The sequence below is a fragment of the Enterobacter sp. RHBSTW-00175 genome (genome assembly GCF_013927005.1).
GTDB lineage: Bacteria > Pseudomonadota > Gammaproteobacteria > Enterobacterales > Enterobacteriaceae > Enterobacter.
The window spans coordinates 115,344-230,686 of record NZ_CP055930.1; the positions used below are offsets into that span (position 1 = coordinate 115,344).

Below are 115,343 nucleotides of genomic sequence, written 5' to 3' on the forward strand. Positions count from 1 at the left end.
CTTTATTTACAATTAATAGCTGCAAGACGTTTGGGTGTCGCAATTTAGGGTTAGCGACATCTGAAGATTACAGTTGGCCGGACTATCGACTAGGTTATCCGGCATTGCACTGTCGGGCATGTGGTAGTTATCCTCCTCTATTTGAAGCACATCAATTTAATGAATGGTTGTCAGCTCACTTAAGTGCCTATGCCTCTGAAAGTGGCTATTTTTGTCCTGTATGTTATGGCAAAGAAACTATTCGCTATGGTTATAATCCGCAAGGAACACAGCGCGTTCAGTGCCGCACCTGCAAAAAAGTCTGGACACCGAAACGACAATTACTAAGAGAAATAACATCACCAGAACGGATTGAAACGGTATCTTTAATTGTGCCGTTCCAGGGGAGGAGAGCAGATCAAAAACTGTATGTCCTGCTAAGTTTCGATGCTATTCAAGGTAATATTATTCATATTTCCACTAATTTCACTCAGCATTCCGCTGGGGAAACCCTACGTTATCTCTGCCGAGGGAATATTGAGCCTGATTTGGATCACCGTGATATCGTAAAACACGTTGATATGCGCGAGATGCAATTTCTACATCGCAGTCAGTTCGATGAAATTCAGTACGGAAGTGCTGTACTCAAACGCATTGCAAAAGGTGCTATTCTGCGTCCGGTTATCGCTGCTCATGGGCATTTTCGGGTACTGAACATCCTCTTTCCTGAGATAAAGACACATCTTATTTCTCACGAATGTTTTCTTCGGGGAGCAGTTATTACTGTTTGGGCAAAACTGTTCCGCCAACGACAAGCTGAACTTTGGTATATAGAGGAGGATATAAGCGACAGTGATACGAATATGCCCTGGCATTTTCAGGGTAAAACGCGGCATGGCTGGTGGCAAAGTCAGTGGTCGCTTTGGGTACAGGGAAAAAACCGTAAGATGGTTTGCTCATTAACGAATGGGGATAGCAATAACGCTAAAACACTCTCTTTAGCAGCCAGTAGGCACTATATCCAATGGCTATATAAACAAACGGATTTTATCCATAGCGCTAAATTATCCGCAGGGCGCGTAACACAAATACTATGTTCCCTGGCGCAAGACTACAACTGTAAGATTATGAAGGAAAATGAAAACCGAGAATAATGAGGCCATGTTGCATTTTTCCCGTGATCTTATCGTCTTGCTAAGACAGGCACTAAACACCTGGCCTGTATCGTCAAGGGTTCATGCAAATACATGAACCCTTTTAATATATGCAATGATATCAATTATTTATTAAAACGGATGATCAATCGCACTTGTTCTTTATACATAAACCGTTTCTTTAGTTTACAGTAATTGATGCCGTAGTGATTAGATCAGATAGCTCTGTTTCGTTAAATAATCTTGCACGATAGCCCTCTGCTGGGAATTGCGGCGCGCCATCAGGAAGAGAAATTACATCGTAGATGGTGGCAATCATGTTACCGTTCACATCAGAGATAAAGAATGAACGGGCATGGTTGGTAAAAATAACAAAGTAATCATCATGGTCAAACACTCCCCCCATAAAATCAGTCCACTGGACGATAGGTGTGGTTGGCAGTTCGATAGGCGCTTGAATTTCCACAGCCGTTTTCGCTGCTAAGTCAACAGCATAGAACAGAATACGAGCAGGAGGTGTTGAATAGGCATCCGTTGTTGCATCGTCATTCATCGGGCGTACAACAGGATTTCCATCTGCATCAAGACATGATCTATTATCAAAGACAGATAAAACAAATTTCCCCACGGTAGAGTCGATATATTCTGCAAATGCACTATTATTTGTAATGCACACAGTGTGAGCACCATTTTCATAGTGAGTAATACCGGAATTATCAATCTGAATAGTATCTGGATTCACCGGGAATTGAGGGTTGAAATTCCCGGTATCGATCGCCCACAAGATACTACCATCAACGATAGATACGCCAAACGTCGTACTCGTTGAACGGGAATGAACAATAACTGCTTCATCATTATTTGGGCTACTTGCAATCCATGAAAGTGAGTTTAAATGAATATCATTAGGAGTACTGTTATTCAAAATTTGAGTACCGCTATACTCACTGGTGTAATTTTTTGCCCAAATCATTTTCCCGGTCTGATCGTTAAATTTAAGAACCAGAGAATCTTGCCCCATCGTGTTGGTTATACGATTAGGACTATCGTTACCGAACATATAAATATCGCCAGCTGAGTCCCAGACTAAATCGTGAGTATTTGAATAGTGATTGCCATCTGAATCACGCATGTCGAATTCAAAGATAACATTACCGAGAATGTCAATTTTGAAAAAGCGACGACCATACCACGACATATCTTCATCGCTACCAGTATAGATGTAACCATTGTGAATTCTCAGCGGCTGGAGATGATACACTGATAAGAAGTTAAAACGCAGGTCACCATTTTGATCGTAACCTCGGCCAGTCGATTGCATCAACCAACTATTTCCCCAAACAGATGTAAACAGCGCAGGATCAGTTTGTTCAATATCGAGATGGAAGATTACAGATTTATCATAAACCTGATCCACCGTGCTAACAGAGAATGGTTGATTGAAAACTTCAGCCCCAGTTTCGTCCTTAAACACAACCTGAACGTCGTTTGCATATTGTGCATAAAGACCAATGACAGGAATTTTTATGGTTTGAGAAACACCATAAATCAGCTCCGAGGAATAGGTGAAATCTACGCTAGTCGAACTGGTTGTCCGTTTTGCTACAGTGTAAGAGTAGCTAACTGGTGTATCTGAAGTAAAATAAAGATAAGCAGCAAGTTGGTTGTCAGCCGGTGCAAGTTCAGTTTTAACATAAGTAATTGTCATGATTTTATTCCTTTTGGATTTAAGATTTAAAATACGATTTTTATTAAACACCCATACATATAGAACATAATAATATCCATATATTATTATTTGATTAGATATGTACAGTAATTGCTTGTATAAGCAATAGTTTACCTACTACTTTCAGAAGTAATTAAAAATGGATGTGTATTGTAGTACTCCTCTTACAAAATAGCTGTGTAAACAGCGACGTGGCTAATCATCCTGCAAATGCAGGTGTACCGTATTATCTGTATAAAAGATCTGCGAGAAACTTTCAGATGCTATTATGGATACATTTTCCGTGAGAGCTGAAAATGAACACCATCCTTTATTTCCGTCCAGTTACCACCCCATTCAATATCAACATCCAACTCCTTCGCAGCCTGAAACACTGCTGTGGCAATTGTTTGGTAATGTTTAAACTCCCATGAGGCCGTACCATTTATAACTGCAAATATATCGACAGCATGCCCCGTTAAATGCCTGCTATTTGACGTTAATGATTTCCCTGCTGCCAATAGTTCAAGCTGCCGTTTTTGGTTTCTTAACCCTTCTGAAATACCAAAATCAACAGGTGATAATTTCAATGCTTTTCTCATTACATCAGAAAGGTCTTTATGTACGCCTTTAAGATTTTTTTCAGTAGTTTTACTGAATTCATGGTTCATCATTGTCATCTCCAGAGATTTTTTTCCAGTAATAATTAAGGGCAACAACGCCCATTGCACCTGATATGCCACTAACCGCAAGTGAAGTATGAAATACCGAACCAAGGCTTTGTGACATCAATCCAGAAAGTACACCGGTAAAACCTGAAACAATAATTTGTGCTAATGCCGTAAATAAACTTCGTCCAGACTGACCAGACTTAACATCAAGGATATATCTGACAAGACCTCCCCACGCACCGAATAATATTATGTAAATCCAGCTAAAGAACGCATTTGTTGATGGGTCTTTCCATGGCAAAACAATTACCTCCTAAGGTTGAAAAAGTAAAAACGTTACCGTCCGATGAGATTATTTTTTCGTAACTGAGCTATTGCTTTTGCTATGTAGTGAATAATAAACGTTGAGCAACCCTGTTTTGTGATGAATGTCACACGGAATGCAATTAATAGCTTGCATCGATCAATCATCTACTAATGATAGTTAATATTTATTGATTGTAATCATACTATTTAGTAGTGGAATGCATAAGAGGGGCAAGCGGGAGGGGGCAACCCGATAGCGCGACGACTACTGGGTTTAAGTAGGGAATGATGCTGGAGCCGTAACGCTCTGACCTTCGAGGATTTTGCAGTACCTGGGGGGGATTCAATCGCGTCGATGGGTGAACGCGGTAGTTACAGTGAGGGTGAAAACATTTCGCTGGTGCAGAAAAGCAAAAAGCCTGCTTTAAAAGCAGGCTTTTTAAATTTGGCTCCTCTGACTGGACTCGAACCAGTGACATACGGATTAACAGTCCGCCGTTCTACCGACTGAACTACAGAGGAATCGTGTGAACGGGGCGCATATTATCGATGCTCCCCGATGATGTCAAAGGCAGAATGCAGATTTCTGATCGTTTGCCGAATTATTCTCCACTTCGTGCATTTGGCAGGCATTCTTTGGATTCGGTATCGACAATTTCGGTTTTTTGGCGGGGATATTTCCATAGCCAGCGCCCGCTCACCATTCTCCAGTAGAACAGAACTCCGCGCACAGCCCAGTCGAGGAACATCCCCAGCCAGACACCGACCACGCCCATTCCCAGCATAATCCCCAGCGTATACCCCGCCACCACGCGACACCCCCACATGCCCAGCATCGATACCCACATGGCAAAGCGGGCGTCGCGCGCACCTTTCAGCCCGGCAGGAAGCACCCAGGAGGCCGCCCAGATCGGCATAAATGCGGCGTTGAGCCAAATCAGGATCTTAACGACCTCTTTAACATCCTCTTCATGGGTGTAGAACGATGCCATCAGCCCGGCAAAAGGCGCGCTACCCCACGCAATTGCGGTCAGCCCGATGGTTGAGAGCCAAAAAACGTGGCGCAACTGGCGTTCAGCCTGCCCTACCTGCCCTTTTCCAAGCCGTTTGCCAGTGATAATTGTCGAAGCAGAACCGAGGGCATTACCTGGCAGGTTGATGAGTGAGGCGATAGAGAAGGCAATAAAATTCCCCGCGATAACATCGGTCCCCATTCCTGCCACGAACATCTGCGTGAGCAGCTTACCGCCGTTAAACAACACCGATTCGATACTGGCCGGGATACCAATCCCCATGACTTCCCAGATAATGGCGAAATTGAGCGGTCGGAAATAACTTTTCAGCGAGAGGCGGAGTGACGGCGTCATACCGGTCATCAGTACCCCAATAATGGCCGCCGCGCCGATATAACGCGAAATAGTCAGCCCAAGCCCTGCCCCGGCAAAACCCAGCCCGTTCCATGAGAACACACCGTAAATCAGAATACTGCTGATGATGATATTCAGGATGTTCATGCCGCCGTTAATCAGCAACGGAATTTTGGTATTCCCTGCCCCGCGTAACGCCCCGCTACCAATGAGTGCTATCGCCGCTGCCGGATAACTCAATACCGTCATTTCCAGATAGGTCAGCGCCAGCGCTTTCACTTCATCCGTTGCCTCGCCCGCCACAACATCGATAATTTCTTTACCGAAATAGTGGATCACCGCCGCAAGAATGACGGAGAAGATGGTCATGATCATCAGCGACTGTCTGGCAGCCTCGCGAGCGCGTTTGGGATCCAGTTTTCCCAGACTGAACGCAACGACAACCGTTGTCCCCAGGTCAATCGCGGCAAAGAAAGACATCACCACCATGTTAAAACTGTCTGCCAGACCTACACCGGCCATTGCCTCTTTTCCAAGCCAGCTCACCAGGAAGGTGCTTAACACCCCCATCAGCAGGACGCAGGTATTCTCCAGAAAAATGGGAACAGCAAGAGGGGTGATTTCACGCCAGAAGAGAACACGATAACTTTTACGTTTTGCGTACCAGGGCGTGCGCATAATCGCCTGGCGTATGGGGGCGGTGACGTTCAAAATGGACCTTAGCGAGAAAGTTGAAACTCCATTTCAAATGATGATGGAGAAATGCTCATCCTGCAAAGTATTTTCCATAAAAATATGTTTGGAATTACAACAAACTGACGACAGATTCAGCAATTGAACATTTTTACCTAAGATCAGGTTTGACAAAACTTTTTTCGCCGCTAAGATAAGCCTCCACAACGATTCCTCTGTAGTTCAGTCGGTAGAACGGCGGACTGTTAATCCGTATGTCACTGGTTCGAGTCCAGTCAGAGGAGCCACATTCTGAAAAGCCTGCTTTTAAAGCAGGCTTTTTGCTTTTCTGCACCAGGCAATACGCCCCTCCTCCATCGAAGCGATTGCAGCCCCTGCTGTTCCCCCTTATGTTAAGCCATTCTCTTGTTCAACGGTGATGAAGCATGAACCCTTTGTTTGTCTACGGCACGCTGCAACCAGGCCACTCAAACGCGCATATTCTGGAAAACATCGGTGGCGAATGGCTGCCCGGTTACGTGAAAGGCACCTTTTACGCACGCGGATGGGGTGCAGCGGCCGATTTCCCGGGAATTGTCCTGGATGAACACGGCGCGCGCGTTGACGGCTATCTGTTTGTTTCCGACAACCTTGAAACGCACTGGCCGATGCTGGACGAATTTGAAGAGGGTTACGACCGGGTAGAAGTCAGTGTTACCACGCTTGAAGGCCAGCACGTTACGGCGTGGATTTATCAATTACAGCCGCGCGCTGCGATTTAAAACAAAAAAGGCTCTCTGTCACCAGAGAGCCTTTTTCACGTTCAGCAACGATTACTCGCTTTTTGCTTCACCGTTTTTGATTTCGCCCATCACTTTCAGCTTTTTGGAGATGTCGCGACGTTCTTTGGACAGCTCAGCATTTTTGATGATGTAGTCATCAACACGGTCTTCATAGTCGCTCTTCATGCTGGCGATAATGCCCTGAATAGCTTCAACGCTCATACCTGGCTTGATGTAATCGCTCAGGTTATCCAGCAGCAGAACACGTTTCTGGTTGTCACGGATCTTCTTCTCAACGTCCTGGATTTCACGCTGTAATTTGTTTTTGCGGCGGAACAGGCGGACGAATTCCAGAACATCCTGGAACGAAGGCTTGGTAGTTTCCATTTTTACACCCCTGATAATGTGAGATTCGGATTCGTTAAAGCAACCGTTGTAACAGTAACCTTACTGACAGCGGTCGCGAATGACAATGAGTATATCGTTTAACGCTATCATAACCCCAATTGCTGCTGAATCGAAGCAGCAGGCGTCACATAAGGCGATAGCTGCTTTTTATTTGCGCAGCGCACGGCAGATCAGATGCGACAAAAGTTCCAGTTGGCGTGCCAGCTCCATGCTCAGCCAGACGTAGCCGTGGATCGGTGTTTCAGCCACATTGTCGCTCTGGCGTTCGTGAATAAGTTGCTTCAGCTCGGCAACAATTTCATTCAGACGTTCGCTGTTTGCCAGAATAGGCTGCGGATTCCCCTCATAGAGCGCGTGAGCAATGGTTAACAGCGTCTGTTGCGTCATCTGTTGCGTCTCTTTTAACGTGTGTGCGTTAAGCATCAGCAGATGGCTGGGGCGAGAAGCCCAGTGTGCGTTGATTTGCAATTCAAGCATACAGACAAGATTACGACTGACCGTCTGAATCGCTTCGAATACGGATTTCTGGATGTGGGTTTCTTTGCTGGCCGGGTTAATCAGCCCCCGCATCTTTACCACCTCATTGAGGATTTTTTGCAGATGCTTTTCAAGGCGCGGGCGCTCAACCAGGTTAGGGGAAAAACCGGTCTGATACACCCGGTTAAAAGCCATCACGTAGTTTGCCATCTGGATACGCCAGTGAAGGAAAGCACGCTGTGGCCAAATCCCGGTGAACAGCATCGCCAGCAGTGAGCCGAGAATAACATCCCCGCTTCGCCAGAGAGCGGTTGTCATATCACCTGCAGGCGCACCCACCACTACCGCAAGCGTGATACCAATTAGCAGTGCCTGATACGGTTTTTTCCCAAGCGCCAGCCAGCCGCAAAGGAACATAGCGCCGGCGCACCACGCCAGCATGACCGGAAACGAGATGAGTTCCAGTTTCAGGGCAATGAGCCCCAGTGCAGAGCCTAAAACAGTGCCACCGATACGCTCAAAAGCCCGTGGGACGACATTTCCCCAGAACGAGATTGGTCCCATGATGACCACCAGCGTGATCAGCGGCCACGTTCCTTCCGGGACATTCAGCAAGCGTACCAGTACAAAAGTCAGTACAAAGGCCAGCGCTATGCGGCAGCCATGCACAACGCGATAGTGTTGGTACAACCGAATTTCAAACGGCGTTAATGATTTGTCGGGACGCACACCCGCTCTCCAGCAGCTCGGCAAACCACAATTGTACTGTGTTTTCAGCCGGGCGGATCACACCCGGCTGAAAAACCCTGCTTTTACCAGGATTAACCCGCTTTGTGCTCAACGGCGACGTACATTTCAATGTCCCAGTAGCCGTCTGCATTGCCATCGTTCAGGTAGCGTTCAAAACAGGGTTTAGGGGCACACTGATAGTGGTGGTCCTGCAAAAGAGAGTTGAAGAATTGATACCAGGGCGTCGCAAAATCAAAATTCTCGACCCTGGCAGTGGCGACAGCGTAGTCGCCAGCAGCAATTTCGGTCATCATCACCCCTTCGCTGTTCTCGGGAATGACAAAATCTTCCGGCACCGTTACCGCCGTGTCACAGCGCAGTTTATCTGCCGGAACTACATCCGGGTTATCGTAGTAAACAGCAACCCATTCCAGCGGCTGAATCTGACGCCCGTCAACCCACATGACCAGTTGTTCAAAGCCCTGTTTTACCGTTTTTTCCCACGGCCCGACCAGGTGAAAGCCTGCGATTTTACGTTTCTGTTGCTGCCTGATGCTGTAGTCCATGCTGCCTCCGTTTATTACTGTATATTTATACACTATAAATCAGATTTTCTATGAACAACAAATGAGGAGTGTTTATTATGTGAGCAGACTCGCATCCCTGCCAGTCTGCTGAAAGCGGTTAACTTACGCGGTTAGATTTTGTGGTGCAGATAGTCGCCGAGACGTGAGAATAAGCCACCTTTATCAATACCTTCCAGCGTTACCAGCGGCCAGTGCGCCACAACCTTATCCCGGTCATAGAGCTGAATTTCCCCTACTCGCTGATGCGCAGCTATCGGCGCTTCCAGCTCTTTTTTATCCAGCACATATTTCGCTTTGATGTTTGGCACTTCCGCTTTTGGCAGTGCCAGCCAGAAATCCTGATCCGTGCCGAGCGTTACCTGCTCTTTATCACCGTACCAGATATGCTCTGTGCCCACTTTTTTACCCTTATGCAGGATCTGCACCGTATCGAAATTCTGTTGTCCCCAGTGCAGCAACTTACGCGCCTGATCTTCACGGCCTTTCGGACTATCAGCCCCCATCACCACCGCAATTAAGCGACGCTGACCGTCTACGGCAGAGGCAATCAGGTTAAAGCCTGCCCCGGATGTATGTCCTGTTTTCAGCCCGTCCACGTTCATGGTTTTATCCCACAGCAGGCCGTTACGGTTCTGCTGGGTGATCCCATTCCAGGTCAGGCTCTTTTCGCTATACATATGGTAAAAATCAGGCTCGCCGTGAATGATTGCCCGGGACAGAACTGCCAGGTCATAGGCGGAGCTGTGCTGCCCCGGCGCATCCAGGCCATGAACCGTTTCGAAGTGCGTATCGCGCAGATTCAGCTTTTGCACATAGTCATTCATCATGTTGACGAACTGCGGCTGGCCGCCCGCCACATGGTCTGCCAGTGCCACACAGGCGTCGTTACCGGAATCGACAATCAGGCCTCTGCTCAGGTCACGGACGGACACCCGATCGCCAGGTTTCAGGAACATCAGGGATGAACCATCAAACACCGGGTTCCCTTTCGCCCACGCATCGCGGCCCACGGTGACGATATCGTCCGGGGTGATGCGGTGACTATCAATTGCGCGATCGACAACATATCCCGTCATCAGCTTTGTCAGGCTCGCCGGATTGCGTTGCTGGTGTTCGTTGCCCGCCGTTAAAATTTGACCAGTAGTGTAATCCATCAGTACCCAGGACCCTGCCTGGATAGCGGGTGGCTGCGGTGAAAAATCAAGCGGTTCGGCAGCCAGCGCAGATGAGATACTCGAAGCGAGTAAAGAAACAGCAATAAACAGACGGCGTTTCAACGGTATATCCTCAGGTCATTAAAAATCGTTGACCTTTTTACGGGACTTCTGATGTCGTTACCTGCCTTAATTGCAAGAAAATGTTAATATTCATCTGTCATCGCCATTTGGATCATAAAAAAACCAGCAAGTGCTGGTTTTTTATACGCCTCTATTGGATTTGAGGCATTATCTTTTCCGCCAGATATTTTGCACCAAATTTAGTAAGATGCGGAGGATCATAAAACAAAGGTTTATTATCATCTGTTAAAGCTAAACATTTATCTTTCTTTGGACAGATGTAATTCATCATATTTATAAATTTAACACCAGGTGCATTTGCCAATTGTTTGTTAATATGATCTGTATCTTCATCTCTAAATTGTGTTGCAAATCGTTCGACACCAACTATGCGGTTAAATGAGTTGACAATTTCAATACTACTTTTCGAGAGATTCTTCCGTCCGATCAGAAACACTTTGGCGTCAGTCATTGAATGTAACTTATCAACACCATGTATAACATAATCAACTAAATTTGGCTGATATAGAAATGCTATGTAGACTTTATCAGCCTGACGAAGCAGTTCAGGGTTCATTGCCTCATGCATCTGAGACTTACAAATCGGGATCAACTCAGGCTTTGCAATCGTCCTGGCATTTAACTTGGTGAAATATTTTTCTGATTCATTGTCTTCCACAAAGTTTGAACCACAGTCAAAATATATAGTTCGAGCAACTACATCTTCCTTTTCTATTAATCCCGATTCCTGCATCATATTAATGAGATCGGCAGATTGCGAATCACCGATAACCAGTACTTTTGTCTTGTTGCTATTCTTCTCAAACCCACTTTTCTGAGCAAGAGCGCGCTGCTCAACCCATGTATAATCAAATGCATCTTTCTTATCAAGTTGGTTTATCATGCGAATTTCTTCAGGAAGTCGCCATTCCCAGCCATTATTGGCCCAACTACTGGCTGAAGGGACTATTATAATAATAGCCGCAAGGGTACATGCCAATGAAAATGAGGGACCACTCAACCGGGCCTTATGTACACTTCTGAAAGGCTTTTCGATACAATGGTACAACAGAATACTTAATACAACAGTCAGTACAAACATCCAACAGATTTGAGTTGAGTCTGGGGTGAACACAATAATGTAACTACTTAGCACATATATCGGCCAATGAACCAGATATAATGAATAACTGATTTCACCTATATAATTTGGTAAGCGATGCGCCAGAATTCCTGAGAACTTAGCTTTATCACCAGAAATGATCATGAGCATAGTTCCGACACACGGCATTAATGCATAAAACCCAGGGAAGACAATTGATTTAATATCAAAATAAAAAATTGGATATAGTATAAAAACAATACCAGTTAGATAAATTAGCTCGTTGATTTTTTTATTTTTCAAGACATCACTAATAAAAACACCAACAGCACCAATTGCAAACTCATGCATCCTGAAAGGTGTTAAATAAAAAGCCCCACTTGAGTCAACATTAATAAACCATATCGACAAAAATGCAGGTGATGCTGCCAACTTACTGATTTAGTGTATGATGGTGTTTTTGAGGTGCTCCAGTGGCTTCTGTTTCTATCAGCTGTCCCTCCTGTTCAGCTACTGACGGGGTGGTGCGTAACGGCAAAAGCACCGCCGGACATCAGCGCTATCTCTGCTCTCACTGCCGTAAAACATGGCAACTGCAGTTCACTTACACCGCTTCTCAACCCGGTACGCACCAGAAAATCATTGATATGGCCATGAATGGCGTTGGATGCCGGGCAACCGCCCGCATTATGGGCGTTGGCCTCAACACGATTTTCCGCCATTTAAAAAACTCAGGCCGCAGTCGGTAACCTCGCGCATACAGCCGGGCAGTGACGTCATCGTCTGCGCGGAAATGGACGAACAGTGGGGATACGTCGGGGCTAAATCGCGCCAGCGCTGGCTGTTTTACGCGTATGACAGGCTCCGGAAGACGGTTGTTGCGCACGTATTCGGTGAACGCACTATGGCGACGCTGGGGCGTCTTATGAGCCTGCTGTCACCCTTTGACGTGGTGATATGGATGACGGATGGCTGGCCGCTGTATGAATCCCGCCTGAAGGGAAAGCTGCACGTAATCAGCAAGCGATATACGCAGCGAATTGAGCGGCATAACCTGAATCTGAGGCAGCACCTGGCACGGCTGGGACGGAAGTCGCTGTCGTTCTCAAAATCGGTGGAGCTGCATGACAAAGTCATCGGGCATTATCTGAACATAAAACACTATCAATAAGTTGGAGTCATTACCAAAATGCAAATAAAACAATAAAAGCAATGATACCTGCCGCCCGCACAGCGCTATTTTTGGTCATCCTACATAAAACGATTAAATAAAATGGCCATAATAAATAAAATTGTAACTCAACACTTAATGACCAAGTATGAAGTAAAGGCTTAAGAGAAGAAAAATTATCAAAATAGCCAGACTGCATCCAGAAATAAATGTTAGAAATACCAGTTAAGGCGTAAACTGTCGAACCTGAAAGCGACGTCAGATCTTTTGGCGAAAGAATAAACAACGAACCGATATATGTTGCTGAAATAGTGAACAGCAATGCAGGGATGAGCCTTCTGGTTCTCCGGACATAAAAGCCCCCAAAGGTAAATTTCCCGGTATCTACTCCTCTTACTATCCCATTTGTAATCAAATAGCCGCTAATTACAAAGAAAATATCAACACCAGTAAATCCACCCGAAAACCCAGGAATACCGAAGTGATAAAAGATCACAGACAATACTGCGATAGCGCGGATGCCATCAATATCAGGACGATAGCCTGCTTTTACTTGTTTCCTTTCAAAAAACACTTTATCACCCATTTTACATTTTTTAAGCGGCAAAAATCTATCACGAAGATTAGTGCTATAGAAGCACTTTGTCAGAATAATCTGAATTTGTATTTAGTGAAATTGTTGGGAGTCTTAGTCTCATCGTTTACTATTAGTACCTATGCTAAGTGCTTAACCTGAGAGCAACGTGAACGATACTCAACGCCACCCAACATTTTTATTCCACGATTACGAAACCTTTGGTACCCACCCGGCGCTGGACAGGCCATCCCAGTTTGCCGCCATCCGTACCGATGAAGATTTCAATATCATTGGCGAGCCGGAAGTCTTTTACTGCAAGCCCGCTGATGACTACCTGCCGCAGCCAGGTGCTGTCATGGTGACCGGCATTACGCCGCAGGAAGCTCGAGATAAAGGGGTTAACGAGGCTGACTTCGCTCGCCGTATCCACGCTCTGTTTACCGTCCCGAATACCTGTGTGGTGGGTTACAACAACATCCGCTTTGATGATGAAGTGACGCGCAACATCTTCTACCGTAATTTTTACGATCCGTACGCCTGGAGCTGGCAGAACCGTAATTCACGCTGGGATTTGCTCGACATCATGCGCGCCTGCTATGCGCTGCGCCCGGAGGGTATCAACTGGCCGGAAAACGACGATGGCTTGCCGAGTTTCAGACTGGAACACCTCACCCGCGCCAATGGCATTGAACACAGCAATGCCCACGATGCGATGGCGGATGTTTACGCCACTATCGCCATGGCAAAACTGGTGAAGGCTGCACAGCAGCGCCTGTTTGAGTATCTGTTAAGCCATCGCAGCAAGCACAAGCTCACCACGCTGATTGATGTCCCGCAGATGAAACCGCTGGTACATATTTCCGGGATGTTTGGTGCCTGGCGCGGGAATACCAGCTGGATTGCCCCTCTGGCCTGGCACCCTGACAATCGCAATGCCGTGATTATGGTCGATCTGGCCGGTGACATTTCGCCGCTACTGGAGCTCGACAGCGATACACTGCGCGAGCGACTGTATACCCCAAAAAATGAACTGGGCGACCTGCCCGCGGTTCCGGTCAAACTGGTGCATATCAACAAATGTCCGGTACTGGCGCAGGCCAACACGCTGCGCCCGGAAGATGCTGAGCGCCTCGGAATCAATCGCCAGCACTGCCTGGATAACCTCAAAGTGCTGCGTGAAAACCCAGAGGTGCGTGAAAAAGTAGTCGCCATTTTTGCTGAAGCAGAGCCGTTTGTGGCATCTGATAATGTCGATGCGCAACTGTATAACGGCTTTTTCAGTGATGCCGACCGCACCGCCATGAATATCGTCCTGAATACCGAACCGCGTAACTTACCGGCACTGGATATCACCTTCGCTGACAAGCGCATTGAGAAGCTGATGTTTAATTACCGGGCACGTAACTATCCCGGTACGCTGGATGAGGTGGAGCAAGAACGCTGGCTCCAGCATCGCCGTAACGTCTTTACACCAGAGTACCTTCAGCAATACGCCCAGGAGCTTGAGTCGTTATATAACCAGTACGAAGGCGATGCCGAAAAGCAGGCGCTATTAAAAGCCCTGTTCCAGTACGCACAAGAGATAGTCTGAGTTACAGGTATAAAAAAGCCGGAGGCGATGTCTCCGGCTTTTTTTTGCCCACTGACGTGGGCTTAAGGATTTGCTGGCAAGTCGTTATGCAACGTCTTCGTACTGAGGAACCGGGTTGCGGAAACTCTTGGTTACGCAAGCCAGATAAATCAGACCAATACCGCCCCAGATCAGACCCAGAACCATTGAGCTTTCTTCCAGGTTAATCCACAGCGCGCCAACGGTCAGCGCACCACATACCGGCAGGAACAGGTAGTTGAAGTGGTCTTTCAGCGTTTTGTTACGCTTCTCACGGATCCAGAACTGAGAGATCACGGAGAGGTTCACGAAGGTAAATGCCACCAGCGCACCGAAGTTAATCAGCGCCGTTGCGGTTACCAGGTCAAAGTTGATGGCCAGCAGAGCGATGGCACCAACCAGCAGCACGTTCCACGCCGGAGTACGCCATTTCGGATGAACGTAGCCGAAGAAACGGGTTGGGAACACACCGTCACGACCCATCACGTACATCAGACGAGAAACACCTGCGTGCGCCGCCATACCGGATGCCAGAACGGTTACGCTTGAGAAGATCAGCACGCCCCACTGGAAGGTCTTGCCTGCAACATACAGCATGATTTCAGGCTGTGACGCATCCGGATCTTTAAAGCGAGAGATATCCGGGAAGTACAGTTGCAGGAAGTAAGAAGCACCAATGAAGATGATGCCGCCAATCAGCGCAGTCAGGAAGATGGCGCGAGGGATCACACGCTCGGCATCTTTCGTCTCTTCAGACAGAGAAGAGATACCGTCGAAGCCCAGGAACGAGAAGCACAGGATAGTCGCACCAGTAATCATCGGCACAACGTGCGCACCTTCAGACCAGAACGGACGCGTGCTCGCCAGCGTACCTGCGCCTTCACCGTGGGACACACCGTAGATGATCAGGCCAACAATGACGGAAACAATACCCATTTGCAGGATAACAATCAGGGTGTTGAAGTTCGCCACGGTCTTGATGCTGCGCAGGTTAGAGATGGTCATAAAGGCCACCAGCGCAACAACGAAGATCCACGATGGTACGGAAGGCACCAGCGCTTCAAAGTAAATTTTTGCCAGCAGAATGTTGATCATCGGCATGAACAAATAGTCCAGCAGGGATGACCAGCCCACCATAAAGCCAACCGCCGGGCTAATGGATTTCTGAGCATAGGTGTAGGCAGAGCCAGCGGACGGGAAACGACGAACCAGTTTACCGTAGCTCAGCGCTGTAAAGAGAATGGCGACCAGCGCAAAGGCGTACGCCGTTGCAACGTGACCGTCAGTAAGGCCTGATACGATACCGAATGTATCGAACAGCGTCATTGGTTGCATATAGGCAAGGCCCATCATAACAACCGGAATCAACGTAAGTGTCTTACGTAATTCCACGCGAGAGGTTTTTGGAGTTGCGTTAAGCGACATGGTTAATCTCCTTTACGGTGATAACCGCCACGTAAGCGAAAAATTGCCCCATTTTCTGTATTCCTCAGCGACAACAACTGTCGGATTTTAGTAAATATCTATCCGGTACGAAGCCCGGCCTCTTGGTTTTTAGTTTCGTTTCATACATGCAAAAAAAAATAACCGACGCCTTTTATATCGTCGATTATTCATTTGTTTGCAGCGGCGGCATTTTGCCCTATTCCTGACACAAAAGGCAATAGATTGAGAAGCACAACAATAATTTCTTTTCACTAACCGGTTGATTTATCAACATCAGGCGGAGTGTAAACCGCAGCGATAGCACTATTTGCTAAAATTTCGGCTCGCCACCAGGCGCTTGCAAGCCCGGCTGTTTGTTCATTCCAGCCAACCCACACAGATTCATTATTACTTTGTGCGACGACCTGCTTCTCAACCAGCGCGCCGCTTTCAATATATCGTTGCGCCAAATAACGCGGAAGGTAACCGCATCCGAGCCCGCTTATTTGCAGCTCAAGCTTGGTTTTAAAATCGAATACCGTAATCGCTTCCTGGCAATCTAGCTGCTGCGCGGGTGTCATATATTCAGGGTGCGAGCTGTCTCCCACCACAATAGCCCTAAATCCTCTGAGAGTACGACGATTAATCGGCTCAGGCTCTTGCGCTAACGGGTGATGTGGCGCAACGGCAAATACTTGTTCCAGAATGCCCAGTCGCGCAAAACCGAAATCGCTCAGTTGAGGCGGTTCATGCAATGCACCAACAATGATATCCGCTCTCCCCTGCGTTAACGCATCCCAGGAGCCACCCAGTACGCCATTAATAAAGATTAACCGTGTCACGCTGTGGCGCTGATAAAACGCTTCGATAAGCGGCGTCAGAAGAGAAAAAGGAAAGGTATCATCGACGCCTATCACCAGCTCATTTTCCCAGCCCTGGTGAAGCTTAATGGCTTGTTTTTCCAGTTCACGTACCGTGTGCAGGACTTCACGACCCTTTTCCAGCAGCATCTGGCCGGTACGGGTAAAACGCGCACGATGCCCGGAGCGATCAAGAAGCTGGATATTCAGATCGCTCTCCAGTTTATGCACGGTGTAACTCAGCGCTGAAGGCGTTTTGTAGAGCTTCGCCGATGCAGCCGCGAAGCTCCCCTCTTTTTCCAGCGCATCCAGAATAATAAGAACATCCAGCAACGGTTTCATGTTCGCCCCCACGCGGCGTGCGACCACCCCCGCTGATGGTGTTATTCCATGGGCATCACCAGCGGATCGGGATACTGATACTCAAATCCCAGTTCATGACAAATACGATTGCCATCAATGACTTTACCTTTACTTTCACCCTGCGCATCTCCAAAAACAGGTGGAGCCAGGCCCAGCTGGCGCGCCATCAGCGGATAAAATGTGCGTCGCGAAGGATGAGAGGGTGCACATATATTATAGATGTGCCCACCCTTAGGAGCCTGTAACAACAGCTCAATTGCGCCGATCACATCCTCAAGATGCACAAGATTGACACCATGTTGCCCGTCAGGAGCCGATTTTCCGGCAAAGAAACGCCCTGGGTGACGCCCGGGCCCTACCAACCCCGCCAGACGCAGAATATCCACCTGAGTACCAGGCAGATTATGCAGCCAGTCTTCCAGCTCTTTCAGTACCCGGCCACTGGCGGTGACAGGGTGGCGCACAGTGTTCTCTTTCACGGTGCCATCGACATCACCGTACACCGATGTCGAGCTGGTAAAAATAATGCGCGGAACATGGTGTGCAAGCGCACTATCAACAATCTCCTGCACCGCCTGTAAGTAGAATGATTCACCGGGGCCGCTGCGTCTTGCCGGGAGCGTTATCACCAGTGCATCAACGCCCATTAACACATCCAGATCGTCAGCGTCACACACCAGCTCTGGTTCCAGACGCAGTTCGATACCATCGATACCGCACATCCGCGCCGCTTCGACCCCATCTGCAGTGGTTTTACTCCCGGTCACTTGCCAGCCTTTCGCTGCTAATGACATTGCCAGTGGCATCCCTAGCCACCCTAAACCGACAATTGCGACCTTTTTCATGTGATTTCTCCTGACTCTCTTACATCTGTATTAAGGCTACGCCAGCCCCGCAGAACACACAATTCATAGCATCAATATGAAATGAATTAATGATCAAAAAAAGCCCTTGCTTTCTGCGGTGCAAGTGGTTTAGGTTAAAAGGCATCAAATGAATAAGCATTCATCGAGAAAATTTATGACACGCGTTCAATTTAAACTTCACCATCATCACCATCATCCTGACTAGTCTTTCAGGCGATGTGTGCTGGAAGACGTTTGGATCTTCCAGTGGTGCATGAACGCAAGAGAAAGCCCCCGGAAGATTTTCTTCCGGGGGCTTTTTTTTGGACTGAATTCAGACAGGTTAAAACAGGTTAACGAGGAATAAATAATGTTAGATAACTCACGTTTACGCATAGCTATGCAAAAATCCGGCCGTCTTAGTGATGATTCACGCGAATTGCTGGCTCGCTGCGGGATTAAAATCAACCTGCACACTCAGCGCCTGATTGCCCTGGCTGAGAATATGCCAATTGATATTCTGCGCGTGCGTGATGACGATATCCCGGGCCTGGTGATGGATGGCGTCGTTGATCTTGGGATCATTGGCGAAAACGTACTGGAAGAAGAGTTACTGACCCGCCGTGCACAGGGTGAAGACCCGCGCTACTTCACCCTGCGTCGTCTGGACTTCGGTGGTTGCCGTCTGTCTCTTGCAACCCCGGCGGATGAAGCATGGGATGGCCCGGCGGCACTGAACGGCAAACGTATCGCAACCTCTTACCCTCACCTGCTGAAGCGTTATCTGGATCAAAAAGGCGTGCAGTTCAAATCCTGTCTGCTGAACGGTTCTGTTGAAGTTGCTCCACGCGCTGGCCTCGCTGATGCCATTTGCGACCTGGTGTCTACTGGCGCAACTCTGGAAGCAAACGGCCTGCGTGAAGTGGAAGTGATTTACCGTTCCAAAGCCTGCCTTATCCAGCGCGATGGCGAAATGGACAGCGCCAAGCAGCAGCTTATCGACAGACTGCTGACCCGTATTCAGGGTGTGATTCAGGCTCGCGAATCAAAATACATCATGATGCACGCACCAACAGAACGTCTTGATGAAGTTATCGCCCTGTTACCTGGCGCTGAACGCCCAACCATTCTGCCGCTGGCAGGCGATCAGCAGCGTGTGGCGATGCACATGGTGAGCAGCGAAACCCTGTTCTGGGAAACCATGGAAAAACTGAAAGCACTGGGCGCAAGCTCTATTCTGGTGCTGCCAATTGAGAAGATGATGGAGTAATTGCCATGAGCTTTAACACAATCATCGACTGGAATACGTGTACCGAAGAGCAACAGCGTGAACTGCTGATGCGCCCGGCGATTTCCGCCTCAGAGAGCATTACTCGAACCGTGGCGGAGATCCTCAACAACGTCAAATCCCGCGGCGATGAAGCGCTGCGCGAATACAGCGCAAAGTTCGATAAAACAGAAGTTGGTGCGCTGAAAGTCACCGAACAAGAAATTGCCGATGCCAGCAACCGTCTGGGTGATGAGATCAAGCAGGCGATGGCTGTGGCGGTGAAAAACATCGATACCTTCCACACCGCGCAAAAGCTGCAAATCGTTGATGTGGAAACCCTGCCAGGCGTGCGCTGCCAGCAGGTAACGCGCCCGGTCGCCTCTGTGGGGCTCTATATTCCTGGCGGTTCGGCACCTCTGTTTTCAACCGTATTAATGCTGGCCACCCCGGCGCGTATTGCCGGGTGTCAGAAAGTGGTCCTCTGCTCCCCACCGCCGATTGCCGATGAAATTCTGTATGCCGCTAAGCTCTGTGGCGTGCAGGAGATTTTTAAAGTGGGCGGCGCGCAGGCCATTTCTGCTCTGGCTTTCGGCACTGAATCTGTCCCGCAAGTCGATAAGATTTTTGGGCCTGGCAATGCGTATGTGACTGAAGCCAAACGCCAGGTCAGCCAGCGTCTGGACGGCGCTGCAATCGATATGCCTGCCGGCCCGTCTGAAGTGCTGGTGATTGCCGATAGCGGCGCAACCCCTGATTTTGTGGCGTCCGACCTGTTATCTCAGGCTGAACACGGCCCTGATTCACAAGTGATTTTGCTGACGCCGGACGCCGACATGGCCAGACGCACAGGCGAAGCCGTGGAACGCCAGCTCGCTGATTTGCCACGTGCCGATACCGCCCGCCAGGCGCTGTCCGCCAGCCGCCTGATTGTGACGCACAGTATTGAGCAGTGTATTGCCATCTCTAACCAGTACGGTCCGGAGCACCTGATTATTCAGACCCGCAACGCGCGTGAACTGGTTGATGGCATCACCAGCGCGGGCTCCGTCTTCCTGGGTGACTGGTCACCAGAATCAGCTGGCGATTACGCCTCCGGGACAAACCACGTGCTGCCCACTTATGGCTATACGTCTACTTGTTCCAGCCTGGGGCTGGCGGATTTCCAGAAACGCATGACCGTGCAGGAACTCTCCCGCGAAGGTTTTGCATCACTGGCATCCACCATTGAAACCCTGGCCGCCGCAGAACGTCTGACCGCCCACAAAAATGCCGTTACGCTGCGCGTTGCAGCCCTGAAGGAGCAAGCATGAACATCGAAGAATTAGCTCGCGAAAATGTCCGTCGACTGACTCCGTATCAGTCTGCGCGCCGCCTGGGCGGTAACGGCGATGTGTGGCTGAATGCCAATGAATTCCCGACGGCGGTGAAGTTTGAGCTGTCTCAGCAAACGCTGAACCGCTACCCGGAGTGCCAGCCAAAAGCAGTTATTGAGAACTATGCCGCCTATGCTGGCGTAAAACCTGAGCAGGTGCTGGTCAGCCGTGGCGCCGACGAAGGCATTGAGTTGCTGATCCGCGCCTTCTGCGAGCCGGGCAAAGATGCCGTTATGTACTGCCAGCCGACCTACGGCATGTACAGCGTGAGCGCAGAAACCTTCGGCGTGGCGTGTCGTAACGTGCTGTCGCTGGACAACTGGCAGCTGGATCTTGACGGTATTGCGAAAAACCTCGATGGCGTGAAAGTGGTGTTTGTGTGCAGCCCAAACAACCCGACCGGGCAGATTATCAACCCACAGGATATCCGTACGCTGCTGGAGATGACCCGTGGCAAAGCTCTGGTTGTCGCGGATGAGGCCTACATCGAATTTTGCCCGCAGGCATCCCTCGCCGGCTGGCTCGAAGAGTATCCGCATCTGGTCGTATTGCGCACACTGTCGAAAGCCTTTGCCCTTGCTGGCCTGCGTTGTGGTTTTACGCTGGCCAATAAAGAGGTCATCGACCTGCTGATGAAAGTGATTGCCCCTTATCCGCTGTCCACCCCTGTTGCGGATATTGCCGCTCAGGCACTGACACCGCAAGGGCTTGAGGCAATGCGCGGCAGAGTGGCGCAAATCCTGAATGAGCGTCAGTATCTGGTCAATGCGCTAAGAGAGATAGCCTGCGTTGAGCAGGTTTTCGACTCTGAAACAAATTACATCCTGGTGCGGTTTATCGCCTCCAGTGCGGTATTTAAATCCTTGTGGGATCAGGGCATTATCTTACGAGATCAAAATAAACAACCTTCACTGAGCGGTTGCCTGCGTATTACCGTGGGGACCCGTGAAGAGAGCCAGCGCGTTATTGACGCCCTGAATGCGGAGAAAGTATGAGCCAGAAGTACCTTTTCATCGATCGTGACGGCACCATTATTGCCGAGCCACCAACCGATTTTCAGGTCGATCGTCTCGACAAACTGGCTTTTGAAGCTGATGTGATCCCGGTATTGCTCAAACTGCAAAAAACCGGGTTTAAGCTGGTGATGATCACCAATCAGGATGGTCTGGGCACCAGCAGTTTCCCGCAGGCGGATTTTGATGGCCCGCATAATCTGATGATGCAAATTCTGACCTCGCAGGGTGTGGAATTTGAAGAGGTGCTGATCTGTCCGCACCTCCCGGCAGATAACTGTGATTGCCGTAAGCCGAAGGTAAAACTGGTAGAGCGTTACCTGGCCGAAGCCGTGCTGGATAAAGCCAACAGCTATGTCATTGGCGATCGCGCCACCGACATCACGCTGGCTGAGAACATGGGTATTTCTGGCCTGCGCTATAACCGCAGCGATCTCAACTGGGCGCAGATTGGCGAACAGCTGACCAAACGCGACCGTTACTCCCACGTTGAACGTAATACCAAAGAGACGCAGATCGACGTGAAGGTGTGGCTGGATCGTGAAGGCGGCAGCAAGATCCACACCGGCGTCGGCTTCTTCGATCACATGCTGGATCAGATTGCCACCCACGGTGGGTTCCGCATGGAAATTGCCGTAAAAGGCGATCTGTACATCGACGATCACCACACTGTTGAAGACACTGGCCTGGCGCTGGGCGAAGCGCTCAAGCTGGCGCTGGGTGACAAGCGCGGTATCAACCGTTTTGGCTTTGTTCTGCCAATGGACGAGTGCCTTGCGCGCTGTGCGCTGGATATTTCTGGCCGCCCGCACCTGGAGTACAAAGCAGATTTCGCATACCAGCGCGTAGGCGATCTCAGCACTGAAATGGTTGAACACTTCTTCCGTTCACTTTCCTACACCATGGGTCTGACGCTGCACCTGAAAACCAAAGGCAAGAACGACCACCACCGCGTAGAGAGTCTGTTCAAAGCGTTTGGTCGAACCCTGCGTCAGGCAATTCGTGTGGAAGGTGATGCCCTGCCCTCGTCTAAAGGAGTGTTGTAATGAACGTGGTCATTCTGGATACCGGATGCGCCAACCTGAACTCCGTTAAATCGGCTATTTCGCGCCACGGCTATGAGCCTGTGGTCAGCCGTGATCCGGACGTGGTGTTACGCGCAGACAAACTCTTTTTACCCGGCGTAGGAACGGCGCAGGCAGCCATGGATCAGATCCACGAGCGTGAACTGGTTGACCTGATTAAAGCCTGTACTCAGCCAGTGCTGGGGATCTGCCTGGGGATGCAGCTTCTGGGTCGTCACAGTGCAGAGAACAACGGCGTCGACCTGCTGGGTATTATCGATCAGGATGTGCCGAAAATGATCGACCACGGTCTGCCACTGCCGCATATGGGCTGGAACCGTGTGTACCCGAAAGCAGGAGACAGGCTGTTTCGCGGCATTGAAGACGGTGCCTATTTCTACTTTGTGCACAGCTACGCGATGCCAGTCAACCCATACACCATTGCCCAGTGCAACTATGGCGAGCCATTTACCGCTGCGGTTCAGAAAGACAATTTCTACGGCGTGCAGTTTCACCCGGAACGCTCTGGCGCCGCAGGCGCGCAGTTGCTGAAAAACTTCCTGGAGATGTGATGATTATTCCCGCATTAGATTTAATTGACGGCACCGTCGTCCGGCTCCACCAGGGTGATTACGCTCAGCAACGTGACTATGGTAATGATCCGCTGCCACGTTTGCAGGATTACGCCGCTCAGGGCGCTGAAGTGCTGCACCTGGTGGATCTCACGGGGGCGAAGGACCCGGCGAAACGCCAGATCCCTCTGCTCAAAAAGCTGGTCGCGGGCGTGAATGTGCCCGTTCAGGTGGGTGGTGGCGTGCGTACTGAAGAGGACGTTGCGGCCTTGCTTGAAGCGGGTGTGGCGCGCGTTGTCGTTGGCTCTACCGCCGTCAAAGACCCCGAAATGGTCAAAGGCTGGTTCCGCCGTTTCGGTGCAGATGCGCTGGTACTGGCGCTGGACGTGCGTATCGACGAACAGGGCAACAAACAGGTTGCCGTCAGCGGCTGGCAGGAAAACTCCGGTGTGACGCTGGAAGAGCTGGTTGATATTTATCTGCCAGTAGGCCTGAAACATGTCCTTTGCACGGATATCTCACGCGACGGGACGCTGGCAGGTTCGAATGTTTCTTTGTACGACGAAGTCTGCGCGCGTTATCCGCAGATCGCCTTCCAGTCCTCTGGCGGTATTGGGGATTTGGCCGACATCGCCGCTCTGCGCGGTACAGGTGTTAGCGGCGTGATTGTTGGACGCGCCTTACTGGAAGAAAAATTTACTGTGACGGAGGCGATTCAATGCTGGCAAAACGGATAATCCCTTGCCTGGACGTACGTGACGGCCAGGTAGTGAAAGGCGTGCAGTTCCGCAACCACGAAATCATTGGTGACATCGTCCCTCTGGCAAAACGTTATGCCGATGAAGGTGCTGACGAGCTGGTATTTTACGATATCACCGCATCCAGCGATGGACGTGTTGTGGACAAAAGCTGGGTTGCACGCGTGGCGGAAGTGATTGATATTCCATTCTGCGTGGCTGGCGGTATCAAGTCTTCGGAAGATGCTGCCAAAATTCTCTCCTTCGGGGCAGATAAGATCTCCATCAACTCACCGGCACTGGCAGACCCTGAGTTAATCACCCGTCTGGCTGACCGCTTTGGCGTGCAGTGCATTGTGGTGGGTATCGATACCTGGTTTGACGACGCAACGGGCAAGTATCACGTTAACCAGTATACCGGTGACGAAAGCCGTACCCGCGTAACCCAGTGGGAGACGCTGGACTGGGTACAGGAAGTCCAAAAACGCGGCGCAGGCGAAATCGTACTGAACATGATGAACCAGGACGGCGTACGTAACGGTTACGACCTGGAGCAATTGAAAAAAGTGCGTTCGGTGTGCCATGTGCCGCTGATTGCCTCCGGTGGCGCGGGAACCATGGAGCACTTCCTGGAAGCCTTCCGCGATGCATCCGTAGACGGCGCGCTTGCCGCATCCGTGTTCCATAAACAAATTATCAATATTGGTGAGTTAAAAACGTACCTGGCAAATCAGGGCGTGGAGATAAGGGTATGTTAACAGAGCAACAACAGGCACAGCTGGACTGGGAAAAAACTGACGGATTATTGCCAGTCGTTGTACAACATGCCGTATCAGGTGAAGTCCTGATGCTGGGATATGTGAACCAGGAGGCGCTGGCTAAAACGGTCGACAGCGGTAAAGTCACTTTCTTCTCGCGCACCAAACAGCGCCTGTGGACCAAAGGTGAAACTTCGGGCCATTTCCTGAACGTGGTCAGCATTACGCCGGACTGTGATAACGACACCCTGCTTATCCTGGCAAACCCAATTGGCCCGACCTGCCATAAAGGCACCAGCAGCTGCTTCGGTGATGCTAGCCACCAGTGGTTGTTCCTGTATCAGCTTGAACAGCTGTTAGCGGAACGCAAAACGGCGGACCCGCAAAGCTCGTATACCGCGAAGCTGTACGCCAGCGGTACGAAACGTATTGCGCAGAAAGTGGGTGAAGAAGGGGTAGAAACGGCTCTGGCGGCGACCGTACATGACCGCGAAGAATTGACTAACGAAGCCTCGGATTTGATGTATCACCTGCTGGTGCTACTGCAAGACCAGGATCTCGATTTAACCGCGGTTATTGAGAATCTGCGTAAACGCCACAAATAAAAAAAAGACCGGGGAAACCCGGTCTTTTTTTGTCTGCTTATCAGGCTTTTGGTGTGTAGCTGCGTAACGCGTTACGAACCAACACCACGCTTGAACCGATAATCCCACCCAGCAGCACCGCCAGAATCATCGTCAAAACGCGTTTCGGACTGTCACGTTTGATCGGAAGGTCTGGTTTCATTACGTAGCGATAAACATGGATAGTTGAAGGGTCGACATTAAGGTTTTGAATATCCAACAAATTTTGCTTAGTCTGATAGTATGCTGGAGAAAACACCAGTGGGCGGGAGGACTCATTTTGAACCATTGAGCTCAGTGCCTCTGTACCCAGCAGGAACATCGTTTCCTGCGTGACATCCTGAGTTTGCTGAATCTGAGGAGAGATAATTTTAGCAGCCTGGGCATTTTTAAGTGCTTCTATGATCTGCTTAATACGCAGATCTTTTTGCTCCTGGGCGACCTTCTCCTGGTTATCAAGGGAATCTTTCAGCGTTGAAATCTGCTGTTTGATATTGTCTTTCAGGTCAGCGCTCAGCTCTTTTGCGGTCTGCTCATCAACCTGCTGGATATACAGTGCCAGTTGTTTTTGCGAAGCTTCTGCGCTGCTCGCTTCATAAGACACATTCAGTGGCAGAGTCTGTCCTTTAACTGATTGTTCAATGACCAGTTTTTCCGGATCTTGTTGATTATCAAGCGACTGTGACAAGGCTGAAAATGCAGAATAGAAGCGATTAATTGTGCGTAACTGCACATCGTTCATTGATGGCGCAGCGTTTCCATACAGAATGTTGAGTGCATTGTTATAGCTCGCTACTTGCGCGGCATCTGGCTGAGTAATGATTGCGTTAGACGTCCATTTCTCTTTCGTGACGAGCAGGTACGCACCAGCCAATATGATGGCTATAACGACAAACACACTGATCGTCCATTTACTTCGCCAAAGTTGCATTACTAAATCAATCAAATCAATTTGCTCGCGGTCATCGCTACGAGTGACTGCGTTATTGTTGTTATGCGTCATACAATCCCTAACGGTAAAAGCATAAAAATATTATTTGTATAGTTTATCCTGTACTGACGATTTTTCTATAGGAATCCTATGAGTTATCTGTTCACAGGTGAAGTTTTGCTAACCCGGCACTTAGCGGTATGATGCACACCATCTTTTGCGCATAGCGCATCGCGATATTTGTTACTGAAGAGGATTGGTATGAAATTTTTGGTCACCGGAGCCGCTGGTTTTATTGGCTTTCACGTCAGCGAACGACTTCTGAAGGCGGGCCATCAGGTTGTGGGTATTGATAACCTGAACAGCTACTACGATGTGAGCCTGAAGCAAGCCCGACTGGATCTTTTGGCGTCTGAGAATTTTACGTTTCGCAAACTTGACCTCGCCGACCGTGAAGGGATGGCTGCACTCTTTGCTGAAGAGAAGTTTGACCGGGTTATTCACCTGGCTGCTCAGGCAGGCGTGCGTTACTCGCTGGAAAACCCTCATGTCTACGCCGAATCTAACCTGATTGGGCACCTTAACGTTCTGGAAGGCTGCCGCCATAACCAGGTTCAGCATTTAGTTTATGCGTCTTCCAGCTCCGTGTATGGCCTGAACAGCAAGATGCCATTCTCTACCGATGATTCAGTGGATCACCCTGTATCTCTGTACGCGGCCACCAAGAAAGCAAATGAGCTGATGGCGCACACCTATTCGCATCTTTACGGTCTGCCAACCACCGGGCTGCGCTTCTTTACCGTTTACGGCCCGTGGGGTCGCCCGGACATGGCGCTGTTTAAGTTTACCAAAGCGATGCTCGAAGGTAACAGTATCGATGTGTATAACTACGGCAAGATGAAGCGCGACTTTACCTATATCGACGATATCGTCGAAGGTATCATTCGCCTTCAGGACGTCATCCCACAGCCAAATCCGGAGTGGACTGTTGAAACGGGTTCTCCTGCGTCAAGTTCCGCGCCGTACCATATTTACAACATCGGCAACAGCGCGCCTGTTGAGCTGATGGATTACATCACCGCACTCGAAGAAGCCCTGGGCTCCGAAGCGAAAAAGAACATGATGCCTGTACAGCCAGGTGATGTGCTGGAAACCAGCGCAGACACAAAACCCCTTCAGGATGTGGTTGGCTTTAAGCCACAAACCTCGGTAAAAGAAGGGGTTAAGAATTTTGTAGACTGGTATCGCAATTTCTACAACGTCTAAAAACAACAATGCCCGGCAGTGCCGGGCATTTTTTTACGCGTTATCTGCAATAACCATCAGTCACTGCCAAACAGATCGCGGGTATACACTTTATCCGCCACATCTGCCAGCTCATCCGCCATACGGTTAGAGATGATCACATCCGCCTCTTTCTTAAAGGCATCCAGGTCACGAACCACACGGGAGTGGAAGAACTCATCTTCTTTCATCGCTGGCTCATAAATCACAACCTGCACACCCTTCGCCTTGATACGCTTCATGATCCCCTGAATAGAAGAGGCGCGGAAGTTATCAGAGCCGCTTTTCATGATCAAACGGTACACACCCACAACTTTCGGGCGACGCGCAAGGATGGAATCAGAGATAAAGTCTTTACGCGTACGGTTAGCATCAACAATCGCTGAGATCAGGTTGTTTGGCACAGCCTGATAGTTCGCCAGCAGCTGTTTGGTGTCTTTCGGCAGGCAATAACCACCATAACCAAACGACGGGTTGTTGTAGTGGTTGCCAATGCGCGGATCCAGGCAGACACCTTCGATAATCTGACGCGTGTTCAGACCCAGGCTTTCGGCATAGCTGTCCAGCTCATTGAAGTACGCAACGCGCATCGCCAGATAGGTGTTCGCGAAGAGTTTAATCGCTTCGGCTTCGGTGGAATCGGTAAACAGTACCGCGATATCCTTCTTAATCGCCCCTTCCTGAAGCAGTGCAGCAAAACGCTCAGCACGCTCAGAACGCTCGCCAATCACAATACGGGACGGATGCAGGTTATCGTATAACGCCCTTCCCTCACGCAGGAACTCTGGCGAGAAGAAGACATTATCAATACCCAGCTTTTCCTTGATGGATTTGGTGAAGCCTACAGGAATGGTCGATTTGATAATCATCACCGCATTCGGGTTGATCGCCGTAACATCCTTAATCACCGCTTCGACACTGGAGGTATTGAAGTAGTTGGTTTTCGGATCGTAATCGGTTGGCGTAGCGATGATGACGTAGTCCGCGTTGCGGTATGCGTCTTCTTTATCCGTCGTTGCGCGGAAATTCAGAGGTTTATTGGAAAGATAATCCTGGATCTCCTTATCAACAATCGGGGAGACTTTCTGATTAAGCATATCCACTTTGGCCTGCACGATATCCAGCGCGACCACTTCGTGATTCTGCGCAATCAGAATACCGTTTGAAAGACCAACATAGCCTGTTCCGGAGATTGTTATTTTCATCGTTCAACTTCTTCAAGTATGAGTGTCAGGAAGCGCGTTCGCACCACCGCAATAAACAACTGTTGAGGTTTTTACCTCTTATGTTTATCAGCTGTCAAGGCGAATGCCTTGCTACAGGAGTGAGATAACACAGAGGTTTATTCTGCGTTGAGAGAGCCTTGTTGCACGAAGCAAGTCAACAAGGGGGCGGAGCGATAAAAAAAGCCCGGTGGATTTCACCGGGCCTGGCTATCAGACTGGTTTAAATCAGATTAATCCAGCCATTCGGTGTGGAACACACCTTCTTTATCAGTACGTTTGTAAGTATGCGCACCGAAGTAGTCACGCTGTGCCTGAATCAGGTTGGCAGGCAGAACGGCAGCACGGTAGCTGTCGTAGTACGCCACAGCGGCAGAGAAGGTTGGAACCGGGATACCGTTTTGAACTGCATAAGCGACTACGTCACGCAGTGCCTGCTGGTATTCGTCAGCAATTTTCTTGAAGTACGGTGCCAGCAGCAGGTTTGCGATACCGGCATTTTCAGCGTAGGCATCGGTGATTTTTTGCAGGAATTGCGCACGAATGATGCAACCAGCACGGAAGATCTTCGCAATTTCGCCGTAGTTCAGATCCCAGTTGTTCTCGTCAGAAGCTGCGCGCAGCTGAGAGAAACCTTGCGCATAGGAGACGATTTTACCCAGGTACAGTGCACGACGAACTTTCTCGACGAACTCCGCTTTCTCGCCTGCTGGTTTAGCCTGCGGGCCAGACAGTACTTTAGAAGCCGCGACGCGCTGCTCTTTCAGAGAAGAGATGTAGCGTGCAAATACAGATTCGGTGATCAAAGACAGTGGTTCGCCCAGATCCAGAGAGCTCTGGCTGGTCCATTTACCGGTGCCTTTGTTCGCTGCTTCATCCAGAATCACATCAACCAGGTATTTACCTTCTTCATCTTTCTTGGTGAAGATATCTTTGGTGATGTCGATCAGGTAGCTGTTAAGCTCACCTTTGTTCCAGTCAGTGAAGGTCTGAGCAAGTTCTTCGTTAGACAGGTTCAGGCCGCCTTTCAGCAGGGAATATGCTTCTGCAATCAGCTGCATATCGCCGTATTCGATACCGTTGTGCACCATCTTTACATAGTGACCCGCACCGTCCGGACCGATATAGGTCACGCATGGCTCACCATCTTCAGCGATAGCTGCGATTTTGGTCAGGATTGGGGCAACCAGTTCGTAAGCTTCTTTCTGACCGCCAGGCATGATAGATGGGCCTTTCAGCGCGCCTTCTTCACCACCGGAAACACCGGTACCGATGAAGTTAAAGCCTTCAGCAGACAGTTCACGATTACGACGAATGGTGTCCTGGAAGAAGGTGTTACCGCCATCAATAATGATGTCGCCCTTTTCCAGATATGGCTTCAGGGAATCGATGGCTGCGTCTGTGCCAGCGCCCGCTTTAACCATTAACAGGATACGACGAGGCGTTTCCAGCGATTCAACAAACTCCTGAACCGTGTAGAACGGAACCAGTTTCTTGCCTGGGTTTTCGGCAATCACTTCTTCGGTTTTTTCACGGGAGCGGTTGAAAACGGACACGGTATAACCACGGCTTTCGATGTTGAGCGCCAGGTTGCGCCCCATCACTGCCATACCGACAACGCCGATCTGTTGCTTGGACATTCTATACTCCTGTCAGGTGTGAATTTCCTGCCACTTAACCTGGCGGCAGGTAAATAGTGAAGAATATGTTAACTCAGGATCACAGAAAGAAGGTAGCAATTGATGTCTTACAAAGGATAATTGCCACTTGTATGGTATAATCCGCAACCCCTAGTAGGCTCCATCCCTCTTTAAGACAACATTTATTGTTTTGAATAGTATCGCGATGTCATTCCACATTGACCAATTTTTGACATACCATGCATCGAAGTAAACACGCGTTTCGTAATCTATATCGTTGCGTCCACTTACCTGCCAGAGGCCTGTCATGCCAGGTTTCGCCATTAGATAGTACTCAACCGAATCACTATAACGTTCGAGTTCTTCTTGTACTATTGGACGCGGACCAACCAGGCTCATACTCCCAGCCAGAACATTAAACAACTGAGGCAATTCGTCAAGACTGGTTCTTCGTATAAATCGACCTATATGAGTAATACGTGGATCATCTTTAAGTTTAAAATCTTTTTCCCATTCGGCTCTGGACACAGGGTCAGTTGCAAGAATTTTTTCAAGAACTTCCTGCGAGTTCATTACCATTGAACGGAATTTTAGGCATTTGAATTTTTTACCACCTTTTCCAATTCGCTCATGGCCAAATATTGCAGGTCCCCCATCTTTCTTAACCTGCCAGAAGAGATATGCCAAAAGAGGAGATGCCATTATTATGATAGCTAATGAACCAAAAATATCGAAAAGGCGTTTACGTATCTGAGACGTTCTTTTTGCAAGATTATTGTTAACCCGAAGGATCATCACCTCATGGCTAAAAATAAAAGCCATGTCGGTGCCATAAAGTGGTAGACCTCGTGTTGTTGGTATAACAGAGACATGCCTGAAATTGTATTTTGCGAGACTTCTGACCCAACCGTCTCGAATATCCACCTGATCTGACTCAACAGCGATAATAAACTGCATTGATTTGTCATAGGTATTCTGTAAAAAACTTACATCGTAATTTACAATTGGACAGCCAAAAATCTCTTTCTCTTTAGAATCATCACCGATAAAACATTTAATCTTAAAGCCTAAGTTTTTTTCACTGCTAATCGCCAAATATGCATCGATTGCATTTTTTCCACATCCGATGATTATGGTATCTCTTTTCCAGAGACCAAATTTATCCAAGACTTGACGTAATAATGACCGGCCGACAGGAACCATTATGAATGCGAAGGACCAGGTGAAGACCCACAGATAGCGTGAAAAGTGCCATTTTGAGAAGGCATTAATAGCCAGATCTATAATAGCAAAAATGAGAAGTGTTCTTAGAACTTCTTTTAATTCAAACCAAAATGGTTTTCTGTAAGAGTAATGGCGAAGTCGAATCCAATACCAGGCTACGCATAGTAGACTAATAAGTACATGCGTGATTAACTTATCATTAAACTGATCCTGTAAAATAAACGCGTGTAACCCTCCAAAAATTTCGCGAACCAGTAGAATGGAAATAAAAAATGAAGATGTTATTAAGATAAAATCAAGCAATGCAGTGACTATTTTAATAATCAAAAACTTTAAACCATTGTTCATATATCGCTAAGTCCTTTTATTTCCAGAACCGTTTATGCATACTTAACTTTCTTACGATGTTAACTGGTATTCGCTTGTATTTTTTACCTAACTTATAACCTAATATTTTGGAAAAATTATTCATGCAAGCTAACAGTATGTAATGTGGTGCATTTTTTAAAAGATATCTAAACTCGGACTTTAAGAACTTACCACCTTCGCTCTTTGCACCACCAAATCGCTCACCAATCCAGGCCTGGTCACAATGGAATACGCCAATATCAAAATATCGTTTGAATTCCTCGACAGGAGAATAGTTATGAGAGTGCTTAACACTACTTAGTGGTTGATAACCCACTTTAAAACCTGACCTCAACGCATTGGCAGCGAAAAGCATATCTTCACAAAGAATAGTATTGTTTGCAAACCCACCAATTTTATTAAATGCCGAAAGTCTGTACGCTGAGAAAGAATTAGAAAGAAACACAGCTTTTATTCCTACTCCCTGAGACTTAGCATCATTTTCGTTAACAACATAACCATGATTGGAATAATTAAAAAAACGTGCATGGGATGCAACAGGGTTCGCATTATCATGCGGCAATTGTTTGCCATATGCAGCAGCTAAATCTTTGTTTTCTTCAAACAAAGTAATCAAGTTATCAATTGAGGAGCGATTCTGAAGAATTGCATCCTGCGTCATAAAAATGACTATATCACATGAATCAGCTACCAAGCTGGCACCATAATTACGAGTACCACCATGATTAAATTCGCTATTAGGGATTTGGTAAACCTCAAAACCATAGTCTTTAGCAATTTTTACCGTTTTATCATTCGAACCGGAATCGATAATAATTACACGTCCATCATAATATTTTCGGATGTTGAGTGCGGCATTTTCCCAAAGTGCACCACCATTATATGTTGGAATGACGATGGCACAATTTAAATTATTCATTGGTATCTCACTTTCAAACGAACTGATAATTTCATCACTTCAAATAAAAACCACATCCACTAGGATTTTGAATTTGGCCAAAGTATTTTTTCTTTTCTGATAAAAAACCAGAAGCATGTGATAATAAACAATTCAACCAACGCAATGGAACCCGCAACGCCATTGATACCAAAGGTATGAACCAACGGATAAATCGCAGCCAAATAACAAATAAGCGCCATCAAATAAATTCTTTTAAGATAATAACTAAAGCCTGCCGGAATAATTATAAGATTAACAAGGATCATTGAATAAGAAATAATCCCTTGCGTTATTATCATAATCATTAGCAATTTTGAAATGGCCTGAGCCTGCGAGAAAAACAAAGCAATAATAGTTTCCCCAAGAAAAACATTCCCAAGATATGCAATTACGGTCAATCCTGTAAAGATATATAAAACCGTAAGTAGCAGTTTTCTTACTTTCTCAAAATTGTGTTTTTGGAAAAGAGTACAAACATTACTAAACGTAGCCTGAACGAGTGGTATATAAAGCTGTCGTAATACATTCGCCAGTTTATCCGCAAAGCTATATAAACCGAGAGCTGCATCCCCAAGAAAATATTTTACAATAAGCGGGTTAAAGTACGTAAAGCCAAGTGTTAAGAATGAGGCTGAGAAATTATGATAACTCTCTTTCGTAATTGATATTGCTGCTGTGTATGACATATCTTCACGAGATATCATAGCAATTTTCTTTCTAACGAGAATAAACTGCATTATCAGCCCAGCGATTAGCGGAGAGAGTAACTGTAAGCCAGCCGCAGTAAGAACATCCGCTGTTGAATGGACAAATAATAGAATCAATACCAATGATAGCACTCGAGCCGAGAAATTTAGTAATGCTACGTATGAATTTTTGCCCAGCCCCTGAAATAACCATACAGGCATAACAATAGAGCACAAGGAAGAGAATGCGCCAAGCAACATTAAATTACGATCTATTGATGTCAAATTAATAAAAAGAGATAGTGTGAAAACAACAACCATAACAACACTATAAATAAACAACTTAACAAGCTGAACATTGCTGTATAATTTGTTGATCTCTTTCTTATTATCTACATTTATGCCGACTCCGCGAGCTGCTGAAAAATTAAAACCGAAGTCTACAAGAAAAATGCAAATATAACTAATGGCTTGAGCAAAGCTAACCTTACCGAAAGCTGCAACTCCGAGAACATGAGCCAAGTAAGGTATCATTACCAGTGGTAGTACTATATTTGATATTTGTACCACATATAGATAAAAGGTTTCTCGTTTAATATTCTTATCCATTAAATAAACCACTTGGCACAATGAGTTAAAAATTCGCTTTCACCAGAGTGCATATCTTTCAAATATTTTTGTTTTTGCAAAATATTCATTCTGCGATTTATAAACCTAATAAAGTCAGCAGAAAAATGAATCGTTGGATTTTCTTTTTTACTTAATCGTATATAAGTTGAAAGCAGATGTTTTTGAAGTGTGTGGCTACGTCTAATAATTGTTCGAGTGTTTTTTATTAATTGCAGGAGTGTTGTTTTTTGCTCAATCATATCCGCAGCACCAATTGTATTTCCACCATGTTGTCTATACTTAATAAGACTTTCAGGTTCAAACACAATCTTGCCAAAGCAAGCAGCGATGATAGCGATCCACCAATCATGCATACGCACGTCGTCCGGTATAGGCTCAATCATCGCTTTGAGTTCGTTATTAAATAGCATTGCACAACCAGGGATATGATTACTAATTAGAAAGTCTTTGGGATCTCCACATTCACTGCTTTTACCTGAAACACTGTAAAATGACGAATATTGGCAATTTAAATTTGAATCTACAATTTCAAGATCAGAAAAAACAAGTACAGGCCCACTATTTACTAATTCGGTTTCTTTAATTTTCCCGAGAAGGATTTCTAACTTTTCAGGTACCCAATAGTCATCCTGGTCACATAATGCAATATAGCCATTAGAACAATGGTTAATGGTTCGTTTGAAATTTTTTAATGCCCCATTCCCACCATCAGTGTCATGTATTATGATCTTCCCGGCATCAAACAACTTATGTTCTTTAATAGTGTTAATAGTATTATCTACAGACCCGTCATCACATATATTAATCATAAAATGTGAATGTGTCTGCTGTGCTATTGAGTCCAGCATTTCTGTAATATATTTACTTCCGTTGTATGTGGCCAACGCTATTGAAATTAAATCGCTCATAAACAATACTTTATCAAAATTAATTTAAAGGTTAGCTTCTTGGGTGTTTGCCAGTGACATAACACTTGATCAGCAAATATACGTTTGAGAAGTCGCAGCGATACAAGTTTTGTATTATTTTTTTAAATAAATAAAAATTTCTTTTTATACTTGGATAATGTCTTGCTATCAATGCTGCGTCATACAGCCTTTCTTTCAAACGAAATCCATTTAACGGTTTGTTCTCAGCCCGGGATAATGAGTGTAAAATACGCCCCTGACAGGTGATACTTACACTATTGAATGCGTTTGAATATCGTTGAGTTCTGATGAAGAAGGATGTGTCGATCCCATATAAAGCAAAATGTTCATCAAATACCTGACCATACTCCTTGCTCAGTAGATTGGCAAAGTGATTACTTATTGTAAGTCCAGACGATATTGACATAAGACCAGAAACTTTAGTAGTCCCTTCAGAATAAATTGTTTTACCATTGATCGTTGGATAGTAAATTTCCTGATCGTTTTGACTTATAATCAATGGCAAAAGTATATCGCTACTGGATTCAGCAACGTTGGTTATCAACTCTGGTCTAAAAATTGAGTCATCATCGAAGATGATGTAGTAATCTGCATCTAGATTATCATTGATAAATTTGTTATATATTTTACTTAGAGATTTATTTTCTAAAAACTCGTGAAATTCAATAGAGTCAAAATCAGAATTCTTATTTTGGAACTCAGGAAAATCATCAATTTTTTCCGGCCCATTATTAACAATAGTTAAACTTAAATTTCTTTTATTTTCAATTTCTAGAACGGATTTAATTGTTGCCGAATCTTTTATTTTTTTATTATACAGGACAATCAATACTGATATTTTATTTATTTGCATTTAGTATCCTTTTCCCGGTTAAAAATTGGTCTCAGAATTTCATCCCAGGAAAATTTTTCTTCCGCAATAGTTCGCTCTCTCAATGGAAAATCGTCAGACAGCGTTTGATACCAATTTATTATTTCATCTATTGGGATATTACTCTCATCTGCATCTACCTGAAACACATAAAAATCGTCATTATTAAATGCATCATCATAATGACTTTTGATGAATGGCATTCCCATTGCAGTATATTCTTTTGATTTAATAGAACTGTTATTATTATTACCGCTTCTATGTCGACCCAAGGCATCAACACAGATGTTAACTTCTTCTAAAACTGTTTTAATATCTTTATCCGCTAAACGACCTAGAAAAATGACTCTTCCTTCAGGATCCTCTTCATTTGCGATAGCTTTTAAGCGGCTAAATTCGGGCTCTGAATCACCTATAATATAACATTTTACTCTATGCTCGCCCTCATAATGACCTATTGACCTAACTAATCTGTCATAACCATGCCAGAACATCAAATTTGCTATTCCGGCAAATACAAATATATCGTTGTTTTTTTTATATGGTTGTGATAGGGAAACACTGCTAAGGTCAACACCATTTGAAATTTTCCGGGCACTTATTCCATAAATTCTATCAGGGCCATCCCCAATAAACAAAATTTCTTTGATATTCTTTTTATAAAGTAATAGTGAAATTTTGTACACGACATTACTGATAAACCCTTTCACACCGACTTGTTCTTTATTATATGGGTAAGTTGGTATTTCCATATATATAGTGCATAGAGGATTTATTGCCCTGACTTTATTTATAGCCATAGAGGAAAATAATGGATAAAGGCCTCCATGAGGTTTCCGAAGGTAAACAAAGTCATATCTTTTATTTATATTCTGACTCAAATTAAAGAAAAAAAGATAGCGGTGCTTCAACGAAATTTGTTTAACAGCAGTGCCTGTATCAATCACCAAATCATTGTCATTTTCATAGACAAAATCAACAGTAAAGCCTAACCTTTCGAAAGCCGCACGTTGGGCCAATGTTTTTTTCCACACACCACTTGTATTATCTTTCTTTACATGTGTGATAAAAAGCAAACTAGCCATTATTTCTTCTCCAATAACATCACATAGAGATATTTTAAGATGGCATAGGGTAATGCACGAAGTTTATAGTGAATAGCCAGATATACATCATTCTCAGCTGAATGTTTACGCGCCCAGTATGGGTTTGAATCCCTTGCTCCCCCCCAGCCACGGCAGTGATATGCTTTAAGGTCAGTAAACACTTTTATACCCCATTTTTTGCCGAGTCTAAGAGATAACTCTATATCCTCCTTGTACATATAAAAACTTTCCTCAAAACCAATATTCCCGCGGCTATCAGGAAGAGCTTTTAGCGCTGTACTTTTGCAAAGCATGAATGCACCGCAAATCGCTTCATATTTTATATCAATTTTATTAGCTATGCTGCATGGTCCCTGGATATCCTTCCATCTACCAATAGCGTCACATTTAATACCGAGTGAGTCATAAAACGCTAATGGTCGATTTTCATCAATAGAGTATTTTTCCAGTCCAACAGAAAAAACACCTGTAGATTGGTTCTCGTGTGAGTTGGCCCGTTTCAATAACTCATCGAGTTCATTACTTTCAATTCTGGCATCTGGATTTAAGAAAAGAACAAAGTCAAAATTGTCAATATCATATAACGCTCTGTTATTGGCTTTTGCAAAGCCTAAATTTTTTTCAAATATGATTTCGACATTGTTATGTTTTTCAAGCTTACTTAAATAGGTAACATCTGAAGAACCAGAATCCACTACTCTCACATGACACAGTTCTCTATCAAACAAAGGTGCCAATGCCCAGTCTATAAATTTCTGGCTATTATATGTAACTACAATGACAAGTAATTTAACGTTCAACATTTCCAGTCCTGGTACTTTGCCTTTTCAAAAACCTTATAGGCATTGGGTGTGACTATAAGTCATAATTGCTACATTAAAAACACATTGGGTGGGTTTTGATTAATGCAATTAATTTACTGAACGGTAGTTTAGTTTATTATTTATTTTGTGTTAGCTCGTTTTTGCTTATTCGTATAGTGGTCGAAATAAAAACATTCTTTGTAAAAGAGCACAAAGAAAATGGTTGTCTCAATGATTTAATATTTTCTATTATAAAATTGCAAAAATAGTCATTAGTGTTCTACTTCAATTATTATTCATTAGCATAGCAAAATAGCATTACACCTAATTAGTTTCATCATCGCAATGACTTTATATACGGGGCAAGATTAAATAGTGCCCCATATATACAGCTAATGCAATTATTTAAATGCAGGTTGATTGCTATCTTTTTCTGACAATACAGGTTCCCCTGTTAATGGCCAGTTAATATTGATAGTTTTATCATTCCAGATTAAACCGCGATCACTTTCTGGATGATAATAATTTGTGGTTTTATAGACAAATTCGGCTGTGTCACTCAAGACAAGGAATCCATGAGCAAAACCTTCTGGGATCCAGAACTGGCGTTTGTTTTCCGCAGAAAGATGCACCCCAACCCATTTACCGTAGGTAGGTGATGATTCTCTTATATCTACTGCAACATCGAAAACTTCACCAACAATACAGCGCACCAACTTTCCTTGCGCATAAGGTTCTAACTGGTAGTGCAATCCCCGTAAAACACCTTTCGTTGATTTCGAGTGGTTATCCTGAACAAACTCCACCTTACGTCCCACAGCTTCTTCAAACTGCTTTTGGCTAAAGCTTTCAAAGAAAAAGCCTCTATCATCACCAAATACCCGAGGTTCAAAAATAAGCACATCTGGAATATCAGTCTTAACTACGTTCATTGCTTAGTACCCTTTAATCATTTTTAGCAGATACTGGCCATAAGCATTTTTTTTCAGCGGCTCAGCCAAGACTTTAACTTGTTCCGCATCGATAAAACCTTTGCGATAAGCAATTTCTTCTGGGCAAGAGACTTTTAGCCCCTGGCGCTCTTCAATCGTTGCGATAAAGTTACTCGCCTCAATCAGACTCTGATGTGTGCCAGTATCAAGCCACGCATAGCCTCGGCCCATCATAGCAACAGAAAGACGCCCCTGCTCCAGATAGATGCGATTGATATCAGTGATTTCGAGCTCGCCGCGCGCTGAAGGTTTCAGATTCTTAGCCATTTCCACAACATCATTATCATAGAAATAGAGACCTGTTACCGCATAATTACTTTTTGGCTCCAGTGGCTTTTCTTCAAGGCTGATTGCAGTTCCGTTTTTATCAAATTCAACAACTCCATAACGCTCTGGATCATTGACGTGATAAGCAAAAACAGTAGCACCCTCGCCTTTTGTTATTGCCGCTTCGAGCTGCTTTGGCAGGTCGTGACCATAGAAAATATTGTCGCCCAAAACCAGTGCACAACTATCATCGCCAATAAACTCTTCGCCGATAATAAAGGCTTGTGCCAGCCCATCTGGACTTGGCTGTACTTTATATTGCAAGTTCAGCCCCCACTGGCTGCCATTACCGAGCAGCTGTTCAAAGCGAGGAGTATCCTGTGGCGTACTAATGATCAAAATATCTTTGATACCTGCAAGCATCAGCGTTGAGAGCGGGTAATAAATCATAGGTTTATCGTAGATAGGCAGTAATTGTTTACTTACAGCCATCGTTACTGGATAAAGACGAGTACCTGAACCACCAGCCAGAATAATACCTTTACGCGTAGTCATTTTTTTCTCTATAAATATAAAATGCCCGTATACGGGCATTTACTTAAATTGATTGGGTCGTGAACAACTCAGCAAGCATTCGTTTAACACCCACTTCCCATGACGGCAAGACCAGTCCAAAATTACGCTGGAATTTCTCTGTATTAAGACGAGAATTATGCGGACGACGAGCGGGAGTTGGGTAAGCTGACGTAGGAACCGGATTAAGTTTCTCAATAGCCAGTTCGATACCGGCACTACGAGCCTCTTCAAATACCAGAGCAGCATAGTCGTACCAGGTCGTCATATTGGACGCAACAAGATGATATAATCCCGCCACTTCCGGCTTATTTACAGCTACACGAATAGCATGGGCTGTACAGTCAGCCAATAATTCCGCCCCTGTAGGCGCGCCAACCTGATCATTGATAACAGACAGTTCAGTACGTTCTTTTGCCAGACGCAACATCGTTTTAGCAAAGTTGTTGCCTTTCCCTGCGTACACCCAACTGGTACGGAAGATCAGGTGTTTAGGGCAATACGCCTGAAGCGCTTTTTCGCCATCAAGCTTAGTTTGGCCGTACACATTCAGAGGGTTTGTAGCGTCTGTTTCCTGCCATGGCGTTTCGCCATTGCCCGGGAATACATAATCTGTTGAATAGTGAACCACCCAAGCACCAATTTTTGCCGCTTCTCTTGCAATTGCTTCCACACTCGTTGCATTCAGCAGCTGCGCAAATTCCGGTTCGGATTCTGCTTTATCAACAGCAGTGTGTGCAGCTGCGTTAACAATCACATCAGGTTTAATGCTACGAACAGTCTGGGCAATACCTTCTGGATTACTAAAATCGCCGCAATATTCTTTAGAATGGACATCCAGGGCAATTACGTTTCCGAGCGGAGCCAGTGCACGCTGGAGTTCCCAGCCCACCTGACCTGTTTTACCGAAAAGCAGAATATTCATTACTTACGTTCTCCATAATTCTGCTCGATCCAGCTTTTGTATGCGCCACTTTTTACGTTGTTAACCCAATCCTTATTACTCAGATACCATTCAACCGTTTTACGGATCCCGCTTTCAAATGTTTCTTCTGGTTTCCATCCCAGTTCCGCGCTGATTTTATGAGCATCAATAGCATAGCGACGGTCGTGACCTGGACGGTCAGCCACATAGGTCAGTTGATCGCGATAGGAACCTTCTTTTGGCACGATTTCATCAAGCAGATCGCAGATGGTATGTACAACATCCAGGTTCTGTTTTTCGTTATGACCACCGATATTGTAAGTCTCGCCAGGTTTACCCTGAGTCACCACGATGTATAGTGCACGCGCATGATCTTCCACATACAGCCAATCGCGGATCTGATCCCCTTTGCCATAGATCGGCAGCGCTTTACCATCCAGCGCATTCAGAATAACCAGCGGGATCAGCTTTTCCGGGAAGTGGTATGGTCCATAGTTGTTTGAACAGTTAGTTACGATGGTCGGGAAGCCATAGGTACGCAGCCATGCACGGACGAGGTGATCGCTGGAGGCTTTAGAGGCGGAGTAAGGGCTGCTCGGTGCATAAGCCGTTGTTTCTGTGAACAATGGTAGTTCGGTTGAAGCTGGGTTTTCATCCGGATGCGGCAGGTCGCCGTAAACTTCATCCGTTGAAATGTGATGGAAACGGAACGCGGATTTCGCGCTATCAGACAATGCTGACCAGTACGCACGAGCCGCTTCCAGCAGAACATATGTTCCAACAATATTCGTTTCGATGAAGGCAGCAGGACCAGTAATTGAACGGTCAACATGGCTTTCAGCAGCAAGATGCATAACAGCATCAGGCTTATGCTCTGCAAAAATGCGCTCCATCGCAGCTTTATCGCAGATATCAGCCTGTTCAAATGCATAACGCTCGCTGCCACTAACTTGGGCAAGAGACTCCAGATTACCGGCGTAGGTCAGCTTATCAACATTCACCACCTCGTCCTGAGTATTATTAATAATATGCCTTACAACTGCCGAGCCGATAAAACCGGCGCCACCTGTAACTAGAATTTTCACGTTGTCTATTCCGTTGTATTGAATAAATCGAGATATATATGTTCCTGATATACCGCTAAACAGGAACTGAACTCAGAAATATGCACGCTACCGCCCCTGGCTCAAAAGCTACCAGTGCACTGCATACCTTCAGGATGTGAGGTTTTACGGTTAAAATGCGGACATATTCACAGCAGGGGAAACCGTAAAACGGGTGCTAATTGTCATCTTTATTGCATACAGACACAAGTAGAAATATCTGTCATGTAATACAAAAAAACAAAAGTAACATGTTGTTATAGTTAGTATCTTTAAAACTAAGTAGCAACTGACATCGCGGGTTTAAGTTACGCCCAGAACATCAGTTGCATCGAGATTAGAATTTACTCAGGCGCACTGGGTGGTGCACTTAATCACTGGTCAGCAGCTTCTTAATGCTCTCGCGGAACTTCTGCCCTTCTTTCAGGTTGCGCATTCCGTAGTTCACAAAAGCTTGCATGTAACCCATTTTCTTACCGCAGTCGTAGCTGTCGCCGGTCATCAGCATGGCGTCAACGGACTGTTTCTTCGCCAGCTCTGCAATGGCGTCAGTCAGTTGAACACGATCCCATGCGCCAGGGGCAGTCTTCTCGAGTTCAGCCCAGATGTCGGCGTTCAGAACATAGCGGCCAACGGCCATCAGATCGGAATCCAGAGTCTGTGGCTGATCCGGTTTTTCGATAAACTCAACGATACGGCTCACCTGGCCTTCCGAATCCAGGGACTCTTTGGTCTGGATGACGGAGTATTCAGACAGATCGCCCTTCATGCGCTTGGCCAGAACCTGGCTGCGGCCGGTTTCATTGAAACGCGCAACCATCGCGGCGAGGTTGTAACGCAGCGGATCGGCGGTTGCGGTGTCCAGAATGATGTCCGGCAGAACAACAATAAATGGATTGTCACCCACAAGAGGGCGTGCACAAAGAATGGAGTGCCCAAGACCCAGTGGCTGCGCCTGACGAACGTTCATGATGGTCACGCCAGGAGGACAGATAGACTGAACTTCGGCCAGCAGCTGGCGTTTAACACGCTGTTCAAGCAGCGCTTCGAGTTCGTAAGAGGTGTCGAAGTGGTTTTCTACGGCATTCTTGGATGAGTGCGTCACCAGAACGATTTCTTTGATCCCTGCGGCAACAATTTCGTCAACGATGTACTGAATCATTGGCTTATCAACGATTGGCAGCATCTCTTTAGGAATTGCCTTCGTGGCTGGCAGCATATGCATACCCAGGCCCGCCACCGGAATGACTGCTTTCAAATTAATCATTATTTCTTCCACCTTAAAATGGTTGACGAATTATAGCTCTTTAACCTGTTTTCGCCAGCATGATTTACCGTAACCTTCAGGTGATATTACGCTTTACCATCACAAATTACAGTAGTTGCATTCTGAATAGCGCGTGAATTCATACCAGGAATTATCGCAAAATAGCAAAAGCTGGGTTAACCGTGTGGCAGCCTAAAATTTAGCCGATCTGTATTCACGATTTGCTGATCAACCCGGTCAATATCTACCGAGCTTTGCCCCTTCTCATTTACTGCCTTGATGTTTGCCAGAGACAGCAGCGTCTCTTCTTTGGCCATAAACTTCCCGCGTACATCCTTGCGGAGATCAAAGTTCATCTTCAGTGCCGGGCCGATAGTTGACTCTTGCATGACATTGATATTGCGCAAAAAAAGGTGTTGCGGTTTATTGTGAAGTTCGAGGGTGGCGCGCGTCATGTTGACGTTAGTGATGGCGACAAAAGAGGTGGCATTGCCGGATGAAATCTGGATGCCGCGCAACTTATAATCAAGCTGCCTATTATCCAGGCTAATATCATTGATTTTAAAGTTCTGCGGGATCGAAAGATAATCTCCCTTAATTACCCCATAGCCAATTAACATACCAGCGCTATCGACCATATCAATATTATCAATAACAAAATTATCGCAGCCGTAAATAGCTACCGTGGCATTATCAATTCCCGCTTTTTTACTGAAATCAGGGGTGATATTTTTGGCTTTGACATTACGAATAATAAAGTGTTTACCGTTTTCCACATGGACTAATTGCCTGCAATTGCTGCCGGTAATATTCGCCACCACGAAATTCTTCACCGCCTGCTTTTCAGGATAATCATTGTCATAGGTACTCCCGGCAAGGCCTATGCCGATGCCCCAGTTGATCTTGCCGTTGGTACAGTTGATGTTATCGATAACATGGTCAGAGATCAGGATATCCTGGTCGTTAATGGCCACGTTCCATTCGATAGCATCCCCCTGCAAATGGCTAAAACGGCTGTTGGTAATGCGCGCGCCTGCCACCTGATTATGAAATCCCTGGCGCAGGATAGCGTAATTCGCCTGCGTCACAGTAATGTCATCAATAATAAGGTTACGCATAATTTGTGGCTTTTTACCCCCAATATAAATCTGGGTAACGGGGCCAAAACCACTCATCGCCAGCCCGCGGATAACACAATTCGATCCGCGAACGTCCAGAGTAATATTCTCGCTGCGCCCCCCCGCTTCGCCGATCACCTGGCAGCCATCCTGCAACACAAAGCGGCCACGGCCATTGCCCGTCAGCGCCCCGCGGATCAGCAGTGTTTTACCCGCAGGGATAAAAATGCCGGTATTGATGTTGTCACAGGTTAATCCGGCGGGAACCACTACGGTATCGCCTTCGGCAAATGCCTGCTTAAACGCGGCGATCCAGTCCTGACTGTTGTACTGGTTGATGTTCACCGTACGGCTGCCGGCAGCCCTTGCCACCGGAGAAGAGAACAACGGGACAGCGGCCAGCACAGAGCAAGTCGAAATAAATGAGCGTCGGGTAATTTTTTTCAGCATACAGCCTCGGCGTTAAAGCGTGTGTAACAGGCAGGCCAGTTCGCGGTTTATCACGCGCTGGTTGAACTCAGCCTCTACTTTCTGCCGCGCGTTATGCAGCACGGGGATCAGTTCCTGCGGGGCGATATGGCTAAAGGCTGCCAGACGGTCGGCCAGTGCCGATGCATCGTTTTCAGGAACCAGCCAGCCTGAGTGGTCAGGTTCGATAAGCTCAGGGATACCGCTGTGTAACGTCGATACCACCGGGATCCCAACGGCCATGGCTTCCATCAGCGCAACCGGGATCCCCTCCATATCGCCATCCGTGCCGGTTACGGAAGGCAGCAAGAAGACATCCGCCTCATCCAGCATCGCTTTGACTTCATGACTCGGTTTGAAACCGGGCATCTCGACATATCCATCAAGCTCATACTGTTCGATAAGCGTACGCAGGCGGCGTTCCCACGGGCCGATACCCAGAATGCGATAGTGAAACGCCACCCCTTGTTCTTTCAACTGCCGACAAGCCTCGATGGCCACATGCAGTCCTTTTTTCTCGGTCAGACGCGCAACAGAGATGATTTGCAGCGGTTTACCCGGTACCTTGACCGGGCGCTGGGTGAAGCGTTCCATATCCACGCCCATGCGCGAAACGGTGATCTTCTCTCCCGGGCATCCCATGTTTTTCAGGCGCCCGGCCCACAACTCGCTGATCGGCAGCATCATGTCGCCCCGGCGGAAAAGTTGCTGGTACTCCGGGGTGTAGTGGTTCAGCACCTCATGGCTTGAAATATCAATTCCGTGGAAAATGGTCGCGATTTTACCGTCAATAACGCCTAACTCGCGCAATTTCGCTGCGGTAACACCTGCCGGGCCAAAGTGGGCGATAAACACATCCGCCTGATACGGCCGGGGCGTTTGCCCGCAAATTGCCGAGAGGATCAGATTGCGCGACTCAGCACCGTAGCGTGAAATGTTCAGCGCCCGCCACGTGGCGGGGCGATGAATACCGCGCAACGTCTGACAGGCACGATAGCGCAGTTTGCTCAACCGCCCACGCGGCTCATCCTGTAACCAGCGGGTTTTGGCTTCCAGCCCGTACTGCGTCCACGCCGCATGGGTATTTTGCGTATCGCCCTTTTGCAGGGCGATAATCTCAACGTCATACCCCATATCGATAAACGCGGTTATCTGGTTCAGGACAAAGGTTTCTGACGACAACGGAAATTTCAGTAAGAAGAAACCAACCTTCATTTCCCCTCCCCGACGCGGTCGAGAACGGATTTCACCATCCCGATACCTTTTTCGCGCTCCAGCTTCACCGCCACCGCCAGGCGTTCATTGATGGCCGGAAGTTGCCCCAGCGTATCCGCCACCATCGCTGCGAGAGAGCCATCCAGCAGATGACGGATATCCACCGCCATCTCGGGCATTCCCAGCTGCTGCATAATGCCGGCCGATTTGTGTTCATAGTTGATGGCAATCGCCGGAGTGCCAAAGTTCATGGAGATAATCGCCGAATGCAGGCGCGTCCCCACGGTCAGGTCGCAGGCAGAAAGCAACTTGCCCATCTCAAGATCGTTCAGTTCGTCCATCACCACGTGATAACGGGACGGATCGTTAACCAGGTTGCGCAGATTGAGCGCCACCATACGGTCATCTTTGTTATAGCTGTCGATACCGGTACAAGTAGAGAGCGCCAGCACCTGATAACCGTCGTCCAGCAGGCGGTTGACCACCCCGGCGAAGGCTTTCTCGTAGGCCGCCTGCGTCGTCCCCAGACGTTTATCAAAAGGAGCAAGCTCGCGCAGGGTAATCGCCACGGTTTTCTGTTTTGCCGCCACATCCAGCCAGTGCTGTACCGCATAGCTTGCCTGGAAATGTTCGTTCTGATTTTCCACCAGCCAGGCGGTATCCACCCCGTGCTCAACTTTAGAGGTGTCGATTTCGCTACGTTTCATCAGGTCAAGACTGACCGATTCGCGCAGGATCAATGCATCGCAATGACCAAACACATAGTTAGCCAGCTGGTTAAACTGCGGATCCTGGAAAGGCCCCACGCTGTGTCCAATCATAAACAGCGGTTTTTTGGCCATAAAGGTACAGAGCGCGTGCTCAAACTGCGGCACGCCGTAGAGATCGACAAAGAACGATCCCCCCACCTGAATGATGGCGTCATAGCCCGACAGCAGACGGACAAAGTCGGTAAACCCCTGGGCGATGGCAATGTTGCGCAGTTTTCCGGTATCGGTCACGCGCGACAGCAAGACCTGGTGCTGATAGCGACGGCGCAACACTTTCTTTACGCGCCCCATCACGCCGGCTGCGTTGTTGTGCTGTTTCATCTGACTGTACAGCGGGTCGCCCATTACTGGCCGGTTCAGTAACCAGGAGGAGCTCACCGGGTAGCGGCTCATCACGTCCACTTCTGTCTCAGGCTCAAGAGTGTTAATTGCATCCAATAAACCGCGCAGAATGGCGCTGTCGCCACGGTTGCCGCAGGTATGGTTGCCAAGGATAAGTAATTTCATAATGGCCTCTAAAATTAGCCTGCGCGTAGCAGCATTTTCATTTTTTCGTTACGGCAAAACTGGCGCTTCATCTCCACCACCAGCGCATTACGCGACAGCACAATCATCACGCCGAATGCCAGCGCACCCGCCGCAATTTGCACTGCCAGCAGCACCGCTAAAGACAGATGGCCGTTCAGCACCACGCCCAGGCCATAACTCACCGCCAACGTCGGTAAAGACAGATACAGCGGCAGCCACAGGCTCAGGATGTACTGTCGGTAGCTGGAGCCCAGCACCGGTTTAATCATCACGAAGTAGCTCAAAACGGTATTGATGATTTGCACCAGCAGGAAACCCAGGGTGACCCCAATCGCGCCAGCCAGTTGCCCGCCGACAATAATCGCCGGAACAAACAGGAACGTTTTGAAGACATTGAATTTAAAACTGATATCGACACGCGCTTTCGCCATTAACAGCGAGCCGATCGGATTGCCAACAGAGCGCAGCAACCCCACCACGCACAGCAGTTGCAGAACCGGAATGATGCTTACCCACTTCTCACCGAAGACCAGCGGTACCACATTACTGGAAACCACCATCAGCCCCAGCAGCACGGGGAAGTTAATAATCCCCACCACCGAAAGCAGCTTGTAGAAGTTGACGCGCAGCTTCTCCGTGTCGTCCTGAATTTTGGCGAACGCCGGAAACAGCACGCGGGTGATGATGGGGTTCAGCTTCATCGGCGGAACAACTGCAACGTTATAGGCCAGGTTATAACCGCCCGCGACGCTGGCCCCCAGAATGCGCGCCAGCACTAGCGTGGACAGGTTGGTGTTAACATAGTTGATAATGCTGTCGGCCGTCAGCCACGCGCCAAAGCGCAGGTTCGACGACACAGATGCCAGGGAGAAATGCAGCCCCGGGCGGTAAATCCTGCGGCCAAAGTAGCCAAACAGCAGCGTCCGGACGGCAGAGTTCACCAGGTAACCCAGGATCGCGGTTAACGCCAGCGGCCAGAAATGCGCGCTCACCACGGTAAAGGTAAAGCCCGCCAGCACCGCGCTGGTTTCAATCATGCCAATCTTGTTGAACTCCAGCTCTTTTTGCATCAGCGCGCGATACTGCTGACCGTGCGGGATCACCACGAAAGCAAAAGAGAGGGTGCGCATCAGCGGGGCCAGGTCCGGGTTATGCAGCACGCTGGCAATCACATCACTCAGCAGGAACACCAGCACAAAGACGAAGATCCCCAGTCCAACGTTCAGCCAGTAGAGCGTGGTCAGCTCAAGCTGGCTAATCTCTTTACGCTGGATAATCGAGTTGGCGATACCAAAATCAGACAGCGTGTCAGCAAGCGCAATAATGACCAGCGACACGGTCAGCAGACCAAACTGGTGATTATCGATAATGCGCGCCAGCACCGTCATCTGCACCAGCCCCAGGCCAATGATGACAATGGTCGCCATTGCCGACCATTTTGCGCCGCTGATGGTTTTTTCACGTAAACTCATGACCGTTCCTTAATACGCCGCTTTGTTCACAAAGCCTTTAAAGATGGTCAGAAAGACGATTTTGATATCGAACCAGAGACTCCACTCACGGATGTACTCCAGGTCAAACTCAATACGTTTTTCCATTTTTTCCAGGGTGTCAGTCTCACCGCGCCAGCCGTTAATCTGCGCCCAGCCGGTGATCCCCGGCTTCACTTTATGGCGCAGCATGTAACCCTCAATCAGTGAGCGATACTGTTCGTTGTGCGCTACCGCATGTGGGCGTGGGCCGACGATGGACATACCACCGGTAAAGACGTTGATAAACTGCGGCAGCTCATCCAGCGAGGTACGGCGCAGGAAATTACCCACCCGGGTCACGCGCGGATCGTTTTGTGTCGCCTGAGTTACCACTTTGTCGTTTTCCATCACCTTCATGGAGCGGAACTTCCACACCATGATGGGCTTGCCGTCCATGCCGTAGCGAGTCTGGCGGAAGATAATCGGGCCAGGAGAGCTGAGCTTCACCGCCAGTGCAATGCAGCACAGCACCGGGGAGATCAGCAGTAAAATCAGCGAGGAGAGCAGGATATCTTCCACGCGCTTGAGCACGCGGTTAATGCCTGAAAGCGGCGTATCGTACAGCGGCACAACGGGCACGCCATTCACTTCATCGATACGCGAATGCAGGATATTAAAGGTAAAGACGTCAGGAATGAGGATCACCGAACAGGTGGTATCCGCCAGCTCACGCACCAGATGCTTAATGTACGACTCATCGCTCATCTGCATGGCGATGTAAACGTTGTGTATTTTGCCCGCCTTCGCATCGTCAATCAGCTGCTCGAAGTTGCCCGCCCAGTCGGCAGGCACGCCGCCCGGTTTGGCATCGTGGTAGATCCCCACCCCTTCCAGCCCCAGCCACGGCTCTTTACGAAAACTGTCCAGCAGCACCTGTCCTACCGGCAAATCGCCCGCAACCGCCACATAGCGCGTGTTGTAACCCCGGTTACGTAGCCAGCCCGCAAAGTAGCGAATCTGGGAACGGCAGACCACCATGCCCAGGCTGGTTAACACGTACCAGCAAAGATACGTCACCAGACGGGTGTCAAAATCATGGCTAAATGCCACCAGACCTGCGCTGAAAATCAGGCTTAACGTCCAGTTCTGAATCAACAGCAGCAGCTCGGTGGTGATTTTTACGCCACGCCATGAGCGGTAGAAATCGGTTACCCCGCCGATCATCTGAAACACCACCAGTGCAATCAACGCCATCAGCAAATGCATGTAGAAGAATGTCTGTCCGCTTATCCGGCACACCACCCACAACCCACCGACCATGATGGTGATGTCAGAAAATCGCTGCACCATAGAGATTAACGATGCATTCGTTCTGGCTCGCTCGCGCTTTCTTAGATTCGTCATCGTTGTTCCTGTTATCGGATCCCCCTCCCGTTGGGAGGGGGCAAGTTTTACTGATTCAACAACGCCAGAATGTCCTGCGTTCGCGCTTCCATCAGTGGGACATCCGCCCGCGATTCCACATTCAGGCGAACCACCGGCTCGGTGTTTGAAGAGCGCAGATTGAACCGCCACTGCGGGAACGACATGCTGATGCCATCGGTTCGATCAATTTCCAGCGCGTGAAGGGCGAAGTGTTGCTCTACGCGGGCGATCGCCTCGGCCGGCAGCGCCAGCTTGCTGTTGATCTCCCCGCTTGCCGGGAATGCCGCCATACGGTCGCGTACCAGTTCGCCCAGAGTCTGTCCTTTAAGACACAGCAGCTCCGTCACCAGCAGCCACGGGATCATCCCGCTGTCGCAGTAAGCAAAATCGCGGAAGTAGTGGTGGGCGCTCATCTCGCCACCGTAGATGGCATCTTCTTCACGCATCCGCTCTTTGATGAACGCGTGGCCGGTTTTGGACATCACCGGCTTGCCGCCCGCAGCCGCCACCACATCGACGGTATTCCACGACAGGCGTGGATCGTGAATGATCTTCGCTCCCGGGTTTTTCTCGAGGAACGCTTCCGCCAGCAGGCCAACAATGTAATAGCCTTCGATAAACTGGCCTTTTTCGTCAAACAGGAAGCAGCGGTCAAAGTCGCCGTCAAAGGCGATACCCATATCCGCGCCGTGTTCGATCACCGCGTTGCGGGTGTCATCGCGGCACTCGGGCAGCAGCGGGTTAGGAATACCGTTCGGGAAGTTACCGTCCGGGGTGTTATGCACTTTAATGAAGGTGACCGGGACGTTCAGCGCCTTAAAGCGCGCTTCCAGGGCATCGACAACCGGGCCAGCGGCACCGTTCCCGGAGTTAATCACCAGCTTCAGCGGCTTGAGGTTTGCCACGTTGATGTAGCCAAGCAGATGGTCGATGTACTCTTTTTGCAGGTTGATCTGTTTGTAGCTGCCGCGTTTTGTCTCGTTCACCGGCGGGAAGTCGTTCGCTTCGGCAAGACGCTGCACGTCACGCAGGCCGGTATCGCCGCTGATAGGACGCGCGCCCTTGCGCACCAGCTTCATGCCGTTGTAGTCCATCGGGTTATGGCTGGCGGTCACTTCGATACCGCCGTCCACGCCCAGATGGAAGGTAGCGAAATAGATCTCTTCCGTACCGGAAAGACCAATATCCAGCACATCGACGCCTGCATCCTGCAACCCTTTTGCCAGTGCACTTTTCAGTGACGCACTGGTCAGACGCACATCGCCGCCCAGAACAATGGTTTTCGGTTTTAAATATTCGCCATACGCGCGACCAATACGCCATGCGATGTCTTCATTCAGCTCTTCGCCCAGCTTGCCGCGAATATCGTAGGCTTTAAAACAGGTTAATTTTTCCATGATGACCCCTTTTTTCAGGCAACAGTTGGCCCTGACCATGTAATGGCCAATTTCATTTTTGTCATTCGTAGGCCCGGCAGGCACAGCGCCACCGGGCATGATGCGAAGGCGTTACACTCGCCCGTAGCGATCCTGGAAGCGCACAATGTCGTCCTCTTCCAGATACGAGCCTGAGCGAACTTCAATCAGGTCGAGCGGAATTTTCCCTGGGTTTTCCAGGCAATGCGTCGCCCCAAGCGGGATATACACGGACTCGTTTTCACCAATCAGTTTGATTTCACCGTCGATGGTCACTTTGGCGGTTCCGGCCACCACCACCCAGTGTTCGGCGCGGTGATGATGCATCTGCACAGACAGCCCTTCCCCTGGCTTCACGGTGATGCGTTTTACCTGATAGCGATCGCCGGAATCGATGGAGTCATATTTGCCCCACGGGCGATACACTTCGCGATGAATGTGGTGTTCATGTCGGCCATCTGCCTTGATCTTCTCGACCACTTTCTTGACATCCTGAACCGCGTTACGGTCAGCAATCAGCACGGCATCTTTGGTCTGAACGACAACCAGATCCTTCACGCCCACCGTGGTAACCAGCCCGGATTCAGCGTACACATAGCTGTTTTCCGTTTTATGGCTGATTACATCACCATGGTGGACATTTCCCTCCGGGGTATGTGCGCTGATCTCCCACAAGGATGACCATGAGCCAACGTCGCTCCAGCCGGCATCCATCGGCACCACTACCGCATCCGCGGTGCGCTCCATCACGGCATAGTCAATGGACTCTTCCGGGCAGGCGAGGAAGGCTTCTTCATCCACACGGATAAAGTCGAGATCCGGGTCAACCGCATCCATCGCTTTTTCACAGGCAGTGAGGATATCCGGGCGGAATTTTTCCAGCTCTTCCAGATAGCGCCCGGCGCGGAACAGGAACATACCGCTGTTCCAGTAATACTCGCCGCTGCCGACATAGGCCTGCGCGGTTTCCAGATTCGGTTTTTCGACAAACTGCGCCACGTTAAACGCCAGGCTCTCGCCTTCACCTGGCGTGACATCGCCCCGGCGGATGTAGCCATAACCGGTTTCTGGCAGATCCGGTACGATCCCGAAAGTCACCAGTTTGCCGCTCTCGGCGTAAGGAATGGCGGAACGCACCGCGTCACGGAAGATGTCTTCCTGCTGGATAACATGGTCAGCGGCCAGCACCAGCATCATCGGATCACACTCCGGGCTGCTGCGTTTTGCCGCCAGCGCTGCCAGTGCTATGGCTGGCGCCGTGTTGCGCCCTGCCGGCTCCAGAATGATGTTTTCAGTCAGCTTGTTGAGCTGACGTAGCTGCTCGGCCACGATAAAGCGGTGTTGTTCATTACAAATCACCACCGGGCTTTCGCACTCCACGCCGTTCAGACGAGAAACTGTCGTTTGCAGCATGGTGAGATCCCCTTTCAGGCAGAGGAACTGTTTTGGATAGAGCACGCGGGACAGCGGCCACAACCGGCTACCAGAGCCACCAGCCATCACGACCGGAAAAAGTTTGGTTTGACTCATTATTTATCCCCGTATATCTGCAATAAATTGGCTAAGGACGTTCTCTTTTTCGAGCGTGCGCCCGGCATATTCACGTGCCACGATGTTCTCTTTAGGCAGCGCGAGCGCCTGTTCGATCCCGGTAACCAGCGCCTCAACGGACTCCGGCTCAACGCAAACCGCAATTCCCGGGTAGCTGTCGCATAGCTGACCCAGCTCGGTATCGGCCTCGGCGGTGATCACCGCATTGCCGCCTACCGCCAGAATGTTGGTCAGTTTTGATGGCAGCACGGCATCTGCTGCACCGCGTTTTTGTACCACCAGATGGCAGTCCCCCATCTTCAGCAGCGCCGGCAGCGCCTCGTACGGCTGAAGCGGGTAAAATTTCACGTTGGTCAGGCCACGTTCGCTGACCATTTTTTCCAGTCGCGCTTTACCGCCACCCTGCCCGACAATCACAAACGTCAGGGCATGACGGCTAAGCTGTCCGGCAGCCTCAACCACACTTTCCAGCCCCTGCTTTTCCCCGATGTTGCCCGAGTAAAGAATAATTTTTTGATCTTCAGGCAAACCGAGTTGTTCACGAAGCACCACTGCATCGTGTTCAGACACATTGCGAAAACGCGCCACTTCAGACCAGTTCGGGAAAAAGATCACTTTTTCCGCTGCGACGCCTTTCTCCTGCGCTTTATTCATCATTGAGCGTGAGATGGTCGAGACGTAATCCACGTTGTGCAGGCCGCTACGCTCAAACGCACTGGCCAGTTTTGCCACCCTGCCACCCTTGCCTTTCCCGGCCATTCCCAGCCCCAGCATAGCGTCCACTTCGTAGTCCTGAATGTGCAGCAAGGTGCGTGCACCCGAAAGCTTGCCCAGCAGGCGCATTCCTGGCGTGCAAAACAGCGTGGGCACCACGCCGATAATGAGTTCTGGCTTCCAGCGACGTTGTGCCATCAGCGGGAAGAAACTGCTCAGGGCAAAACTGCCCAGATGAATTAAACGTTTCAGCGTCGAAGGCTGTTTCGGCACGTACAACGGGCAGCGCCAGACCGTTGCCGCGCCCTGTTCGCGGCGATACCGCCAACCAGAGTAGCGCTCGCCCACCTGCCATTCCGGGTAGTAAGGCGGCGCGGTAATGACCCGCACGTCATGACCCTGGTCTGCCATCCACTCGACCATTTCACCGGTGTATTTACCAATCCCCGTTAATTCCGGCGAATAGTTGATTCCGTATACGAGGATTTTCATAAGCCCGGCACCTCAGCCTGACGCTCCGCCAGAAAATAGGCGCGGCTGTTGTCGTGTACGTTGTCACTTGCCAGCAACGCCTCTGGCTTGTGCCAGCGGTAGTCGTCATGCTGAGCATCAGGCAGACGAAGGTCTGCCTGATTCACCTTCAGGCGAAAACCGAGCACCACGTAGTGTGTGGTGAAATCAGCCCCGGAAAAGTTATCGTCGTAGAAGTGCTGCCAGACCCCGTAAAACTGGCCTGCAGACTGCGGCAAGCGCAGCCCGAGTTCCGCCAGGGTAAGACGCTCAAAAGCACTGGTGAGCGTCTCATCCTTCTGCACACGTCCACCGGGTACGAACCAGTACCCAAGTGCCGGGCGGTTGGTTCGTTTCCCCAGCAAGAACTCGCCGCGTTCGTTCTCCACAATCAAATCGATTGAGATAAGTGGAGTGGAACGGACTACCGTGGCAAAGTCTTCCTGATTTAAAAACATATCTACCCCCGGAAGCGGTGCTGGTTTTCCAGGAACCACTGATAGGTGCTGGCAAGCCCCTGCTCAAGTGACACCTCGTGATACCAGCCCAGCTGATGCAGGCGCGTTACATCCAGTAATTTACGTGGTGTGCCGTCGGGTTTTGAGGCGTCGAACACCACGCGGCCTTTGTAACCCACCACTTTCGCCAGGGTTTGCGCCAGCTCGCGAATGGTGCAGTCCACGCCGGTGCCCACGTTAATGTGCGAGAGCATCGGTTGCGTGTTCTCCTGCCACACTTCGCGATCCAGCTCCATCACGTGAATGCTGGCTGCCGCCATGTCGTCCACGTGCAGGAACTCACGCATCGGCGTACCGCTGCCCCACACCACCACATCCGGTGCGTTATCAGCCGTCGCTTCGTGAAAGCGGCGCAGCAGCGCCGGGATCACGTGCGAATTGCTCGGGTGGAAATTATCGTTCGGCCCATACAGGTTGGTCGGCATGACCGAGCGATAATCGCGACCGTACTGGCGGTTATAGGACTCGCACAGTTTGATCCCGGCAATCTTGGCAATAGCGTACGGCTCATTGGTCGCTTCGAGCGTGCCTTGCAGCAGCTCGCTTTCCGCCATCGGCTGTTTCGCCATTTTCGGGTAAATACAGGATGAACCGAGGAACAGCAGCTTATTCACGTTGTGCAGATGCGCGGCGTGAATAATGTTGCTCTCAATCATCATGTTCTCGTAGATGAAATCAGCCGGGTAGGTGTTGTTGGCGACAATGCCGCCCACCTTTGCCGCCGCCAGATACACCTGATCGATACGCGAGTCTGCAAAGAAATCCTGCACGGCTTTGCTGTCGAGCAAATTCAGCTCGTCACGCGTACGGACAATCACCTCAACGTCACCACGTTGTTCCAGCTGGCGGACAATGGCGGAACCCACCATGCCGCGATGACCGGCGACAAAAATACGTTGTTTGGTCATTCTCAGGACTCCAGCGCGATGGCAACCTCGTAGCCGTGGGACTTCAGCAGTGAGTGTTTCTTCGCCGCTTCAAGGTCTTTGGCTACCATTTCAGATACCATCTCCTGAAGAGTGGTCTCCGGTTTCCAGCCCAGCACTTCGTGCGCTTTGGTTGGATCGCCCAGCAGGGTTTCTACCTCAGCAGGACGGAAGTAACGCGGGTCAACCTGAACAATCACATCACCCGGTTTCACGCCCGGTGCATCATGGCCTGTCACGGAAACCACGATGCCTTTCTCGTCAACGCCAGTGCCTTCGAAACGCAGTTTGATACCCAGTTGTGCCGCAGCCATTTCAACGAAACGACGCACGGAATACTGCACGCCGGTCGCAATAACGAAGTCTTCTGGCTTGTCCTGTTGCAGCATCATCCACTGCATTTTCACGTAGTCTTTGGCATGGCCCCAGTCACGCAGGGAATCCATGTTGCCCAGGTGCAGGCAAGACTCCAGACCCTGTGCAATGTTGGCGATCGCGCGGGTAATTTTACGGGTCACGAAGGTTTCACCACGGCGCGGGGATTCGTGGTTGAACAGAATGCCGTTACACGCATACATGCCGTAGGATTCGCGGTAGTTTACGGTGATCCAGTAGGCGTACAGTTTGGCTACCGCATATGGGGAGCGTGGGTAGAACGGGGTGGTTTCTTTTTGCGGGATTTCCTGCACCAGGCCATACAGCTCAGAGGTAGACGCCTGGTAGAAACGGGTTTTCTTCTCAAGACCGAGGAAGCGGATCGCCTCCAGCAGACGCAGCGTACCCATGGCATCAACGTCAGCGGTATATTCCGGGGATTCAAACGACACGGCCACGTGGCTCATCGCACCCAGGTTGTAGACTTCATCCGGCTGCACTTCTTGCAGAATACGGGTCAGGTTGGAGGTATCCGTCAGGTCGCCGTAGTGCAGATGGAATTTCGGGTTTTTCGCATGAGGATCCTGATAGATATGGTCCACACGCTCGGTGTTGAACGAAGAGGCACGACGTTTAATACCGTGTACTTCATAACCTTTCTCCAGCAGCAATTCTGCCAGGTAAGAACCATCCTGTCCGGTAACGCCGGTGATGAGAGCGACTTTAGACATATTAATTTCCTCTGTACTTATCAAAGTTTTTCAGTTTCTACGCGTTCGCGTATCACCACTGCGGGATTGCCACGGCAAACTTTATTTGCCGGAAGCGATTTAAAAACGCTGCTGCGGGCACCAATAACGGTACCATCACCAACAGAAACACCCGGTGCGACAAACACATCTGTCGCCAGCCAGCATTTTTCACCAATCACAATAGGCGAAGCGGTAATATCAAAATGCTGACTCATAAAATCGTGACTACCGGTACACAAATAACACTTCTGTGATACCACTGAATTTGCGCCAATGGTGATGTCACCCAGGCTATATAACACCGCGTCATCACCCACCCAGGCGTAATCACCGAGCGTTAATTTCCACGGATAAGTAATTTTGACTGACGGGCGAATGACTACGTTTTTTCCGATTTTTGCACCGAACAAGCGTAATAAAAATGCGCGCCAGCGATACAGTATTTGCGGTGACCAGGCAAATAATGTGGCCTGCACCGCCCACCATAACTGCACCTTAATACCGTTCCCGCCCCGAAAACCTTTCGGCACGGAGAACCCACTGAGTTCCTGCATTACGCTTCCTTATATTCAGGCTTTGTTATATAAGGCTTTCGTTTTACCCGTCGTTTTCAGACGCAATAAATAAGATAATTCCGCCAGTGGCCCCGGCATTCGCAATATATTGCGCTGTACGTTTTTTGCATCCTGGCACAATTCCAGATTATTCGAAGTTGACACACCACCCATCGAAAATTCAGACACCGTGCCTTTAATTCGACGAAACGGGTAACCCGACTTATACAAACTTGCTGCCAGTGCATAATCTGATGACACTTTATACTGCAAATCATACGGCTGTTTTTTCAGCCCCACGGTCGGGAAGAAAATAGCCTGATGGCTGGCCGGTAAACTGTGGTAGATATACCAGCCTGGCTTTGCACTACGCAGAACTTTATGGTCATCGCCGAAGTCCAGAAGCGCATCACCAATATACATGGCGTCCTCTTTCTGCCGCGCCAGCTGACGGGCAAAGAGCGCAACATCTTCATGGAACACATCACCGGAATTCAGAAAGATGGCATAGCACCCCTGGGCCATGTCGATGCCTTTATTCATGGCGTCGTAGATGCCTTTATCTTTCTCGCTGATGTAACGTAAGTTGAACTCCCCGTTGAGTTTTTTCAAAAACTCAGCCGTACCGTCATTCGAGCCACCATCCACGACAATCCATTCAAAAGTGAGGCTTGGATCGCGTGCCAGGTTGCGTAGCGAGCGCCAGGTTTTTACCACGCCTTCGTAATTGCGAAAGGCGACAGTAATCACGCTAAGAAACATAAACCACCTCATTTCGTCATACGCGCGTAATATTGAGTGCCTTGCGCAGAATAAACGGACAGACAATCAAGAAAGCATATTCCGGGCTAAATATTGACCCCGTAAAGAACAGCGACACTGGCGTAAAAAGATAAAGCTGCACGCGAAAGTTCTGATTATCCCCAAACGCGTTAATCATCATTTTGAAAACTTTAAACAGATACCACAGCGTCAACAATACGGCGAACCACGAAAAATAAATAATTAACAGATACAGACCATTGTCTATGGTTTTACCGACATCTGCACCGTTAAAGATTCCGAATGATGCAACATATTCGTAAAGTGAGCCAAATCTGACTACGCCATCAATATGGGTTAATGAATAGCCCACCATGACCAGCGGCCCAATAATGCGATAATAGGACGACGAACCTTCCGTTCCCAAATCACCCAGACGTTCTGAGATGTACGGGAATGCAAATATTACGCCGACTAAAAACACCGTCAGGGAGATAATCGCCAGCGGCAGTTTTTTCTTTATCGCATCCTTGTTCAGATACTGAAATGCCCATTCCAGCAGGTAGAACAATATAAATGTCATTACCCCTGAGAAAGAACCCGACAGAACAATCCCTGCAAGAATCATAGCATCGGTCTTGGGGGTTTTGATACCAAACTGTTTGATGCTGAGCCAAATTGAGATTAACGCCAGAGCAAAAAATGCCGGCTCAAAATAGAGTGCGGTAGTACGCTTGCCGCCAAACTTAATGAAGTTCAGTACATAACTGTTACTGTAAATGAGATATTTCGAAATCATCTCCATCAGGCTACTGCCACCGGTCAAAATAATTTGCGCCATTTCCAGTGCAGCCAGCATGACAATTAACGTAACGGCAATATAAAAGAACCTAAGGATTTTCCGATAATTGTGCGGTGAAATAGTTTTAAAGCGAATACTCCAGACCATGCCAATAATAATGACAATATAAACAAACAGCATGGTCGAGGTGACGTATTTACTGGCATCCAGCGACTGACCAAAGATGTAGTTAAATGCCGTCAGGCTAAATCCAACGCCGAGGGCAATCATCAGCTTTTTCAGGCTGATTTTTTCGACATACAGCAGCAGTAAGACCGGCAGGAACGTCACAATGGTAATGGGGAAGCTTTCGCCGAGCTGGGCAATCTTGACGTTGACCAGCAGGTAGATCAGCGGCAGCAGCAGATAACTACAGATTCTGATAGAACGAGACATATTCCTCCAGCATCTGTTGGCCACTGTACGCCTTACGGCTGCGGTTGCGGAACGATTCCAGGTCAGTGCCAAAAACGGCCTGCGCGACGGCGGGCTTTGGCAGTTGCACCAGCGGCAGCACCTCATTTTCACTGAAGGTTTTGCCGCCAGATTTTTCCAGCACTTCACGCGCTGCATCGCTGTGGGTGGCAATCACCGGCACGCCAATCGACAACGCTTCGCACAGGATCAACGGGTAGTTATCCACGCGGGAGCTAAAGACCAGCGCATCCATGCCGTTCAGTGCGCTCATCAGCTTGCGCTTGTCGGTTTCGAATCCGTGGTTAATCACGTTCGCCCCTTCAAACGGGGAAAACTTACCGAAGGTATGCAGCTCTATCTTGTCGCCGAGCGCCATGATGTCGCGCACCAGCTGTTGATTGGTTTTGCCGTCGTAACGCAGATCGTGTGCCACCACGGCAATTTTCGGTTTGCCTGCGGTGTGCGCCACGGGTTTCAGCTCCGCCAGGATTGCTTCGGTTGCCACGTCGATCCCGTTATTGATGATTTTGCAGCGCCCTGCCCCGTACAGGCTGTTGAAGGCATCGGCCACATGCTGGCTGGGGGAGATAAACGTGCAGCCTAGCGCGAGCATCTCGCGAAACAGCTGGCGTTTTCCCGCCACCAGTTGATGCGCCCGGTCCACTTTTACCGGTGGATAGTTGGTCAGCGTTGGGCACTTCTGGCAGTGCGTTTTCCAGCCTTCGCAACCGTCGGTAAAGGCGCAGCGTCCGGTCACGCTCCAGTGGTCATGCAGCGTCCAGACAAAAGTGGTGTCTGGTTTATGTGCTTTCACTTTTTCGCAAAAGGCCACAACCTCTTCCAGATTCAGCCAGTAGCTATGCAGCACATGAAAATGCAGCACCACGGGCCCGGCCGAGCGCGTTACCGTGCGGTACAGGTTGTTCAGATTGCCAAACAGATCGCGGTTAAACAGACGGAAAAGTGCAATGTTGGCGATGGAAGTCACGCGCGGGGTCTGTTTCACCACCTGCGGGTAGTCATCGTGGCTGACACTTTCTTTGCCGCCTTTGCCATAGCCGTAGATGAAACGCGACTGTAATCCTTTTTCCAGCGCGCGCTGGTGAAGATCCAGCGCCACGCCTGCCGCCCCGCCCTCAGCCAGACGAACGTTAAATTGCAGAATATTCATTTAATCACCTTCACGCGGGCTTTCTCGCCCACCACCAGCGCGTTATCAGGAATGCTGTCCAGCACCACGCTGCCGGCACCAATGGTTACGTTGTTACCCACGGTAATGTCACCAATGATCACCACATTGGCGCCCAGCTCGACGTTATTCCCGATGACAGGGCACGTAAGGCTCGCCGGCCCACGGTTGCCAATGGTCACCGCGTGGCGAATGGTGAAGTCATCACCCGCGACCACAAACTTATTGATCACCACGGCATAACCGTGGTGGATGGTGAAGCGGCGGCCAATGGTGGCGGCTGCCTGAATTTCGTAGCCAAAAAAGCATTCGGTGATGATGCGGTACAGCACCAGAACCGGTGCTGCCCAGATATTGTTCAGCACGTTTTTTTTGCGCCATACCGAGCAAAAATGTGCGATGCGATAGGCCAGAACCATGCAGCAAGGGCGCAGGCTCCAGCTGTTCGCGCGGCAGTCTTCCAGAAACATTATTTCCCCCGAAGTCCATCAGCCAGACGCTTGGTATTGCGCACGGAAAAGAGCGTCAGCAGTGTGCGCCAGTTCATGCGCTTATTGCGGATCTGATAGAGGGTAAAGAGCTGATACTTACGGCTGGCACGGTCGAACTTGTCTTTGTGCTTGCGGTAAAAGTGGAAGTAGCCGGAAAATTTCTTCGGCGACGAGGTGATTTGCATCTCCCCGTGATTGATATGCAGGATTTGCGTGGCTTCTTCCACTTTCCAGGGTTCGCCATACTCCACCACCATGCGCAGGAAAATATCGTAATCCTGCGCCGCCTTGAGTTCGGTATCGAACAGGTTTTCTTTGAAGCGCCAGGACCAGGAGAAGACCTGATTACCAATGATATTGCGCTTGTAAAACAGACGACGGGAGTACGGTGATTTCGGATACAGCGGCAGACTCGCTGGCTGCGAATAGACTTCGCCCTGGCAAACATAGTCGTTGGCATACAGAAACGCATGTGTAACCAGCTGATGCTGGTGCGACAGGAAGGTCGACAGACGGTTGGGCGTCCATTCGTCATCGTCGTCAATCCCGGTCAGATACTGCCCTTGCGCCTGCAATATCGCCTGGTTACGTACCGCACACGCCCCGGAGTTGATGGCGTTATGCGTGTACATCACCCGTGGGTCATTGAGGTCAGTCACGAACTTTTGCAGTTGTTCGTATGAAGAGGAACAGTCATCAACAATGAGCAGTTCCCAGTTATCGTAGTCCTGACGCAGGACCGACTTAATTGCGCGGATCGCCAACTGCTGACGATTCCATGTCGGCATATAAATAGAAATCAAAGGGCGTTGTGTGGTCATGGTATTCCCCTCACCCCAGCCCTCTCCCTTTGGGGAGAGGGTGAAAGGCAACATGTCGTTATATCCCGCACCGTCTGGGTGAGGGGCTTTATTTACTGTCAGATTTATATTCGTACTCGTAGTAGCCGTAATCCTGATAACTGCTCGCGCGACGGAAGATAGAGTTCAGGATCACCCCTTTCACATCGATACCGTTCTGCTCAAAGCGGCCCAGACTGGTTTCCACTTCCTTCAGGGTATTCACCGCATAGCGCGCCACCATCAGCGTGGTGCCCGCATGGCGACCCACAATGGCAGCATCGGTTACGGCCAGAATTGGTGGGGTATCAATCAACACCAGGTCGTAGTGTTTGCTCGCCCACTCCACCAGCTGGCTGAAGCGTTCGCTCATCAGCAGTTCAGACGGATTTGGCGGAACCTGGCCACGTGGAACAAGATGGAAATTCGGGATTGAGGTCGGTTTGGCGCACTGTTCAATCTCCCCTTTACCAAGCAGGATCTCGGACAGGCCGTTGACGTTATTGGTGCCCAGCAGTTCGTGGGTGTAGCCTTTACGCATGTCGCAGTCGATCAGCAGAACGCGTTTATTGGTCTGGCTCACCACGGCCGCCAGGTTGGCGCAGACAAACGTCTTACCGATTGACGGGCTCACCCCGGTCATCATCAGCACGTTATTTTTGGCCTGCATCATGGCGAAGTGCAGGCTGGTGCGCAGGCTACGAACCGCCTCGATGGCAAGGTCAGTTGGGTTGCCCACCGCCAGCAACTGGCTCTGCTTATAGCGCTTAACGCCTTTAACCGTTTTGACGCTATCACGCGATTTCTGCCATTCCGACAGCGGAATACTGGCGTAAACGCTGATGCCATTCTCTTCCAGCACCTGCGGGCTTTCGATACCGCGGTTAAACAGCGAGCGCAACAGCACACCCATCACGGAAAGCATCAGGCCGAGAATAATGCTGCCCAGAATAATCAGCGCTTTTTTCGGTTTCAGCACGCCGGGCTGCGTGATGGCGGAGTCAACAATGCGCACATCGCCCACGGTACTGGCTTCGGTGATTTTCAGCTCCTGCTGCTTGTTCAGCAGTTGCATGTAAACCTGCTGGCCAGATTCCACATCACGGGTCAGACGAACGATCTCCTGCTGGGTTTCCGGCATGGAGTTCACACGCTTGTTGAGATTGGCTTTTTCATCTTCCAGCGCCTGGCGTTTTTCCAGCAAGGTGCGGTACGCCGGGTGACGTTTGGTGTAGAGCTTGGAGATCTCCGCTTCTTTAAAGGTCAGCTCGTTCAGTTGGGCATCGATATTCACCATCGAATCCAGTACCGACTTCGCTTCCAGCGGCAGGTCCACCGAGTCTTTCTTCTGGCGATAGCTGTTGAGCTTCTCTTCGGCTACGTCCAGACGCTGACGCACTTCCGGCAGTTGTTTTGCCAGGAAAGCCAGGCTTTTGGCCGCCTCTTCCGATTTACGCGCAATATTCTGCTCGAGGTAGTTGCGGGTGATGCTGTTAAGGATATCGCGGATCTGATCCTTATCTTCACCGGTAAAGCTGAGGCTCAACACGCCGGTGTCTTTGCCGTTTTCGGTGACGCTAAGGTTGTTTTGCAGGTTGTTGATCATCCCCAGCATGGAGAATTTCGAGACGGTAAACTCGCTGCCCTCAGCCGCCTGAATGGCACTTACCATCATGCTGACGCCATTTTTGCTCAGCATCTGTCCCACTTCACCGCGCGCGCTAAAACCACCGTCGCTGGTAAGCTGGTACTGCTTTGGCCCAAGCACGGTCAGCGTGAAGGTTTGATCGGCACCGCCTTTTGGCAGGGTAAAGGTGGTCACGTTTACCGTGTCGTTCTGGCGCCCCATCAGCCTGTCCCATCCCGCACCGAATACCGGGAAGGAGTTTTTGGTGACGGCAATATCCAGATTCAGATCGTCAACCGTTTTTCCCAGCACCATACGCGACTGGATCAGCTGAATTTCGGCATCGGATGCCGGCGGTTTGTTCGCCAGCGCAGAGCCAATATCCTGCACCAGTGAGTTACCGGTATTTTGTTCAATCTGCACCAGCGCATCGGCGCTGTAGATTGGCGTGGCGAACAGAGTGTAAACAATGGCCGCCGCGGCAAACACGGCAGTTATGCCCAGAACCCACCATTTCGCCTCTACAATCGTGCCAACCAGACGGCCAATATCGATTTCATCACTGCCCGATATCGGGGCGGCAGAAGGTTTTGTTTTTTCTGTCATTGTTATCCCTGCTGAGCTTTCAGTGCCTGCGCCCACTGACGGGCAGACTGGTCAAGTAAGGTATAAACCGCCTCAAATGCCTCTCGGCTCTTGCGATACGGATCGGGAATTTCGCGTTCATTGTCCCAGTGACCAAAGAGCATCACTTTGCCTCGCATTTCAGGTGCGATTTCACACAGGGCATGAATGTGGCGTTTTTCCATCGTCAGGATCAGGTCATATTCACGGCACATGCGACCGGAGACCTGACGGGCACAGTGCCCGTCTAAAGAGAGGTTATGATCCAACGCCACGTTCGCTGCACGCTCGTCGGCACCTTTACCCACCAGCGCCCCAAGCCCCGCGGAGTCGACCGTGAGAGCGGGTTGATAGTTTTTCAACAACCGCTCGGCCGTTGGGGAACGGCAAATGTTCCCCACGCACACCACCAGAATTTTGTTAAACATCGCGGATTACCAGGTATGGATGTCGCGCGCCGTATCCGTCATGTAGCGAACGCCACTGATGGTTGGCAGCAACTGGTTGATCAGGCGGTTCCAGCGGGCAACCGGTGCGGTCGTGACATACACCACATCGTACGGCTGGAGGCGGAATTCGGTTGCCATCACCAGGGAGGTCGCGTCGGACATATCCAGCTGGTAAATGTTGGCAATCTTACCTTTCGCACTGCCCTCACCTTTCAGCGGACGGATGACGAAAATACCGCTGGCGTTAGACGAGGTAAGATCGATGCCTTCTGCATTCCCCAGCGCTTCGGTCAGGGTCATGCCGCTGAAGTCCATTTTGAGCGTGCTCTGTTTTTTCACTTCGCCCATCACGAACACTTTCAGATCGTCATTGCGCGGAACGTACAGAATGTCACCCGGATAGAGCAGACGGTTCTGGCTCAGGTCGCCGTTTTGCATCAGCGCCTGAAGGGAAATGCGCTGCTCCTGGCCATTGTGAGTCAGCACCACATTGCGCCAGTCTGCCGCATCGGTCAGGCCGCCTGCGGCGTTGACGGCATCCAGCACCGTCAGCGGCACGTTGCTGATGGCCTGCTGACCCGATTTATTCACCTGCCCGGAGACATAGGCCTTTTGCGAGCGGAATGCGGCGATATTAACGTCCACCTGCGGGTCAGCGATGTACTGCGCTAAGCGGCCGGTAATATCACTACGAATTTCGGCAAGGGTTTTGCCCACCACGTGGACTTTACCGATGTAGGGATAGAACATGGTCCCGTCCGGCTGCACCCAGTTTCCGGTATCGCTGGAGCTGCGGTACTGGCCTGCTGGCGTGGTCAGCTCCGGGTGATCCCAGACGGTCACGTTAATCACATCCCCTGGCCCGACACGGTACTGGTAGGCGGCAATCTCCTGGTCCAGCGATGTATTTGGCTGGGCCACGTTTGGCCGTGGACGTAATTGTTCCACCAGACGCGGTGTCAGTGGATAAACATTCACCATCCTGTCGAGGTCGAAATCAGCATCCTGCTGTTTGATCACATCCTTTCCCATGGTTGACATATTGCTGCCGGGGAAAACCGTACAACCACTCATCAAGGTCACAGACACCAATAATGGCATCAATTTCATTTTGGATTTCATCATTGATTATTTATCACTTTGGCAGAGTAATTATCCTGTGCAATTTAAATAAGCGCGGATTGAAACGACACTCAGAATGCAGTTAATAAAATAGAAATATAACTGGCATCAGTCCTAAAAAAAGCTTATTCATCCATTGGCTATTGACAGAATAATCGGGGCCGATTCACACGCTTTCAGGCACGCTACCGCCCTTGGCTTTCAGTTACCAATGTACTGTCTAAACAATATGTTATGGATAAAAACCCTCTTTGATTCGGTTGAGATGAAAATATATCAGGCGCAATTAAGGCCGCTTTGATAATGAATCTCTCACCATTCCGTAAGCATGGTAATAGCAACAAGAAATTTGATACTGGAGGAATTGTTGCAGCTAACGTAATAGCAGGCAAGGTAACAACCGCCCGGAAATGGTTTTTTAAGAATAATATTAAGAGCAAATTTTTCACCTTTTAGGATTTTCTTTATATTGACATAATTAAATTAAAAACCACTCCCTGCGATATTTCTTATTTTTATTCATTATCAGATAAAACGATATTTAACATGAAAATAATAAGGCTATTTTCCCGCGCAGCATTCAACCGGCTATTGAGATAAATCCCAGGCCGTCATTGCAATTTAGCCCAGCTTTATCCATGATCGAAGTGTGACATTGGTCATATAACAGAAGGTATTGCTATTACTATGGAATGGATTGCCGATCCATCAATCTGGGCCGGGCTGGTCACTCTGGTGGTCATCGAATTAGTGCTCGGGATTGATAATCTGGTCTTTATCGCCATCCTCGCCGAAAAACTGCCCCCTTCACAGCGCGACCGCGCGCGCGTAACGGGCTTACTGCTGGCGATGGTGATGCGTTTACTGCTGCTGGCCTCTATCTCCTGGCTGGTGACGCTCACGAAACCGCTGATCGCCTTTCACGGCCTGAGTTTCAGCGCCCGCGATCTGATCATGCTGTTCGGTGGGTTGTTCCTGCTGTTTAAGGCAACGGTCGAACTCAACGAACGGCTCGAAGGCAAAGACAGCGAAAACCCGACCCAGCGCCGGGGCGCAAAGTTCTGGCCCGTCGTGACGCAAATCGTGGTGCTGGATGCGGTCTTCTCGCTGGACTCCGTGATTACCGCGGTTGGCATGGTGGACCATCTGGCCGTGATGATGGCAGCGGTGATTATTGCTATTACCCTGATGGTGATGGCAAGCAAAGCGCTCACACGGTTTGTGAACAGCCATCCGACAATTGTTATCCTGTGTCTCAGCTTCCTGCTGATGATTGGTTTTAGCCTGGTCGCCGACGGTTTTGGGTTCCACATTCCGAAAGGATACCTGTACGCCGCAATCGGCTTCTCGGTGATCATCGAGTCACTTAACCAGCTGGCCATTTTCAACCGTCGTCGCTTTCTGTCTGCCAACCAGACCCTGCGCCAGCGCACCGCCGACACGGTTATGCGCCTGCTCAGCGGGCAAAAAGAGGATGCCGAGCTTGATGCGGAGTCCGCTTCTCTGCTTGCCGACCACAACGATAACCAGATTTTTAATCCGCAGGAGCGGCTGATGATTGAGCGCGTGCTCAACCTCAATCAGCGATCGGTCAGCAGTATCATGACCTCCCGCCATGATATCGAGCATATCGACCTGACGGCACCGGAGGATCAGATTCGCGCCCTGCTGGACAAAAACCAGCATACCCGCGTAGTGGTCACGGGGGGTGAAGAGGAAGAAGACTTACTTGGCGTGGTGCACGTTATCGACCTTCTCCAGCAACAGCTGCGCGGTGAGACGCTCGATTTACGCGCCCTGGTGCGCCAGCCGCTGGTGTTCCCGGAGACGTTGCAGTTGCTCTCTGCACTGGAGCAGTTCCGTAATGCCCGCACTCACTTTGCCTTTGTGGTGGATGAGTTTGGCTCGGTTGAAGGGCTGGTCACCCTCAGTGACGTGATGGAAACCATCGCCGGTAATCTGCCGAATGAGGTTGATGAAATTGACGCCCGCCATGATATTCAGAAAAACCCGGACGGCTCCTGGACGGCCAACGGCCATATGCCGCTGGAAGACCTGGTGCAGTATGTTCCGTTGCCGCTGGATGAAAAGCGCGAATACCACACCATCGCGGGCCTGCTGATGGAGTATCTGCAACGTATTCCGCAGCCAGGCGAAGAGGTGCAGGTGGGTGATTACCTGATTAAAACGCTACAGGTTGAGAGCCATCGCGTGCAGAAAGTGCAGCTGATACCGCTGCGCAGTGAGGACGAACTGGATTTTGAGGTGTAGTTTTATCAGTGATAGCAAGGTGCACCTCCGTCCCCCGGTATTCATTTTCGGGGGATAAATTCCATTTACCCACCCATCGCTCCATTATCATATTTATTAATTACTTACAAAAAATTATAAATGGAGTTTATACATTCCTTTATAAATTCCTGGTTTTAGGCTTTATCCGGATTATCACTGTTGCCCCATCACATTCAGCGCTAAGGTTTTCCCTGCTTAAATTACGGAGAAGCCATTATGTCACTGAAGGGACTGCGCTTTACGCTGGATGTGGAGGGGCTGCCGGAAACCGCAACCGCCGTCGTCAGCTTCACCCTCTGCCAGAATCTCTCCATCCCCTTTTTACTCCGTGTCGATATCGCCGGGGACCAGACCGGCCTCTCCGGACCGGATTTCCTCGAAAAGAACGCCACACTCACCCTCTGGCAGGGCTCCGTTCCACAGCGCTACCTTCACGGCATCATCACCGGAGTGGAAACACGGGAAAACAACCACTGGCAGATGAACTATCATCTGACGCTTTCTTCCCCGCTCTGGCGCTGCGGCCTGCGTCAGAATTTCCGTATCTTTCAGCAGCAGGATATCCAGGCCATCTCCTCCACCCTGCTCACTGAAAACGGTGTCACTGACTGGGTGCCGTCCTTTTATGAAGCCCATCCGGCACGGGAGTTCTGTGTACAGTACGGGGAGACCGACCTCAGCTTTCTCAGTCGCCTCTGGGCCGAAGAGGGCATTTTCTTCTTCGACTGGCTCCACCCGACCGGTCCCGGACAGAAACTCGTTCTCTGTGATGATGTCGCCGGTCTCTCCTCCCTGGGCTCCCTGCCCTTTAACCCCAATATCCGCGAACCCTCCACGGAATGCATCAGTGAGTTCCGCTACCGGGCGCAGATACGCCCTTCATCAGTGGAAAACCAGGATTACACCTTTAAAACCCCCGGCTGGCCCGGTTACTTCAGCCACCACGCCGAAAACCTGAACGGCCAGCGCAGCCAGTATGAAATCTTCGATTACCCGGGACGCTTCAAGGATGTGCAGCACGGTCAGGACTTTGCCCGCTACCGGGCCGGAGGTTACCGCCGTGATGCTGAGGCAGCGACCTGCGTCACGAACTCCCCGAAACTGTGGCCCGGAAAACGTTTCACCCTGACCGGCCACCCTTCCCCGGCCCTCAACCGGGAATGGCAGGTCACGGGCTGTGTCCTGAAGGGCGAACAGCCTCAGGCCCTGCACGGCAGCCAGGGGGAAGGCACCACGCTCAGAAACACGGTTAACGTCATCCCGGCAGACCGGACCTGGCGTCCCTTCCCGCCACCCAAACCCGCTGTCGATGGTCCGCAGAGCGCCATCGTCACCGGTCCGAAAGGTGAGGAAATCTTCTGTGACGAGCACGGCCGGGTCCGGGTGCGTTTTCACTGGGACCGCTACTGCCCGGGAAACGAGGACAGCTCCTGCTGGATACGGGTATCCCAGGCATGGGCCGGAACCGGCTTCGGCAACCTCGCCATCCCGCGCGTGGGTCAGGAGGTGATAGTCGACTTCCTCAACGGTGACCCGGACCAGCCCATTATCATGGGCCGCACTTATCATCAGGACAACCGCTCGCCGGGCAGTCTCCCGGGAACCAAAACGCAGATGACCATCCGCTCGAAAACCTACAGGGGCAGCGGATTTAACGAACTGCGCTTCGAGGATGCGACAGACCAGGAGCAGGTGTATATCCACGCGCAGAAGAACATGGACACCGAGGTACTGAACAACCGCACCACTGATGTGAAAGTGGACCATACGGAAACTGTCGGCAATAACCAGGTGATTACTGTCAAAAAGAATCAGATGCAGACGGTAGTGCAGAACCAGCAGGAAATCATCGGACAGAACCAGTCTGTCAGCGTAGGGCTGAATCAGGCAGAAACTGTGGGTATTGTCCGCGCACTGTCAGTCGGTGTCGCATACCAGACCATCGTGGGCGGGGTTATGAATACCTCCGTGGCGCTGATGCAGTCCTCGCAGGTTGGTCTTCAGAAATCCCTTCTGGTTGGTAAAGGGTATGACGTCAGCGTGGGAGAGAACGTCACCTTCTCGGTGGGCAAAACCCGCAGGGAAAACACCGGAAAAGTGGCAGTCTACAGCGCCGGGGAACACCTTGAGCTGGTTTGCGGCCAGGCCCGGCTGGTGCTGACGCAGGATGGCAGCATCTTCCTGAACGGTACGGCGATAAACCTTCAGGGTGCGCAGACCATCAGCGGCGACGGGCCGGTAGTTAACTGGAACTGCGGTGTCAGCCAGAGTCCACCCAAAGCATCTGAGTAATAAAAGCCATAACCCGCAATGAGACAAACAGCAAATGCTGTTTACCTGACCCAAAACACCGGAACAAAAGTAACAGAAGGAACTGAAAAATGAGCGGAAAACCGGCAGCCCGAATGGGGGATATGACGAAGTACGGCGGTCCGATTGTGCAGGGCTCTCTGGGCGTGATGATAGGAGCCCCCACCGGAGTGGCCTGCTCGGTCTGCCCCGGTGGCAGAACTTCCGGCAACCCGGTGAATCCGCTGCTGGGAGCCAAAGTGCAGCCCAGTGAAACCGATATCGCCCTGCCGGGGCCGCTGCCGTTTATTTTTTCCCGCTCTTACAGCAGTTATCAAACCAGAACGCCCGCGCCGGTGGGCATCCTCGGCCCCGGCTGGAAAGCCCCTTTCGATATCCGCTTACAGATACGCGATGAAGAGCTAATCCTCAACGACAATGGCGGGCGCAGCATTCACTTTGAACCGCTGCTGCCCGGGGAGACTGCCTTCAGCCGAAGTGAGTCCCTCTGGCTGGCGCGTGGCGGCGTGGCCAGACTGCATGAGAGTAATACGCTGCATGTACTGTGGCAGACCCTGCCGGAAGACCTGCGCCTGAGTCAGCACCTTTACCTGGCGACAAACAGCGCGCGGGGACCGTGGTGGATACTCGGCTGGCCTGAACGCATACCGGAAGCCGGGGAGCCCTTACCCGCCCCGCTGCCACCGTACCGGATACTGACCGGGCTGGCCGACTGCTTCGGTCACGCGCTGGCGTTTCACCGCGACCTGGACGGGATATTTACCGGCAACATCACCGCCGTTACCGATGGCGCAGGAAGGCGTTTCCGGCTGGCGCTGACCTCACAGTCACAGAGGGCGGCAACAGCGCATAAACAGATGGACTCTTCCGGTGTCAGCACACCGGACTATCCGCAGAAAATACCATTATCCGGCTACGGCGAAGACAACGGTATTCGCCTTGAAGCAGTGTGGCTGACGCACGACCCGGAATACCCGGATAATCTCCCGGCGTTACCCCTGGCCCGCTATACGTACACCCCACGAGGCGAGTTGTCGGCGGTGTATGACCGCTCTGGCACACAGGTGCGCAGTTTCATCTATGACGAGACTCACCCCGGACGTATGACCGCGCACCAGCACGCAGGACGCCCGCAGACCACCTACAGCTATGACGCCTCCGGTCAGGTGGTGGAGCAACACAACCCGGCTGGCCTGAACTATCGCTACGAATATAAAAAACATGCCGTCGTCATTACCGACAGTCTGAACCGCCGCGAGGTGCTGCACACCGAAGGCGAAGGCGGATTAAAGCGGATCGTCCGGGAAGAAAAGGCCGACGGCAGTAAGGTTTCACGGGAATTTGACCACGCGGGACGCATGGTGATGATGACTGATGCTGCCGGACACAAGACCGAATACCGGCTGAATGTGGGGTCCGGCAACGTGGATACCATTGTGAGTCCCGATGGAAGAACCACGCAATTTTATTACAGCAACCAGAGACAATTAATATCCACAGTCTGGCCTGACGGGCGGGAGAGCGAACAGAAATACGACGGTTCCGGAAGACTGATGCAGGAAAAGTCCCGCAGCGGAGATATCACCCGTTATTTTTATGATGACCCGCACAGTGACATGCCCTCTGCGGTTGAAGATGACACCGGCAGCAAAAAGCACATGACCTGGAGCCGATACGGGCAGTTGCTGACCCTGACCGACTGTTCCGGCTATCAGACCCGGTATGAATATAACCGGTTCGGGCAGATGACCGCCTCTCATCAGGAAGAAGGTCTCAGTCAGTACCGCGCTTACGATGAACGGGGCAGGCTTATCCGCCAGAAAAATGCACAGGACCATGAAACTCGCTATGAGTTCAGCCTGGCGGGCGACCTCACGGCCGTGACTCACCCCGATGGCAGCAGGCAAACCACAGAGTACGATGCGGCCGGACATCCGCTCAGCACCACTGAAGGTGGCCTGACCCGGCGGATGAAATACGACGCTGCCGGGCGTATCATCCGGCTTATTAATGAGAACGGGGCCAGTACCACCTTTGATTACGACCTGCTGGACAGGCTGACACAGGAAACGGGCTTTGACGGCAGAACGCAGCGTTATCACTATAGCGTCACCGGGAAGCCTGTCCGCAGCGAGGATGAACGTCTCGTCACCCTGTGGCACTACGATGGCTCAGACCGCCTGACGCACAGAACCGTGAACGGTTCAGAGGCGGAGCAGTCCCAGTACAACGAACGTGGCTGGCTGACTGAAATCAGCCACCTCAGTGACGGGTACCGCGTCGCCGTGCAGTATGAGTACGATAAACAGGGTCGGATAACTCTTGAGCGCCAGACGGTGCAGCATCCCGAAACGGGGGCGCTGTTGTGGCAACATGTCACCGGTCGCGATTATTCAAGGGGGCTGTTAACCCGGACCACCCCCGACAGTCTCTCACCGGTGGAATGGCTCACCTACGGTTCCGGCTATATTGCCGGGCTGAAACTCGGCGACACGCCTCTGGTCGATTTCACCCGCGACAGGCTACACCGGGAGACTCAGCGCACGTACGGGACTTACGAACAGACCACTGCATACAGCCCTGCCGGGCAGTTACAGCGCCACATGCTGAACCTGCCGGCACTGAACCGGGACTACGCTTACAGCGACAACGGACAGCTGGTTCGCATCAGCAGTCCCCTTCAGCAGCACCATTACCAGTATGATGCCGCCGGACGGCTGAGCCGGGTGCATCTCATTCCCGCGGACACCACCGAAGACTTCCTGACCGATCCGGCGGGCAACCGGGTGGCTGCCCGGGAACAATATCCGTCACTGCCCGTGCTGTGGCGAGGTAACCGCATCAGTGAAGACGCAGAGTTCTTTTACCATCATGACGAACACGGCAGGCTGACTGAAAAAGATGAGCGCAGCATCCGCGATGGCGGTAGCCACAATCACCACTATCGCTACGATAACCAGCACCGCCTAGTACATTACCGTTGTGAACAGCAGGGCACAGTGTTACTGGAAAGTCGTTATGTCTGTGACCCGCTGGGGCGCCGCCTCGGTAAACGTGTATGGGTAGGAGAAGAGTGTAATACTCCGGAGGTGACGTGGTACGGCTGGGACGGCGACAGACTGACCACTACCCAGGCAGAAACTCAGCGCATCCAGACCATATATATGCCGGGCAGCTTCACACCGCTAGTCCGGGTGGAAACACAGTGTGCTGAACTGACGAAAGCGGCACGCCGCACGCTGGCGGAGAAATTTCAGCAGGAGGCGAACGTAACCTTCCCGCCGGAACTGGTGGCAATGGTGGATAATCTGGAAGCGGAGTTACAGCGCGGGGAACTCAGCGAAGCTAACCGGGCGTGGCTGGCACAGTGCGGACTGATGCCGGAGCAGATACAAAACCAGATAGAACCGGAATATACGCCGCAGAGAAAAATGCATCTGTACCACTGTGACCACCGGGGCCAGCCGCTGGCGCTGTTCAGCCATGACGGGACCATTGAATGGGAAGCGGAATATGATGAGTGGGGAAATGTTCTCCGTGAAAATAACCCGCATAATCTGGCGCAGCTCATCCGCCTGCCGGGGCAGCAGTACGATGAAGAGACGGGGCTATATTATAACCGTCACCGGTATTACGACCCAAAACAGGGACGATATATTACGCAGGATCCGATAGGGCTGAAGGGTGGATGGAATTTATATCAATACCCTTTAAATCCTGTATCTAAAATAGACTCTTTGGGTTTGATGGCATTTAGCAGTGAATTTGGAAAATGGTCAGGTTCCGCAGTGAATGCAGCATCGGAAAGTAAAATATCACACCATGAAGCAGCACTAGCAATAGACGCTGCCAATGGACCAACATATTTTCCTCCATCAGGCTCTCTTTCACTTGATGTTAGTGGGGCATTAGATGCTTTTAGTGGAGGTAGCTTTGCTATAGGTATAGCGATTGGAACAAATAATGAAACATCTCGTAATCAAGATATATGTGTATATTATACGTTATGTGAGCATAGCGGAATAGGCTACGCCGCAGGGCTATCACTTTCTGGAACAGTCTCAGGTAGTGGACTCTCTCCCGGGGAAACAAAATCAAAAGGAATGTTGTATTCGGGAGGAGTACTAGGAAAATTATCAGCTTCAGGAGCAAAAGACACGAGTGATAATTATTCTGGAACACTAAGCATTGGCCCAGGAGTTGGCATTTACGCTGGCGAACTAACATGTTCACAACTTTCTAGATGTTTATCTGAGATAATTTTATAACAATATGAAGATCAAGAAAAAATTCATACTTTCATTAATGTTGACAATCGTCATTTTTACATTTTTCAGTTCAACACTGAAAAATAAATTAATTAAAAGTGATAAAGATGTCAGAACGTCAGCAAAAATCATGGTTAACATAATCCAGGAAAATTACAACAACGGAGACTTTTTTAAAATCTACAACACTGGAACAGATGATTTTAAAAAACTCACTCCAGAAAATAATTTTTTCTTATTAATGAAAAGAAAGAAAGAAGTGCTAGGCGACTTTGTCAGTTCAACGTTAATGGTAAGCAATGTTATAAATTCAAATATTGTTATACTTACATATCGCTCTACATATGAAAATTATTCATTAATTGAAGAGTTTCAATTCATTCGAAAAGATAAAAAGAATGAATTGCAATTGGGAACATATTTTATTGATGATGGAGGAAAAAAAGGTGAAGTAATAAGGCAATAAAAAGGTTTCTAATTAGATTAGGATTAGCTACAGTGTTCAGAAAATGCATACAATACGTGAATATAATCCAGAAGTGACGTGACTGCTACAGCTCATCCGCCTGCCAGGGCAGCAGTACGATGAAGAGACGGGGCTATATTATAACCGTCACCGGTATTACGACCCAAAACAGGGACGATATATTACGCAGGATCCGATAGGGCTGAAGGGAGGATGGCATTTATATCAATACCCTTTAAATCCGGTTACAAACACAGACCCATTAGGCTTACAGGGGATTGGATCCTTTGGTAAAGGGTACGCTGATTACTGCGGCGCTATAAATTCAGCGGTGACTCATCTATCTCCAGGAGATGCAGTAAATGTCAGACATAATATGGAAACAATGCATAATGTTTATAATCCATTATCTGAGTTTGTATTTGGGGTAAGCGTAGGTGCCCCTCTTATTAGCATGAGTGCTTTAGAGCTTGGAACCGCCTCATCAATCGAAGTTGTGGAAAGAGGTGCAGCCTGTGTCAATGATGTAGCTAGTGCTCTGATTGTTGAGAAAGAAACTGATATAAAAATTTAACTTTGACATGCACAAAAGCTTTTTTAAATAAAAACTCTGGTTTTTTTCAAGAAAAAACATCAGATTTTCTTATCGATAGCTTATCTTCTTATAGCCAAAAGCAGTGAACCATATATAAGAGCCATATAATGAAAAAACACACTCCGTTGTATCTAGTGGTCTTCGGCATCACAGTAGTTATACTGATAATGTATCACTTCATTAATACGAATTATAAATCAACTCACGAAGATAAAAAAAACAGATAACTTACTTAACTGCCAGAATATTAAAGAACTCGAAAAACAAGCTAAACAAGGTAAGCCATCTGCACTTTCTGAACTAGGCTTTTGCTATGAATCTGGGCAAGGTGTAAACAAAAGCTATGAGAAATCATTTGCTCTTTACAGTGAGTCAGCAAAACAAGGATATGGAATCGCACAGTTTAATATTGGCAATGCATACAGACATGGCAGAGGAGTAACCCTGAATTATCAAAAAGCAGTCGAATGGTATCACAAAGCAGCCGAGCAAAACATTATAAGATCACAGGTTGTTCTTGGCAATATGTATATAAATGGGCAAGGTGTACCGATGGACACCAATAAAGCTATCGAGTGGTATACAAAGGCAGCAAAATATAACAACACTGCAGCAATGAATAACTTGTGGAATATATATAGTGATGGAACTGGTATCCCAACCGATAATAAAAGAGCCGAAGATTGGTATCTGAAAGCAGTTAATCTCGGCTCTATGAGTGCAAGAAATTCACTGGGAGCTTTTTATGGCAGAGGGTTGGGACGACATCCTGGCGATCAGGATAAAGCTTTACAACTAGTTGAAGCATCAGCATGTCAGGGGTATGTTCAGGCCCAAATGAACCTTGCTTCATTTTATATGGAAAATGATGGCGAAGCGCCCATTGATTACAAAAAATCATACGCCTGGTATTATATTGCATCAATTAATGGCTCGAAAAACGCTGAAAGTGAACTTAACTGGCTCACCAGAAAAATGAGCAATAAAGAACTCATCGATGCAAAAAAAATGGCAACAGAGTACAGTCAAAAATATCGTTCCTCACCAATTGAAAATGATACCTACAAATCTCAAACAGAATGTAGATATCCCTAGTATTGGAGCGAATGGACCTGAGCCAGGCTACGACTATGACACCATGGTTTAGCCATCGCAATTATGGCTGTTCCTTCATGCAATCAACCAGGAAGGGAACTAGGTGAAGGCTAGCAGACTATTACGTACAAACCATCAGGTAGAATGCTGGTCCCTGTGCGATTGAGAATTTTATATCTGGCTAACAAGGCATCTGGTCCCCTGCAGGCCGGGTAAGGCAAATCTGCCACCCGGCACAACAGACATCAAAGCTTATCTAACAGCTTCTTCACGTCCTTCCCGCTTTGCGAATCCTTATTACGATCCGCCCAGTCGTTCAGTCGACGCTTCGCTTCATCCTGCAAATGCTTACGTAGCACTTGATCCACCTGAAGGCTGTAGTTCAGCGCCTGCCATTTACCGTACACGTTCAGCGGGATCGGCGTTTCTTTCAGGAAGTCGATCAGCTTGCTTTCGCCTTCCCAGCCGGATAACACACGCACTTTAAAACGCGTATCCGCCGTCTCTTTCACCAGGTCGAGCGAACCGGCACCGGTCAAAGACAGTAAGGATGATGTCCCTTCCATGCTATCCAGCGAAAGCTGTCCGTTGTCCAGCGTCAGGTCCGTGGTAAATGCGTCAAGACGCGTTGCGCTGTCGTAGTTCTCTTTAGCTTTCACATCACTGCTGCGTTCAACCGCCTGCTGCACCAGTTGCTGGAAGTTCAGCCCTTCCATGCGGGTGTCTTTCAGGTCAAGATGCGCCTGCCCCTGCCATTCGCGGCGGAAAGCATCAGCATCAATCCTGGTGCCGGAGAAATCCCCCGCCAGCGTCATCTGTCCGGTCAGTGAGATCGGGTAATTGAAGGCTTTAAGGATGGTGCCAATTTCAACATTTTCGAGACGCGGCTGGAATTCTGCCGTCGGGTTGTCGTTGCGTACGTCCAGAGTGCCGGGTAATGAAAGGTGCCCTGCGCCCATTTTGCCACTGAGTTCAGAGATAACCAGCAGGCCATTATGGTTGAACATCTGGCTGCTGACGTCAGTGAAGTCGATACCACGCCAGCGCACGCTGTTAGCCTTGAGCAAGACATCGGCGGTAAAGCCACGCAACCCGTTGTAATCAGGCTGGTCAAGATTCGACGAGATAACAGGACGCGGCTGCTTCACCTGGCTCTGACCGTTCTGCGGTGCATCAGCGCTGGCGGCATCCGGCGAAGGGGCCGCGAGCAGATTTTCCAGATTGAGCTTATCGAATTGCAGGTTGAACACCCACTTCGGTTTTTCAGCAAGCGTGACGCTCGCCTGCCCTTTCAGGTTGCTGTCATTGGCCTGCAAATTAAGATTATCCAGCTCAAGCTGTTTAAGCTCTTCACGCCAGACCGCCTGTAATGTGCCCTGCCCGGTAATACCTTGTGTCGGCAGGTCTGCGCCCGTGAGCTGCCAGTTAAGCTGCTGGATATCCGCCGTCAGCTGATGCGGATAATCTGCGGCGTTGACGTTTGCGTCCAGAGACACCGTCAGATCCCGCTGATCGCGATTGACACGCCCGGAGAATTCAATGGCTGCCTGGTGGTTTGCATCCTGCTCCATCTTCAGGCTGATATTGCGCACGGTGACCTGTTCATCATCTTCATGCTGAAACACGAGGACGCTGTCGGCCACTTTCAGACTGCCAATATCGAACGACCAGCCAGTATCAGACGGCGCATCCGGTAAGGTATTTTCACGCGGCGCAACCGGCGCATCGGATGTACGGACCGCTTCGGTTTGCGGTGTAAGCTGGATCACCGCACCTTTGAGCATCACCTGGTTGACCTGGAGCTGATGCGAAAAGAGCGGGATCAGAGCGACATCAAGACGCATGTTATCTGCCGACACCAGCGGCGCTGACGCCCCAGGCGCCGTTAACGACATGCGACCAGAGAGGATGCTGAGCTGCGGCCAGACGTGCCAGCGCAGCGGCCCATCAAGCTTCAGTTGATATCCGCTGCGCACCTCGACCTGACGCACCATGTAGGCGCGAAAATCATTTGGGTTAACCAGCAGAACCAACGCCGAAAGGCCAGCTACCAGCACCACCAGCAAAATCATCAGCGTTGTCAGAACTCTTCTCATGGCATCCTCAGTGGACTAACAATCAGTCTTTATCGATACGGCTGGCGACGGCACCCTGCTGATCGCGGTATTTAGCATCCTGACGGCGATTGTAAGGACGCGCTGCCGGGCCGGACAGCGGCTCGAAGCTCAGCGCCCCAATCATCATACCAGGACGCAGTGCCAGCGGCAGTTTACCAGCATTGAAAAACTCCAGCACAATACGACCAGACCAGCCCGGATCGATACGGTGTGCGGTCACGTGTACCATCAGCCCCAGACGCGCCAGAGAGGAACGGCCATCCAGCCAGCCAACCAGGTCAGCCGGAAGCGTGACGGACTCAAAGGTGACTGCCAGGGCGAGCTCGCCCGGATGAAGGTAAAACGCGTCACCTTCTTCAAGTACAATTTCATCACTCATTACGCGGTCAAGCGCAGCGCTGACTTCATCTTTCGGCCCGCTGAGGTCGATAAATGGCGCAGTATGACCACTGAACGTACGGAATTTATTCCCCAGACGCACATCAACGGTCACACCGTTGATTCGCTCCACAGGCGGACGAGGAGTAATAGACAGGCGGCCTTCATCCAGCCAGGCTTCTATATCTTGGTCACAAAGACGCATGGCACTTTCTCCTTTCGTGCATCAATGCCTGAAGCCTGTCAGGCTTCAGGGCAAACCAGGTTATCTCTGAACGGTACACAATTCGCGCGGTTTATTCAAAAAACTGGCTGATTTTCGCTTTTAAGATATCAATGGCGATACGGTTTTTACCGCCGCGAGGCACGATGATATCGGCGTATTGCTTGGACGGTTCGATAAATTGCAGGAACATCGGACGGACGGTTTTCTGGTATTGCGCCATAACGGAATCCATCGAACGGCCACGTTCGTTAACGTCACGCTTGATACGACGCATCAGGCAGATATCCAGCGGGGTATCAACAAAGATAGAGAAGTTCATTGATTCACGCAGGCGAGCATCCGTCAGTAACAGAATGCCCTCAAGGATAATGACCTTTTTCGGTTCAATACGTACCGTTTCTTTGGTACGGGTATGCTCAACATAGCTGTAAACAGGCAGTTCGATCGCCTGGCCGCTTTTAAGCGCTTCTAAATGCTGGAACAGCAGGCTGTGATCCATTGCATTCGGATGGTCATAGTTGGTTTTAACGCGCTCTTCCATCGAGAGATGCGATTGATCTTTATAATAGCTATCTTCGGGAATGACACCGATGTGCTCATCACCAACTTGATCTCGCAGTTCGCGATAAAGCGTACTGGCAATAAGACTTTTACCTGAAGCCGATGCGCCGGCGATGCCGATAATGACGCACTGATGAGACTTATCAGTCATAAATTTAGCGACCTGATTAACCTGGATGTTAAGGAAGGACGACGCCGGAGCGTCAAACGCGGCAATTATAGGGATTTCGTGGGCGTGATACCAGTCGAATACACAGGTTATGCGAGACAGCCTCAAAAGTGACTTTTCACTCCCTTAACGAAATTTAAATGACCATTTTTTCGTCGTTTAACAAGATTTTTTTGCAGAGTAACTATTTAATAAGTCTATGATGTCAAATTATGAGCAGTCGCCATATGAATTGTAAATTGTTTGTACTAGCATAAACGAAATTCATAAATTCATTCGTCTGGACCTGTTTCCGGACGGCCTCGCGTCCCTGGATAAAGCGGTAATGAATAAACAATACCAGCGGGTTTTGGTTACCACCCCACATCCTTTACTGCGACTTGTCTTTCTGGGCCTGGTCACCTTTATCTTTACGTTGTTCTCGCTTGAACTGACCCGTTTTGGAACGCTGCTGGCGCCATTATGGTTCCCGACGTCAATTATGATGGTCGCATTTTACCGTCACGCGGGGAAAATGTGGCCCGGCATTGCGCTGGCCTGCTCCTTTGGCAATGTTTTCGCCTCCTGGATGATCCTCTCATGGGGCGAAATCAGCCTCGCCTACACGGTCATTAACGTTATCGAAGCCTGTATCGGCGCATTACTGCTACGTAAACTTCTGCCCTGGTACAACCCGCTGCAAAACCTGAATGACTGGATCCGTCTGGCCATCGGCAGCGCCCTGATACCGCCACTGGTAGGTGGCGTGTTGGTTTACCTCATCGTTCCGAGCCCGGAGCCGCTGCGTAACTTTCTGGTCTGGGTATTATCAGAGGCCATCGGCGCACTAGCACTGGTGCCACTAGGGTTACTGTTTAAACCGCACTATCTGCTGCGCCACCGTAACCCGCGACTGCTGCTGGAAACGCTCGTGACTATGGCGATTACGCTGGTCCTGAGCTGGCTTGCTATCACCTGGCTTCCGTGGCCGTTCACCTGTGTCATTGTCCTGCTGATGTGGAGCGCAGTACGCCTGCCGCGTCTGGAAGCGTTCCTGGTATTTTTGGTCACCGTGATGATGGTGTCGCTGATGATTGCGCAAAACCCCGCACCAATGGCCACCCAAAATGCCAGCGCAATGGTCAACGCGCCGTGGCTACCGTTCCTGATGATGCTGCTGCCAGCCAACGTGATGACCATGGTGATGTATGCGTTTCGGGCGGAACGTAAGCACATCACCGAAAGCGAAGAGCGTTTTCGCAACGCGATGGAATATTCCGCCATCGGTATGGCATTAGTCGGTATTGAAGGCCAGTGGCTCCAGGCCAACAAAGCATTGTGTAATTTTTTGGGATATACCCAGACCGAGCTGCAGTCGCTCACCTTCCAGCAACTGACCTGGCCCGACGATTTAAACTCCGACCTCGAACAGCTGGAACAGTTGATCAACGGGGACATCAACACCTATTCACTGGAAAAACGCTACTACACCCGTCACGGGGAAGTGGTCTGGGCGTTGCTCGCCGTCTCGGTTGTGCGCCATGCGGATGGCACTCCCCTCTACTTTATTGCCCAGATTGAAGACATTAACGACCTGAAACAAACGGAATGGGTAAATAAACGTCTGATGGAGCGTATTACGCTCGCCAATGAAGCGGGTGGTATTGGTATCTGGGAATGGGATCTTGAACCTGACATCATCAGCTGGGACAAAAAAATGTTCGAGCTGTATGAAATCCCGCCGCATATCAAACCTACGTGGCAAATCTGGCATGAATCGATGGTGCCGGAAGACCGTCCCTATGCTGAACAGGTGATCCGCGATTCGCTGATGGCAAGGCTGCCGTTTAAGCTGGAATTCCGTATCCGGGTGAAAGAAGGTGTGCGCCATATCCGTTCTCTCGCCAACCGGGTGCTGAATAAACAGGGGGAAGTTGAGCGTCTGCTTGGCATCAACATGGATATGACCGAAGTTAAACAGCTTAACGAGGCGTTATTCCAGGAAAAAGAGCGGCTGCACATTACCCTTGATTCCATCGGCGAAGCAGTACTTTGTACCGATGTCGACATGAACGTCACCTTTATGAACCCTGTCGCCGAGAAGATGAGCGGCTGGACTCAGGTTGAAGCCATTGGTCAGCCTATCCTGAAAGTTCTGCATATTACCTTTGGTGAGAACGGCCCGTTGATGGAAAACATCCACAGCGGTGATATGTCTCGCTCCGATATCGAACAGGATGTGGTGCTGAACTGCCGCAGCGGCGGGAGTTTTGACATTCATTACAGCATTACGCCGCTCAGTACGCTGGATGGGCAAAATATCGGCTCGGTGCTGGTTATCCAGGACGTCACCGAATCACGCAAAATGCTGCGCCAGTTGAGTTATAGCGCTTCTCACGATGCCCTCACCCACCTGGCAAACCGCGTGAGCTTTGAAAGCCATCTCAAGCGACTGTTGCAGACGGTTCAGGAAACTCGCCAGCGTCATGCGCTGGTCTTTATCGATCTTGACCGCTTCAAAGCCGTCAACGATACGGCAGGCCATGCGGCGGGCGATGCCCTGCTGCGTGAGCTTTCATCATTAATGCTGACCATGCTCCGTTCAAGCGATGTTCTGGCGCGTCTGGGCGGCGATGAGTTTGGTCTGCTGCTGCCTGACTGTAATATCGAAAGCGCACGCTATATTGCGGGACGTTTGATCCACGCCATCAATGACTATCACTTTATGTGGGAAGGTCGCCTGCATCGTATCGGCGCCAGTGCGGGCATCACCCTGATTGACGAAAATAACTACCAGGCAGCGGAAGTGATGTCCCAGGCGGATATCGCCTGTTACGCCTCCAAGAATAACGGTCGTGGTGTAGTTACGGTCTACGAGCCTCAGCAGGAACGTGTTCACACCACGCGTGGCATGATGTCGCTCGATGAGCAGTGGCACATGATCAAAGACAACCACCTGATGATGATTGCCCGCAGCGTGGCCTCGCCACGCATCCCGGAAAGCAGTAATTTCTGGCTGATTTCACTGCGCCTGTGGACCAGCCAGGGCGAAGTGCAGGAAGAACATGCATTCCGTGCCGGGCTGGCCGAACCTGAACTGCTGCATGCCCTCGACAGACGTATTTTCAGTGAGTTTTTCCGTACCTATGCGGCACAGGTTGCCAGCAAAGGAATGGGCGTTGCCCTGCCGCTTTCAGAGGCGGGTTTAGCCAGCGTCACGCTGGTAGACGAACTGCTCGAACTGCTGGAGAAAGGCCCGTTCCCGGGGCGTCTGCTGCATCTGATTATCACCATTGACGTTCTGAACAACCCGGATCCAAACGTGCAGAATGGGCTGCAAAAACTCCGTCACGTTGGCTGTCGTGTGGTGTTAAGCCAGGTGGGGCGCAATATGGATGTGTTTAACCAGCTGAGCATCAATATGGCCGATTACCTGATGCTGGATGCCGAAGTGGTGACCAACGTTCACGGTAATCTGATGGATGAGATGATGGTGACCATTATCCAGGGCCACGCGCAGCGCCTGGGCATGAAAACCATTGCCGGCCCAAGCAATCAGCCGATGATGATGGACACCTTATCCGGCATTGGCATCGACTTTATCTATGGCGACACCATCGCCGAACCGCAGCCGCTGGAGTTACTGCTGAACACCAGTTACTTCGCCATCAACTAACGGCGTCCAGCCGTCGGTGTACCAGATGTGCAGTAGCGCATAGGAGCGCCACGGCTGCCAGCGCTGGGCATAGCGCCGGATTTGCGCCGGTGTCATCCCGGCAAAACGCTGCTTAATCAGATAATCATCCGGCAGGAACACATCTTTTGCCTGCCATCCGCGCAGCGCAAGATAGTTGGCCGTCCAGCGGCCAATCCCGGGACGCTGCTGTAACGCTTTCATTCCCGCGTCGATATCATCCGGCGGCGTGAGCGGGAATGTCCCGTTGACCACAGATTGCGCCAGATGAATCAGCGACTCTGCCCGCTTAACGGGCATCCCGAGCGCCTTCAGCGCCAGCGGATCGGCGGCTGCCAGCGCATCAGGGGAGGGAAAGCAAAGGTAGTCAGGGAAATCTTTCACCGGCGCACCACACAGTGCCACCACGCGCGCGGCCAGTTTCGCCGCCATCGCCACGCTCACCAGTTGCCCCAGAATCGCCCTTACGCCCTGCTCCCAGGCATCCATCGAGCCCGGCAAGCGAAGCCCTGGCCGGGCTGCGCCAAGCTCACCGAGCGTTGCGAGGACGTGTTGCGGTTCGCAGGCAAGATCGAACAGACGTTCAATCCGCGCCAGGCAGGCCGACGCCACAGGAACCAGCCCCGGGCTTAGAGTAACCTTCAGGGTACAGGTGTCGGTATCAGGAGTGACGCGAAACACGCCCTGATGCCCGTCACAGGCGAAACTCCGCTCGTAGAAGGTATCCGTGACGGTTTCAACGCCCGTGACCGCACGCGCGCCAAGAAAGCCAAACATCCATTGCCAGTCGTAAGGGGGCTGCCAGTTCAGGGTGTACATCGCGACTCCTTATAGGTTCTGCACAGCATAAACCGAACTCGCTTGCTTCGCCTTGCTTTCATATTCCTGTTGTCGCAGGCCAGACATTTCGCTAAAGTCTCGCCCCTTCTCACTGGCATGGGGATGTCTACGTGTTTATTGGATTTGACTACGGTACGGCAAACTGTTCAGTTGCCATCATGCAAAACGGGCAACCGCAGCTGCTGAAAATGGAAAAAGAGAGCACATTGCTGCCGTCCATGCTTTGCGCTCCCACGCGTGAAGCGGTCAGCGAATGGCTGTTCCGTCATCACCAGGTTCCGGCCACAGCCGCAGAATCGCAGGCGTTGTTGCGCCGTGCGGTCAGTTTTAACCGCGAAGAGGATATCGACGTCACGCCTTCCAGCGTGCAGTTTGGCCTCTCTTCGCTTGGCCACTACGTTGAGGATCCTGAAGAGGTCTACTTCGTTAAATCACCGAAGTCGTTCCTGGGCGCAAGCGGGCTGAAACCGCAGCAGGTGGCCATGTTTGAAGACCTGGTGTGCGCCATGATGTTGCACATCCGCAATCAGGCGCAGACCCAGGTTACCGATGCCATCACCCAGGCGGTGATTGGTCGTCCGATTAACTTTCAGGGATTAGGCGGCGAAGAAGCCAACCAGCAGGCACAGGGTATTCTTGAGCGTGCCGCACACCGCGCGGGTTTCCGTGATGTGGTGTTCCAGTATGAGCCGGTTGCCGCAGGGCTTGATTTTGAAGCCACACTGACGGAAGAAAAGCGGGTTCTGGTAGTGGATATCGGCGGGGGGACGACAGACTGCTCTCTGCTGCTGATGGGGCCGCAATGGCACGCGCGTCGTGACCGCGAAAATAGCCTGCTGGGGCACAGTGGTTGCCGCGTGGGCGGTAACGATCTGGATATCGCTCTGGCGTTTAAAAGCCTGATGCCGCTGCTGGGCATGGGTGGGCAAACCGAAAAAGGGATCGCCCTGCCGATCCTGCCGTGGTGGAACGCTATCGCCATCAACGATGTACCGGCACAAAGTGATTTCTACAGCACCGCCAACGGACGTTTCCTGAATGATCTGGTACGCGATGCCCAGGATGCAGATAAAGTCGCCCTGCTGTATAAAGTGTGGCGTCAGCGTCTGAGCTACCGCGTGGTGCGTACCGCTGAAGAGAGTAAAATTGCGCTCTCGGCCCGTCCTGAGCACGCGGTGACCTTGCCGTTCATTAGCGATGACCTTGCCACTGCCATTACGCAGGAAGGGCTGGAAACGGCACTCACGCAGCCGCTACAGCGCATTCTGGAGCAGGTTCAGCTGGCGCTGGAAAATGGCAAAGAGAAGCCGGACGTGATTTACCTGACGGGAGGAAGCGCCCGCTCACCGCTCATCAAGAAAGCGCTGGCGGAACAACTGCCGGGAATACCGATTGCGGGCGGTGATGACTTTGGCTCTGTTACCGCAGGTCTGGCGCGCTGGGCGCAGGTGATGTTTAGCTAATGTCGTTGTGCCGGGTGGCGGCTCCGCCTTACCCGGCCTACAAAATCCTCGAACCGTAGGCCGGGCAAGTAAAAGCACCACACTCAGACAATTCCAGACAGTCTTCCATATTTCCTCCATTTTTCTGCCGTCTTGCCTGACTAAACTAGTATCATTCCCCGAAGTATTTCAGGATGAGAACGTATAACGATGAAAGGCAGTCATAAATCCCGCTGGGCAATCGCCGCTGGCATCATTGTGGTGGTCCTTGCCGCCGCCTGGTACTGGCACAGTCAATCTTCCGATAGTGCGGCACCCGCAGGGGCAAATTCCCAGCCACAGCGCCCTGTGGGCGGTGGCCGTCACGGGATGCGCGGCGGGGCGCTGGCGCCAGTGCAAGCCGCAACTGCAGTGAACAAAGCCGTTCCTCGTTATCTTTCCGGCCTGGGAACCATTACGGCGGCAAACACGGTAACCGTCCGCAGCCGTGTCGAAGGTCAGTTGATGGCCATTCATTTCCAGGAAGGCCTGCAGGTTAAAGCCGGTGATTTACTGGCAGAGATCGATCCGAGCCAGTTCAAAGTCGCCCTCGCCCAGGCTCAGGGGCAGCTCGCAAAAGATAAAGCCACGCTCGCGAATGCGCAGCGTGATTTAGCGCGCTATCAACAGCTGGTCAAAACCAATCTGGTGTCACGCCAGGAGCTTGATACCCAGCAGTCACTGGTGAGCGAAACCCAGGGCACGATAAAAGCTGATGAAGCTTCCGTCGCCAGTGCACAGTTACAGCTCGACTGGAGTCGCATCACCGCCCCCATTGATGGCCGCGTGGGGCTGAAACAGGTCGACATCGGAAATCAAATCTCCAGCAGCGACACCAACGGTATTGTGGTGATAACCCAGACCCATCCTATCGATTTGATCTTTACCCTGCCGGAAAGCGATATCGCAACCGTTGTGCAGGCGCAAAAAGCCGGTCAGGGGCTGGTCGTCGAAGCCTGGGATCGCACCAACAAACAGAAACTGAGCCAAGGCTCTCTCCTGAGCCTTGATAACCAGATTGATACCACCACTGGCACCATCAAGCTCAAAGCCCGCTTTAACAACCAGGACGATGCCCTGTTCCCGAACCAGTTTGTGAATGCACGAATGCTGGTAGCCACGGAAGAAAATGCCGTAGTCATTCCGGCAGCGGCACTGCAAATGGGGAATGAAGGCAATTTTGTCTGGGTGCTGAACAGTGAGAACAAGGTCAGCAAACATCTTGTGAAAACCGGGATCCAGGACAGCCAGACGGTCGTTATCAACGCCGGGATCTCCGCAGGCGACCGCGTGGTGACCGACGGCATTGACCGCCTGACCGAAGGCGCCAAAGTCGAAGTGGTTGAAGCGCATGACAGCACCACTACTGAACAACCCGCCAGACGCGAACACAAAAAACAGGGAGCGGCTTCCTGATGCAGGTGATGCCACCGAGCTCTACAGGTGGGCCATCACGCCTGTTCATATTACGCCCCGTTGCCACCACGCTGTTGATGGTGGCCATTTTGCTGGCCGGGATCATTGGTTATCGTTTTCTGCCCGTTTCGGCACTGCCGGAAGTTGATTACCCCACCATTCAGGTTATCACGCTCTATCCTGGCGCCAGCCCGGATGTCGTGACCTCTGCCATTACCGCGCCGCTGGAGCGTCAGTTTGGCCAGATGTCCGGCTTAAAACAGATGTCCTCGCAAAGCTCGGGCGGCGCTTCTGTGGTAACTCTCCAGTTCCAGCTGACGCTGTCGCTGGACGTTGCCGAGCAGGAAGTGCAGGCCGCGATTAACGCCGCCACTAACCTTCTGCCGTCCGACCTGCCCAACCCACCGGTTTACAGCAAGGTTAACCCGGCGGATCCGCCGATCATGACCCTTGCGGTCACCTCATCTGCCATTCCGATGACCCAGGTGGAAGATATGGTAGAAACCCGCGTGGCGCAGAAAATCTCGCAGGTGTCCGGGGTGGGTCTGGTAACACTGGCAGGCGGGCAGCGCCCGGCTGTGCGCGTGAAGCTGAATGCCCAGGCCATTGCCTCTCTGGGATTAACCAGCGAAACCATTCGCACGGCGATCAGCAATGCGAACGTCAATTCCGCAAAAGGCTCGCTGGATGGCCCGACGCGTGCCGTCACGCTTTCTGCGAACGACCAGATGCAGTCTGCCGATGAATATCGCCAGCTGATTGTGGCGTATCAAAATGGCGCGCCCGTTCGCCTGGGCGATGTCGCAACCGTTGAGCAAGGCGCAGAAAATAGCTGGCTTGGTGCCTGGGCCAACAAACAGCAGGCGATTGTAATGAACGTACAGCGCCAGCCTGGCGCCAATATCATTAACACCGCCGACAGCATCCGCACCATGCTGCCGCAACTGATTGAAAGCCTGCCGAAGTCCGTCAGCGTGAAAGTGCTTTCCGACCGCACAACCAATATTCGCGCGTCCGTCTCCGACACCCAGTTTGAGCTGATGCTGGCCATTGCGCTGGTAGTTATGATCATCTACCTGTTCCTGCGTAACGTACCGGCCACCATTATCCCTGCCGTCGCCGTGCCGTTATCGCTGGTGGGTACGTTTGCCGTGATGGTGTTCCTTGATTTTTCGATCAACAACCTGACACTGATGGCGCTCACTATCGCCACCGGTTTTGTGGTGGATGACGCCATCGTGGTTATCGAAAACATCTCCCGCTACATCGAAAAAGGCGAAAAACCGTTAGCCGCCGCGCTGAAAGGGGCGGGAGAAATCGGCTTTACCATTATTTCTCTCACCTTCTCATTAATTGCCGTACTGATCCCGCTACTGTTTATGGGGGATATTGTCGGCCGCTTGTTCCGCGAATTTGCCGTCACCCTGGCGGTCGCGATTTTAATCTCGGCGATAGTGTCCCTGACGCTTACACCGATGATGTGTGCCCGCATGTTGAGCGTTGAGTCCCTGCGCAAACAAAATCGCTTCTCGCGTGCGTCGGAGCGGATGTTCGAACGCATCATCGCCGCTTACGGCCACCTGCTGGCAAAAGTGCTGAATCATCCGTGGGCAACCCTTGGCGTGGCGTTGGGTACGCTGGCGCTGAGCGTGATGCTGTGGATTTTCATCCCGAAAGGATTCTTCCCGATTCAGGATAACGGCATCATTCAGGGCACGCTTCAGGCCCCGCAGTCCGTCTCCTTTGCCAGCATGGCGCAGCGCCAGCAGCAGGTGTCAGAGCTCATCATGAAAGACCCGGCGGTTGAAAGCCTGACCTCTTTCGTGGGCGTTGACGGAACCAACCCGTCGCTGAACAGCGCGCGTCTGCAAATCAATCTCAAACCGCTGAGTGACAGGGATGACCGCGTACAAACGGTGATTGAACGCCTGCAAACTGCCGTCGCCCGCGTGCCGGGAATCGAGCTGTATCTGCAACCGATTCAGGATTTGACCATCGATACCCAGGTGAGCCGCACCCAGTATCAGTTCACATTACAGGCCACTTCGCTTGATGCACTCAGCACCTGGGTGCCGCAACTGGTGAATAAACTCAAGGCGCTGCCGCAAATTTCCGACGTCAGCAGCGACTGGCAGGACAAAGGGCTGGCGGCATATGTGAACGTTAATCGCGACAGCGCCAGCCGTCTGGGTATCACGATGGCGGATGTGGATAACGCGCTGTACAACGCGTTCGGGCAGCGGCTGATCTCCACTATCTATACCCAGGCGAACCAGTATCGCGTGGTGCTGGAGCACAACACCGAAAACACTCCGGGGCTTGCCGCGCTGGATACGGTGCGCCTGACCAGTAAAGATGGCGGCATTGTGCCGTTAAGTGCCATTGCCAGCGTTGAAGAGCGCTATACCCCACTTGCAATTAACCATCTCGATCAGTTCCCGTCCACCACCATTTCGTTCAACGTGCCGGACGCATACTCGCTGGGTGAAGCCGTAGAGGCCATTCTTGCGGCAGAAAAAGAGCTTAGCTTCCCGTCAGACATTCAGACCCAGATCCAGGGCAGCACGCTGGCCTTCCAGGCGGCACTGGGGAATACCATCTGGCTGATTGTCGCCGCCGTGGTGGCGATGTATATCGTGCTCGGCGTGTTGTACGAAAGCTTTATTCACCCGATAACTATCCTCTCTACCCTACCTACCGCAGGCGTTGGTGCCCTTCTGGCCCTGATGCTGGCAGGCAGTGAACTGGATGTGATCGCGATAATCGGTATCATCCTGCTTATCGGCATCGTGAAGAAAAACGCCATCATGATGATCGACTTTGCCCTCGCCGCCGAACGCGAACAGGGCATGTCGCCGCGGGATGCAATCTTCCAGGCGTGTCTGCTGCGTTTTCGCCCGATCCTGATGACCACGCTGGCCGCGCTACTGGGTGCCCTGCCGCTGATGCTGAGTACCGGCGTGGGCGCTGAGCTGCGCCGCCCTCTGGGGATTGGCATGGTCGGCGGTCTGCTGGTAAGCCAGGTACTGACTCTGTTTACCACCCCGGTGATTTACCTGCTCTTTGACCAGCTGGCTATCTGGGCCAAAGGCCGTTTCCCGAAACGTGAAGAGGAGGCGTAAGTGAAGTTTTTCGCCCTCTTCATTTACCGCCCGGTCGCGACGATATTAATTTCGCTCGCAATCACTCTGTGCGGCGTGCTTGGCTTCCGGCTGCTGCCGGTTGCCCCGCTGCCACAGGTGGATTTCCCGGTGATCATGATCAGCGCCTCGCTGCCCGGCGCTTCGCCAGAAACGATGGCCTCTTCGGTGGCCACGCCGCTGGAACGCTCGCTGGGACGCATTGCCGGGGTGAACGAAATGACCTCCAGCAGTTCGCTTGGCAGCACGCGTATCATTCTGGAATTCAGCTTCGACCGTGATATTAACGGCGCCGCACGTGACGTACAGGCCGCGATCAACGCCGCGCAAAGCCTGTTGCCAAGCGGGATGCCAAGCCGTCCGACCTACCGTAAAGCCAACCCGTCTGACGCGCCAATCATGATCCTGACGCTCACCTCAGACACCTACTCTCAGGGGCAACTTTACGACTTTGCCTCCACCCAACTGGCGCAGACCATCGCCCAGATTGACGGCGTGGGTGACGTTGACGTTGGCGGCAGCTCCCTGCCCGCAGTACGCGTGGGTTTAAACCCGCAGGCGCTGTTCAACCAGGGCGTGTCGCTGGATGACGTGCGCACTGCCATCAGCAACGCGAACGTTCGCAAGCCGCAAGGGGCGATCGATGACCAGAGCCATCGCTGGCAGATCCAGACTAACGACGAGCTGAAAACCGCCGCGGAATATCAACCGCTGATCATCCACTACAACAACGGTGCGGCGGTACGCTTAAGCGATGTCGCAAGCGTTACCGATTCGGTGCAGGACGTGCGCAACGCCGGGATGACCAACGCCAAACCGGCTATTTTGCTGATGATCCGCAAACTGCCGGAAGCCAATATCATCCAGACGGTCAACAGCATCCGCGCGCGCCTGCCGGAATTGCAGGAAACCATTCCGGCGGCCATTGATTTGCAGATTGCCCAGGATCGCTCTCCGACGATCCGCGCCTCGCTCGAAGAGGTGGAGCAGACGTTAATTATCTCTGTGGCGCTGGTTATCCTGGTGGTGTTTTTGTTCCTGCGCTCGGGGCGCGCAACGCTTATCCCGGCGGTGGCCGTTCCGGTCTCATTGATCGGGACTTTTGCCGCCATGTACCTGTGCGGGTTTAGCCTGAATAACCTGTCGCTGATGGCGCTGACCATTGCCACAGGTTTCGTCGTGGATGACGCCATTGTGGTGCTGGAGAATATCTCGCGCCATCTGGAAGCGGGTGTGAAACCGCTCCAGGCGGCGCTTCAGGGAACGCGCGAAGTGGGCTTCACGGTGCTCTCCATGAGCCTGTCATTGTTCGCAGTGTTCCTGCCGCTGCTGCTGATGGGCGGGCTGCCTGGCCGCCTGCTGCGGGAGTTTGCCGTTACGCTCTCCGTCGCCATTGGTATTTCGCTGGCCATCTCGCTGACGTTAACGCCGATGATGTGTGGCTGGATGCTTAAGCGCAGCAAACCGCATTCGCAGCCACGGCGTAAAGGTTTTGGCCGCGTCCTGATGGCCATGCAGGAGAGCTACGGCAAGTCGCTGAAATGGGTGCTGAACCACACGCGGATTGTCGGGCTGGTGCTGATTGGCACCATTGTGCTCAACGTCTGGATGTACATTTCTATCCCGAAAACGTTCTTCCCGGAACAGGATACCGGGGTACTGATGGGCGGCATTCAGGCCGACCAGAGCATCTCGTTCCAGGCGATGCGCGGTAAATTGCAGGACTTTATGAAAATCATCCGCGAAGACAAAGCCGTGGATAATGTCACCGGTTTTACTGGCGGCTCACGTGTGAACAGCGGGATGATGTTTATTACCCTCAAGCCCCGGGATGTGCGCAACGAAACTGCGCAGCAGGTTATCGACCGCCTGCGCATGAAGCTTGCCAAAGAGCCAGGAGCCAATCTGTTTTTGATGGCCGTTCAGGATATCCGCGTGGGCGGACGTCAGGCCAATGCCAGCTATCAGTACACCCTGCTGTCTGACGACCTCGCCGCCCTGCGCGAATGGGAGCCGAAGATCCGTAAAGCGCTGGCGGCGCTGCCACAACTGGCAGACGTGAACTCCGATCAGCAGGACAACGGCGCAGAGATGGATCTGACCTACGATCGCGAAACCATGTCGCGGCTGGGCATTAACGTAGAAGCCGCCAACAGCCTGCTGAACAACGCCTTTGGTCAGCGCGAGATTTCCACCATTTACCAGCCGATGAACCAGTATAAGGTAGTGATGGAAGTAGATCCGCGCTACACCCAGGACATCAGCGCGCTGGACAAAATGTTTGTGATTAACAGCGATGGTAAGGCCATCCCGCTCTCGTATTTCGCCAGCTGGCAGCCCGCAAACGCCCCTCTTTCTGTTAACCATCAGGGGCTTTCCGCCGCCTCAACCATTTCATTTAACCTGCCAACCGGTTCATCGCTGTCTGAGGCGAGTGATGCTATCAACCGCACTATGACCCAGCTTGGCGTGCCGTCCACCGTGCGCGGCAGTTTTGCCGGAACGGCACAGGTATTCCAGGAGACAATGAACTCACAGGTGATCCTGATCCTGGCGGCCATCGCCACGGTGTATATCGTGCTGGGGGTGTTGTATGAAAGTTACGTTCATCCACTGACAATCCTCTCTACCCTGCCTTCGGCGGGTGTGGGGGCATTGCTGGCGCTGGAGCTGTTCGGTGCACCATTCAGCCTAATCGCGCTAATCGGTATCATGCTATTAATAGGTATAGTGAAGAAAAACGCCATTATGATGGTCGACTTCGCGCTGGTGGCGCAGCGTCACGGCAATCTGAGCCCGGAAGAGGCCATTTTCCAGGCCTGCCAGCTGCGTTTTCGCCCGATCATGATGACCACGCTGGCGGCGCTGTTTGGCGCCCTGCCGCTGGTGATTTCCGGTGGCGATGGCTCAGAGCTGCGTCAGCCGCTGGGGATAACGATTGTTGGTGGTCTGGTGATGAGCCAGTTGTTAACGCTCTACACCACCCCCGTGGTCTATCTCTTCTTCGACCGCCTGCGGGTGCGTTTTTCACGTAAAAACAGAGAAACGGTAAACGGGTAAATGACAGAACTCCCCAAAAATGTCCGCTGGCAATTATGGATTGTCGCCTTCGGCTTCTTTATGCAGTCGCTGGATACGACCATCGTTAATACCGCCCTCCCCTCTATGGCGAGAAGCCTGGGGGAAAGCCCGCTGCACATGCATATGGTGATCGTCGCTTACGTGCTGACGGTTGCCGTCATGCTGCCCGCAAGCGGCTGGCTGGCAGACAAAGTGGGGGTCCGAAATATCTTTTTCACCGCCATCATCCTGTTTACCGCGGGCTCGCTATTTTGCGCCCAAGCCAACACGCTCAATGAGTTGGTGATGGCGCGTGTCCTTCAGGGGGTTGGCGGGGCGATGATGGTGCCCGTCGGGCGACTGACGGTGATGAAAATCGTCCCGCGCGAACAGTACATGGCAGCGATGACCTTTGTCACCCTGCCCGGCCAGGTCGGCCCGCTGCTCGGCCCGGCGCTGGGCGGTGTGCTGGTGGAATACGCCTCCTGGCACTGGATTTTCCTGATCAATCTGCCGGTGGGTATCGTGGGGGCTATCGCCACGCTGGTGCTGATGCCTAACTACACCATGCAAACCCGGCGCTTTGATTTCGTTGGCTTTACTTTGCTGGCCGCCGGTATGGCGACCCTGACCCTGGCGCTCGATGGGCAAAAAGGGCTGGGGATTTCATCCCTGACGCTGGGCATGCTTGTCGCCCTCGGCGTGATGTCTGTGCTGTGGTATTTGTACCATGCGCGGGGTAACGATCAGGCGCTGTTCAGCCTGTCGCTGTTTAAAAACGCTACCTACCGTCTTGGGCTGTTTGGCAGCTTTGCCGGGCGCATCGGCAGCGGTATGTTGCCGTTTATGACGCCGGTTTTTCTCCAGATTGGGATGGGCTTTTCACCGTTCCACGCGGGCTTAATGATGATCCCGATGGTGCTTGGTAGCATGGGGATGAAACGCATAGTGGTGCAGGTGGTGAACCGCTTTGGCTACCGTCGCGTGCTGGTCACGGCCACCCTGGGGCTGGCGCTCATCAGCCTGCTATTTATGGGCGTAGCGCTGATGGGCTGGTACTACGCACTGCCGCTGGTTCTGTTCTGCCAGGGCATTATCAACTCGATGCGTTTCTCGTCGATGAACACCCTGACGCTGAAAGATCTGCCGGACGAACTGGCCAGCAGCGGCAACAGCCTGCTGTCGATGATCATGCAGCTTTCCATGAGCGTGGGTGTTACCGTGGCGGGCCTGCTGCTCGGCATGTACGGGCAGCAGCATCTCAGCGTCGACACCCCGGTCGCGCATCAGGTGTTTTTATATACCTATCTCAGCATGGCGGTAATTATCGCCCTGCCCGCGATTATCTTCGCCAGAGTACCGGACGATACCAGTAAGAATGTTGTTATCCGTCGTGGCAAAAGGAGTGCATCATGAAATTCTGGCGTCCCGGGATCACCGGAAAGCTGTTTGTGGCGATTTTTGCCACCTGTATCGTTCTGCTGATCACGATGCACTGGGCGGTGCGGGTTAGCTTTGAGCGCGGTTTTATTGACTACATCAAACACGGGAACGAACAGCGTTTACAGGGGCTGAGCGATGCGCTGGGTGAACAGTATGCCCTGCACGGCAACTGGCGTTTTCTGCGTAATAACGACCGCTTTGTTTTTCAAATCCTCCGCTCGCTTGAGCACGATACCGACGACGATCGTCCCGGCCCCGGGATGCCGCCGCACGGCTGGCGTACCCAGTTTTGGGTGATAGACCAGGACATGCGTGTGCTTGTGGGCCCGCGTGCGCCCGTCCCGCCTGATGGCACAAAGCGCGCCATCACAGTGAATAACGCGACGGTCGGCTGGGTGATCGCCTCCCCGGTTGAACGCCTGACGCGCAACACGGATATCAACTTCGACAAACAGCAGCGCCAGACCAGCTGGTTGATTGTCGCGCTTTCGACGCTGCTTGCCGCGCTGGCCACCTTCCCGCTGGCACGCGGCCTGCTTGCACCGGTGAAACGGCTGGTAGAAGGCACGCACAAGCTGGCGGCCGGGGATTTCTCAACCCGCGTGGACACCCGCAGCCAGGACGAACTGGGCAAACTGGCGCAGGACTTTAACCAACTGGCAAGCACGCTTGAGAAAAACCAGCAGATGCGCCGCGACTTTATGGCCGATATTTCGCACGAGCTGCGCACGCCGCTGGCGGTACTGCGCGGGGAGCTGGAAGCCATTCAGGACGGCGTGCGGCAGTTTACTCCGGAATCTGTCACCTCTCTGCAGGCCGAAGTCGGCACGCTGACCAAGCTGGTTGACGATCTGCACCAGCTTTCGATGTCCGATGAAGGGGCACTGGCCTACCAGAAAGCACCTATCGATGTGATTAACGTGCTGGAAGTCGCCAGCGGCGCCTTCCGCGAACGTTTTGCCAGCCGCAACCTGAAAATTGACCTCTCGCTGCCGGACAGCGCCATCGTGTTTGGCGACCGCGACCGCCTGATGCAGCTGTTCAACAATCTGCTGGAAAACAGCCTGCGCTATACCGACAGCGGTGGCGGGCTGCATATCTCCGGCAAGCGCGAAAACGGGCGCTTTGCCCTCACCTTTGCGGATTCGGCACCCGGCGTGCAGGATGGACAACTGGAAAGGTTGTTTGAGCGCTTTTATCGTACCGAAGGTTCGCGCAACCGCGCCAGCGGTGGCTCCGGGCTTGGGCTGGCGATTTGCGTCAACATCGTTGAGGCTCATAACGGCACAATCCGCGCCGCCCATTCGCCTTTTGGCGGGGTAAGCATTACAGTAGAGTTACCGCTGGAACGGGATATATCGAGAGAAGTATGACCGAGTTACCGATTGACGAAAACACACCACGTATTCTGATCGTGGAAGACGAGCCTAAGCTTGGGCAGTTACTGATCGACTATTTACGTGCGGCAAGTTATGCCCCATCGCTTATCAGCCATGGCGATCAGGTGTTGGCCTATGTGCGCCAGACGCCGCCGGACCTGATCCTGCTGGATTTGATGCTGCCGGGCACCGACGGTCTGACACTGTGTAGGGAAATTCGCCGTTTCTCTGACGTCCCCATCGTTATGGTGACCGCCAAAATCGAAGAAATCGACCGTCTGCTGGGCCTGGAAATCGGTGCCGACGATTACATCTGTAAACCATACAGCCCGCGTGAAGTGGTGGCCCGCGTGAAAACCATTCTCCGCCGTTGCAAGCCGCATCGCGAATTGCAGGCGCTGGATGCCGAAAGCCCGCTGATTGTCGATGAAAGCCGCTTCCAGGCGAGCTGGCGCAGCAAGCTTTTGGATCTCACCCCCGCCGAGTTCCGCCTGCTGAAAACTCTCTCTCACGAGCCGGGAAAAGTGTTCTCCCGCGAGCAATTGCTGAATCATCTGTATGACGATTACCGCGTCGTCACCGACCGTACCATCGACAGCCACATCAAAAACCTGCGCCGCAAGCTGGAAGCGCTCGACACCGACCAGTCATTTATTCGCGCGGTGTATGGTGTAGGGTATCGCTGGGAAGCGGATGCGTGCAGGATTGCATGATCGTCAGACTCTGACGTTTCAGGCCGGGTCAAGCGCAGCCGCCGCCCGGCCACAATCGCTTTACCTCCCTGCCCCGCAGCGCTACAATGCCCGCCCTTAAAGTGGGGGATCTCCCCTTACCGCTGCACCAGGTGTACGCGGATCTGACCTGTCATCAGAACGAGAACAAACATGTTTAAACCGGAACTCCTTTCCCCGGCGGGAACGCTGCAAAATATGCGTTACGCTTTCGCTTATGGTGCCGATGCTGTTTACGCGGGCCAGCCGCGCTACTCACTGCGCGTGCGCAACAACGAATTCAACCACGAGAACCTGCAACTCGGCATCAATGAAGCACATGCCCTGGGCAAAAAATTCTACGTGGTGGTAAACATCGCGCCGCACAACGCCAAGCTGAAAACGTTCATCCGTGACCTCAAGCCGGTGGTGGATATGGGGCCAGATGCGCTGATTATGTCGGACCCGGGTTTAATCATGCTGGTTCGGGAGAACTTCCCGGAAATGGATATTCACCTCTCGGTACAGGCGAACGCCGTAAACTGGGCAACGGTGAAATTCTGGAAACAGATGGGGCTGACCCGCGTCATCCTGTCTCGTGAACTTTCGCTGGAAGAAATCGAAGAGATCCGCACCCAGGTGCCGGAAATGGAAATCGAGATTTTCGTTCACGGCGCGCTGTGCATGGCCTACTCCGGCCGCTGCCTGCTCTCTGGCTATATCAACAAGCGCGACCCGAACCAGGGCACCTGCACCAACGCCTGCCGCTGGGAATACAACGTCCAGGAAGGCAAAGAGGATGACATCGGGAATATCGTGCACAAGCACGAGCCTATCCCGGTCACCAACGTCGAACCAACGCTCGGTATCGGCGCACCAACCGACAGCGTGTTTATGATTGAAGAGGCCAAACGTCCGGGCGAGTACATGACCGCCTTTGAAGACGAACACGGCACTTACATCATGAACTCCAAAGATCTGCGCGCCATCGCCCACGTTGAACGCCTGACCCAGATGGGCGTGCATTCGCTGAAAATCGAAGGCCGCACCAAGTCCTACTACTACTGCGCCCGCACCGCTCAGGTTTACCGTAAAGCCATTGATGATGCCGCCGCCGGTAAACCGTTTGATACCAGCCTGCTGGAAACGCTGGAAGGCCTGGCACACCGCGGTTATACCGAAGGCTTCCTGCGCCGTCATACCCATGACGACTACCAGAACTACGAGCACGGCTATTCAATCTCTGAGCGCCAGCAGTTTGTCGGCGATTTCACCGGCGAGCGCAAAGGCCCGCTGGCTGCGGTTGCCGTGAAAAACAAATTCACCAAAGGCGACAGCCTGGAGCTGATGACCCCGCAGGGCAACATGAACTTCCGTCTGGAGCATCTGGAAAACAAAAAAGGCGAAGCGATTGAGGTGGCTCCGGGTGACGGTCACGTTGTCTGGCTGCCAGTCCCGGAAGAAGTGGATCTGGAATTTGCGCTGCTGATGCGTAATTTCGACGGAGAAAGCACCCGAAATCCGCACAGCAAATAGTTAATAATGGGGATTTTTTCAGGTTGGAATGATTCTTAGAATCGGATCACATACCGCTTCGTTCAATACGGGTATTATCCACAGCGCTGAAAAACATAACCCATAAATGCTAGCTGTACCAGGAACCACCTCCTTAGCCTGCGTAATCTCCCTTACGCGGGCTTATTTTTTGCCTTTCGTCCTGTTCTTACCCGCTTTTTTCCTCCCTGAGATACACTTTTGATAAAGCAAAAAAGGGAGCGATGCGGATGGCAACCTATCCAGCCAGTTTATTAATTCTGAACGGCAAGAGTGCCGGTAACGATATCCTGCGTCAGGCAATTGTTAACTTGCGAAACGACGGTGCCTGTATTCACGTACGTGTCACGTGGGAAAAAGGCGATGCCGCCCGGTATATTGCCGAGGCGTGCGAGCTTGGTGTGGACACCGTGATATCCGGCGGTGGCGACGGGACCATTAACGAAATTGCCACCGCGCTGATTCATCTGGAGACGCCCCAGCGCCCGGCAATGGGCATTTTGCCGCTTGGAACGGCTAACGATTTTGCCACCAGCGCCGGGATCCCGGAGGAGTTGGCGAAAGCGCTCCAGCTGGCCATTCTTGGAAAAACCACCGCTGTGGATATCGCTCTGGTGAATGATAAGACCTGTTTTATCAATATGGCGACGGGCGGATTTGGTACGCGGATCACCAGCGAAACGCCGGAAAAACTGAAAGCGGCGCTCGGCGGTGTCTCTTATCTGATCCACGGCCTGATGCGGATGGATACCCTGAAACCGGATCGCTGCGAAATCACCGGGGATGATTTTCACTGGCAAGGAGATGCGCTGGTGATCGGTATCGGCAACGGGCGTCAGGCAGGCGGCGGGCAGCAGTTGTGCCCGGGGGCGCTGATTAACGACGGTCTGTTAGAACTGCGTATTTTCACTGGTGACGGGCTATTGCCTGCGCTGTTCACCACACTTACTCAGCCGCAGGAAAGCCCGAACATTATCGACGGTCAATCAGCCTGGTTTGAGGTAAATGCTCCGCACGGGATGACCTTCAATCTTGATGGCGAACCCCTGAGCGGAGAGCGGTTCCGCATCGAAGTTTTGCCTGGCGCGCTACAGTGTCGGTTGCCGCCGGACTGTGTGCTTTTGCGCTGATGTTTTTGCCGGCTGGCGCTTCAACAATCCCCTCGCCCCTTTGGGGAGAGGGGGCAATGTTTTAAGCAATGGTCACTTTGGTATCCAGATACACATCCTGAACCGCATTAATCAGCTTCACGCCGTCGGCCATCGATTTCTTAAACGCCTTACGGCCAAGGATCAGCCCCATGCCGCCCGCACGTTTATTGATAACCGCTGTACGTACCGCGTCTGACAGATCCGTTTCACCGCCTGCCGCACCGCCGGAGTTAATCAGCCCCGCGCGGCCCATATAGCAGTTCGCCAGTTGGTAGCGCACCAGATCGATTGGATTATCGGTAGTCAGTTTGCTGTAAACACGATCGTCGGTGTAACCGAAGTTAACTGCTTTATAACCGCCGTTATTCTCGGCCATTTTCTGCTTCACGATATCCGCGCCGATGGTCGCCGCCAGATGGTTTGCCTGGCCGGTCAGGTCAGCGGAGACATGGTAATCCACACCGTCTTTCTTGAACGCGTTGTTACGCAGATAGGCCCACAGCACGGTCACCATCCCCAGCTCGTGCGCACGCTCAAAGGCGGCAGAGATCTCTTCAATCTGACGACGCGACTGTTCAGAGCCAAAATAGATGGTCGCCCCTACCGCCACCGCGCCCATGTTGAAGGCCTGCTCAACGCTGGCGTACAGCGTCTGGTCATATTCGGTTGGGTAGCTCAGGGTTTCGTTATGGTTCAGCTTCACCAGGAAAGGAATGCGGTGCGCGTAACGGCGGGAAACCGAGGCCAGCACGCCGTAAGTCGACGCCACACAGTTGCAACCCGCTTCAATCGCCAGCTCTACAATATTCTTCGGATTGAAATAGAGCGGATTGGCAGCGAAGGATGCCCCCGCAGAGTGCTCAACGCCCTGGTCAACCGGCAGAATGGACAGATACCCGGTTCCGCCCAGCCGCCCGGTGTTGTAGAGCGTCTGCATATTACGCAGTACGGCTGGCGGGCGGTTGTTGTCTATCATCACGCGGTCGACATAGTCGTGACCGGGCAGATAGAGATGGTCGGCAGGAATGGTCATACAACGATGCTGTAAAAGGCTGTCGGCGTCTTTGCCAAGCAACTGCGCAATATCAGTCATAGTGATGCTCCCGTAATTCCGACGTCTTGTCGGTGAGTGATATCCAGACCCACATTTTTGTAGGCAGACTAAGCCTGGTACTGACTTAACAGATTTTCCACCAGCAGGGATTTTTTCAGCACAATCCGCTGGCTCGATTCGTGTACAACAAAAATGCTACATTGATCAAACAATCACCACAAAGGTATTTAAAAGGTATTATTGAATGGTATGTTAAAGGAGTACCCTCTCTGACATGCAGGATTAAACAATGAAAACGAAAGTCCAACTGTCATTCATGATGTTTGTTGAATGGTTTATCTGGGGCGCGTGGTTTGTGCCGCTGTGGCTTTGGCTGAGCAAAAGCGGCTTTAGCGCCGGGGAAATTGGCTGGTCTTACGCCTGTACCGCGATCGCCGCGATCCTCTCGCCGATTCTTGTCGGCTCGTTAACCGACCGCTTCTTTGCCGCCCAGAAAGTGCTGGCGGTGCTGATGTTTGCCGGGGCTGTGCTGATGTACTTCGCCGCGCAGCAGACCCAGTTCGCCACCTTTTTCCCGCTGCTGCTGGCGTATTCCCTGACCTATATGCCCACCATCGCCCTGACCAACAGTATCGCCTTCTCTAACGTGGACGATGTGGAGGCCGATTTCCCGCGCATCCGCGTGATGGGCACTATCGGCTGGATCGCCTCCGGCCTGGCCTGCGGTTTTCTGCCACAAATGATGGGCTATAGCGACATCTCTGATACCAACATCCCGCTGCTGATGACCGCCGCCAGTTCCGCGCTGCTTGGCGTGTTTGCGCTGTTTCTGCCGAATACGCCACCGAAGAGCACCGGCAAGCTGGGCATCAAAGTGATGCTGGGGCTTGATGCGCTGATCCTGTTGCGCGACAAGAACTTTCTGGTGTTCTTCTTCTGCTCGTTCCTGTTCGCGATGCCGCTGGCGTTTTACTACATCTTCGCCAACGGGTATCTCACCGAAGTGGGCATGAAAAACGCCACCGGCTGGATGACGCTCGGCCAGTTCTCTGAAATCTTCTTTATGCTGGCGCTGCCATTCTTCACCAAACGCTTTGGTATTAAGAAGGTATTACTTCTGGGGCTTATCACCGCCGCAGTCCGCTATGGTTTCTTTGTGTACGGCGGCGCCGAGCAATACTTCACTTACGCCCTGTTGTTCCTCGGTATTCTGCTGCACGGCGTGAGCTATGACTTCTATTACGTAACCGCGTACATCTACGTTGATAAAAAAGCGCCCGCGCATATGCGTACTGCCGCGCAGGGTTTGATCACGCTGTGCTGTCAGGGCTTTGGTAGCCTGCTGGGTTACCGCCTGGGCGGTGTGATGATGGAAAAAATGTTCGCATACAAAGAGCCAGTGAACGGGCTGACCTTCAACTGGGCCGGAATGTGGGCATTTGGTGGGATCATGATTGCCGTGATCGCCGTGATGTTTATGCTGTTTTTCCGCGAATCGGATAAAGAGATCACCGCAATTGAGGTGGTTGATGGCGATGCCGCGCTGACACAAGGGGAAGTGAAATGAAACACGAACGTGTTCTCGGGGCTCTTTACGGGCAGGCGTTAGGGGATGCGATGGGGATGCCATCGGAGCTGTGGCCAAGAAGCCGTGTAAAAGCCCACTTCGGCTGGATAGACCGCTTCTTACCAGGGCCGGCCGAGAACAACGCGGCCTGCTATTTTGACCGGGCAGAGTTTACCGATGACACCTCAATGGCACTGTGCCTGGCCGATGCGATTATCGAATGCGACGGGCAGATCAATGCTGATGTCATCGGCAGACATATTCTGCACTGGGCCGAGTCGTTCGACGCGTTTAACAAAAACGTGCTTGGCCCAACGTCCAAAATCGCGCTGAATGCCATCCGCGACGGTAAACCGGTGAGTGCGCTTGAGAACAACGGCGTAACCAACGGCGCGGCCATGCGCGCATCCCCGCTGGGATGTTTGCTGCCCGCTACCCGTCTTGAGCACTTTGTCGAACAGGTGGCGCTGGCGTCCAGCCCCACGCATAAATCTGACCTCGCGATTGCCGGAGCGGTGGTGATTGCCTGGGCGATTTCGCGTGCCATTGATGGTGAGCGCTGGCAAAACATTGTTGATGCCCTGCCCGGCATCGCCCGTTACGCCCAGGAAGCGAAGCCCACCACATTCAGCGCTTCTCTGGCCGCACGTATCGAACTGGCGCTGCACACCGTGCGTACTGCAAAGGGGATCGAGTCCGCCAGCGAGCAGGTTTATCAACTCGTCGGGGCGGGCACCAGTACCATTGAATCTGTTCCGGCAGCCATTGCGATGGTTGAACTGGCTGGAACCGATCCGAACCGCTGCGCCATTTTATGTGCCAACCTGGGCGGTGATACTGACACCATCGGGGCGATGGCAACGGCCATCTGTGGCGCGCTGCATGGCGTGCAGGCGATTGATCCGGCGCTTAAGGATGAACTCGATGCCGTTAACCAGCTCGACTTTGGTCATTACTGCGAAAAATTACTGCACTACCGGGAGCAAAGGGAGGGTGTATGACGTCAGATTTTGCCCGTCACCTTGAGACATTACAGGCTACACGCCCGGTAACGGTACTGGGCGCGGCAGTGATTGACGTCATTGCTGATGCCTACGCCCTGCCGTGGCGCGGGTGTGATATCGAGCTAAAACAGCAGGGCGTGAACATTGGCGGCTGTGCGCTGAACATTGCCATTGCGCTGAAACGACTTGGCATTACCGCGCAAAACGCACTGCCCGTCGGCCACGGCGTATGGGCAGATATCATCCGTAACGCGATGGCAAAACAGGATCTGCACAGCGCGGTGGAAGCCGAAACAGGCGACAACGGCTGGTGTCTGGCGCTGGTCGAGCCTGACGGTGAACGCACGTTTATGTCGTTCAGCGGCGTGGAAAACCAGTGGCAGCAACCCTGGCTGGATGCGCTCAGCGTACCGCCCGCAAGTCTGGTGTATTTATCCGGCTACCAGCTGGCGTCACCCTGCGGCAAGCTGCTCACGACATGGCTGGAAGGCCTGCATAACGTGACTGCGTTTATCGACTTTGGCCCGCGCATTGCCGATATTCCCGACGCGCTGATGGCACGCATTATGGCCCGTCAGCCTATCGTATCCCTGAATCGCCAGGAGGCGGACATTGCCGCCGAAAGGTTTGGCATGGATCCGGAGTCATTTGGCGCGCAATGGCAAAAGCGGTTCGCCTCAGCGCTGATCGTGCGTCACGATAAAGACGGTGCCGGGTATTTTAACGGGGAAGAGAGCGGGTATGTTCCAGCCTTTCCTGCCACGGTGGTGGACACCATCGGCGCGGGCGATAGTCATGCAGGCGGTACGCTTGCCGGGCTGGCTGCGGGATGGAGTCTGGCCGACGCGGTGCAGCTTGGCAACGCGGTCGCGGCATGGGTGGTCAGCCATCGGGGCGGCGATTGCGCCCCTACGCGGGACGCGTTACTCCTCGCACACAAAGACGTATAGATCGCTTCGACAATAGCTGATGCTGTACTCAATGGGCCGGTGTTGTTGGTCAAGCGCAACCTGCTTTATCACCAGCACCGGTATTTTATCGTCCATTTTGATATGCGCCTGAAATTCGCTGTCTGGCATCCGGGCACTAACGCGGGAACGGGTGCGCTGCGGGAAGATATTCTGACTGCGGAAATAATCATACAGCGAGATGCCAATCGCATCCGGGTCGTGAATTAATCCCACCGGAACCCAGGACTCCTCAATCGAAACGGCGTCGTCATCCACGTAACGAATACGTTTAAGTAAGAAGACATCGCTTTGCGGCGCGAGTGATAATTGGCTGGCGACCTCTTCCGGGCATTTCACCACCCGCTTGTTGACCCACAGCGTATTGGGCTTTTTCCCGCGTAACACCACCTGCTGAGAAAATCCACGCGCCTCTTTGAGGGAATATTCAAAGATATTATTAATTTGCGTGCCATAACCCCGGGCGCGGGTGACCACGCCCTCTTCTTCCAGCGCCTGCATCGCTTTACGCACAGTGATGCGCGATACCCCGGTCAGCTGGCTCAGGTCGCGCTCACCCGGCAAAATATTCCCGTGTTCCAGCACGCCACTACGCACGGCGTTTTTGACCGTTTCGGCAAACTTAAGATACAGCGGCGTGTTGTCCGGCGCGGCGATCCGTTCGTTAAGCTGCTCGATTAACCGGGTATGCGCTTGTTCCATCTGTGTTTTCTCAGGCGTGGTGTTTCCTGTCAGTATACGGCTTACCACCATGCATGAAAATGATGAACCGGCCCAATACCGTGACCCACTTCCAGAGTATCGGCTTTTGCCAGTGCCGCAGAGAGCCAGGTTTTGGCCTCCTGCACCGTATCGGCCCAGGAGTTATGTCGCGGGCGCAGTGCCGCCAGCGCCGCCGAGAGTGTACAGCCTGTACCGTGCGTGTTTTTGGTCTGTACCCTGGGCGCGGTAAACCGCATTTCTCCGTCACGGGTAAAGAGCCAGTCCGGGCTTTCGGCATCATCAAGATGGCCGCCTTTCATCAGCACCGCGCCACAGCCCATGGCCAGCAGCGCCCTGCCCTGCTCTTTCATCTCGCGTTCATTCCGCGCGTGCGGCGCATTCAGCAGCGTTGCGGCTTCTGGCAGGTTAGGCGTGATCAGCGCTACCTGCGGGAGCAGTTTTTGTCGCAGGGTCTCGACAGCAGAAACAGAAAGCAGCGGATCGCCACTTTTGGCCAGCATCACGGTATCGAGCACCACGTTTTGTATCTGGTAGCGTTTAAGCCGTTCAGCCACCGCTTCAACAATATCTGTTTCCGCCAGCATCCCGATTTTTGTGGTATCGATGCGCACATCGCTGAACACCGAGTCCAGCTGTGCCGCGACAAAATCGGGTTCAATACGATAAACCGATTGTACGCCGCGTGTATTTTGCGCCACCAGAGCAGTGATCACCGAACAGCCATAGGCTCCCAGCGCTGAGAAGGTTTTCAGATCGGCCTGAATACCCGCGCCGCCGCTTGGATCGGTGCCGGCAATGGTCAGTGCATTAATTCGCTTCATACCTGTTCCTCCAGGGTGTAGAGCGCATCGAGAAACACACTGGCAAAGCTACCCGGGCCGCGAGAATGCCTGATGGCGACCGTTCCTGCGCGCTTCATAAAGCCACAGGCTGCCGCCACGTTATCCAGCCGGTCTCCAGGCAATGAACAACTGGCGGCCACCACAGCCGAAAGCGCACATCCGGTTCCCACAACGCGCGTCATTAGGGGATCACCCCCTGTCACCGTATGGGTTCGTAGCCCGTCAGTCACATAATCGACTTCCCCGGTGACCACGACGATGGCATTAGTCTGTCGTGCCAGCGCCTGCGCCGCGGGCAGTGCGCTTGAGGCCGTGTCGGTGGTATCTACGCCACGGCCCCCGGCGCTCATTCCGGCAAGCGCCAGAATTTCCGAGGCATTACCGCGAATAGCGGCAGGTTTAAGCGTGAGGATTTGATGGCAAAAACGGGTGCGGAACGTCAGCGCGCCGACCGCAACCGGGTCGAGCGTCCAGGGTTTACCTGCGGCAACGGCGCTCTCTATCGCCCGGCGCATCGACTGCGCGCGGGGGGCGGTAAGCGTGCCGACATTAATCAGCAATGCATCTGCAAAAGTAGCGAACTGTTCAGCTTCTTCCGCTTCAATGACCATCGCCGGAGAAGCACCAAGCGCCAGCAGCACGTTAGCGGTAAAAGTTTGCACGACATCGTTAGTCATGCAGTGCGTGAGCGGGGAACGGGTTCGGAACTGATGTAAAACGTGTAAGTCGAGCAGGTCAGGCTGCATGGTGTCGCTCCTGCCTTGCGTGAAGAAGCGATGACCGGGAAGGCATCTGACTTCCCTACGCTGGCATTATCCAGATCAGGTAATACGGGTATTTCTCAGCCTTCATCGAAGAAGGGCACCCCGAGTCAAATTACACAAAATAATGTAACAGAGGCAGACTAAGGTAAGCTGCACGCAATAGCAAGCCCTGCCCCTTTCAACATCCCCAGCGATACCCACGCTAAACAATCAAATTTTTATCCATTATTTTTTGCCGCAACTATTTTTAAATGCATACATTTAATGTTATTGATTTATGAGTAATTAAACGCTCAGCCGGATTTACCCCGCTTGTACACCACTCATAAATATCCATTAAAAACAATAAATTACAACAATAATATTCATATAGTCATGGGCTTATCTAATAGTATCAAATGTGATCTACATCAAAATGATGTCAGTCCTGATATTGGATAGTTGTCCTCCGTAACCAGTGTCGCTACTAAAGAAACGCATACTAAAATAAGCTCTACGAAAATTCATAACATTTACGATATTCCTTAATCGCCATATTGATACTGTTCGATGAAATTAATTATATATAGCGCAATAGTTTCTTTGTGCCTGGTCGCGACGGGCATTTTTATTGGCATGATTTATTTTACGCAAATAAACCAGTGCTTATAGTTGTCAGGTAAATAAACGAATTGACTCTGTGTCGTTTTCAATAATCAAGGTCATATAATGAAAAAATTAGTGATGATAGCCGTGGCCCTTTCAACGCTGGCAGGTTGTACAGCCCAGGCGGATCGGATGGCGAAATGCGAAGCGCAGGGCATCAGCCGCGATACCTGCTACCTTGCCGAGCAAAACCGTACGGCAGCGGTAAACGCAGCGGCTGAAAAGCAAGCAATGGAGAATGCCGCAGCAGCGGTACAACATGCGCAAGAAGCCAAGATCCACGATCCCATGCGTGAAGCCTCGTTCTCATCGAACGGACTTAATGCCACTATTTCGAACGGCTTTTTTAGCGCAACGGTTAATGGCAAAAAAGCGACCGTTAAACGCTTAAATGCAAATTTTTATGAAATACATGGTAACGGATTTGTTATATCCATTAGCCTTGATGAGAACGGTATTACGGATGCTTCGTGGAATAAAACCAAAGGACGCGAGCACGGACTTTTACAGGTGACACAGAAATAACGAAGCGGAGGAGGCAATAAGCCTCCTTTTCCAGCAAAAAAAGGCACGATTTGTAACACTCTCCCCCCGACTTTTACGGTCACAGCGAAGTCAGCGTAACGTGCTGTTTTTATTACCCGGAACTCACTACTTTCATTCTCAAAACGAGGATATTCCTCCCCCTGAGCGCCATGTAACAAAACAGTAAACAAATTAACCATTGAGCCCCGTGGCAAAAGGCTCTATATTGGCGGCGTTTTTTTCAGGCCCCATCTGTTTTTTAACTTTTTATTCAATCGTGGCTCATAACGAAGCGGCGGTTGTAGGAGTGATATGATGACGGATAAAGTCCGTATTGACACCGTAGATGCCCATAAAAGCAACGAAACCTATCTGGCCCGTCAGGCCGAGTTTGAATCTAACGTCAGGAGTTATCCGCGCAAGCTGCCTTTAGCTATCACTAAAGCAGACGGCGTGTGGATCACCGATGCAGATAATAAAGAATACCTTGACTGTTTAGCAGGCGCAGGCACCCTTGCGCTTGGCCATAACCACCCTGATGTGCTGAAAAGCATCCAAAATGTCATTACCAGCGGCTTGCCGTTACATACATTGGATCTGACTACGCCGTTGAAAGACGCGTTCTCCGAATATCTGCTGTCTCTGCTGCCTGGTCAGGGCAAAGAGTATTGCCTGCAATTCACCGGCCCATCTGGTGCTGATGCTGTTGAAGCAGCACTGAAACTGGCGAAAAAAGTTACCGGCCGTAGCGGTATCATCAGCTTCTCTGGTGGCTACCACGGTATGACTCACGGCGCACTGTCCGTGACCGGCAACCTGTCTCCGAAAGAAGCGGTTGACGGCATGATGCCAGAAGTTCAGTTCATGCCTTACCCACATCAGTACCGTTGCCCACTGGGTATCGGCGGTGAAGCGGGCGTGAAAGCGCTGACCTACTACTTCGATAACCTGATCAACGACGTAGAAAGCGGCGTGCGCAAACCTGCTGCCGTTATTCTGGAAGCGGTTCAGGGCGAAGGCGGCGTGAACCCGGCTCCGGCTGAGTGGTTGCAGCGCATCCGTAAAGTGACTCAGGAACACGGCATTCTGCTGATCCTCGACGAAGTTCAGGCAGGCTTTGCCCGTACAGGTAAATTCTTCGCCTTCGAACACGCAGGTATCGAGCCAGATATCATCGTGATGTCCAAAGCTGTTGGTGGCGGTCTGCCACTGGCCGTGCTCGGTATCAAAAAGCAGTTCGATGCATGGGCACCAGGTCACCACACCGGTACTTTCCGCGGCAACCAGCTGGCGATGGCAACCGGTCTGACGACGCTGAAAATCCTCAAAGACCAGAACATCGCAGGCAAAGTGGCTGCACAAGGCGAATGGCTGAAAGCACAGCTGGCTGAGCTGCAAAAACGTTATCCGGTAATCGGTCATATTCGTGGTCTGGGCATGATGATCGGTATCGAGATCGTTAAGCCACACGAAGCGGCTGACCACATGGGTTGCTACCCGGGCGATGGCGAGCTGTCTGCGCTGATTCAGAAGAAGTGCTTCGAAGCTGGTCTGATTCTGGAACGTGGCGGTCGTAACGGCATTGTGCTGCGTCTGCTGCCTTCTCTGCTGATCAGCGATGAAGAGCTGAAGATCTTCCTGGATAAATTCGAGCAGGCACTGCTTGCTGCGGGCGTTCGCCCGGCGTAACCGGAGTTATTGATTACGATGTCTGATTCAAACCCAATTTTGTTCTCCTCTGCACAGAGCATTGAAGCTTACCAGCAGGCGATTGAACAAAGCACTCAGGCTGTGATGCAGTGGCTGAAACAGCCTGAGATGTACCAGGGCAAAACGGTCGCAGAACTGCGCGACCGTATTAAGCTGGATTTCAACCCGAAGGGGCTGGGCAACGACGCGGCGATTGAACGCGCCGTTGAGTTCTTCCTGAAAGACAGTTTGTCCGTTCATCACCCGCAGTGTGTTGCGCACCTGCATTGCCCAAGCCTGGTGGTAAGCCAGGCCGCGGAAGTGCTGATTAACGCAACTAACCAGAGTATGGACTCCTGGGATCAAAGCCCGTCCGCAACCATTATCGAAATCAAACTGATTGAATGGCTGCGTACCCGCGTGGGTTATCAGGCTGGCGACGCAGGTGTCTTCACCAGCGGCGGCACCCAGAGCAACCTGATGGGGCTGATGCTGGCACGTGATGCGTTCTTTGCGCGTCTGGGCCACTCTGTCCAGCAGGACGGTCTGGTTGGCGATCTGCGTAAAATTCGTGTGCTGTGCTCCGAAAACGCGCACTTCTCCGTGCAGAAAAACATGGCGTTGATGGGCCTGGGTTACCAGTCCGTGGTACAGGTGAAAACTGACGAATTCTCCCGCATGGATCTGACCGATCTGGCGGCGAAAATTGAGCAGTGTAATGCCAACGGCGAACAGATCCTGGCGATTGTCGCGACAGCAGGTACTACCGATGCCGGTGCTATCGATCCGCTGCGTGCGATTGCTGATCTGGCGGCGAAGCAGAATATCTGGGTACACGTTGATGCGGCCTGGGGCGGCGCATTGCTGATGTCTGAGCAGTATCGCCACTATCTGGACGGTATCGAGCTGGTGGATTCCATTACCCTGGACTTCCACAAACAGTTCTTCCAGACCATCAGCTGCGGCGCGTTCCTGCTGAAAGAAGCGCGTCACTATGAGCTGATGCGCTATCAGGCTGCGTACCTGAACTCTGAGTTCGACGAAGAAGCTGGCGTGCCTAACCTGGTATCCAAGTCTCTGCAAACCACGCGTCGTTTCGATGCGCTTAAATTGTGGATGAGCCTGGAAGCACTGGGTCAGGAGCAGTACGCTGCTATCATCGATCACGGTGTGACCCTGGCACAGCAGGTTGCTGCGTATGTGAAAGAGCAGTCAGCTCTTGAACTGGTGATGCAACCTCAGCTGGCAAGCGTGCTGTTCCGCTTCCGTCCGCAAATGCAGATGGATGATGCGGGCATTGCGCTGTTGAACCAGAAAATCGGCGATGCACTGCTGGAATCCGGCCGTGCCAACGTCGGTGTCACCGAGCATAACGGTATCACCTGCCTGAAGCTGACGCTGCTGAACCCAACCGTGACGCTGGAGGACATCAAAGTCCTGCTGTCTCTGGTTGAGCGTACTGCGCAGGAAGTTCTGGCGAAGTAATATCCCTAACGGGTGCGAGCATTCGCCCGCACCCGTTTGTTCTTGCCAACCCTTTATCAGTTTCCCGCCCTGCGTTTCTTCTTCCCTTTCGCGTAAGCGACCTTCTCATAATCATCGCCTTGCAGATTGTAGCCTGCACTGTAATAACTCACTGCCGATCTCACCACGTCATTGACGATAACGCCCTTAATATTCACGTTCATTTTTTGCAGTCGCCGCGTACAGGCAAGCATCTCTTTCACACTGGTGACGTTATAACGCGCCACCAACAGTGTCGATGCAGCAAGGCTTCCAACCAGTGCGGCATCCGTCACTGCCAGGATAGGCGGCGTATCAATAATCACCATGTCATAGCGTTCACTGGCCCACTGTATAAATTTGCGGAAGCGATCGTGCATCAGCAATTCCGCGGGATTTGGCGGGATCTGCCCGCAAGTCACTACATCAAAATTCGCGGTTTCATAAGTCTGGATTGCCTGCTGGAATGACACTTTCCCGGAAAGAACGTCGGATAACCCCGAATCATTTCTCAGCGGAAAAATGTTGTGAACGTAGCCCTTACGCATGTCGGCATCCACCAGTAATACCCTCTCCCCAACCTGAGCCACCAGTGCCGCCAGGGTGGTACTGACCAGCGTCTTGCCGCAGTTTTGCGTCGGCCCACTGAACATCAGAATGTTGTTTTCAGCCTCCATCATCGCAAAGTGCAGGCTGGTTCGCAGCCCACGCACTGCCTCGACGAAAATATCCAGCGGTCTGTCGATGGGTAAAAAGGGTACGTTAGTGGTTTTGTGTTTCTCGGCAGCGCCAAAGAAATGCACTTTCGGGATCCGGGTTTTATCTCTCAACCAGGATGAACGGGGCAGCGTGGCATAGACGTTCATACCGTGGGCTTCCAGCAGTTCCGGGGTATCTATCCCTTTCTTAAAGGCGGCTTTCACCATGACCGAACCGGCAGACAGAATCAGTCCTATCAGCGTTGAGAGAAGAACAATCAATAACTTACGCGGCTGAACAGGTTCAGGAGACATAAGCGGCTCATCGATAATGCGCACATTACCTATCGTACTTGAGCGGGAGATATTCAGCTCCTGCTGGCGGGTCAACAGTTGCTGATAGATAGCCCGGCCTGAATCGACATCACGGCTAAGACGCAATATCTCTTGCTGCATTGAGGGCATTCCCGAGACACGCTGGCTCAGCCTTGCGCGTTCATTCTCCAGCGTGTGCCGTTTCTCGCGCAGGGCGCGGTAGCTTGGGTGATCTTTCTTGAAGTGCTGCGAGATTTCCGCCTCGCGAAATGTCAGTTCATTGAGCTGATTATCCACATTCACTATTTGCTCGAGCACAGATTTCGCCTCAAGACTCAGGTCAACCGAGTCACGTTGCTGGCGATAAGTATTCAGGCGTTTTTCTGCCTGTTCCAGATCGGCCCGCACGCTGGGCAGCTGCCGCTGCAGGAAATCCAGACTTTGCGAATCCTGGGCAGCCTGGCGGGCGATGTTCTGCTGAAGATAGTTATCGGCAATGCTTTTCAGTGTCCGGGTGATAAGCTCCGGGCTAGCGCCCGTCAGGCTCAGGCTCAGAATGCCGCTGTCTTTTCCCATCTCTTTTACGTTAAAACGCGTGGTCAAATCATTGATGGTTTGCGGCAAAGAACGCTGTTTTACCTGAAAACGCGTGCCCACCGGGGCGTCTAGTTCGCTGACCAGCAGCGATACGCCTGCCATTTTCAGCAGTTGTCCTGTTTTTCCCTGAGCGCGGATCCCCGCAGCTTCCACCCGAAAACGGTTTTGACCTTCGGCAATGACAGTCAGGTTTTTGTCACCGGCTTGCTGAGCCGGGAATTGCAGGAATGCCAGGCTCAGCGCGCCCGGTTTTTCACCGGTAAGCCTGGCCCAACCGGCCCCCAGAATCGGGAGTCGTGACTGAATGACCTGATAACGTAAACCGAGATCATCGATGGTTTTTCCGAGGATCATGCGCGATTTGAGCAGCTGTATTTCCGCCATTGAGTCTGGCGTATAACCCGGCGTCAGCTGGTTAAGGGACTTCAGCAGGCTGTTTTGTTGTTTGTCCTCAATCTGGATCAGGGCATCAGCACTGTACTGCGGCGTTGCAAACAGCGTGTACATCCCCCCAAAAAATGCAAAGCAAAGGGTGACGAAAATAATGCGCAGCCGATGGTCAAACAGTTCGGCGAAAAGACGCCCCATATCCAGCTGCTGAATCTCAGTAGATTCGCCGTAGGCATACTCATTTTTCGATAACATAGGTTAATCCTTTACCTGTTGAGCCGTCTGGCCCACTCCTGACTTGCCCTGACCAGCAGGTCAAAAACGTATTCAAATGCATCCGGACTTTTACAGTACGGATCGGGTATTTCTTTGTTATCAAGCCACCGTCCAAACAGCAGGCTTTTGCCTCGCATCTCGGGGGCAATCGCTGAGATATAATTTAATTGCCGGCTCTCCATCACCAGGATCAAGTCAGACTGGCGCATCATCGCGTGCGTCAATTTACGCGCCACATGTCCCTGCAGCGAAACACCGTACTGAAGGATCGTATCTGCTGCGCAGCAGTCGGCAGGCTGTCCTTCAAGACCATTAATTCCTGCGGATTCAATGCGGATAAGGGGAAGGTATTTTTGCAGCAGACGCTCCCCTGTCGGGGAGCGGCAGATATTGCCAGTGCACACAACCAATATTGACTGGATAATCATTGTGGCCACGACTTGATATAGCGGACCGTTTCGGTCAGGTCGTGAATACCGCTAATCGTTGGTACCAGCTGGCTGACGATGCGATTCCAGCGCGAAAGTGGAGCAGTGGTGACATAGACAATATCGTAGGGCTCCAGCTGAAATTCAGCACTCAGAACCATGGCTGAAGCATCCCGCGCGTTCAGCTGGTACACCCTGGCTATTTTCTCTTTGTCGCTGCTACGCAACACGGAACGAATAACAAAGATCCCACTGGCATCCGCCATATTCATATTTAGCCCACCGGCATTTCCCAACGCCTCGGCAAGGGTCATGCCACTGCGATCCATTTTGAGGGTGCTCTGTTTAACCACCTCCCCCATGACAAAGACCTTCAGGGCATCATTACGCGGAATAAACAGAATATCGCCCGGCAATAACAGATGATTCTGTGTTAAATCGCCATGCTGCATAAGCGCATAGAGCGAAATGGGTGCATCTTTACCCTCATGGGTTAACACCACGTGACGCCAGTCAGCATCTGCAGACAAGCCGCCAGCTGCGTTCACCGCGTCCATCACGGTCAGTGGGATGTTGGTGATCGGCTGCTGCCCTGATTTCACCACTTCGCCGGTGACATAGGCTTTTTGCGAGCGGAAAGCGGCAATGCTGACATCCACCTGCGGGCTTTCAATCACCTGCTCCAGGCGCGCAGTAATACTGTCGCGCACCTCCGCTATCGTTTTGCCTGCTACTGATATTTTCCCCACATACGGATAAAACAGCGTCCCGTCTGCCCCAACCCAATTTCCGGTATCGCTGGCACTACGGTATTGCCCGGCAGGTGTGGTCAACTCAGGGTGATCCCAGACTGTAATCATCAGTACATCCCCCGGACCGATACGGTATTCCCACCGCTTTAGTTGTTCGTCCAGTCCAGGATTAGTCTGGGATTTCAGTGGCGCAGTGCGCAGGTTTTCAATAACTGAAGGCGTAAGAGGATAAATATCGACTCTTTTATTCAGATCAAATTCTTCGTCAATAACCGGGGGCTTATTTTTTCCGAATGTATTTAAATACTGCCCAGGTGCCATCTGGCAGCCCGCGATAAAAATGGCCGATATAAGCAAGGGAATTC

General features: G+C 51.3%; 96 protein-coding genes, 2 tRNA genes, 1 pseudogene, 1 riboswitch and 1 other annotated feature (2 of these 101 cut by a window edge). Of the genes and pseudogenes, 38 read left to right on the forward strand and 61 right to left on the reverse strand.

Annotated elements, in window-relative coordinates; genetic code table 11:
* Positions 1-1,133, forward strand: the 3' portion of a protein-coding gene (locus tag HV107_RS00570) for a cytoplasmic protein (protein WP_182061639.1). 7 nt of this gene lie to the left of the window's left edge; 1,133 of the gene's 1,140 nt are visible here — the last part of the coding sequence; the start codon falls outside the window, past its left edge; the stop codon is at positions 1,131-1,133.
* A gap of 181 nt (positions 1,134-1,314) precedes the next feature.
* Here the strand turns inward: HV107_RS00570 and HV107_RS00575 are convergent, their stop codons facing one another.
* The 5 genes from HV107_RS00575 to emmdR form a co-directional block, all read right to left on the reverse strand.
* On the reverse strand, positions 1,315-2,841 hold the full coding sequence (locus tag HV107_RS00575; RefSeq protein ID WP_182061640.1) for an aryl-sulfate sulfotransferase: 1,527 nt from the start codon (positions 2,839-2,841) through the stop codon (positions 1,315-1,317).
* Between the two features lie 287 nt (positions 2,842-3,128).
* Positions 3,129-3,515 carry a M15 family metallopeptidase gene (locus HV107_RS00580; protein ID WP_182061641.1) on the reverse strand — a complete coding sequence of 129 codons (387 nt, stop codon included), beginning with the start codon at positions 3,513-3,515 and terminating at the stop codon, positions 3,129-3,131.
* Positions 3,502-3,813 (reverse strand): phage holin family protein, encoded by a 312-nt coding sequence (locus tag HV107_RS00585; RefSeq protein WP_259349665.1) that lies wholly within the window; start codon positions 3,811-3,813, stop codon positions 3,502-3,504. Before HV107_RS00585 ends, HV107_RS00580 begins: the two co-directional genes overlap by 14 nt.
* 451 nt (positions 3,814-4,264) lie before the next feature.
* Positions 4,265-4,340 (reverse strand) — tRNA-Asn (locus HV107_RS00590).
* Between the two features lie 80 nt (positions 4,341-4,420).
* A complete protein-coding gene (emmdR, locus tag HV107_RS00595) occupies positions 4,421-5,896 on the reverse strand; it encodes a multidrug efflux MATE transporter EmmdR (protein ID WP_182061642.1) in 1,476 nt (491 codons plus the stop codon).
* A gap of 193 nt (positions 5,897-6,089) precedes the next feature.
* On the opposite strand from emmdR, the gene HV107_RS00600 reads away from it, so the two are divergent.
* Positions 6,090-6,165: transfer RNA gene (locus HV107_RS00600), tRNA-Asn, on the forward strand.
* A 138-nt stretch (positions 6,166-6,303) separates the two neighbouring features.
* Positions 6,304-6,639: a gamma-glutamylcyclotransferase family protein gene (locus HV107_RS00605; RefSeq protein ID WP_182061643.1), complete on the forward strand. Its 336-nt coding sequence runs from the start codon at positions 6,304-6,306 to the stop codon at positions 6,637-6,639.
* Positions 6,640-6,690: 51 nt separating this feature from the next.
* Here the strand turns inward: HV107_RS00605 and HV107_RS00610 are convergent, their stop codons facing one another.
* The 5 genes from HV107_RS00610 to HV107_RS00630 all read right to left on the reverse strand — a co-directional run bounded on the left by HV107_RS00610 (position 6,691) and on the right by HV107_RS00630 (position 11,651).
* Entirely contained in the window at positions 6,691-7,026 is a 336-nt protein-coding gene (locus HV107_RS00610; protein ID WP_008499467.1) for a DUF496 family protein, read from the reverse strand.
* 168 nt (positions 7,027-7,194) lie between these two features.
* Positions 7,195-8,253, reverse strand: a complete 1,059-nt coding sequence (locus HV107_RS00615) for an FUSC family protein (protein WP_182061644.1) — start codon at positions 8,251-8,253, stop codon at positions 7,195-7,197.
* A 92-nt stretch (positions 8,254-8,345) separates the two neighbouring features.
* Positions 8,346-8,819 (reverse strand): DNA gyrase inhibitor SbmC, encoded by a 474-nt coding sequence (gene sbmC / locus HV107_RS00620; protein WP_182061645.1) that lies wholly within the window; start codon positions 8,817-8,819, stop codon positions 8,346-8,348.
* 131 nt (positions 8,820-8,950) lie between these two features.
* Positions 8,951-10,117 carry a serine-type D-Ala-D-Ala carboxypeptidase DacD gene (dacD, locus tag HV107_RS00625; protein WP_182061646.1) on the reverse strand — a complete coding sequence of 389 codons (1,167 nt, stop codon included), beginning with the start codon at positions 10,115-10,117 and terminating at the stop codon, positions 8,951-8,953.
* Positions 10,118-10,268: 151 nt separating this feature from the next.
* On the reverse strand, positions 10,269-11,651 hold the full coding sequence (locus HV107_RS00630) for an acyltransferase family protein (protein ID WP_182061647.1): 1,383 nt from the start codon (positions 11,649-11,651) through the stop codon (positions 10,269-10,271).
* A gap of 41 nt (positions 11,652-11,692) precedes the next feature.
* Here HV107_RS00630 and HV107_RS00635 point away from each other — a divergent pair.
* A protein-coding gene (locus HV107_RS00635; protein WP_095033700.1) for an IS1-like element IS1B family transposase occupies positions 11,693-12,390 on the forward strand; the annotation gives its coding sequence in 2 pieces (ribosomal slippage) (positions 11,693-11,942 and positions 11,942-12,390; 699 coding nt in all).
* A 10-nt stretch (positions 12,391-12,400) separates the two neighbouring features.
* On the opposite strand, the gene HV107_RS00640 is transcribed toward HV107_RS00635, so the two are convergent.
* Entirely contained in the window at positions 12,401-12,976 is a 576-nt protein-coding gene (locus HV107_RS00640; protein ID WP_182061648.1) for an acyltransferase, read from the reverse strand.
* A gap of 157 nt (positions 12,977-13,133) precedes the next feature.
* Between HV107_RS00640 and sbcB the strand changes: the two genes are divergently transcribed.
* Positions 13,134-14,558, forward strand: a complete 1,425-nt coding sequence (gene sbcB, locus HV107_RS00645) for an exodeoxyribonuclease I (RefSeq protein ID WP_182061649.1) — start codon at positions 13,134-13,136, stop codon at positions 14,556-14,558.
* A gap of 84 nt (positions 14,559-14,642) precedes the next feature.
* Here sbcB and HV107_RS00650 read toward each other — a convergent pair whose 3' ends face one another.
* The 4 genes from HV107_RS00650 to HV107_RS00665 form a co-directional block, all read right to left on the reverse strand.
* Complete coding sequence (locus HV107_RS00650; RefSeq protein ID WP_182061650.1) at positions 14,643-16,001, reverse strand: APC family permease; 1,359 nt, start codon at positions 15,999-16,001, stop codon at positions 14,643-14,645.
* Positions 15,991-16,053, reverse strand: coding sequence for a membrane protein YoeI (yoeI, locus tag HV107_RS00655; RefSeq protein ID WP_128738933.1), 63 nt, complete (start codon positions 16,051-16,053; stop codon positions 15,991-15,993). Before yoeI ends, HV107_RS00650 begins: the two co-directional genes overlap by 11 nt.
* Positions 16,054-16,273: 220 nt before the next feature.
* Positions 16,274-17,203, reverse strand: coding sequence for a LysR substrate-binding domain-containing protein (locus HV107_RS00660; RefSeq protein WP_182061651.1), 930 nt, complete (start codon positions 17,201-17,203; stop codon positions 16,274-16,276).
* 41 nt (positions 17,204-17,244) lie between these two features.
* Positions 17,245-18,069 (reverse strand): SDR family oxidoreductase, encoded by an 825-nt coding sequence (locus HV107_RS00665; RefSeq protein WP_182061652.1) that lies wholly within the window; start codon positions 18,067-18,069, stop codon positions 17,245-17,247.
* A 175-nt stretch (positions 18,070-18,244) separates the two neighbouring features.
* On the opposite strand from HV107_RS00665, the gene hisL reads away from it, so the two are divergent.
* The 9 genes from hisL to hisIE all read left to right on the forward strand — a co-directional run bounded on the left by hisL (position 18,245) and on the right by hisIE (position 25,461).
* Complete coding sequence (gene hisL, locus HV107_RS00670; protein ID WP_112010712.1) at positions 18,245-18,295, forward strand: his operon leader peptide; 51 nt, start codon at positions 18,245-18,247, stop codon at positions 18,293-18,295.
* Positions 18,271-18,394, forward strand: a sequence feature (His leader region). (Overlaps the previous gene by 25 nt.)
* Positions 18,395-18,439: 45 nt before the next feature.
* Positions 18,440-19,339: an ATP phosphoribosyltransferase gene (gene hisG, locus HV107_RS00675; RefSeq protein WP_014070900.1), complete on the forward strand. Its 900-nt coding sequence runs from the start codon at positions 18,440-18,442 to the stop codon at positions 19,337-19,339.
* Positions 19,340-19,344: 5 nt separating this feature from the next.
* Positions 19,345-20,649, forward strand: coding sequence for a histidinol dehydrogenase (gene hisD / locus HV107_RS00680; RefSeq protein ID WP_182061653.1), 1,305 nt, complete (start codon positions 19,345-19,347; stop codon positions 20,647-20,649).
* Positions 20,646-21,707, forward strand: a complete 1,062-nt coding sequence (gene hisC, locus HV107_RS00685) for a histidinol-phosphate transaminase (protein WP_182061654.1) — start codon at positions 20,646-20,648, stop codon at positions 21,705-21,707. The genes hisD and hisC overlap by 4 nt, the downstream gene beginning before the upstream one ends.
* Entirely contained in the window at positions 21,704-22,771 is a 1,068-nt protein-coding gene (gene hisB, locus HV107_RS00690; protein ID WP_182061655.1) for a bifunctional histidinol-phosphatase/imidazoleglycerol-phosphate dehydratase HisB, read from the forward strand. Before hisC ends, hisB begins: the two co-directional genes overlap by 4 nt.
* Positions 22,771-23,361, forward strand: a complete 591-nt coding sequence (gene hisH, locus HV107_RS00695; protein ID WP_182061656.1) for an imidazole glycerol phosphate synthase subunit HisH — start codon at positions 22,771-22,773, stop codon at positions 23,359-23,361. Before hisB ends, hisH begins: the two co-directional genes overlap by 1 nt.
* On the forward strand, positions 23,361-24,098 hold the full coding sequence (gene hisA / locus HV107_RS00700) for a 1-(5-phosphoribosyl)-5-[(5-phosphoribosylamino)methylideneamino]imidazole-4-carboxamide isomerase (protein ID WP_182061657.1): 738 nt from the start codon (positions 23,361-23,363) through the stop codon (positions 24,096-24,098). The genes hisH and hisA overlap by 1 nt, the downstream gene beginning before the upstream one ends.
* Positions 24,080-24,856 carry an imidazole glycerol phosphate synthase subunit HisF gene (hisF, locus tag HV107_RS00705; RefSeq protein WP_182061658.1) on the forward strand — a complete coding sequence of 259 codons (777 nt, stop codon included), beginning with the start codon at positions 24,080-24,082 and terminating at the stop codon, positions 24,854-24,856. The genes hisA and hisF overlap by 19 nt, the downstream gene beginning before the upstream one ends.
* Positions 24,850-25,461, forward strand: coding sequence for a bifunctional phosphoribosyl-AMP cyclohydrolase/phosphoribosyl-ATP diphosphatase HisIE (gene hisIE, locus HV107_RS00710; protein ID WP_182061659.1), 612 nt, complete (start codon positions 24,850-24,852; stop codon positions 25,459-25,461). The genes hisF and hisIE overlap by 7 nt, the downstream gene beginning before the upstream one ends.
* A gap of 40 nt (positions 25,462-25,501) precedes the next feature.
* On the opposite strand, the gene wzzB is transcribed toward hisIE, so the two are convergent.
* Complete coding sequence (wzzB, locus tag HV107_RS00715) at positions 25,502-26,482, reverse strand: LPS O-antigen chain length determinant protein WzzB (RefSeq protein ID WP_182061660.1); 981 nt, start codon at positions 26,480-26,482, stop codon at positions 25,502-25,504.
* 189 nt (positions 26,483-26,671) lie between these two features.
* Here wzzB and HV107_RS00720 point away from each other — a divergent pair, with 189 nt between their 5' ends.
* Positions 26,672-27,676, forward strand: a complete 1,005-nt coding sequence (locus tag HV107_RS00720; RefSeq protein WP_182061661.1) for an NAD-dependent epimerase — start codon at positions 26,672-26,674, stop codon at positions 27,674-27,676.
* 56 nt (positions 27,677-27,732) lie between these two features.
* On the opposite strand, the gene ugd is transcribed toward HV107_RS00720, so the two are convergent.
* The 34 genes from ugd to HV107_RS00890 form a co-directional block, all read right to left on the reverse strand.
* Positions 27,733-28,899 carry a UDP-glucose 6-dehydrogenase gene (ugd, locus tag HV107_RS00725; protein ID WP_182061662.1) on the reverse strand — a complete coding sequence of 389 codons (1,167 nt, stop codon included), beginning with the start codon at positions 28,897-28,899 and terminating at the stop codon, positions 27,733-27,735.
* 251 nt (positions 28,900-29,150) lie between these two features.
* A complete protein-coding gene (gene gndA, locus HV107_RS00730) occupies positions 29,151-30,557 on the reverse strand; it encodes an NADP-dependent phosphogluconate dehydrogenase (RefSeq protein ID WP_182061663.1) in 1,407 nt (468 codons plus the stop codon).
* Positions 30,558-30,707: 150 nt separating this feature from the next.
* Positions 30,708-32,129 (reverse strand): undecaprenyl-phosphate galactose phosphotransferase WbaP, encoded by a 1,422-nt coding sequence (gene wbaP / locus HV107_RS00735; RefSeq protein ID WP_182061664.1) that lies wholly within the window; start codon positions 32,127-32,129, stop codon positions 30,708-30,710.
* A gap of 16 nt (positions 32,130-32,145) precedes the next feature.
* Complete coding sequence (locus tag HV107_RS00740) at positions 32,146-33,069, reverse strand: glycosyltransferase family 2 protein (RefSeq protein WP_182061665.1); 924 nt, start codon at positions 33,067-33,069, stop codon at positions 32,146-32,148.
* A gap of 59 nt (positions 33,070-33,128) precedes the next feature.
* Entirely contained in the window at positions 33,129-34,385 is a 1,257-nt protein-coding gene (locus tag HV107_RS00745) for an oligosaccharide flippase family protein (protein WP_182061666.1), read from the reverse strand.
* Positions 34,385-35,314, reverse strand: coding sequence for a glycosyltransferase family 2 protein (locus tag HV107_RS00750; RefSeq protein ID WP_259349666.1), 930 nt, complete (start codon positions 35,312-35,314; stop codon positions 34,385-34,387). Before HV107_RS00750 ends, HV107_RS00745 begins: the two co-directional genes overlap by 1 nt.
* Before the next feature lie 31 nt (positions 35,315-35,345).
* Positions 35,346-36,188, reverse strand: a complete 843-nt coding sequence (locus HV107_RS00755) for a glycosyltransferase family 2 protein (RefSeq protein ID WP_182061668.1) — start codon at positions 36,186-36,188, stop codon at positions 35,346-35,348.
* Entirely contained in the window at positions 36,179-37,291 is a 1,113-nt protein-coding gene (locus tag HV107_RS00760) for a glycosyltransferase (protein WP_182061669.1), read from the reverse strand. Before HV107_RS00760 ends, HV107_RS00755 begins: the two co-directional genes overlap by 10 nt.
* Positions 37,291-38,115 carry a glycosyltransferase family 2 protein gene (locus tag HV107_RS00765; protein ID WP_259349667.1) on the reverse strand — a complete coding sequence of 275 codons (825 nt, stop codon included), beginning with the start codon at positions 38,113-38,115 and terminating at the stop codon, positions 37,291-37,293. The genes HV107_RS00760 and HV107_RS00765 overlap by 1 nt, the downstream gene beginning before the upstream one ends.
* A 401-nt stretch (positions 38,116-38,516) precedes the next feature.
* Positions 38,517-39,047, reverse strand: a complete 531-nt coding sequence (rfbC, locus tag HV107_RS00770; protein WP_182061670.1) for a dTDP-4-dehydrorhamnose 3,5-epimerase — start codon at positions 39,045-39,047, stop codon at positions 38,517-38,519.
* 3 nt (positions 39,048-39,050) lie between these two features.
* Positions 39,051-39,929, reverse strand: coding sequence for a glucose-1-phosphate thymidylyltransferase RfbA (gene rfbA / locus HV107_RS00775; protein ID WP_182061671.1), 879 nt, complete (start codon positions 39,927-39,929; stop codon positions 39,051-39,053).
* Between the two features lie 43 nt (positions 39,930-39,972).
* Positions 39,973-40,872 (reverse strand): dTDP-4-dehydrorhamnose reductase, encoded by a 900-nt coding sequence (gene rfbD, locus HV107_RS00780; RefSeq protein ID WP_182061672.1) that lies wholly within the window; start codon positions 40,870-40,872, stop codon positions 39,973-39,975.
* A complete protein-coding gene (gene rfbB / locus HV107_RS00785; protein ID WP_182061673.1) occupies positions 40,872-41,957 on the reverse strand; it encodes a dTDP-glucose 4,6-dehydratase in 1,086 nt (361 codons plus the stop codon). Before rfbB ends, rfbD begins: the two co-directional genes overlap by 1 nt.
* Before the next feature lie 388 nt (positions 41,958-42,345).
* On the reverse strand, positions 42,346-43,242 hold the full coding sequence (galF, locus tag HV107_RS00790; protein WP_182061674.1) for a GalU regulator GalF: 897 nt from the start codon (positions 43,240-43,242) through the stop codon (positions 42,346-42,348).
* A 176-nt stretch (positions 43,243-43,418) separates the two neighbouring features.
* Positions 43,419-44,810 (reverse strand): colanic acid biosynthesis protein WcaM, encoded by a 1,392-nt coding sequence (gene wcaM / locus HV107_RS00795; protein ID WP_182061675.1) that lies wholly within the window; start codon positions 44,808-44,810, stop codon positions 43,419-43,421.
* Between the two features lie 12 nt (positions 44,811-44,822).
* Entirely contained in the window at positions 44,823-46,043 is a 1,221-nt protein-coding gene (wcaL, locus tag HV107_RS00800) for a colanic acid biosynthesis glycosyltransferase WcaL (RefSeq protein ID WP_182061676.1), read from the reverse strand.
* Complete coding sequence (gene wcaK / locus HV107_RS00805) at positions 46,040-47,320, reverse strand: colanic acid biosynthesis pyruvyl transferase WcaK (protein ID WP_182061677.1); 1,281 nt, start codon at positions 47,318-47,320, stop codon at positions 46,040-46,042. Before wcaK ends, wcaL begins: the two co-directional genes overlap by 4 nt.
* 14 nt (positions 47,321-47,334) lie before the next feature.
* A complete protein-coding gene (wzxC, locus tag HV107_RS00810) occupies positions 47,335-48,813 on the reverse strand; it encodes a colanic acid undecaprenyl disphosphate flippase WzxC (RefSeq protein ID WP_182061678.1) in 1,479 nt (492 codons plus the stop codon).
* A gap of 9 nt (positions 48,814-48,822) precedes the next feature.
* Positions 48,823-50,217 carry an undecaprenyl-phosphate glucose phosphotransferase gene (gene wcaJ, locus HV107_RS00815; protein WP_182061679.1) on the reverse strand — a complete coding sequence of 465 codons (1,395 nt, stop codon included), beginning with the start codon at positions 50,215-50,217 and terminating at the stop codon, positions 48,823-48,825.
* A gap of 47 nt (positions 50,218-50,264) precedes the next feature.
* Complete coding sequence (cpsG, locus tag HV107_RS00820; protein ID WP_182061680.1) at positions 50,265-51,635, reverse strand: colanic acid biosynthesis phosphomannomutase CpsG; 1,371 nt, start codon at positions 51,633-51,635, stop codon at positions 50,265-50,267.
* Positions 51,636-51,746: 111 nt separating this feature from the next.
* Positions 51,747-53,183 (reverse strand): mannose-1-phosphate guanyltransferase, encoded by a 1,437-nt coding sequence (gene cpsB / locus HV107_RS00825; RefSeq protein ID WP_182061681.1) that lies wholly within the window; start codon positions 53,181-53,183, stop codon positions 51,747-51,749.
* Positions 53,184-53,186: 3 nt separating this feature from the next.
* Positions 53,187-54,410 (reverse strand): colanic acid biosynthesis fucosyltransferase WcaI, encoded by a 1,224-nt coding sequence (gene wcaI, locus HV107_RS00830; protein WP_182061682.1) that lies wholly within the window; start codon positions 54,408-54,410, stop codon positions 53,187-53,189.
* On the reverse strand, positions 54,407-54,886 hold the full coding sequence (locus tag HV107_RS00835) for a GDP-mannose mannosyl hydrolase (RefSeq protein WP_182061683.1): 480 nt from the start codon (positions 54,884-54,886) through the stop codon (positions 54,407-54,409). The genes wcaI and HV107_RS00835 overlap by 4 nt, the downstream gene beginning before the upstream one ends.
* A 2-nt stretch (positions 54,887-54,888) precedes the next feature.
* Positions 54,889-55,854, reverse strand: a complete 966-nt coding sequence (locus HV107_RS00840) for a GDP-L-fucose synthase (protein ID WP_182061684.1) — start codon at positions 55,852-55,854, stop codon at positions 54,889-54,891.
* A 2-nt stretch (positions 55,855-55,856) separates the two neighbouring features.
* Positions 55,857-56,978, reverse strand: coding sequence for a GDP-mannose 4,6-dehydratase (gene gmd, locus HV107_RS00845; RefSeq protein ID WP_182061685.1), 1,122 nt, complete (start codon positions 56,976-56,978; stop codon positions 55,857-55,859).
* Positions 56,979-56,998: 20 nt separating this feature from the next.
* Positions 56,999-57,553 carry a colanic acid biosynthesis acetyltransferase WcaF gene (gene wcaF / locus HV107_RS00850; protein ID WP_182061686.1) on the reverse strand — a complete coding sequence of 185 codons (555 nt, stop codon included), beginning with the start codon at positions 57,551-57,553 and terminating at the stop codon, positions 56,999-57,001.
* A 15-nt stretch (positions 57,554-57,568) separates the two neighbouring features.
* Complete coding sequence (gene wcaE / locus HV107_RS00855; RefSeq protein WP_182061687.1) at positions 57,569-58,315, reverse strand: colanic acid biosynthesis glycosyltransferase WcaE; 747 nt, start codon at positions 58,313-58,315, stop codon at positions 57,569-57,571.
* Between the two features lie 16 nt (positions 58,316-58,331).
* Positions 58,332-59,552: a colanic acid polymerase WcaD gene (gene wcaD, locus HV107_RS00860; RefSeq protein WP_182061688.1), complete on the reverse strand. Its 1,221-nt coding sequence runs from the start codon at positions 59,550-59,552 to the stop codon at positions 58,332-58,334.
* A complete protein-coding gene (gene wcaC / locus HV107_RS00865; RefSeq protein ID WP_182061689.1) occupies positions 59,527-60,744 on the reverse strand; it encodes a colanic acid biosynthesis glycosyltransferase WcaC in 1,218 nt (405 codons plus the stop codon). The genes wcaD and wcaC overlap by 26 nt, the downstream gene beginning before the upstream one ends.
* Entirely contained in the window at positions 60,741-61,232 is a 492-nt protein-coding gene (wcaB, locus tag HV107_RS00870; protein ID WP_182061690.1) for a colanic acid biosynthesis acetyltransferase WcaB, read from the reverse strand. Before wcaB ends, wcaC begins: the two co-directional genes overlap by 4 nt.
* A complete protein-coding gene (wcaA, locus tag HV107_RS00875) occupies positions 61,232-62,074 on the reverse strand; it encodes a colanic acid biosynthesis glycosyltransferase WcaA (protein WP_014070940.1) in 843 nt (280 codons plus the stop codon). Before wcaA ends, wcaB begins: the two co-directional genes overlap by 1 nt.
* Before the next feature lie 88 nt (positions 62,075-62,162).
* The gene (gene wzc, locus HV107_RS00880) at positions 62,163-64,325 is read right to left on the reverse strand and encodes a tyrosine-protein kinase Wzc (protein WP_182061691.1); all 2,163 of its coding nucleotides are present in this window, start codon (positions 64,323-64,325) and stop codon (positions 62,163-62,165) included.
* A gap of 2 nt (positions 64,326-64,327) precedes the next feature.
* A complete protein-coding gene (wzb, locus tag HV107_RS00885; RefSeq protein WP_182061692.1) occupies positions 64,328-64,771 on the reverse strand; it encodes a low molecular weight protein-tyrosine-phosphatase Wzb in 444 nt (147 codons plus the stop codon).
* Between the two features lie 6 nt (positions 64,772-64,777).
* Positions 64,778-65,917: a polysaccharide export protein gene (locus tag HV107_RS00890; protein ID WP_182061693.1), complete on the reverse strand. Its 1,140-nt coding sequence runs from the start codon at positions 65,915-65,917 to the stop codon at positions 64,778-64,780.
* Positions 65,918-66,601: 684 nt separating this feature from the next.
* Here HV107_RS00890 and HV107_RS00895 point away from each other — a divergent pair.
* From HV107_RS00895 to HV107_RS00935, 7 genes and pseudogenes are all read left to right on the forward strand, one after another.
* Complete coding sequence (locus tag HV107_RS00895; protein ID WP_182061694.1) at positions 66,602-68,185, forward strand: TerC family protein; 1,584 nt, start codon at positions 66,602-66,604, stop codon at positions 68,183-68,185.
* 237 nt (positions 68,186-68,422) lie between these two features.
* Positions 68,423-70,498 carry a type VI secretion system Vgr family protein gene (locus HV107_RS00900; RefSeq protein WP_182061695.1) on the forward strand — a complete coding sequence of 692 codons (2,076 nt, stop codon included), beginning with the start codon at positions 68,423-68,425 and terminating at the stop codon, positions 70,496-70,498.
* 89 nt (positions 70,499-70,587) lie between these two features.
* The gene (locus HV107_RS00905) at positions 70,588-74,784 is read left to right on the forward strand and encodes an RHS repeat-associated core domain-containing protein (RefSeq protein WP_182061696.1); all 4,197 of its coding nucleotides are present in this window, start codon (positions 70,588-70,590) and stop codon (positions 74,782-74,784) included.
* 130 nt (positions 74,785-74,914) lie between these two features.
* The gene (locus HV107_RS00910) at positions 74,915-75,250 is read left to right on the forward strand and encodes a DUF3887 domain-containing protein (RefSeq protein WP_220458424.1); all 336 of its coding nucleotides are present in this window, start codon (positions 74,915-74,917) and stop codon (positions 75,248-75,250) included.
* Positions 75,251-75,332: 82 nt separating this feature from the next.
* Positions 75,333-75,524 (forward strand): annotated as a pseudogene (locus tag HV107_RS27490) (RHS repeat-associated core domain-containing protein); the annotation flags it as partial.
* A gap of 102 nt (positions 75,525-75,626) precedes the next feature.
* Positions 75,627-75,824, forward strand: coding sequence for a hypothetical protein (locus HV107_RS27150; RefSeq protein WP_259349668.1), 198 nt, complete (start codon positions 75,627-75,629; stop codon positions 75,822-75,824).
* A gap of 267 nt (positions 75,825-76,091) precedes the next feature.
* Positions 76,092-76,940 (forward strand): tetratricopeptide repeat protein, encoded by an 849-nt coding sequence (locus HV107_RS00935; protein ID WP_409050290.1) that lies wholly within the window; start codon positions 76,092-76,094, stop codon positions 76,938-76,940.
* Positions 76,941-77,185: 245 nt separating this feature from the next.
* On the opposite strand, the gene asmA is transcribed toward HV107_RS00935, so the two are convergent.
* The 3 genes from asmA to udk form a co-directional block, all read right to left on the reverse strand.
* Entirely contained in the window at positions 77,186-79,036 is a 1,851-nt protein-coding gene (gene asmA / locus HV107_RS00940; RefSeq protein WP_182061699.1) for an outer membrane assembly protein AsmA, read from the reverse strand.
* Between the two features lie 22 nt (positions 79,037-79,058).
* Positions 79,059-79,640, reverse strand: a complete 582-nt coding sequence (gene dcd, locus HV107_RS00945) for a dCTP deaminase (protein ID WP_182061700.1) — start codon at positions 79,638-79,640, stop codon at positions 79,059-79,061.
* A gap of 91 nt (positions 79,641-79,731) precedes the next feature.
* Positions 79,732-80,373, reverse strand: coding sequence for a uridine kinase (gene udk, locus HV107_RS00950; RefSeq protein WP_182061701.1), 642 nt, complete (start codon positions 80,371-80,373; stop codon positions 79,732-79,734).
* Between the two features lie 343 nt (positions 80,374-80,716).
* Between udk and HV107_RS00955 the strand changes: the two genes are divergently transcribed.
* Positions 80,717-84,046, forward strand: coding sequence for a diguanylate cyclase (locus tag HV107_RS00955; protein ID WP_182061702.1), 3,330 nt, complete (start codon positions 80,717-80,719; stop codon positions 84,044-84,046).
* Here the strand turns inward: HV107_RS00955 and alkA are convergent.
* Positions 84,011-84,883, reverse strand: a complete 873-nt coding sequence (gene alkA / locus HV107_RS00960; protein WP_182061703.1) for a DNA-3-methyladenine glycosylase 2 — start codon at positions 84,881-84,883, stop codon at positions 84,011-84,013. The two genes, HV107_RS00955 and alkA, sit on opposite strands and share 36 nt — an antisense overlap.
* A gap of 131 nt (positions 84,884-85,014) precedes the next feature.
* Here alkA and yegD point away from each other — a divergent pair, with 131 nt between their 5' ends.
* The 9 genes from yegD to yegS all read left to right on the forward strand — a co-directional run bounded on the left by yegD (position 85,015) and on the right by yegS (position 100,217).
* Entirely contained in the window at positions 85,015-86,367 is a 1,353-nt protein-coding gene (yegD, locus tag HV107_RS00965; protein WP_182061704.1) for a molecular chaperone, read from the forward strand.
* 189 nt (positions 86,368-86,556) lie between these two features.
* The gene (locus HV107_RS00970) at positions 86,557-87,801 is read left to right on the forward strand and encodes an MdtA/MuxA family multidrug efflux RND transporter periplasmic adaptor subunit (RefSeq protein WP_182061705.1); all 1,245 of its coding nucleotides are present in this window, start codon (positions 86,557-86,559) and stop codon (positions 87,799-87,801) included.
* Positions 87,801-90,923, forward strand: coding sequence for an MdtB/MuxB family multidrug efflux RND transporter permease subunit (locus HV107_RS00975; protein ID WP_182061706.1), 3,123 nt, complete (start codon positions 87,801-87,803; stop codon positions 90,921-90,923). Before HV107_RS00970 ends, HV107_RS00975 begins: the two co-directional genes overlap by 1 nt.
* On the forward strand, positions 90,924-94,001 hold the full coding sequence (gene mdtC, locus HV107_RS00980) for a multidrug efflux RND transporter permease subunit MdtC (protein ID WP_182061707.1): 3,078 nt from the start codon (positions 90,924-90,926) through the stop codon (positions 93,999-94,001).
* Positions 94,002-95,417 carry an MFS transporter gene (locus HV107_RS00985; protein WP_182061708.1) on the forward strand — a complete coding sequence of 472 codons (1,416 nt, stop codon included), beginning with the start codon at positions 94,002-94,004 and terminating at the stop codon, positions 95,415-95,417.
* A complete protein-coding gene (gene baeS, locus HV107_RS00990; protein WP_182061709.1) occupies positions 95,414-96,817 on the forward strand; it encodes a two-component system sensor histidine kinase BaeS in 1,404 nt (467 codons plus the stop codon). The genes HV107_RS00985 and baeS overlap by 4 nt, the downstream gene beginning before the upstream one ends.
* On the forward strand, positions 96,814-97,536 hold the full coding sequence (baeR, locus tag HV107_RS00995) for a two-component system response regulator BaeR (protein WP_182061710.1): 723 nt from the start codon (positions 96,814-96,816) through the stop codon (positions 97,534-97,536). The genes baeS and baeR overlap by 4 nt, the downstream gene beginning before the upstream one ends.
* Positions 97,537-97,707: 171 nt before the next feature.
* Positions 97,708-99,069 (forward strand): tRNA 5-hydroxyuridine modification protein YegQ, encoded by a 1,362-nt coding sequence (gene yegQ / locus HV107_RS01000; protein WP_182061711.1) that lies wholly within the window; start codon positions 97,708-97,710, stop codon positions 99,067-99,069.
* Positions 99,070-99,317: 248 nt separating this feature from the next.
* On the forward strand, positions 99,318-100,217 hold the full coding sequence (yegS, locus tag HV107_RS01005) for a lipid kinase YegS (RefSeq protein WP_182061712.1): 900 nt from the start codon (positions 99,318-99,320) through the stop codon (positions 100,215-100,217).
* 61 nt (positions 100,218-100,278) lie between these two features.
* Here the strand turns inward: yegS and fbaB are convergent, their stop codons facing one another.
* Positions 100,279-101,331, reverse strand: coding sequence for a class I fructose-bisphosphate aldolase (gene fbaB / locus HV107_RS01010; protein ID WP_182061713.1), 1,053 nt, complete (start codon positions 101,329-101,331; stop codon positions 100,279-100,281).
* A 250-nt stretch (positions 101,332-101,581) separates the two neighbouring features.
* On the opposite strand from fbaB, the gene HV107_RS01015 reads away from it, so the two are divergent.
* From HV107_RS01015 to HV107_RS01025, 3 genes are read left to right on the forward strand one after another with little or no spacing between them, the layout of a single operon-like run.
* Entirely contained in the window at positions 101,582-102,859 is a 1,278-nt protein-coding gene (locus HV107_RS01015) for a nucleoside permease (protein WP_182061714.1), read from the forward strand.
* Positions 102,856-103,860 (forward strand): ADP-ribosylglycohydrolase family protein, encoded by a 1,005-nt coding sequence (locus tag HV107_RS01020; protein WP_182061715.1) that lies wholly within the window; start codon positions 102,856-102,858, stop codon positions 103,858-103,860. Before HV107_RS01015 ends, HV107_RS01020 begins: the two co-directional genes overlap by 4 nt.
* The gene (locus HV107_RS01025; RefSeq protein ID WP_182061716.1) at positions 103,857-104,813 is read left to right on the forward strand and encodes a PfkB family carbohydrate kinase; all 957 of its coding nucleotides are present in this window, start codon (positions 103,857-103,859) and stop codon (positions 104,811-104,813) included. Before HV107_RS01020 ends, HV107_RS01025 begins: the two co-directional genes overlap by 4 nt.
* Here the strand turns inward: HV107_RS01025 and HV107_RS01030 are convergent.
* From HV107_RS01030 to thiM, 3 genes are read right to left on the reverse strand one after another with little or no spacing between them, the layout of a single operon-like run.
* Positions 104,787-105,533 carry a GntR family transcriptional regulator gene (locus tag HV107_RS01030; RefSeq protein ID WP_182061717.1) on the reverse strand — a complete coding sequence of 249 codons (747 nt, stop codon included), beginning with the start codon at positions 105,531-105,533 and terminating at the stop codon, positions 104,787-104,789. The genes HV107_RS01025 and HV107_RS01030 overlap by 27 nt on opposite strands.
* A gap of 41 nt (positions 105,534-105,574) precedes the next feature.
* Positions 105,575-106,375, reverse strand: coding sequence for a bifunctional hydroxymethylpyrimidine kinase/phosphomethylpyrimidine kinase (thiD, locus tag HV107_RS01035; protein ID WP_182061718.1), 801 nt, complete (start codon positions 106,373-106,375; stop codon positions 105,575-105,577).
* The gene (thiM, locus tag HV107_RS01040; RefSeq protein WP_182061719.1) at positions 106,372-107,142 is read right to left on the reverse strand and encodes a hydroxyethylthiazole kinase; all 771 of its coding nucleotides are present in this window, start codon (positions 107,140-107,142) and stop codon (positions 106,372-106,374) included. Before thiM ends, thiD begins: the two co-directional genes overlap by 4 nt.
* Before the next feature lie 35 nt (positions 107,143-107,177).
* Positions 107,178-107,275, reverse strand: a riboswitch (TPP riboswitch).
* 593 nt (positions 107,276-107,868) lie between these two features.
* Here thiM and HV107_RS01045 point away from each other — a divergent pair.
* The 3 genes from HV107_RS01045 to HV107_RS01055 all read left to right on the forward strand — a co-directional run bounded on the left by HV107_RS01045 (position 107,869) and on the right by HV107_RS01055 (position 111,504).
* Positions 107,869-108,330 carry a hypothetical protein gene (locus tag HV107_RS01045; protein ID WP_182061720.1) on the forward strand — a complete coding sequence of 154 codons (462 nt, stop codon included), beginning with the start codon at positions 107,869-107,871 and terminating at the stop codon, positions 108,328-108,330.
* Between the two features lie 312 nt (positions 108,331-108,642).
* Entirely contained in the window at positions 108,643-110,019 is a 1,377-nt protein-coding gene (locus tag HV107_RS01050) for a diaminobutyrate--2-oxoglutarate transaminase (protein WP_182061721.1), read from the forward strand.
* A gap of 18 nt (positions 110,020-110,037) precedes the next feature.
* A complete protein-coding gene (locus HV107_RS01055) occupies positions 110,038-111,504 on the forward strand; it encodes an aspartate aminotransferase family protein (protein ID WP_182061722.1) in 1,467 nt (488 codons plus the stop codon).
* A 56-nt stretch (positions 111,505-111,560) separates the two neighbouring features.
* Here the strand turns inward: HV107_RS01055 and HV107_RS01060 are convergent, their stop codons facing one another.
* The 3 genes in view from HV107_RS01060 to HV107_RS01070 are tightly spaced (at most 11 nt apart) and all read right to left on the reverse strand, a layout consistent with a single transcriptional unit that may run on beyond the window.
* Positions 111,561-113,777: a polysaccharide biosynthesis tyrosine autokinase gene (locus HV107_RS01060; protein WP_182061723.1), complete on the reverse strand. Its 2,217-nt coding sequence runs from the start codon at positions 113,775-113,777 to the stop codon at positions 111,561-111,563.
* 11 nt (positions 113,778-113,788) lie between these two features.
* Positions 113,789-114,235, reverse strand: a complete 447-nt coding sequence (locus HV107_RS01065) for a protein tyrosine phosphatase (protein WP_409050243.1) — start codon at positions 114,233-114,235, stop codon at positions 113,789-113,791.
* Positions 114,223-115,343: the 3' portion of a polysaccharide export protein gene (locus tag HV107_RS01070; protein ID WP_182061724.1), read on the reverse strand. Its footprint extends 13 nt past the window's final position; the window shows 1,121 of its 1,134 coding nt (coding positions 14-1,134); its start codon lies off the right edge, out of view; the stop codon is at positions 114,223-114,225. Before HV107_RS01070 ends, HV107_RS01065 begins: the two co-directional genes overlap by 13 nt.

Excerpts from the sequence above, each read along its gene's own strand:
- HV107_RS00575 (WP_182061640.1), bottom strand. The coding sequence starts at position 2,841 with ATGACAATTACTTATGTTAAAACTGAACTTGCACCGGCTGACAACCAA.
- HV107_RS00580 (WP_182061641.1), bottom strand. The coding sequence starts at position 3,515 with ATGATGAACCATGAATTCAGTAAAACTACTGAAAAAAATCTTAAAGGC.
- HV107_RS00605 (WP_182061643.1), top strand. The coding sequence starts at position 6,304 with ATGAACCCTTTGTTTGTCTACGGCACGCTGCAACCAGGCCACTCAAAC.
- HV107_RS00610 (WP_008499467.1), bottom strand. The coding sequence starts at position 7,026 with ATGGAAACTACCAAGCCTTCGTTCCAGGATGTTCTGGAATTCGTCCGC.
- sbmC (WP_182061645.1), bottom strand. The coding sequence starts at position 8,819 with ATGGACTACAGCATCAGGCAGCAACAGAAACGTAAAATCGCAGGCTTT.
- HV107_RS00640 (WP_182061648.1), bottom strand. The coding sequence starts at position 12,976 with ATGGGTGATAAAGTGTTTTTTGAAAGGAAACAAGTAAAAGCAGGCTAT.
- HV107_RS00650 (WP_182061650.1), bottom strand. The coding sequence starts at position 16,001 with ATGTCGCTTAACGCAACTCCAAAAACCTCTCGCGTGGAATTACGTAAG.
- HV107_RS00660 (WP_182061651.1), bottom strand. The coding sequence starts at position 17,203 with ATGAAACCGTTGCTGGATGTTCTTATTATTCTGGATGCGCTGGAAAAA.
- HV107_RS00665 (WP_182061652.1), bottom strand. The coding sequence starts at position 18,069 with ATGAAAAAGGTCGCAATTGTCGGTTTAGGGTGGCTAGGGATGCCACTG.
- hisG (WP_014070900.1), top strand. The coding sequence starts at position 18,440 with ATGTTAGATAACTCACGTTTACGCATAGCTATGCAAAAATCCGGCCGT.
- hisD (WP_182061653.1), top strand. The coding sequence starts at position 19,345 with ATGAGCTTTAACACAATCATCGACTGGAATACGTGTACCGAAGAGCAA.
- hisC (WP_182061654.1), top strand. The coding sequence starts at position 20,646 with ATGAACATCGAAGAATTAGCTCGCGAAAATGTCCGTCGACTGACTCCG.
- hisB (WP_182061655.1), top strand. The coding sequence starts at position 21,704 with ATGAGCCAGAAGTACCTTTTCATCGATCGTGACGGCACCATTATTGCC.
- hisH (WP_182061656.1), top strand. The coding sequence starts at position 22,771 with ATGAACGTGGTCATTCTGGATACCGGATGCGCCAACCTGAACTCCGTT.
- hisA (WP_182061657.1), top strand. The coding sequence starts at position 23,361 with ATGATTATTCCCGCATTAGATTTAATTGACGGCACCGTCGTCCGGCTC.
- hisF (WP_182061658.1), top strand. The coding sequence starts at position 24,080 with ATGCTGGCAAAACGGATAATCCCTTGCCTGGACGTACGTGACGGCCAG.
- hisIE (WP_182061659.1), top strand. The coding sequence starts at position 24,850 with ATGTTAACAGAGCAACAACAGGCACAGCTGGACTGGGAAAAAACTGAC.
- wzzB (WP_182061660.1), bottom strand. The coding sequence starts at position 26,482 with ATGACGCATAACAACAATAACGCAGTCACTCGTAGCGATGACCGCGAG.
- HV107_RS00720 (WP_182061661.1), top strand. The coding sequence starts at position 26,672 with ATGAAATTTTTGGTCACCGGAGCCGCTGGTTTTATTGGCTTTCACGTC.
- ugd (WP_182061662.1), bottom strand. The coding sequence starts at position 28,899 with ATGAAAATAACAATCTCCGGAACAGGCTATGTTGGTCTTTCAAACGGT.
- gndA (WP_182061663.1), bottom strand. The coding sequence starts at position 30,557 with ATGTCCAAGCAACAGATCGGCGTTGTCGGTATGGCAGTGATGGGGCGC.
- wbaP (WP_182061664.1), bottom strand. The coding sequence starts at position 32,129 with ATGAACAATGGTTTAAAGTTTTTGATTATTAAAATAGTCACTGCATTG.
- HV107_RS00740 (WP_182061665.1), bottom strand. The coding sequence starts at position 33,069 with ATGAATAATTTAAATTGTGCCATCGTCATTCCAACATATAATGGTGGT.
- HV107_RS00745 (WP_182061666.1), bottom strand. The coding sequence starts at position 34,385 with ATGGATAAGAATATTAAACGAGAAACCTTTTATCTATATGTGGTACAA.
- HV107_RS00750 (WP_259349666.1), bottom strand. The coding sequence starts at position 35,314 with ATGAGCGATTTAATTTCAATAGCGTTGGCCACATACAACGGAAGTAAA.
- HV107_RS00755 (WP_182061668.1), bottom strand. The coding sequence starts at position 36,188 with ATGCAAATAAATAAAATATCAGTATTGATTGTCCTGTATAATAAAAAA.
- HV107_RS00760 (WP_182061669.1), bottom strand. The coding sequence starts at position 37,291 with ATGGCTAGTTTGCTTTTTATCACACATGTAAAGAAAGATAATACAAGT.
- HV107_RS00765 (WP_259349667.1), bottom strand. The coding sequence starts at position 38,115 with ATGTTGAACGTTAAATTACTTGTCATTGTAGTTACATATAATAGCCAG.
- rfbC (WP_182061670.1), bottom strand. The coding sequence starts at position 39,047 with ATGAACGTAGTTAAGACTGATATTCCAGATGTGCTTATTTTTGAACCT.
- rfbA (WP_182061671.1), bottom strand. The coding sequence starts at position 39,929 with ATGACTACGCGTAAAGGTATTATTCTGGCTGGTGGTTCAGGTACTCGT.
- rfbD (WP_182061672.1), bottom strand. The coding sequence starts at position 40,872 with ATGAATATTCTGCTTTTCGGTAAAACAGGTCAGGTGGGCTGGGAACTC.
- galF (WP_182061674.1), bottom strand. The coding sequence starts at position 43,242 with ATGATTAATTTGAAAGCAGTCATTCCGGTGGCGGGCCTGGGTATGCAT.
- wcaM (WP_182061675.1), bottom strand. The coding sequence starts at position 44,810 with ATGCTGAAAAAAATTACCCGACGCTCATTTATTTCGACTTGCTCTGTG.
- wcaL (WP_182061676.1), bottom strand. The coding sequence starts at position 46,043 with ATGAAGGTTGGTTTCTTCTTACTGAAATTTCCGTTGTCGTCAGAAACC.
- wcaK (WP_182061677.1), bottom strand. The coding sequence starts at position 47,320 with ATGAAATTACTTATCCTTGGCAACCATACCTGCGGCAACCGTGGCGAC.
- wzxC (WP_182061678.1), bottom strand. The coding sequence starts at position 48,813 with ATGAGTTTACGTGAAAAAACCATCAGCGGCGCAAAATGGTCGGCAATG.
- wcaJ (WP_182061679.1), bottom strand. The coding sequence starts at position 50,217 with ATGACGAATCTAAGAAAGCGCGAGCGAGCCAGAACGAATGCATCGTTA.
- cpsG (WP_182061680.1), bottom strand. The coding sequence starts at position 51,635 with ATGGAAAAATTAACCTGTTTTAAAGCCTACGATATTCGCGGCAAGCTG.
- cpsB (WP_182061681.1), bottom strand. The coding sequence starts at position 53,183 with ATGAGTCAAACCAAACTTTTTCCGGTCGTGATGGCTGGTGGCTCTGGT.
- wcaI (WP_182061682.1), bottom strand. The coding sequence starts at position 54,410 with ATGAAAATCCTCGTATACGGAATCAACTATTCGCCGGAATTAACGGGG.
- HV107_RS00835 (WP_182061683.1), bottom strand. The coding sequence starts at position 54,886 with ATGTTTTTAAATCAGGAAGACTTTGCCACGGTAGTCCGTTCCACTCCA.
- HV107_RS00840 (WP_182061684.1), bottom strand. The coding sequence starts at position 55,854 with ATGACCAAACAACGTATTTTTGTCGCCGGTCATCGCGGCATGGTGGGT.
- gmd (WP_182061685.1), bottom strand. The coding sequence starts at position 56,978 with ATGTCTAAAGTCGCTCTCATCACCGGCGTTACCGGACAGGATGGTTCT.
- wcaF (WP_182061686.1), bottom strand. The coding sequence starts at position 57,553 with ATGCAGGAACTCAGTGGGTTCTCCGTGCCGAAAGGTTTTCGGGGCGGG.
- wcaE (WP_182061687.1), bottom strand. The coding sequence starts at position 58,315 with ATGTTTCTTAGCGTGATTACTGTCGCCTTTCGCAATTACGAAGGCGTG.
- wcaD (WP_182061688.1), bottom strand. The coding sequence starts at position 59,552 with ATGTCTCGTTCTATCAGAATCTGTAGTTATCTGCTGCTGCCGCTGATC.
- wcaC (WP_182061689.1), bottom strand. The coding sequence starts at position 60,744 with ATGAATATTCTGCAATTTAACGTTCGTCTGGCTGAGGGCGGGGCGGCA.
- wcaB (WP_182061690.1), bottom strand. The coding sequence starts at position 61,232 with ATGTTTCTGGAAGACTGCCGCGCGAACAGCTGGAGCCTGCGCCCTTGC.
- wcaA (WP_014070940.1), bottom strand. The coding sequence starts at position 62,074 with ATGACCACACAACGCCCTTTGATTTCTATTTATATGCCGACATGGAAT.
- wzc (WP_182061691.1), bottom strand. The coding sequence starts at position 64,325 with ATGACAGAAAAAACAAAACCTTCTGCCGCCCCGATATCGGGCAGTGAT.
- wzb (WP_182061692.1), bottom strand. The coding sequence starts at position 64,771 with ATGTTTAACAAAATTCTGGTGGTGTGCGTGGGGAACATTTGCCGTTCC.
- HV107_RS00890 (WP_182061693.1), bottom strand. The coding sequence starts at position 65,917 with ATGATGAAATCCAAAATGAAATTGATGCCATTATTGGTGTCTGTGACC.
- HV107_RS00895 (WP_182061694.1), top strand. The coding sequence starts at position 66,602 with ATGGAATGGATTGCCGATCCATCAATCTGGGCCGGGCTGGTCACTCTG.
- HV107_RS00900 (WP_182061695.1), top strand. The coding sequence starts at position 68,423 with ATGTCACTGAAGGGACTGCGCTTTACGCTGGATGTGGAGGGGCTGCCG.
- HV107_RS00905 (WP_182061696.1), top strand. The coding sequence starts at position 70,588 with ATGAGCGGAAAACCGGCAGCCCGAATGGGGGATATGACGAAGTACGGC.
- HV107_RS00910 (WP_220458424.1), top strand. The coding sequence starts at position 74,915 with ATGGTTAACATAATCCAGGAAAATTACAACAACGGAGACTTTTTTAAA.
- HV107_RS27150 (WP_259349668.1), top strand. The coding sequence starts at position 75,627 with ATGGAAACAATGCATAATGTTTATAATCCATTATCTGAGTTTGTATTT.
- asmA (WP_182061699.1), bottom strand. The coding sequence starts at position 79,036 with ATGAGAAGAGTTCTGACAACGCTGATGATTTTGCTGGTGGTGCTGGTA.
- dcd (WP_182061700.1), bottom strand. The coding sequence starts at position 79,640 with ATGCGTCTTTGTGACCAAGATATAGAAGCCTGGCTGGATGAAGGCCGC.
- udk (WP_182061701.1), bottom strand. The coding sequence starts at position 80,373 with ATGACTGATAAGTCTCATCAGTGCGTCATTATCGGCATCGCCGGCGCA.
- HV107_RS00955 (WP_182061702.1), top strand. The coding sequence starts at position 80,717 with ATGAATAAACAATACCAGCGGGTTTTGGTTACCACCCCACATCCTTTA.
- alkA (WP_182061703.1), bottom strand. The coding sequence starts at position 84,883 with ATGTACACCCTGAACTGGCAGCCCCCTTACGACTGGCAATGGATGTTT.
- HV107_RS00970 (WP_182061705.1), top strand. The coding sequence starts at position 86,557 with ATGAAAGGCAGTCATAAATCCCGCTGGGCAATCGCCGCTGGCATCATT.
- HV107_RS00975 (WP_182061706.1), top strand. The coding sequence starts at position 87,801 with ATGCAGGTGATGCCACCGAGCTCTACAGGTGGGCCATCACGCCTGTTC.
- HV107_RS00985 (WP_182061708.1), top strand. The coding sequence starts at position 94,002 with ATGACAGAACTCCCCAAAAATGTCCGCTGGCAATTATGGATTGTCGCC.
- baeS (WP_182061709.1), top strand. The coding sequence starts at position 95,414 with ATGAAATTCTGGCGTCCCGGGATCACCGGAAAGCTGTTTGTGGCGATT.
- baeR (WP_182061710.1), top strand. The coding sequence starts at position 96,814 with ATGACCGAGTTACCGATTGACGAAAACACACCACGTATTCTGATCGTG.
- yegQ (WP_182061711.1), top strand. The coding sequence starts at position 97,708 with ATGTTTAAACCGGAACTCCTTTCCCCGGCGGGAACGCTGCAAAATATG.
- yegS (WP_182061712.1), top strand. The coding sequence starts at position 99,318 with ATGGCAACCTATCCAGCCAGTTTATTAATTCTGAACGGCAAGAGTGCC.
- fbaB (WP_182061713.1), bottom strand. The coding sequence starts at position 101,331 with ATGACTGATATTGCGCAGTTGCTTGGCAAAGACGCCGACAGCCTTTTA.
- HV107_RS01015 (WP_182061714.1), top strand. The coding sequence starts at position 101,582 with ATGAAAACGAAAGTCCAACTGTCATTCATGATGTTTGTTGAATGGTTT.
- HV107_RS01020 (WP_182061715.1), top strand. The coding sequence starts at position 102,856 with ATGAAACACGAACGTGTTCTCGGGGCTCTTTACGGGCAGGCGTTAGGG.
- HV107_RS01025 (WP_182061716.1), top strand. The coding sequence starts at position 103,857 with ATGACGTCAGATTTTGCCCGTCACCTTGAGACATTACAGGCTACACGC.
- HV107_RS01030 (WP_182061717.1), bottom strand. The coding sequence starts at position 105,533 with ATGGAACAAGCGCATACCCGGTTAATCGAGCAGCTTAACGAACGGATC.
- thiD (WP_182061718.1), bottom strand. The coding sequence starts at position 106,375 with ATGAAGCGAATTAATGCACTGACCATTGCCGGCACCGATCCAAGCGGC.
- thiM (WP_182061719.1), bottom strand. The coding sequence starts at position 107,142 with ATGCAGCCTGACCTGCTCGACTTACACGTTTTACATCAGTTCCGAACC.
- HV107_RS01045 (WP_182061720.1), top strand. The coding sequence starts at position 107,869 with ATGAAAAAATTAGTGATGATAGCCGTGGCCCTTTCAACGCTGGCAGGT.
- HV107_RS01050 (WP_182061721.1), top strand. The coding sequence starts at position 108,643 with ATGATGACGGATAAAGTCCGTATTGACACCGTAGATGCCCATAAAAGC.
- HV107_RS01055 (WP_182061722.1), top strand. The coding sequence starts at position 110,038 with ATGTCTGATTCAAACCCAATTTTGTTCTCCTCTGCACAGAGCATTGAA.
- HV107_RS01060 (WP_182061723.1), bottom strand. The coding sequence starts at position 113,777 with ATGTTATCGAAAAATGAGTATGCCTACGGCGAATCTACTGAGATTCAG.